Source organism: Amycolatopsis sp. NPDC003865, assembly GCF_053605345.1.
Map to the genome: position 1 here is coordinate 56,465 of NZ_JBSGJA010000009.1, position 111,437 is coordinate 167,901.

Annotated in this window: 106 protein-coding genes (2 of these 106 running past the window's edge); 36 read left to right on the forward strand and 70 right to left on the reverse strand. The window is 71.3% G+C overall.

All coding sequences use genetic code 11. The annotated features are described in order from the left end of the window. Positions 1-356, forward strand: the 3' portion of a protein-coding gene (gene kstR, locus ACWEVP_RS21875; protein WP_091389771.1) for a cholesterol catabolism transcriptional regulator KstR. The gene continues 265 nt to the left of window position 1, outside the view; 356 of the gene's 621 nt are visible here — the last part of the coding sequence; its start codon lies beyond the left edge, outside the window; the stop codon is at positions 354-356. An 8-nt stretch (positions 357-364) separates the two neighbouring features. Here the strand turns inward: kstR and ACWEVP_RS21880 are convergent, their stop codons facing one another. Beyond that, positions 365-1,195, reverse strand: coding sequence for an LLM class F420-dependent oxidoreductase (locus tag ACWEVP_RS21880; RefSeq protein ID WP_452064409.1), 831 nt, complete (start codon positions 1,193-1,195; stop codon positions 365-367). Positions 1,196-1,271: 76 nt separating this feature from the next. On the opposite strand from ACWEVP_RS21880, the gene ACWEVP_RS21885 reads away from it, so the two are divergent. After that, on the forward strand, positions 1,272-1,955 hold the full coding sequence (locus ACWEVP_RS21885; RefSeq protein WP_452064410.1) for a class I SAM-dependent methyltransferase: 684 nt from the start codon (positions 1,272-1,274) through the stop codon (positions 1,953-1,955). On the opposite strand, the gene icmF is transcribed toward ACWEVP_RS21885, so the two are convergent. Then, a complete protein-coding gene (gene icmF, locus ACWEVP_RS21890; RefSeq protein ID WP_452064411.1) occupies positions 1,952-5,185 on the reverse strand; it encodes a fused isobutyryl-CoA mutase/GTPase IcmF in 3,234 nt (1,077 codons plus the stop codon). The two genes, ACWEVP_RS21885 and icmF, sit on opposite strands and share 4 nt — an antisense overlap. Before the next feature lie 137 nt (positions 5,186-5,322). Here icmF and ACWEVP_RS21895 point away from each other — a divergent pair, with 137 nt between their 5' ends. The 4 genes from ACWEVP_RS21895 (at position 5,323) to ACWEVP_RS21910 (ending at position 7,361) form a co-directional block, all read left to right on the forward strand. After that, positions 5,323-5,652, forward strand: coding sequence for an ArsR/SmtB family transcription factor (locus ACWEVP_RS21895; protein ID WP_452064412.1), 330 nt, complete (start codon positions 5,323-5,325; stop codon positions 5,650-5,652). After that, positions 5,645-6,076 carry an SRPBCC family protein gene (locus tag ACWEVP_RS21900; protein ID WP_452064413.1) on the forward strand — a complete coding sequence of 144 codons (432 nt, stop codon included), beginning with the start codon at positions 5,645-5,647 and terminating at the stop codon, positions 6,074-6,076. Before ACWEVP_RS21895 ends, ACWEVP_RS21900 begins: the two co-directional genes overlap by 8 nt. Beyond that, positions 6,073-6,723, forward strand: a complete 651-nt coding sequence (locus ACWEVP_RS21905; RefSeq protein ID WP_452064414.1) for a DUF899 domain-containing protein — start codon at positions 6,073-6,075, stop codon at positions 6,721-6,723. The genes ACWEVP_RS21900 and ACWEVP_RS21905 overlap by 4 nt, the downstream gene beginning before the upstream one ends. 77 nt (positions 6,724-6,800) lie before the next feature. Beyond that, positions 6,801-7,361 (forward strand): dihydrofolate reductase family protein, encoded by a 561-nt coding sequence (locus ACWEVP_RS21910; protein ID WP_452064415.1) that lies wholly within the window; start codon positions 6,801-6,803, stop codon positions 7,359-7,361. A gap of 40 nt (positions 7,362-7,401) precedes the next feature. On the opposite strand, the gene ACWEVP_RS21915 is transcribed toward ACWEVP_RS21910, so the two are convergent. The 4 genes from ACWEVP_RS21915 to ACWEVP_RS21930 are packed head-to-tail and all read right to left on the reverse strand — an operon-like array spanning position 7,402 to position 13,087. After that, a complete protein-coding gene (locus ACWEVP_RS21915) occupies positions 7,402-8,013 on the reverse strand; it encodes a GTP-binding protein (RefSeq protein WP_257922501.1) in 612 nt (203 codons plus the stop codon). Continuing rightward, complete coding sequence (locus ACWEVP_RS21920; RefSeq protein ID WP_452064416.1) at positions 7,994-8,710, reverse strand: DUF742 domain-containing protein; 717 nt, start codon at positions 8,708-8,710, stop codon at positions 7,994-7,996. The genes ACWEVP_RS21915 and ACWEVP_RS21920 overlap by 20 nt, the downstream gene beginning before the upstream one ends. Before the next feature lie 7 nt (positions 8,711-8,717). After that, positions 8,718-9,170 carry a roadblock/LC7 domain-containing protein gene (locus ACWEVP_RS21925; protein ID WP_004561253.1) on the reverse strand — a complete coding sequence of 151 codons (453 nt, stop codon included), beginning with the start codon at positions 9,168-9,170 and terminating at the stop codon, positions 8,718-8,720. Beyond that, complete coding sequence (locus ACWEVP_RS21930) at positions 9,167-13,087, reverse strand: nitrate- and nitrite sensing domain-containing protein (RefSeq protein ID WP_452064683.1); 3,921 nt, start codon at positions 13,085-13,087, stop codon at positions 9,167-9,169. Before ACWEVP_RS21930 ends, ACWEVP_RS21925 begins: the two co-directional genes overlap by 4 nt. A gap of 1,025 nt (positions 13,088-14,112) precedes the next feature. Here ACWEVP_RS21930 and ACWEVP_RS21935 point away from each other — a divergent pair. Then, complete coding sequence (locus tag ACWEVP_RS21935) at positions 14,113-14,550, forward strand: DUF485 domain-containing protein (RefSeq protein ID WP_452064417.1); 438 nt, start codon at positions 14,113-14,115, stop codon at positions 14,548-14,550. Beyond that, positions 14,547-16,139, forward strand: coding sequence for a solute symporter family protein (locus ACWEVP_RS21940; RefSeq protein ID WP_452064418.1), 1,593 nt, complete (start codon positions 14,547-14,549; stop codon positions 16,137-16,139). The genes ACWEVP_RS21935 and ACWEVP_RS21940 overlap by 4 nt, the downstream gene beginning before the upstream one ends. A gap of 18 nt (positions 16,140-16,157) precedes the next feature. On the opposite strand, the gene ACWEVP_RS21945 is transcribed toward ACWEVP_RS21940, so the two are convergent. Continuing rightward, positions 16,158-16,712 carry a TetR/AcrR family transcriptional regulator gene (locus tag ACWEVP_RS21945; protein WP_452064419.1) on the reverse strand — a complete coding sequence of 185 codons (555 nt, stop codon included), beginning with the start codon at positions 16,710-16,712 and terminating at the stop codon, positions 16,158-16,160. 133 nt (positions 16,713-16,845) lie between these two features. On the opposite strand from ACWEVP_RS21945, the gene ACWEVP_RS21950 reads away from it, so the two are divergent. Next, positions 16,846-18,270, forward strand: coding sequence for an MFS transporter (locus ACWEVP_RS21950; RefSeq protein WP_452064420.1), 1,425 nt, complete (start codon positions 16,846-16,848; stop codon positions 18,268-18,270). On the opposite strand, the gene ACWEVP_RS21955 is transcribed toward ACWEVP_RS21950, so the two are convergent. The 5 genes from ACWEVP_RS21955 to ACWEVP_RS21975 all read right to left on the reverse strand — a co-directional run bounded on the left by ACWEVP_RS21955 (position 18,248) and on the right by ACWEVP_RS21975 (position 21,206). After that, on the reverse strand, positions 18,248-18,592 hold the full coding sequence (locus tag ACWEVP_RS21955; RefSeq protein WP_452064421.1) for a DUF3817 domain-containing protein: 345 nt from the start codon (positions 18,590-18,592) through the stop codon (positions 18,248-18,250). The two genes, ACWEVP_RS21950 and ACWEVP_RS21955, sit on opposite strands and share 23 nt — an antisense overlap. Before the next feature lie 39 nt (positions 18,593-18,631). After that, positions 18,632-19,030, reverse strand: a complete 399-nt coding sequence (locus tag ACWEVP_RS21960) for a hypothetical protein (protein WP_452064422.1) — start codon at positions 19,028-19,030, stop codon at positions 18,632-18,634. Between the two features lie 136 nt (positions 19,031-19,166). Next, a complete protein-coding gene (locus ACWEVP_RS21965) occupies positions 19,167-20,075 on the reverse strand; it encodes a lytic transglycosylase domain-containing protein (protein ID WP_452064423.1) in 909 nt (302 codons plus the stop codon). 121 nt (positions 20,076-20,196) lie between these two features. Then, positions 20,197-20,679, reverse strand: coding sequence for a helix-turn-helix transcriptional regulator (locus ACWEVP_RS21970; protein WP_364445927.1), 483 nt, complete (start codon positions 20,677-20,679; stop codon positions 20,197-20,199). Between the two features lie 359 nt (positions 20,680-21,038). Then, positions 21,039-21,206: a hypothetical protein gene (locus ACWEVP_RS21975; protein WP_452064424.1), complete on the reverse strand. Its 168-nt coding sequence runs from the start codon at positions 21,204-21,206 to the stop codon at positions 21,039-21,041. 104 nt (positions 21,207-21,310) lie between these two features. On the opposite strand from ACWEVP_RS21975, the gene ACWEVP_RS21980 reads away from it, so the two are divergent. Next, positions 21,311-22,084 carry a crotonase/enoyl-CoA hydratase family protein gene (locus ACWEVP_RS21980; protein WP_452064425.1) on the forward strand — a complete coding sequence of 258 codons (774 nt, stop codon included), beginning with the start codon at positions 21,311-21,313 and terminating at the stop codon, positions 22,082-22,084. A gap of 329 nt (positions 22,085-22,413) precedes the next feature. Beyond that, positions 22,414-22,944, forward strand: coding sequence for a GNAT family N-acetyltransferase (locus tag ACWEVP_RS21985; RefSeq protein ID WP_452064426.1), 531 nt, complete (start codon positions 22,414-22,416; stop codon positions 22,942-22,944). On the opposite strand, the gene ACWEVP_RS21990 is transcribed toward ACWEVP_RS21985, so the two are convergent. Together ACWEVP_RS21990 and ACWEVP_RS21995 are read right to left on the reverse strand one after the other, a co-directional pair. Next, positions 22,941-24,077, reverse strand: a complete 1,137-nt coding sequence (locus ACWEVP_RS21990; RefSeq protein WP_452064427.1) for a CaiB/BaiF CoA transferase family protein — start codon at positions 24,075-24,077, stop codon at positions 22,941-22,943. The genes ACWEVP_RS21985 and ACWEVP_RS21990 overlap by 4 nt on opposite strands. A gap of 11 nt (positions 24,078-24,088) precedes the next feature. After that, positions 24,089-25,240: an acyl-CoA dehydrogenase family protein gene (locus ACWEVP_RS21995; protein ID WP_452064428.1), complete on the reverse strand. Its 1,152-nt coding sequence runs from the start codon at positions 25,238-25,240 to the stop codon at positions 24,089-24,091. A 94-nt stretch (positions 25,241-25,334) separates the two neighbouring features. Between ACWEVP_RS21995 and ACWEVP_RS22000 the strand changes: the two genes are divergently transcribed. The 3 genes from ACWEVP_RS22000 (at position 25,335) to ACWEVP_RS22010 (ending at position 28,758) form a co-directional block, all read left to right on the forward strand. Beyond that, a complete protein-coding gene (locus tag ACWEVP_RS22000) occupies positions 25,335-25,952 on the forward strand; it encodes a TetR/AcrR family transcriptional regulator (RefSeq protein WP_452064429.1) in 618 nt (205 codons plus the stop codon). An 84-nt stretch (positions 25,953-26,036) separates the two neighbouring features. Next, on the forward strand, positions 26,037-27,035 hold the full coding sequence (locus ACWEVP_RS22005; RefSeq protein WP_452064430.1) for a hypothetical protein: 999 nt from the start codon (positions 26,037-26,039) through the stop codon (positions 27,033-27,035). Positions 27,036-27,147: 112 nt separating this feature from the next. Further along, a complete protein-coding gene (locus ACWEVP_RS22010) occupies positions 27,148-28,758 on the forward strand; it encodes a succinic semialdehyde dehydrogenase (RefSeq protein WP_452064431.1) in 1,611 nt (536 codons plus the stop codon). 6 nt (positions 28,759-28,764) lie between these two features. On the opposite strand, the gene ACWEVP_RS22015 is transcribed toward ACWEVP_RS22010, so the two are convergent. The 8 genes from ACWEVP_RS22015 to ACWEVP_RS22050 all read right to left on the reverse strand — a co-directional run bounded on the left by ACWEVP_RS22015 (position 28,765) and on the right by ACWEVP_RS22050 (position 38,136). Then, positions 28,765-31,788 (reverse strand): helix-turn-helix transcriptional regulator, encoded by a 3,024-nt coding sequence (locus ACWEVP_RS22015; protein ID WP_452064432.1) that lies wholly within the window; start codon positions 31,786-31,788, stop codon positions 28,765-28,767. A 62-nt stretch (positions 31,789-31,850) separates the two neighbouring features. Then, positions 31,851-32,060, reverse strand: coding sequence for a hypothetical protein (locus ACWEVP_RS22020; protein ID WP_452064433.1), 210 nt, complete (start codon positions 32,058-32,060; stop codon positions 31,851-31,853). 158 nt (positions 32,061-32,218) lie between these two features. Then, positions 32,219-32,422, reverse strand: a complete 204-nt coding sequence (locus ACWEVP_RS22025; protein WP_452064434.1) for a DUF397 domain-containing protein — start codon at positions 32,420-32,422, stop codon at positions 32,219-32,221. 12 nt (positions 32,423-32,434) lie between these two features. Beyond that, on the reverse strand, positions 32,435-33,337 hold the full coding sequence (locus ACWEVP_RS22030; protein ID WP_086678774.1) for a helix-turn-helix domain-containing protein: 903 nt from the start codon (positions 33,335-33,337) through the stop codon (positions 32,435-32,437). A 380-nt stretch (positions 33,338-33,717) separates the two neighbouring features. Next, on the reverse strand, positions 33,718-34,614 hold the full coding sequence (tesB, locus tag ACWEVP_RS22035) for an acyl-CoA thioesterase II (RefSeq protein ID WP_372668434.1): 897 nt from the start codon (positions 34,612-34,614) through the stop codon (positions 33,718-33,720). A gap of 36 nt (positions 34,615-34,650) precedes the next feature. Beyond that, the gene (pyk, locus tag ACWEVP_RS22040) at positions 34,651-36,075 is read right to left on the reverse strand and encodes a pyruvate kinase (protein ID WP_452064435.1); all 1,425 of its coding nucleotides are present in this window, start codon (positions 36,073-36,075) and stop codon (positions 34,651-34,653) included. A gap of 117 nt (positions 36,076-36,192) precedes the next feature. After that, a complete protein-coding gene (locus ACWEVP_RS22045; protein ID WP_452064436.1) occupies positions 36,193-36,858 on the reverse strand; it encodes a DUF2461 domain-containing protein in 666 nt (221 codons plus the stop codon). A gap of 54 nt (positions 36,859-36,912) precedes the next feature. Continuing rightward, complete coding sequence (locus tag ACWEVP_RS22050; RefSeq protein WP_452064437.1) at positions 36,913-38,136, reverse strand: glycoside hydrolase family 18 protein; 1,224 nt, start codon at positions 38,134-38,136, stop codon at positions 36,913-36,915. Positions 38,137-38,304: 168 nt separating this feature from the next. Here ACWEVP_RS22050 and ACWEVP_RS22055 point away from each other — a divergent pair, with 168 nt between their 5' ends. Next, on the forward strand, positions 38,305-38,613 hold the full coding sequence (locus ACWEVP_RS22055; RefSeq protein ID WP_452064684.1) for an ArsR/SmtB family transcription factor: 309 nt from the start codon (positions 38,305-38,307) through the stop codon (positions 38,611-38,613). A gap of 6 nt (positions 38,614-38,619) precedes the next feature. Here the strand turns inward: ACWEVP_RS22055 and ACWEVP_RS22060 are convergent, their stop codons facing one another. Next, positions 38,620-38,961, reverse strand: a complete 342-nt coding sequence (locus ACWEVP_RS22060; protein WP_452064438.1) for a winged helix-turn-helix transcriptional regulator — start codon at positions 38,959-38,961, stop codon at positions 38,620-38,622. Positions 38,962-39,026: 65 nt separating this feature from the next. On the opposite strand from ACWEVP_RS22060, the gene ACWEVP_RS22065 reads away from it, so the two are divergent. The 4 genes from ACWEVP_RS22065 to ACWEVP_RS22080 all read left to right on the forward strand — a co-directional run bounded on the left by ACWEVP_RS22065 (position 39,027) and on the right by ACWEVP_RS22080 (position 42,424). Beyond that, positions 39,027-39,500 (forward strand): group II truncated hemoglobin, encoded by a 474-nt coding sequence (locus ACWEVP_RS22065; RefSeq protein ID WP_452064439.1) that lies wholly within the window; start codon positions 39,027-39,029, stop codon positions 39,498-39,500. 35 nt (positions 39,501-39,535) lie between these two features. Then, positions 39,536-40,972, forward strand: a complete 1,437-nt coding sequence (locus ACWEVP_RS22070; protein WP_452064440.1) for an aromatic amino acid ammonia-lyase — start codon at positions 39,536-39,538, stop codon at positions 40,970-40,972. Positions 40,973-41,037: 65 nt separating this feature from the next. Next, the gene (locus tag ACWEVP_RS22075; RefSeq protein ID WP_452064441.1) at positions 41,038-41,607 is read left to right on the forward strand and encodes an RNA polymerase sigma factor; all 570 of its coding nucleotides are present in this window, start codon (positions 41,038-41,040) and stop codon (positions 41,605-41,607) included. Next, positions 41,600-42,424: a CU044_5270 family protein gene (locus ACWEVP_RS22080; protein ID WP_452064442.1), complete on the forward strand. Its 825-nt coding sequence runs from the start codon at positions 41,600-41,602 to the stop codon at positions 42,422-42,424. The genes ACWEVP_RS22075 and ACWEVP_RS22080 overlap by 8 nt, the downstream gene beginning before the upstream one ends. Positions 42,425-42,477: 53 nt before the next feature. Here the strand turns inward: ACWEVP_RS22080 and ACWEVP_RS22085 are convergent, their stop codons facing one another. Continuing rightward, complete coding sequence (locus ACWEVP_RS22085) at positions 42,478-43,503, reverse strand: 6-phosphofructokinase (RefSeq protein ID WP_452064443.1); 1,026 nt, start codon at positions 43,501-43,503, stop codon at positions 42,478-42,480. 282 nt (positions 43,504-43,785) lie between these two features. On the opposite strand from ACWEVP_RS22085, the gene ACWEVP_RS22090 reads away from it, so the two are divergent. Continuing rightward, a complete protein-coding gene (locus ACWEVP_RS22090) occupies positions 43,786-44,868 on the forward strand; it encodes a 3-deoxy-7-phosphoheptulonate synthase (protein WP_452064444.1) in 1,083 nt (360 codons plus the stop codon). Between the two features lie 165 nt (positions 44,869-45,033). On the opposite strand, the gene ACWEVP_RS22095 is transcribed toward ACWEVP_RS22090, so the two are convergent. Next, a complete protein-coding gene (locus tag ACWEVP_RS22095) occupies positions 45,034-45,522 on the reverse strand; it encodes a polyadenylate-specific 3'-exoribonuclease AS (RefSeq protein ID WP_452064445.1) in 489 nt (162 codons plus the stop codon). A gap of 20 nt (positions 45,523-45,542) precedes the next feature. Further along, positions 45,543-46,304, reverse strand: coding sequence for a lysophospholipid acyltransferase family protein (locus ACWEVP_RS22100; RefSeq protein ID WP_452064446.1), 762 nt, complete (start codon positions 46,302-46,304; stop codon positions 45,543-45,545). Positions 46,305-46,513: 209 nt separating this feature from the next. On the opposite strand from ACWEVP_RS22100, the gene ACWEVP_RS22105 reads away from it, so the two are divergent. The 3 genes from ACWEVP_RS22105 to ACWEVP_RS22115 are packed head-to-tail and all read left to right on the forward strand — an operon-like array spanning position 46,514 to position 48,957. Further along, the gene (locus ACWEVP_RS22105) at positions 46,514-47,281 is read left to right on the forward strand and encodes an alpha/beta hydrolase (protein ID WP_452064447.1); all 768 of its coding nucleotides are present in this window, start codon (positions 46,514-46,516) and stop codon (positions 47,279-47,281) included. Then, positions 47,278-47,805: a hypothetical protein gene (locus ACWEVP_RS22110; RefSeq protein ID WP_452064448.1), complete on the forward strand. Its 528-nt coding sequence runs from the start codon at positions 47,278-47,280 to the stop codon at positions 47,803-47,805. The genes ACWEVP_RS22105 and ACWEVP_RS22110 overlap by 4 nt, the downstream gene beginning before the upstream one ends. Before the next feature lie 12 nt (positions 47,806-47,817). Then, complete coding sequence (locus ACWEVP_RS22115) at positions 47,818-48,957, forward strand: glutamate--cysteine ligase (RefSeq protein WP_452064449.1); 1,140 nt, start codon at positions 47,818-47,820, stop codon at positions 48,955-48,957. Here ACWEVP_RS22115 and ACWEVP_RS22120 read toward each other — a convergent pair. From ACWEVP_RS22120 to ACWEVP_RS22150, 7 genes are all read right to left on the reverse strand, one after another. Then, positions 48,954-49,796: an NUDIX domain-containing protein gene (locus ACWEVP_RS22120; protein ID WP_452064450.1), complete on the reverse strand. Its 843-nt coding sequence runs from the start codon at positions 49,794-49,796 to the stop codon at positions 48,954-48,956. The two genes, ACWEVP_RS22115 and ACWEVP_RS22120, sit on opposite strands and share 4 nt — an antisense overlap. Before the next feature lie 662 nt (positions 49,797-50,458). Further along, positions 50,459-51,397, reverse strand: coding sequence for an ROK family protein (locus ACWEVP_RS22125; RefSeq protein ID WP_452064685.1), 939 nt, complete (start codon positions 51,395-51,397; stop codon positions 50,459-50,461). A gap of 15 nt (positions 51,398-51,412) precedes the next feature. Next, positions 51,413-51,817, reverse strand: coding sequence for a hypothetical protein (locus ACWEVP_RS22130; RefSeq protein WP_452064451.1), 405 nt, complete (start codon positions 51,815-51,817; stop codon positions 51,413-51,415). After that, a complete protein-coding gene (locus tag ACWEVP_RS22135; protein WP_452064452.1) occupies positions 51,814-52,941 on the reverse strand; it encodes an ArsA family ATPase in 1,128 nt (375 codons plus the stop codon). Before ACWEVP_RS22135 ends, ACWEVP_RS22130 begins: the two co-directional genes overlap by 4 nt. 4 nt (positions 52,942-52,945) lie before the next feature. Continuing rightward, positions 52,946-53,380 carry an SRPBCC family protein gene (locus ACWEVP_RS22140; protein ID WP_086678751.1) on the reverse strand — a complete coding sequence of 145 codons (435 nt, stop codon included), beginning with the start codon at positions 53,378-53,380 and terminating at the stop codon, positions 52,946-52,948. 27 nt (positions 53,381-53,407) lie between these two features. Next, the gene (locus ACWEVP_RS22145) at positions 53,408-54,202 is read right to left on the reverse strand and encodes a metallophosphoesterase family protein (RefSeq protein WP_452064453.1); all 795 of its coding nucleotides are present in this window, start codon (positions 54,200-54,202) and stop codon (positions 53,408-53,410) included. 10 nt (positions 54,203-54,212) lie between these two features. Further along, on the reverse strand, positions 54,213-54,623 hold the full coding sequence (locus tag ACWEVP_RS22150) for a polyketide cyclase / dehydrase and lipid transport (protein ID WP_452064454.1): 411 nt from the start codon (positions 54,621-54,623) through the stop codon (positions 54,213-54,215). 127 nt (positions 54,624-54,750) lie between these two features. On the opposite strand from ACWEVP_RS22150, the gene ACWEVP_RS22155 reads away from it, so the two are divergent. Next, positions 54,751-56,547: an AMP-dependent synthetase/ligase gene (locus ACWEVP_RS22155; protein WP_452064455.1), complete on the forward strand. Its 1,797-nt coding sequence runs from the start codon at positions 54,751-54,753 to the stop codon at positions 56,545-56,547. Between the two features lie 3 nt (positions 56,548-56,550). Here ACWEVP_RS22155 and ACWEVP_RS22160 read toward each other — a convergent pair whose 3' ends face one another. From ACWEVP_RS22160 to ACWEVP_RS22175, 4 genes are read right to left on the reverse strand one after another with little or no spacing between them, the layout of a single operon-like run. Further along, complete coding sequence (locus tag ACWEVP_RS22160; protein ID WP_452064456.1) at positions 56,551-57,912, reverse strand: GH1 family beta-glucosidase; 1,362 nt, start codon at positions 57,910-57,912, stop codon at positions 56,551-56,553. A gap of 17 nt (positions 57,913-57,929) precedes the next feature. Then, on the reverse strand, positions 57,930-58,814 hold the full coding sequence (locus ACWEVP_RS22165; RefSeq protein ID WP_452064457.1) for a carbohydrate ABC transporter permease: 885 nt from the start codon (positions 58,812-58,814) through the stop codon (positions 57,930-57,932). A gap of 8 nt (positions 58,815-58,822) precedes the next feature. Then, positions 58,823-59,743, reverse strand: a complete 921-nt coding sequence (locus tag ACWEVP_RS22170; protein ID WP_452064458.1) for a carbohydrate ABC transporter permease — start codon at positions 59,741-59,743, stop codon at positions 58,823-58,825. After that, positions 59,743-61,008: an ABC transporter substrate-binding protein gene (locus ACWEVP_RS22175; protein WP_452064459.1), complete on the reverse strand. Its 1,266-nt coding sequence runs from the start codon at positions 61,006-61,008 to the stop codon at positions 59,743-59,745. The genes ACWEVP_RS22170 and ACWEVP_RS22175 overlap by 1 nt, the downstream gene beginning before the upstream one ends. Before the next feature lie 159 nt (positions 61,009-61,167). Here ACWEVP_RS22175 and ACWEVP_RS22180 point away from each other — a divergent pair, with 159 nt between their 5' ends. Then, positions 61,168-62,205 carry a LacI family DNA-binding transcriptional regulator gene (locus tag ACWEVP_RS22180; protein ID WP_452064460.1) on the forward strand — a complete coding sequence of 346 codons (1,038 nt, stop codon included), beginning with the start codon at positions 61,168-61,170 and terminating at the stop codon, positions 62,203-62,205. A 1-nt stretch (position 62,206) separates the two neighbouring features. Here the strand turns inward: ACWEVP_RS22180 and ACWEVP_RS22185 are convergent, their stop codons facing one another. The 4 genes from ACWEVP_RS22185 to ACWEVP_RS22200 form a co-directional block, all read right to left on the reverse strand. Further along, positions 62,207-63,094 carry an aminoglycoside phosphotransferase family protein gene (locus ACWEVP_RS22185; protein ID WP_452064461.1) on the reverse strand — a complete coding sequence of 296 codons (888 nt, stop codon included), beginning with the start codon at positions 63,092-63,094 and terminating at the stop codon, positions 62,207-62,209. Beyond that, a complete protein-coding gene (locus ACWEVP_RS22190; protein ID WP_452064462.1) occupies positions 63,091-64,194 on the reverse strand; it encodes an FAD-dependent monooxygenase in 1,104 nt (367 codons plus the stop codon). The genes ACWEVP_RS22185 and ACWEVP_RS22190 overlap by 4 nt, the downstream gene beginning before the upstream one ends. A gap of 67 nt (positions 64,195-64,261) precedes the next feature. After that, a complete protein-coding gene (locus ACWEVP_RS22195; protein ID WP_452064463.1) occupies positions 64,262-65,230 on the reverse strand; it encodes a ferritin-like domain-containing protein in 969 nt (322 codons plus the stop codon). 116 nt (positions 65,231-65,346) lie between these two features. Then, complete coding sequence (locus tag ACWEVP_RS22200; protein ID WP_452064464.1) at positions 65,347-66,588, reverse strand: aminotransferase class I/II-fold pyridoxal phosphate-dependent enzyme; 1,242 nt, start codon at positions 66,586-66,588, stop codon at positions 65,347-65,349. Between the two features lie 63 nt (positions 66,589-66,651). On the opposite strand from ACWEVP_RS22200, the gene ACWEVP_RS22205 reads away from it, so the two are divergent. After that, positions 66,652-67,131 (forward strand): hypothetical protein, encoded by a 480-nt coding sequence (locus ACWEVP_RS22205; protein ID WP_452064465.1) that lies wholly within the window; start codon positions 66,652-66,654, stop codon positions 67,129-67,131. A gap of 7 nt (positions 67,132-67,138) precedes the next feature. Here the strand turns inward: ACWEVP_RS22205 and ACWEVP_RS22210 are convergent, their stop codons facing one another. From ACWEVP_RS22210 to ACWEVP_RS22275, 14 genes are all read right to left on the reverse strand, one after another. Then, positions 67,139-68,371, reverse strand: a complete 1,233-nt coding sequence (locus ACWEVP_RS22210; protein ID WP_452064466.1) for a hypothetical protein — start codon at positions 68,369-68,371, stop codon at positions 67,139-67,141. Positions 68,372-68,410: 39 nt separating this feature from the next. Further along, positions 68,411-68,893: a hypothetical protein gene (locus ACWEVP_RS22215; RefSeq protein ID WP_452064467.1), complete on the reverse strand. Its 483-nt coding sequence runs from the start codon at positions 68,891-68,893 to the stop codon at positions 68,411-68,413. Further along, a complete protein-coding gene (locus ACWEVP_RS22220) occupies positions 68,890-69,372 on the reverse strand; it encodes a hypothetical protein (RefSeq protein WP_452064468.1) in 483 nt (160 codons plus the stop codon). Before ACWEVP_RS22220 ends, ACWEVP_RS22215 begins: the two co-directional genes overlap by 4 nt. Beyond that, positions 69,369-70,604, reverse strand: a complete 1,236-nt coding sequence (locus ACWEVP_RS22225; protein WP_452064469.1) for an MCE family protein — start codon at positions 70,602-70,604, stop codon at positions 69,369-69,371. The genes ACWEVP_RS22220 and ACWEVP_RS22225 overlap by 4 nt, the downstream gene beginning before the upstream one ends. Next, positions 70,601-71,746 (reverse strand): MCE family protein, encoded by a 1,146-nt coding sequence (locus tag ACWEVP_RS22230; protein ID WP_452064470.1) that lies wholly within the window; start codon positions 71,744-71,746, stop codon positions 70,601-70,603. The genes ACWEVP_RS22225 and ACWEVP_RS22230 overlap by 4 nt, the downstream gene beginning before the upstream one ends. Further along, a complete protein-coding gene (locus tag ACWEVP_RS22235) occupies positions 71,743-72,936 on the reverse strand; it encodes an MCE family protein (RefSeq protein ID WP_452064471.1) in 1,194 nt (397 codons plus the stop codon). The genes ACWEVP_RS22230 and ACWEVP_RS22235 overlap by 4 nt, the downstream gene beginning before the upstream one ends. Further along, positions 72,933-73,964, reverse strand: coding sequence for an MlaD family protein (locus ACWEVP_RS22240; RefSeq protein WP_452064472.1), 1,032 nt, complete (start codon positions 73,962-73,964; stop codon positions 72,933-72,935). The genes ACWEVP_RS22235 and ACWEVP_RS22240 overlap by 4 nt, the downstream gene beginning before the upstream one ends. Next, positions 73,961-74,998 (reverse strand): MCE family protein, encoded by a 1,038-nt coding sequence (locus tag ACWEVP_RS22245; protein WP_452064473.1) that lies wholly within the window; start codon positions 74,996-74,998, stop codon positions 73,961-73,963. The genes ACWEVP_RS22240 and ACWEVP_RS22245 overlap by 4 nt, the downstream gene beginning before the upstream one ends. Then, entirely contained in the window at positions 74,995-76,320 is a 1,326-nt protein-coding gene (locus ACWEVP_RS22250) for an MCE family protein (RefSeq protein ID WP_452064474.1), read from the reverse strand. Before ACWEVP_RS22250 ends, ACWEVP_RS22245 begins: the two co-directional genes overlap by 4 nt. Next, on the reverse strand, positions 76,317-77,159 hold the full coding sequence (locus ACWEVP_RS22255; RefSeq protein WP_452064475.1) for an MlaE family ABC transporter permease: 843 nt from the start codon (positions 77,157-77,159) through the stop codon (positions 76,317-76,319). Before ACWEVP_RS22255 ends, ACWEVP_RS22250 begins: the two co-directional genes overlap by 4 nt. After that, positions 77,159-77,947 (reverse strand): MlaE family ABC transporter permease, encoded by a 789-nt coding sequence (locus ACWEVP_RS22260; protein WP_086674213.1) that lies wholly within the window; start codon positions 77,945-77,947, stop codon positions 77,159-77,161. Before ACWEVP_RS22260 ends, ACWEVP_RS22255 begins: the two co-directional genes overlap by 1 nt. An 87-nt stretch (positions 77,948-78,034) precedes the next feature. Further along, entirely contained in the window at positions 78,035-78,799 is a 765-nt protein-coding gene (locus tag ACWEVP_RS22265; RefSeq protein WP_452064476.1) for a glucose 1-dehydrogenase, read from the reverse strand. Continuing rightward, on the reverse strand, positions 78,796-79,653 hold the full coding sequence (locus ACWEVP_RS22270) for a 3-oxoacyl-ACP reductase (protein WP_452064477.1): 858 nt from the start codon (positions 79,651-79,653) through the stop codon (positions 78,796-78,798). Before ACWEVP_RS22270 ends, ACWEVP_RS22265 begins: the two co-directional genes overlap by 4 nt. Before the next feature lie 82 nt (positions 79,654-79,735). Next, positions 79,736-79,927: a ferredoxin gene (locus tag ACWEVP_RS22275; protein ID WP_452064478.1), complete on the reverse strand. Its 192-nt coding sequence runs from the start codon at positions 79,925-79,927 to the stop codon at positions 79,736-79,738. Positions 79,928-79,997: 70 nt separating this feature from the next. On the opposite strand from ACWEVP_RS22275, the gene ACWEVP_RS22280 reads away from it, so the two are divergent. Both ACWEVP_RS22280 and ACWEVP_RS22285 read left to right on the forward strand, forming a co-directional pair. After that, positions 79,998-81,158, forward strand: coding sequence for an acyl-CoA dehydrogenase family protein (locus ACWEVP_RS22280; RefSeq protein ID WP_452064479.1), 1,161 nt, complete (start codon positions 79,998-80,000; stop codon positions 81,156-81,158). Between the two features lie 9 nt (positions 81,159-81,167). After that, positions 81,168-82,184, forward strand: coding sequence for an acyl-CoA dehydrogenase family protein (locus ACWEVP_RS22285; RefSeq protein ID WP_452064480.1), 1,017 nt, complete (start codon positions 81,168-81,170; stop codon positions 82,182-82,184). 18 nt (positions 82,185-82,202) lie between these two features. Here ACWEVP_RS22285 and ACWEVP_RS22290 read toward each other — a convergent pair whose 3' ends face one another. The 4 genes from ACWEVP_RS22290 to ACWEVP_RS22305 form a co-directional block, all read right to left on the reverse strand. After that, positions 82,203-83,339 carry a serine hydrolase domain-containing protein gene (locus ACWEVP_RS22290; protein WP_452064481.1) on the reverse strand — a complete coding sequence of 379 codons (1,137 nt, stop codon included), beginning with the start codon at positions 83,337-83,339 and terminating at the stop codon, positions 82,203-82,205. A 2-nt stretch (positions 83,340-83,341) separates the two neighbouring features. After that, complete coding sequence (locus ACWEVP_RS22295) at positions 83,342-86,023, reverse strand: bifunctional acetate--CoA ligase family protein/GNAT family N-acetyltransferase (protein WP_452064482.1); 2,682 nt, start codon at positions 86,021-86,023, stop codon at positions 83,342-83,344. Between the two features lie 2 nt (positions 86,024-86,025). Then, positions 86,026-87,195 carry an acetoin utilization protein AcuC gene (locus tag ACWEVP_RS22300; RefSeq protein WP_452064483.1) on the reverse strand — a complete coding sequence of 390 codons (1,170 nt, stop codon included), beginning with the start codon at positions 87,193-87,195 and terminating at the stop codon, positions 86,026-86,028. Positions 87,196-87,565: 370 nt separating this feature from the next. Beyond that, complete coding sequence (locus ACWEVP_RS22305; protein WP_452064484.1) at positions 87,566-88,411, reverse strand: sulfurtransferase; 846 nt, start codon at positions 88,409-88,411, stop codon at positions 87,566-87,568. A 113-nt stretch (positions 88,412-88,524) separates the two neighbouring features. On the opposite strand from ACWEVP_RS22305, the gene ACWEVP_RS22310 reads away from it, so the two are divergent. From ACWEVP_RS22310 to galE, 3 genes are all read left to right on the forward strand, one after another. After that, positions 88,525-89,241, forward strand: a complete 717-nt coding sequence (locus ACWEVP_RS22310; RefSeq protein ID WP_364445806.1) for a metal-dependent transcriptional regulator — start codon at positions 88,525-88,527, stop codon at positions 89,239-89,241. Continuing rightward, positions 89,238-90,422 carry a galactokinase gene (galK, locus tag ACWEVP_RS22315; RefSeq protein ID WP_452064485.1) on the forward strand — a complete coding sequence of 395 codons (1,185 nt, stop codon included), beginning with the start codon at positions 89,238-89,240 and terminating at the stop codon, positions 90,420-90,422. The genes ACWEVP_RS22310 and galK overlap by 4 nt, the downstream gene beginning before the upstream one ends. A 78-nt stretch (positions 90,423-90,500) precedes the next feature. Next, entirely contained in the window at positions 90,501-91,490 is a 990-nt protein-coding gene (galE, locus tag ACWEVP_RS22320) for a UDP-glucose 4-epimerase GalE (protein WP_452064486.1), read from the forward strand. Between the two features lie 135 nt (positions 91,491-91,625). Here the strand turns inward: galE and ACWEVP_RS22325 are convergent, their stop codons facing one another. Together ACWEVP_RS22325 and ACWEVP_RS22330 are read right to left on the reverse strand one after the other, a co-directional pair. After that, the gene (locus ACWEVP_RS22325) at positions 91,626-92,741 is read right to left on the reverse strand and encodes a DUF4192 domain-containing protein (RefSeq protein WP_452064487.1); all 1,116 of its coding nucleotides are present in this window, start codon (positions 92,739-92,741) and stop codon (positions 91,626-91,628) included. A 159-nt stretch (positions 92,742-92,900) separates the two neighbouring features. Further along, positions 92,901-93,755, reverse strand: coding sequence for a M23 family metallopeptidase (locus ACWEVP_RS22330; RefSeq protein ID WP_452064488.1), 855 nt, complete (start codon positions 93,753-93,755; stop codon positions 92,901-92,903). Positions 93,756-93,851: 96 nt separating this feature from the next. On the opposite strand from ACWEVP_RS22330, the gene ACWEVP_RS22335 reads away from it, so the two are divergent. Together ACWEVP_RS22335 and ACWEVP_RS22340 are read left to right on the forward strand one after the other, a co-directional pair. Beyond that, complete coding sequence (locus tag ACWEVP_RS22335; protein WP_452064489.1) at positions 93,852-94,967, forward strand: sensor histidine kinase; 1,116 nt, start codon at positions 93,852-93,854, stop codon at positions 94,965-94,967. Next, positions 94,964-95,605, forward strand: coding sequence for a response regulator (locus ACWEVP_RS22340; protein WP_452064490.1), 642 nt, complete (start codon positions 94,964-94,966; stop codon positions 95,603-95,605). Before ACWEVP_RS22335 ends, ACWEVP_RS22340 begins: the two co-directional genes overlap by 4 nt. A 1-nt stretch (position 95,606) precedes the next feature. On the opposite strand, the gene ACWEVP_RS22345 is transcribed toward ACWEVP_RS22340, so the two are convergent. From ACWEVP_RS22345 to ACWEVP_RS22355, 3 genes are all read right to left on the reverse strand, one after another. Further along, entirely contained in the window at positions 95,607-97,004 is a 1,398-nt protein-coding gene (locus tag ACWEVP_RS22345; protein WP_452064491.1) for an FAD-binding oxidoreductase, read from the reverse strand. 74 nt (positions 97,005-97,078) lie between these two features. Then, on the reverse strand, positions 97,079-97,726 hold the full coding sequence (locus ACWEVP_RS22350; RefSeq protein WP_452064492.1) for a YdcF family protein: 648 nt from the start codon (positions 97,724-97,726) through the stop codon (positions 97,079-97,081). Next, the gene (locus ACWEVP_RS22355; protein ID WP_452064493.1) at positions 97,726-99,522 is read right to left on the reverse strand and encodes a Xaa-Pro dipeptidyl-peptidase; all 1,797 of its coding nucleotides are present in this window, start codon (positions 99,520-99,522) and stop codon (positions 97,726-97,728) included. The genes ACWEVP_RS22350 and ACWEVP_RS22355 overlap by 1 nt, the downstream gene beginning before the upstream one ends. Positions 99,523-99,605: 83 nt before the next feature. On the opposite strand from ACWEVP_RS22355, the gene ACWEVP_RS22360 reads away from it, so the two are divergent. Next, the gene (locus tag ACWEVP_RS22360) at positions 99,606-101,171 is read left to right on the forward strand and encodes a DUF4139 domain-containing protein (protein WP_452064494.1); all 1,566 of its coding nucleotides are present in this window, start codon (positions 99,606-99,608) and stop codon (positions 101,169-101,171) included. A gap of 183 nt (positions 101,172-101,354) precedes the next feature. Here the strand turns inward: ACWEVP_RS22360 and ACWEVP_RS22365 are convergent, their stop codons facing one another. The 4 genes from ACWEVP_RS22365 to pdxR all read right to left on the reverse strand — a co-directional run bounded on the left by ACWEVP_RS22365 (position 101,355) and on the right by pdxR (position 107,542). After that, positions 101,355-105,002, reverse strand: coding sequence for a hypothetical protein (locus ACWEVP_RS22365; RefSeq protein WP_452064495.1), 3,648 nt, complete (start codon positions 105,000-105,002; stop codon positions 101,355-101,357). A gap of 156 nt (positions 105,003-105,158) precedes the next feature. Beyond that, positions 105,159-105,590: a CBS domain-containing protein gene (locus ACWEVP_RS22370; protein WP_452064496.1), complete on the reverse strand. Its 432-nt coding sequence runs from the start codon at positions 105,588-105,590 to the stop codon at positions 105,159-105,161. Positions 105,591-105,692: 102 nt separating this feature from the next. Then, complete coding sequence (locus tag ACWEVP_RS22375) at positions 105,693-106,139, reverse strand: hypothetical protein (RefSeq protein ID WP_452064497.1); 447 nt, start codon at positions 106,137-106,139, stop codon at positions 105,693-105,695. Next, on the reverse strand, positions 106,136-107,542 hold the full coding sequence (gene pdxR / locus ACWEVP_RS22380) for a MocR-like pyridoxine biosynthesis transcription factor PdxR (protein ID WP_452064498.1): 1,407 nt from the start codon (positions 107,540-107,542) through the stop codon (positions 106,136-106,138). Before pdxR ends, ACWEVP_RS22375 begins: the two co-directional genes overlap by 4 nt. 77 nt (positions 107,543-107,619) lie before the next feature. Between pdxR and ACWEVP_RS22385 the strand changes: the two genes are divergently transcribed. After that, positions 107,620-108,192, forward strand: coding sequence for a TIGR03086 family metal-binding protein (locus ACWEVP_RS22385; protein WP_452064499.1), 573 nt, complete (start codon positions 107,620-107,622; stop codon positions 108,190-108,192). On the opposite strand, the gene ACWEVP_RS22390 is transcribed toward ACWEVP_RS22385, so the two are convergent. Continuing rightward, positions 108,185-109,165 (reverse strand): neutral zinc metallopeptidase, encoded by a 981-nt coding sequence (locus ACWEVP_RS22390; protein WP_452064686.1) that lies wholly within the window; start codon positions 109,163-109,165, stop codon positions 108,185-108,187. The two genes, ACWEVP_RS22385 and ACWEVP_RS22390, sit on opposite strands and share 8 nt — an antisense overlap. Before the next feature lie 127 nt (positions 109,166-109,292). On the opposite strand from ACWEVP_RS22390, the gene ACWEVP_RS22395 reads away from it, so the two are divergent. Further along, positions 109,293-111,305, forward strand: a complete 2,013-nt coding sequence (locus ACWEVP_RS22395) for a prolyl oligopeptidase family serine peptidase (RefSeq protein WP_452064500.1) — start codon at positions 109,293-109,295, stop codon at positions 111,303-111,305. On the opposite strand, the gene ACWEVP_RS22400 is transcribed toward ACWEVP_RS22395, so the two are convergent. Further along, positions 111,295-111,437: the end of a DMT family transporter gene (locus ACWEVP_RS22400; protein ID WP_452064501.1), read on the reverse strand. 172 nt of this gene lie beyond the right edge of the window; 143 of the gene's 315 nt are visible here — the last part of the coding sequence; its start codon lies beyond the right edge, outside the window — the gene reads right to left on this strand; its stop codon occupies positions 111,295-111,297. The genes ACWEVP_RS22395 and ACWEVP_RS22400 overlap by 11 nt on opposite strands.

Consider the following 111,437-nt stretch of genomic DNA (forward strand, 5'->3'; position numbering starts at 1 on the left):
AGCTGGAGCGGCAGGCGATCCCCGGCGAGACGCCGGCCGAGCGGCTGATGTTCGTGCTCGGCCGCAACACCCGGCTGATGCAGCGCGACCCGCACCTGACCGAGGCGATGGTGCGGGCGTTCATGTTCGCCGACACCTCCGCCGCGGCCGAGGTCGAGCAGGTCGGGCGGCTGATGGAGAACATGTTCGCCCAGGCCATGGGCATCTCCGAGCCGACCGAGGCCGACCGCGACATCTTCCACGTCGTCGCGGACGTCTGGATGGCGAACCTGGTGGCCTGGGTGACGCGCCGCGCGTCGGCCGCCGACGTCGCCAACCGCCTCGAGCTGTCGGTCCACCTGCTCCTGGACAAGTAGCCGCCGCCTCAGCGGTGCGCGGCGGCCACCTTCGCGAGCTCGTCGAGAGCCTTGAGGGTCTCCGCTTCCGGCAGCGTGTCCAGCAGGAACGTGTACCGCTCGACGCCGGCGTCGCGGAAACCGTCGATCACCTTCGGCGTCGTCGGTCCGCCGAACACCGCGAACCGGACGTCGTCGCGGCCCTGGTCGGCGAGCCAGCTCCGGACGCGCTGCGCCTCCTGGTACTTCGTGAAGCCGCGGAGCAGCCAGCCGTCGCCGTACTTGGCGAGGCGGTTCAGCGCCGCTTCGCTCTCCCCGCCGATGTAGATCGGCACGTGCGGCTTCCGCACCGGCTTCGGCCAGCTGAAGATCGGGTCGAGGTCGATGTGCTCGCCGTGGAACTCGGCCTCGTCCTTCGTCCAGATCTCCTTCAGCGCGGCCAGCTGCTCGTCCATCAGCGCGCCGCGGGTCTTGGGGTCGGTGCCGTGGTTGCGCATCTCTTCGCGGTTCCAGCCGACGCCGACCCCGAACAGCGCGCGGCCGTCGGAGACGAGGTCCAGCGACGCCACCTCCTTGGCCGTGTGGATCAGGTCGCGCTGGGGCAGCAGCGCGATCCCGGTCCCGAGCAGCAGCTCCGACGTCGCCACGGCCGCCGCGCTGAGCGCCACGAACGGGTCGAGCGTGCGGTAGTACACGCGCGGCAGGTCGCCCCCGCCGGGGTAAGGCGTTTCCCGGCTGGCGGGGATGTGCGAATGTTCGGCCAGGAACAGCGAGTCGAAGCCGCGTTCCTCCAGCGCCGCGCCCAGCACGTCCGGCCGGATGCCTTCGTCGGTCACGAACGTCGAGATCCCGAATTTCATACTCAACGACTACCACCGGGTTGACAGGGGGTGCACGATGAAGTCATCTCATCACCCGTTGAATAAGGGGGCGGTCATGGACGTTCAGGACGTCGACTTCGAAGAGCTCTACCGGGGCGCCACCCCGATGGGCCGCAAGATGCCGTGGGACCTCGGCGCGCCGCAGCCCGCGGTCGTCGCGCTGGCCGACGCCGGCGAGTTCACCGGCGACGTGCTCGACATCGGCTGCGGCCTCGGCGACAACTCGGCGTTCCTCGCCTCGCGCGGCCTGCGGGTCACCGGGCTGGACGGGGCGCCGTCGGCCATCGAGCAAGCCCGCACGCGCGCGCCGGGCGTCACCTTCGCCGTCGCCGACGCGACGAAGCTGGAGGGCTACGAAGACCGCTTCGACACGGTCCTCGACAGCGCGCTGTACCACTGCCTGTCCGAGGAGCAGCGGCGCCAGTACCTCGCGGCGCTGACCCGCGCGACGCGGCCCGGCGCGACGCTGCACCTCTTCGCCTTCTCACCGGAGATCCCGGACGGCTTCCCGGCGCCGTACCTCATCACCGAGGCCAACCTGCGCGAGACCGTCGGCAAGGACTGGACCATCGAACGCCTCGAACCGACGCGCTACACGACGTCGATGACGCCCGAGGAGCTGCGGCAGAGCGTCCGGACGATCCTGGACCAGGACCCGGCCGAGCTAGCGGGGCTGGACACCGACGCCGAAGGCCGGGTGCTGGTGCCGGTCTGGCAGCTGAAGGCCACCCGCCGCTAGACGTTGCGCCGGTACTGACCGCCCACCTCGAAGAACGCCTCCGTGATCTGACCGAGCGTGCACACCCGCGCGGCGTCCATCAGCACCCCGAACAGGTTGCCGCCGCGGGTGGCCGCCTCGCGCAGCGACTTCAGCGCCTGCTGGGCCTCCTCGTGGTGGCGGTGCTGGAAGTCCGCCAGCCGGTCCAGCTGGGACTTCTTCTCGTCCTCGGTCGCGCGGGCGAGCTCGACCTCGACCTCGTCCTCCCCCGCGCGCGGGTTGCGGAACGTGTTGACGCCGATGATCGGCAGCGACCCGTCGTGCTTCTTGCGCTCGTAGAGGATCGACTCGTCCTGGATCTTGCCGCGCTGGTAGCCGGTCTCCATCGCGCCGAGGACGCCGCCGCGTTCGCTGATCCGGTCGAATTCGGCCAGCACGGCCTCCTCCACCAGGTCGGTCAGCTCGTCGATGACGAACGAGCCCTGCAGCGGGTTCTCGTTCTTCGACAGGCCCCACTCCTTGTTGATGATCATCTGGATGGCCATCGCGCGGCGCACCGACGACTCCGACGGCGTCGTGATCGCCTCGTCGAACGCGTTGGTGTGCAAGGAGTTCGCGTTGTCGTACAACGCGCACAGCGCCTGCAGCGTCGTGCGGATGTCGTTGAAGCTCATCTCCTGCGCGTGCAGCGACCGCCCGGACGTCTGCACGTGGTACTTGAGCTTCTGCGACCGCTCGTTCGCGCCGTAGCGCTCGCGCATGGCCACGGCCCAGATCCGCCGCGCCACCCGGCCGAGCACCGAGTACTCCGCGTCCATGCCGTTGGAGAAGAAGAACGACAGGTTCGGCGCGAAGTCGTCGATGTCCATGCCGCGCGCCAGGTACGACTCGACGTAGGTGAAGCCGTTGGACAGCGTGAACGCCAGCTGCGAGATCGGGTTCGCCCCGGCCTCGGCGATGTGGTAGCCGGAAATGGACACCGAGTAGAAGTTGCGGACGCCGTGCTCGATGAACCACTCCTGGATGTCGGCCATCATCCGGAGGCTGAACTCGGTGGAGAAGATGCAGGTGTTCTGGCCCTGGTCCTCCTTGAGGATGTCGGCCTGGACCGTCCCGCGGACGTTGCGAAGCGCCCACTCACGCAGCTCGGCGGCCTCGGCGTCGGACGGCTCGCGGCCGTGCTCCGCCTTGAACTCGTCGAGTTTCTGGTCGATCGCGGTGTTGAGGAAGAAGGCGAGGATCGTCGGCGCCGGGCCGTTGATCGTCATCGACACCGAGGTGTTCGGCGCCGTCAGGTCGAAGCCGTCGTAGAGGACCTTCATGTCCTCGAGCGAGGCGATGGACACGCCGGACGTGCCGACCTTGCCGTAGATGTCGGGGCGCGTGTCGGGGTCGTGGCCGTAGAGGGTCACGGAGTCGAACGCCGTCGAGAGCCGCTTGGCCTCGGAGTCGGCCGAGAGCAGCTTGAACCGGCGGTTGGTGCGGAACGCGTCACCCTCGCCGGCGAACATCCGCGCCGGGTCCTCGCCCTCGCGCTTGAACGGGAACACACCGGCCGTGTACGGGAAGTAGCCCGGCAGGTTCTCGCGGCGCAGGAACGACAGCAGCTCGCCGGACTCGGCGTACCGCGGCAGGGCGACGCGCGGGATCCGGTTGCCCGACAACGTGTCGCGCCACAGCTGCGTGCGCAGCTCCTTGTCGCGGATCTTCACGACCAGCTCGTCCTGGCGGTACTCCTCGGCGAGCGAGCGGAACCGCTCGAGGAGCTTTGTCGACTCGCCGTCCACATCGGACTCGGCCGCGGCGAGCAGCCCGTCGAGCGCGTCGGTCGAGGCGTCCACCTTGGACAGTTCGGCCCGCGCCAGCGCCAGCGCCTCGCGCTTGCGGACCGCGGCGACCTGCGCCTCGGTCTTCGCGTGGTAACCGCGGACGGTCTCGGAGATCTCCGCCAGGTAGCGGGACCGGTTGCCCGGGATGACCGTCGACGCGTCCGTCGAGACCTTGCCCTCGACCTTCGGCAGCGTGCCGGCCGAGACGGTCAGGCCGCGCTCGGCGAGCATCCCGCGCAGGTGCTGGTACAGCGCGGTGACGCCGTCGTCGTTGAACTTCGCCGCGCTCGTGCCGTAGACCGGCATGTCTTCCGGGCCGGAGTCGAAGGCCTCGCGGTTGCGCACCAGCTGGCGCGCGACATCGCGGCGGGCGTCCTCGGCGCCGCGGCGCTCGAACTTGTTGATCGCGACGACGTCGGCGAAGTCGAGCATGTCGATCTTCTCCAGCTGCGACGCGGCGCCGAACTCCGGCGTCATCACGTACAGCGACTCGTCCACGAAGTCGACGATGCCGGCGTCGCCCTGGCCGATACCCGGCGTCTCGACGATCACCAGGTCGAACCCGGCGGCCTTGCACGCCAGGATCGACTCGCGCAACCCGGCCGGGATCTCGCCGGACGTCGTGCGCGTGGCCAGCGAGCGGAAGTACACCGGGGAGCCGTCGAGGCAGTTCATCCGGATGCGGTCGCCGAGCAGCGCGCCACCGCCCTTGCGCCGCGACGGGTCGACGGCGAGCACCGCGATCCGCAGCTTGTCCTCCTGGTCGAGGCGGAAGCGGCGGATCAGCTCGTCGGTGAGCGACGACTTGCCCGAGCCGCCGGTGCCGGTGATGCCGAGCACCGGCACCTCCCGCTTGCCCGCCGCCTCGGTGATGCCGGTCAGCAGGTCGCCGGGCAGCTTCTCGGCCTGCAGCTGGGTGATGACGCGCGAGAGCGAGGCGACGTCGCCGGAGAGCACCTTGTCCAGCGCGGGGGCCTCGGCCGCGAGGTCGGTGTCGCAGGCCTTGATCATCATGTTGATCATGCCCGGCAGGCCCATCTCGTAGCCGTCCTCGGGCGAGAAGATGCGGGCGACGCCGCGCGAGTGCAGCAGCTCGATCTCCTCGCGCACGATCACCCCGCCCCCGCCGCCGAAGACCTTGATGTGGCCGGCGCCGCGCTCGCGCAGCAGCTCCACCAGGTAGGAGAAGTACTCGACGTGCCCGCCTTGGTAAGCAGAGATGGCGACACCCTGGACGTCCTCGGCGATGGCCGCGGTGGCGACCTCGTCGACCGACCGGTTGTGGCCGAGGTGGACGACCTCCGCGCCCTGCGACTGCAGGATCCGCCGCATGATGTTGATCGACGCGTCGTGACCGTCGAAGAGGCTCGACGCCGTCACGAACCGGACGGGGTGCGCGGGGCGGTACAGCTCGCTGCTCATCCCTCCAAAATACTTTGGCTTCCTACTATTGGAAACCCGAGGACCCGTGACGCGGCTCTCACAGCCACTCCGGAGAACTTGACAGCCCCCTGTTCGGCGCTATGTTTAACGAGTCCGTTAATTAACAAGGTGCTGAAATGACGACAGACCAGCTGAGCCGCACGTTCTCCGCGCTGGCCGACCCGACCCGGCGCGCCATCCTCGCCCGGCTTGCGGCGGGCGAAGCGACGGTGAACGAGCTCGCCGAACCGTTCACGATGAGCCTGCCCGCCGTCTCGCGGCACCTGAAGGTGCTCGAACAGGCCGGCCTGATCACCCGCGGCCGCACGCGCCAGTGGCGGCCCTGCCGGCTGGAGGCGAAACCCCTGGAGGACGTCGCCGACTGGGTCGCGGCCTACCGCCGGTTCTGGGACGGCGGCTTCGACCGCCTCGAGGACCACCTGAGGAGGCTGACCGGCGATGCCTGACCTCACCATCACCCGGGTGTTCGACGCGCCCCGCGAACTCGTCTTCTCGGCGTGGACCGAGCCGGACCACGTGGCGAGCTGGTTCGGTCCGCGGGGCTTCACCTGCTCCGCCGTCACCGTCGACGCACGCCCCGGCGGCCGCTGGCGCGCCTGCATCCACTCCCCCGAGGGCGAGGACCACTGGATGCACGGCGTCTACCGCGAGGTCGACGTCCCCGGCCGGCTCGTGTTCACCTTCGCCTGGGAAGCCCAGGGCCACGAGACGCTCGTGACGATCGGCTTCGCCGACCTCGGGGGCAAGACCGAGATGACCTTCACGCAGACCGGCTTCCCGACCGCCGCCGAGCGCGACGGCCACGACGAGGGCTGGACCTCCAGCTTCGAGGACCTGATCGGCTTCATCCGAGGAAAGGACGCCCGATGACCGCCACCCTGCCCGAGATCGTCTCGCCGGAGGAATGGCAGGCCGCGCGCGACGCGCTGCTGGTCAAGGAGAAGGAGCACATGAAGGCGGCCGACCGCCTCGCCGCCGAGCGCCGCCGGCTGCCGATGGTCCGCTTCGACGCGAAGTACGAGTTCGAGAGCGCGGACGGGCCGGTCAGCCTGCTCGATCTGTTCGACGGCCGCCGCCAGCTGATCGTCTACCACTTCATGCTGCACCCCGGCGACGAGGCCGGCTGCCCCGGCTGCTCCCTGCTCGTCGACAACCTGCCGCACCTGGCGCACCTCCACGCCCGCGACGTCACGCTCAAGGTCGTCGCGCCCGCGACGCTGCCGGAGATCGAGCGGTACCGGACGCGGATGGGCTGGGACGTGCCGTGGGTGTCGGCGCACGGCACCGGCTTCACCGAGGACTGCGGTGTCGGGATGGGCTTCGGCGTCAGCGTGTTCCTCCGCGACGGCGACGACGTCTACCGGACGTACTTCACCTCCGGCCGGGGCGGCGAGATGTTCCTGGCCTCGCACCGCTACCTCGACGTCACGCCGCTGGGGCGGCAGGAGGCGTGGGAAGAGGACAGCCACGGCGACGACGCGCCGAGTTCCTGGTGGCGCCGCCACGACGAATACTGAAAATTTCCCGGCCGGGGGTGTCCGGTCTCCGCCCGCGGCTCCGACCTCCCGGTGACACCCCATCAGGAGGAGCGGAAATGCGCGACATCGTCTACATGGTCCACACGTCGTTGGACGGCTGCGTCGAGGGCCCGAACGGCGAGTTCGACTGGCCGGTCATGGGGCCGGAGCTGTCCGAACACTCGCGGGAGATGAACCTCCGCTGCGGCGAGTTCGCCTACGGGCGGAAGGTCTGGGACATGATGGCGGCGTTCTGGCCGACCGCCGAAACGATCTCGGACCACCCGCACGACATCGCGTTCGCGCCCGTGTGGCGCGAGACGCCGAAGATCGTGTTCTCGCGGACGCTGGAGAAGGCGGACTGGAACACCCGGGTCGTCGGGGGCGCGCTGCCCGAAGTGGTCGCGTCCCTGAAGGCCGAACCGGGCAAGGACGTGCTGCTCATGGGCGGCGCCGAGCTGGCGGCCGAGCTGGGCGCCCACGGCCTGATCGACGAGTACCTGGTGTTCGTCCACCCGGTCGTCCTGGGCGGCGGCAAGCGCCCGTTCGCCGACGGCACCGAGCGGCTCGGGCTGGAGCTGGTGGAATCGCGCACGTTCGACGGCCGCGTCGTGCTGCTGCGCTTCCGGCGCGCGTGAGGCGGGCCGGGCCCGGGGGCTTCCCCGGGCCCTGACGGCCTCAGCGGGACTTGGCCGCCCGCAGCGCGATCCACTGGCGCATCGCGTACTCGACCAGCGTGATCAGCGTCTGCTTCGTCGACTCGCGGTCCCGGGCGTCGCAGCGGACGATCGGGATGTTCGGGTCGATCGACAGGGCCTCGCGCACGTCGTTGATGTCGTGCTCCAGCACCCCGTCGAAGGTGTTGATGCCGACGATGTACGGCAGGCCGCGGTCTTCGAAGAAGTCGATCGGGGCGAACGAGTCGGCCAGCCGGCGCGTGTCGGCCAGCACGACCGCGCCGATCGCGCCGCGGACCAGGTCGTCCCACATGAACCAGAACCGCTGCTGCCCGGGCGTGCCGAACAGGTACAGGATCAGGTCCGCGTCCAGCGACACGCGGCCGAAGTCCATCGCGACCGTGGTCGTCGCCTTGCCCGGGGTGTGGTCGAGGTTGTCGACGCCGACGCTCGCGTCGGTCATCATCGCCTCGGTGGTGAGCGGCACGATCTCCGACACCGACCCGACGAAGGTCGTCTTCCCCGCTCCGAAGCCACCAGCCACCACGATCTTGGCGGATGTCATGGTCGGGGGCGCGGTGTCCCGCGGTGCCTTAAAGCCGACGGAGTCCACTCAAAACCCTTTCCATCAACACCAGATGTGCCTCGGCGCCGTCATTGCCCGTTATCGTCTTGTGCACCGTGACCAGCCCCGCGTCGGCCGCGTCGCTGATCAGCACCCGGGCCACCCCCAGCGGCACCCGCAGGGCCGACACGATCTCGGCGACCGAACGGGGGGTCCGGCACTCTTCCATGATCGAGATGCACTCGATCTGCTCCGCGGCGACCTCGGGGAAGCCACCGGTGGCAGCGTAGTCCTTCGCGGAGATCAGTGTCTCCAGCTCCAGGGCGTAGTTCGCCCGGGTGCGGCCACCGGTCAAAGCGTAGGGCCGGACGATCGCCGTCATGTCCTCGGGCGCGGGTGGCTGTTCGAACACCGCGGGCATGACGAACTCGCCGCTGGGCGGACCGGGGTCGAACAGCCCACCCGGCCTGGGACTGTCCCCGTCGGTACTGCCGGGGGGCGAGACTAAAGAGGTCACACGATCTCCTTGGTCGGCCGACGGCGCGGGCGCCGGCGGTTCCGCGGCCGCGTGCGCACCGGCGGCCGGGGGTGGCGGGGACTCCTTGCTCTTCTTGCGCTTCCGGCGGGCACGGCCGGAATCCAGGGTGAACCCGTTCAGGACGTCGGCGAACGTGCCGTCGTCCCCTCGCCCGGCGGGGTAGTGCCCCTCGGGAGGTTCGCCGTCGAATCCGGACCCCGTGCTCATCGCGCCATCATCCCACCGGTTCGCCGATCAGCGACCCCCCGGAGCCCTGAAGCTGGGCGCGCAGTTCCGGGGTGAGGATCTGACCGACGCGATCGACGAGCATGGTCATCTCGTAGGCGACCTGGCCGATGTCGCAGTTGGGGGCGGCGAGCACGGCGAGGCAGGACCCGTCGCTGATCGACATCAGCACCATGATCCCCAGCTCCATCTCGACGACGGTCTCGTTCACCGCCCCGGCCTCGAAGCACCGGGCCGCGCCCTGGGTGAGGCTGACCAGGCCGGAGGCGACCGCGGCGAGCTGGTCGGCCCGGTCGAGCGGGAGCCGGTTCGACGCGGTCAGCAGCAGGCCGTCCGCCGAGACGACCACGGCGTGCGCCACGCCGGGCACCCGCTCCGCGAAGTCGTTCACCAGCCAGCCGAACTGATTCTGCGTCGGCTGCGCGCTACTCGGCGAGGTCATTCACCCTCCAGTGTCTCGTGGTTGGTCTCGGTCGCCCGAGCGGTGCGGTGGCGCCCGCGCTCGATGCCCTGCTGGAAGCTGCGCAGGCGGCCGCGCACGTCGTGTGCGTCCCGTTGTGGTCGGGGGGCCGTGGCCCCGGTGGGCGGTCCGGCGCTGCCCGGAAGCAGCTGCTCCCCGCGACGGCGCCGGGGCAATCCTGCCGAAGTGAAGGTGGCGGGTGTCGACTGGGACACCGCTTGCACCGCCCGCCAGCCCTCATCGGTCCCGAAGTTCCACTCGGCGGTGGCCTCGGCAACGGTCTCTTCAGTCCGCGGCGCCGGGGTTTCGGGAGCCGCCGGGGTGGGTGCGGCGCCCCGGCGGGAGGGCAGGGCCGACGGTGGGACCGGCGGGCGCCCGGCGGTGCCGGAGAGCTGGCCCGGCTCCTGGAAAGCGGTGGGCTGGTCCGCTTGCGGCGGCTGTGGCTCCCGAAGGCCCGAGGGCTGGTCTGCTTGCAGCGGCTGTGGCTCCCGGAGGCCCGAGGGCTGGTCCACCCGCGGCGATTCCGGCTCCTGGAAGGCCGCCGGCGGGGTCGGCTGCCCAGCCGGTCGGCGGCCGGGCAGCCGGCCGGGTTCCTGCCGAGCGGCCTCCGGCGCGGCCGGGCGGTCGCCGGGCTGTCCGGGCTGTCCGGGCTGTCCGGGCTGGTGGAGGGCGCTCGGCTGGGCCGCGGCATCCGGCCGGCCCCGCTGCGGCAGCGCGTTCGGCGCGGCCGCCGGCCGCCCCGGAACCCCGTTCGCGCCCGGCCGGAGCAGCGCGCCCGACGAGAAGCCCTGCGCGAACGACTCCTGCGGAGCCGCGGGCCCGGCCTGCGCCGGAGCACCGGCCTGGGCAGCGGCACCCGGCTGAGCCGAGGCTCCGCCCTGCGCCGAAACACCGGCCTGACCAGCGACACCCGGCTGGACCGATGCCCCACCCTGCGCCGAAACACCCGCCTGACCAGCGACACCCGACTGAACCGAAGCCCCGCCCTGCGCCGGAGCACCCGCCTGACCTGCCGCACCCGGCTGAGCCGAGGCCCCGCCCTGCGCGGCGGCGTCCGGCCGGACGGCCGGCTGTCCGGCTGCCTGCTGGCCCGCCGCCTGGCGGGCCTGCTGCCGTCCGCGCGTCACGCCCTGCTGGAAGCTGCTCAACCGGCCGCGGACGTCCGCCGGGTCGCGGACCGGGAGGTCCGATCGCGCCGGGGCCGGTGCCGGGGCCGGTGGGGTCGGGGTCGCGCTGCCCGGCATCAGCTGTTCGCCGCGCCTGCGGCGGGGCAGGCCCTTGTCGGTGAACGCCGTCGGCTCCGCCTTCGAGACCGCCTGGACCGTGCGGAAGTTCTCGTCGCTGGCGAAGTCCCAGCTGCGGACCTCCTCCGCGGCGACGGGCTCCGCTTCCTCCTCGGCCGCCGGCTCTTCCGGTGCCGCGGCGGCCGGCTTGTCCTCGCGGAACCACGCCGACAGCATCTCGTCGAAGATCGGCGTCGTCTCCGAGGGGTCCGGGGCCCGCTTGGGCGCCGGGGCGGGCTCCGGCTTCGCGGTCGCCTGGCGCCACCAGTCGCTCAACGTCGTTTCGTTGGCGGAGAACAGGTCCTTGCCCGACGGCAGGTCACCCGCCCGCGGCGGGTCCGGCACCGGCAGCACGGCAGGCAGCGTCGGACGCGGCGGCGGGGCGTCGTCGTCCTTCGGCAGCGGGGCGAACAGGTCGGTCCCGGAGATCTCCAGGTCCGACGGCGGGCGCTCGGCGGGCCCGTGGCCGTTCGTCAGCCCGGCGAGGTCGCTCGCCGACGGCCAGCGCTCCTCCCCCATCGCCGGCTGCTGCGGGACCACCGGCTGCGGCCGCGAGTGGCCGTTGACCTGGCGGCGCGGCAGCTGGTTGCCCGCCGCGGGGCTCGCCGGGTGCTGCTGCAGGGCGCCGATCGGGCCGGTCAGCGGGCCGTCGGTCACCGGCATCACCAGCTCCGGCGGAACGACGACCGTCGCGCGGACGCCGACGATGTCCTTGCCGCCGTGCAGCGACACCCCGATCCGGTGCCTGCTGGCCAGCCGGCCGACGACGAACAGGCCCATCCGGCGCGAGGTGGCCAGGTCGACCGACCCGGCCTCGGTCAGCCGGGTGTTCGCCTCGGCGACCTCGGCCTCGTTCATGCCGATGCCCTTGTCGAGGATGTCGACGTTGAGCGAGCCGTCCTCGCCCAGCCGGGAAGCGACCGTCACCGACGTCTCCGGCGCGGAGAACGCCGTCGCGTTGTCCAGCAGCTCGGCGACCAGGCGCATCAGGTCGCTCGCGGCGTACCCGACGATCCGGGCCGGGGGCGGCGGCTGCACCTGGACCCGCTGGTACTGCTCGATCTCCGAGACCGCGGCGCGGAGCATGTCGGTGGTGCCGACCGGCTTGCCCGACCGGCGGCCCGGCTCGGCGCCGGAGAGCACCATCAGGTTCTCGTTGTTGCGCCGCATCCGGGTGGCGAGGTGGTCGAGCTGGAACAGCGTCGCGAGCTGGTCGGCGTCCTCCTCGTCGCGCTCCAGCTGCTCGATCAGCTGTAGCTGCCGCTGCACCAGGCTCTGGCTGCGCCGCGACAGGTTGACGAAGACGCTGCCGAAGCCGGTCCGCATCGCGGCCTGCTCGGTCGCCAGCCGCAGCGCCTGGTGGTGCACCTTGTCGAAGGCGCGCGCCACCTCGCCGACCTCGTCGTCGGTCCGCACCGGCACCGGGACGATGTCCGTGCCCTGCGCGCGGCCCTCCTGGATGTTGCGGACCGCTTCGGGCAGCGCGGTCTCGGCGACGTCGAGGGCGCTGCGCCGCAGCGCCTTCAGCGACCGCAGCAGCTGGCGGGTGATGAGGAAGACGACGGCGACGGCGAGCACCATCGCGGCGAACAGGAGCACCGCGAGCAGGCCCGCGCCGCTGCTGGCGTCGTCGACCAGCTGTGCCGACGTCGCCGACGCCGACGCGCCGAGGCGGTCGGCGACCTGCTTGATCTCGTTGCGCATCCCCGTGGACGCGGCGTTCCAGTCGGCCGCCGACAGGGCCCGGAAGGCGTCGTCGACCGCGTTGGCCGGCGCGTTCAGCACGGACTCGACCATCCGGGCCCGGCTCTGCGCTTGCTTGCCTTCGGCGATCGCCGCGAAGTCGCGCTGCAGCGTGTCGCCCGCCGCGGACCGGAAGTCGACGAGCCGGTCGGCCAGCCGCAGCTCGGCGGCGCGCAGCGTGGCCAGCTCGCTCGGCGACAGCGAAGCGCGCGCGATGCCGTAGGACACCAGTGCCTGGCTGAGCGACACCTGCTCGCCCGCGACGAGCAGCTCGTGCAGCCCGGCGGGCGTGCCGCCGAGGGTGCCGTCGCCCTCGCCGGCGGTGGCCGCGGTGTCGAGGCTGATCAGCGACCCGGTGATCCCGGAGTAGGCGGTGACGGCCTGGGCCGGGTCGAGCTGGCCGCCGTCGACCTGGCGGCGGAGGAAGCCGAGGTTGTTGACCTGCGCGGTGGCCGCGCCGGCGGCACCGGCCACGCCGGGCTCGGCGTCGGCCGCACGGGCCTGCGCCGCGGTGAACGGCCCGGTCGCCGCGTCGGTGGCCTTGCGGGCCGCGGCCAGCTCGGGCGTGCCGCCGACGGTGCCCTCGGTCAGCATCGCCGCGGTGACCGTGCGCTCCTGCTGCAGCGCGCCGGTGAGCGCGCGCGTCTGGCCGCCGAGCGCGACGAGCCGGTCGAGCCGCTGGTACTCGTCCGAGCGGCCGACCTGGCCCGCGATCGTCGTGACGCCGAGGACCAGCGCGAGGACGATGGGGACGACGGTGACGGCCGAAAGCTTGACGGGCAGGCTCCAGTCGCGCCAGCGCACGAGGGCGCGCCACGCGTCCTTCCCCTTGGACCGCCGGGGTGCTCGGCCGAGCAGCTCCCCCACGGGCACCTGACCTTCTCCTGCAACGGTCACGTGAGTGACTCCCTGTCCGGCGTCATGGATCCGCGTCGGCGGCGCGGTGTCCCGGCTCGCGGCGGGCGCCCGGACGGCCGTGCCGTCCGCGCCCTGCCTCGTCCCCGGTCCCCTCGCTCGTCCCCGGCCGCCCGGCCGCCCGCGCGCCCGTCGCCGGGCAGGCACCGCCTCGAAGGCCTCGCGGTCCCGTGCAAGGGACTGTGCACGTGCACGCCGCAAGTTGCGTTCTGCACGGTCGTCGAGATCAACTTTATCGGTGCCAATCGATCGCTGTGGTCAGCTGGGCCAAAGAATCGTACCCCCGAAGCCCGGCCGGTCAATTTTGTTCCCCACTCGGGCGCTGACCTGCGAAAAGTGCTTTCCGGGCCGGGAACCGCCCACGACATTCGACCTCACTGCCCCCGAAGAGGGAATTCCGGTTACCGGACGCGCCTCACCCGACCATCCGGCCGTCACCCGATTAGCCCATGCAGGGGAGCATAGTACCTCGGACGATCTACACTCTGTACCCCCATCGGGTGGGTCAAGTCTCAAGATGTGCCCGATGTTGTGGCGTTCCGCGCCGACCCGCCCCGACCTGGTGATTTCTTTCGAGACTGCGTGCTGACCAGTGGATCTTCCCCGACGCGCCCACGTGGGAGCGACACTCTCCGGCGCGATGACGTTCACTTTCGCCACCCTGCGTGATCAAGTTGGACGATCGTCCAGGACAGTTAGCCCGTTCGCCGCAGCCTAGGCCGGACGCGACAACGTCGAGTCACAATTCTTTTCATCATGACGGGTGATCTGCCCGTGATCTTGCGGCGAACGGGGATTCGACGCTTTCGACAAGAAATCGAATACCGCTGTCTCCGGACACGGAGATCGACCAGCCGCCTCCGATGTCCTCCGGACGGCCTAGTTACGATGTTCGCCTCGCAGTCCGCAAGGGCGGCCCGGCACCCCTGCCAGCAGGTGGTCCCGGGGCCCGCCACCACGGAGGCACTCTGCCGGAGGCACCCATGTACGACGTCGCGCGTCCCGCGGCGGGCAACCCGATGGAGGAGACCGGCCAGCTGCCGGCCCTGTTCACCGGAGACCGCCCGTCCGGCGCCCAGCACCGACGGCCCGCTCCCCCGACGGGTCCCGACTACGCCGGGATCCAGGCCAGCCCCGAGTTCGTCTCGCTGCGCCGGCGGTTCCGGGCCTTCGTCTTCCCGATGAGCTTCGCTTTCTTCGCCTGGTACATGACGTACGTGCTGCTGGCGGCCTACGCCCACGACTTCATGAGCCGCAAGGTGTTCGGCCAGGTCAACGTCGGCATCCTGCTCGGCATCGGCCAGTTCGCCAGCACCGCGCTGGTCACCTGGCTCTACCTCCGCTACGCGCGCCGCCAGGTCGACCCGCGCGTCGCCGAGCTGCGGGCCCGCGCGGGCCTGCCGGAAGGGACCCGCCGATGACCGCGCTCGCCGCCGGAAGCGCCCCGGCCAGCAACCCGCTGGTCAACACCGTCGTGTTCGCCCTGTTCGTGGCGATCACGCTCTACGTCGTCTACCGGGCCAGCTCCCGGAACTCCTCGACGGCCGACTACTACGCCGCGGGAAGCGCCTTCACCGGCCGTCAGAACGGCATCGCGCTGTCGGGCGACTTCCTGTCGGCCGCGTCCTTCCTCGGCATCGCCGGCGCCATCGCGATGCACGGCTACGACGGCTTCCTCTACTCGATCGGCTTTCTCGTCGCCTGGCTGGTCGACCTGCTGCTGATCGCCGAGCTGCTGCGCAACACCGGCCGGTTCACGATGGGCGACGTCCTGAGCTTCCGGATGAAGCAGCGCCCGGTCCGCGCGGCGGCGGCGACGTCGACGCTGGTCATCTCCTTCTTCTACATGCTGGCGCAGATGGCGGGCGCGGGCGGCCTGGTCGCGCTGCTGCTCAACGTCCACTCCAAGCTCGGCCAGGCGCTGGTGATCGGCGTCGTCGGGCTGGTCATGGTCCTGTACGTGCTGGTCGGCGGGATGAAGGGCACCACGTGGGTGCAGATCATCAAGGCCACCATCCTGCTGCTCTGCGGCGCGCTGCTGACGGTGTTCCTGTTCGGCAAGTTCGGCTTCTCGTTCTCGAACCTGCTCTCCTCGGCGGCGGAGAACAGCCCGCTCGGCGACAAGCTCCTCGAGCCGGGCGGCTCGTACGGCAAGAACGGCACCACCAAGCTCGACTTCGTGTCGCTGGCCCTGGCGCTGGTGCTCGGCGCGGCGGCGCTGCCGCACGTGCTGATGCGCTTCTACACGGTGCCGAACTCCCGCGAGGCGCGGCGAAGCGTCGTCTGGGCGACGGCGTGCATGTTCCTCTTCTACCTGTGCACGCTGGTGATCGGCTTCGGCGCGGCGGCGCTGGTCGGCGCGGACGAGATCAAGGCCGCGCCCGGCGGGGAGAACTCGGCGGCCCCGCTGCTGGCCCTGCACGTCGGCGGGACGCTGCTGCTCGGCGTCATCGCCGCGGTGGCCTTCGCGACGATCCTCGCGGTCGTGGCCGGGCTGACGATCACCGCGTCGGCGTCCTTCGCCCACGACGTCTACGCGAACATCTTCAAGCAGGGCAAGGCGGAACCGGCGGACGAGGTCCGGGTGGCGCGGCTGACCGCGATCGTGGTCGGGGCGCTGGCCATCGTCGGCGGCGTGCTGGCGAACGGGCAGAACATCGCGTTCCTGGTGGCGCTGGCGTTCGCGGTGGCGGCGTCGGCGAACCTCTCGACGCTGCTGTACTCGCTGTTCTGGAAGCGGTTCAACACCACCGGCACGCTGTGGGGCATCTACGGCGGCCTCGCCGCAAGCCTGATCCTGGTGCTCTTCTCGCCGGTCGTTTCCGGCTCGCCGGACTCGATCTTCAAGAGCATCGACTTCGCCTGGTTCCCGCTGAAGAACCCGGGCTTGGTGTCGATCCCGTTCTCGTTCCTCTGCGGGTTCGTCGGCACCCTCGTCGGCAGGCCGAAGGCGGACGCGGACAAGCACGCCGAGATGGAGGTCCGGTCCCTCACCGGGATCGGCAGCTAGCTCCCTGGACGGCCTGCGTCACGCGCGCAGGCCGTCCAGGATCACGTCCAGCACCCGCTTGCCGTCCTCCGGGCTGCAGTTGCGCGCGGCCATCCCGGCGCCGTGCCCCAGCCGCAGCACGTCGGGCCCCGCGACGTCGGGCCGGATCAGCCCGGCGGCCGCGTCGACCAGCACCCCGACCGCCTCGCGCAACCGGACCTGGCAGTACTGGAAGGTCTCCGAGCCCGAGTCGATCGACTCCTTGAGGATCGTGGCGAGCTTGTGCCGCTCCACGACCCACCTCACCTGCTCCCCCAGCCAGGCCTCGAGGGCCTCCCACGGCGGCAGTTCGTCGTGCAGCACGTACGCGCGGTCGGCGAGCACCTCGATCTCGTCGCGGTAGACCGCCTCGAACAGCTTCTCCCGCGTCGGGAAGTGCCGGTACAGGGTGCCCGCGCCGACGCCCGCCTTCTTCGCGACGTCGTCCAGCGGCACGTCGGCCCCCTGCGCGGTGAACAGGTCCTTCGCCGTCTCGACGATGCGTTCGTAGTTGCGCCGCGCGTCCGCGCGCATCGGCCGCTCCGTGCCCGGCATCCCGGCCTCCTCGCCCTCAACCGGAGAGATTCTCCGAATTCACTTGCGCGTCCGGAGACGCTCTCCATATTATCGGATCACACGCAAGCGGAGAACATCTCCGCTTCTCTCGTACTCCGTGGGGGAGTATCCCTTGTCGCAGCAAACGATCCACCGTGCGGTCGAGCCTGTCCCGGCCCGCCGCGGCGGGCTGGTCCTGGCCATCATCCTGACCTGCCAGCTCATGCTCATCCTCGACGCGACCGTGATGAACGTCGCGCTCCCGCGCATCCAGGCCGACCTGGGGTTCACCCCCACCGGCCTGTCCTGGGTGATGACGGCCTACAGCCTGGTCTTCGGTGGCCTGCTGCTGCTCGGCGGCCGGGCGGGCGACCTCTTCGGGCGGCGCCGGATGTTCGTCGCGGGCACCGCCCTGTTCACCGTCGCGTCGCTGGCCGGCGGCCTCGCCGGCTCGGCCGCGCTGCTCATCGCCGCCCGCGTCCTGCAGGGCGTCGGCGCCGCGATGGCGGGCCCGAGCACCCTGGCGCTGGTCACGACGACGTTCACCGAGGCCAAGGCCCGCGTCCGCGCCCTGTCCCTGTTCTCCGCGATGTCCAGCGGCGGCTTCGCCATCGGCCTGATCGTCGGCGGCCTGCTCACCGAGTGGATCTCATGGCGCGCCGCGCTGTTCATCAACGTGCCGTTCGGCCTGGCGATCGTGCTGCTGGCGCCGCGGTTCGTGCCGGAACCCGAACGCCGGCGAGCGCACCTCGACCTGCCCGGCGCGGTCACCGGCACGCTCGGCGTCGGCTCGCTCGTGTTCGCCTTCACCCACGCGGCCTCCGACGGCTGGGGCAACGCGGTGACGCTCGGCTCGCTCGCCGCCGGCCTCGTGCTGCTGGCCGGCTTCGTCGCCATCGAGGCCCGCACGGCGATGCCGCTGGTCCCGTTGCGGCTGTTCGCCGACCGCAACCGCAGCGCGGCCTACGTCAACTTCTTCCTCGGGCCGATGGCGATGATGTCGATGTTCTTCTTCCTCACCCAGTTCATGCAGGACATCCGGCACTACGCCGCGCTGGCCACGGGGTTCGCGTTCCTGCCGATGGCGGCGCTGATCTTCACGATGAGCAGGCTCGTGCCGCGGCTGCTTCCCCGGTACGGCCCGAAGCCCCTCTCCGTCACGGGGTCCCTGCTGATGCTGGCCGGGGTCGGCTGGCTGGCGATGCTCACCACCGAAAGCGCGTACTTCCCGGCGTTGCTCGGACCGCTGCTGCTGATGGGTCTCGGCGGCGGGCTGGCGTTCGCGCCGCTCAACGTGATCGTCATGGCCACCGTGCCCAGCGAGGACGCGGGCGCGGCGGGCGGCGTGCTGCAGACGATGCAGCAGGTCGGCAGCACGCTCGGGCTCGGGGTGCTGATCACGGTGTTCGGCGCGGCGACCCGCTCGGCGGGCACGACGGGGGCTCAGCTCACGGTCGACGGCATGACGGCCGCGTTCGCCACGGCCGCGGTGTTCGCCGCGTGCACGTTCCTGGTGGCGCTGACCTTCCGGCGGGCTACAGCTTCTGCCCGGCCTTGACCTTGTGCGTCACCCGGCGCTCGACGAGGAACGAGACGAACGGGACGCAGCCGGCCAGCAGCACCAGCACGGTGCCCTTGATCGACCAGCGGGCCTTGATCGCGAGGTCGATGGTCAGCACCAGGTAGATCATGTAGAGGACGCCGTGGATCGGCGAGTACACCGCGGACGGCGTCGGGTTGTCGAAGCCGTACCGCAGCACCATCACGAAGCACAGGCCGAGCAGGCCGACACCGGTGACGTAGGCGGCGGTGCGGAACCGGACCAGGGGGCCGGCGAGCGGCGCCGCGGTCTGCGCGGCACCTTCGGTGCTGGTGGTCATCGGGTCGTCCTCACTGTGCTGCCTGACAACTGTGCGGCCTTACTCGGCGGCCTGCTGGTCGCGGGCGTTCAGCTCGCGTAGGTACCGGTTGTACGCGGCCAGCTCTTCGTCCTCGTCCGCGACCCGGGTGTCCGGACGGGGACGGGGAGCGGGCACCTCGGCGACGGGGGCCGGCTTCGGCTTCTCGTCCGCGGTGCCGTCGGCTTCGGCCTTCAGCCGGAGCTTGCGGATCCGCCAGAACATGAAGGCGGGGAACAGCCCGAACAGCGGCCACTGCAGGACGTAGCCGAGGTTCTGGAAGGTGCCGTTCGCGGAGGTGAAGCGGTCCCACTGCCACCAGGCGAGCCCGCAGCAGACGAGCAGGCTGACCAGGCAGGTCGCGATGATCGCGATCCGCCGCCCCCAGGGGGACGCGGCCGGTGGCGGGGAAGCTGGCACGGTTCGAAAGTAGCACTGGCCGGCTGAGAGAAGCCCGGCCCCCGCCCTGTCCTCGGGGGGCGTCCCCAGGTCCAGTCTATCGGCGGCCACCGACGGTGCCGCTCTCAGCGAGCCTGCGGGGGCGAGTTGTCCACATTCAGCCTTGCCTGTGGATCGACTGGGCCGCCTTCGCGTACCCGTCCGCGAGCCCGAACACCTTCTGCGCGTACTCCGTCGAGTTGTTGTAGGAGAGGATCCCGGCCCACCAGCCCGACGGGCTCGCCATGTCCCGCCCGCCCGCGCACAGGTACCGCGCCGCCGCCAGGGCGGCGTCGTCGATCTGCTGGGGGTCGCCGAGACCGTCACCGTTGCCGTCCGACGCCCACTTGCGCCACGTGCCCGGGATGAACTGCATTGGGCCGACCGCGCGGTCCACGCCCGCGTCGCCGTCGTAGCGGCCGCCGTCGGTGTCGCCGATCGCCTGGACGCCCGCCGACCCGTCGAGCGGGACGCCGACGATCGGCTTCGACGGACGGCCGTCCGCGCCGAGGACCGCACCCGCGTACTGGCCGTGGTTGGACTCGATGCGGCCGATGCCGGCCAGCGTCGCCCACGAGATCTTGCACTTCGGCTGGTCCGCGCGCATCGCCAGCTCCGCGTTGCCGTACGCCTGCAACGCGCGCGCCGGCACCCCGGACGCCGCCGCGACCTGGCTCGCCCACTGCGAGAGCGTCGCCGGGCCGGTGCTGCGGGCCTGCTGGGGAGAGGTCTGCTGCTCGGCCCCGCCCGCGACCGCGCCGCCGGCCGGCGCGACCGACCCCGGCTTGACGTCGGCCGCCTTGACCTGGAGGGCGGGGATTTCGGTGGTGAGGGGGCTCGCCTCCGGCGTCGACGCGCGGGTCACGAGCCAGACCCCGCCGCCGGCGACGGCCAGCACGGCGAGGACCACGGTCAGCCGGGTGAGCACTGCGACGCTCTGCGAGCGCGGCGCCGGCGCGGCGGGGGCGGCTTCCTCGACGGATCCGTCGATCGGGTCGTCCTCGGTCTTTCCGCTACTCGTGCGCACGAAACTCCGGTCCTCCAGCGTGGTGTCGACGAACGGTCAACGAGCCCGCGCAGGTTAGCGTTACGCGGGCCGTCGCCATCGTCTCACCGCGCCGGTTCACCCGGCCGTGTGATGCGTCTCGTCAGGCGGACTTCTGCTGCCGCGCGAGCCGCGCGACGCACCAGGCCGGGGCGCTGCCGCGGCGCAGGTGCTGCAGGACGGTCATCGGCCCGAGCCGGCGGCTCAGGTCCGACGGCGCCAGCCCGGCCGCCCGGTAGTCGAGGGCCCGCTGGTCGAGCGGGCTGATGCCGGCGTCCCACCACTCCTCGGCCTCGGCGACGCCGCCGACCATCTGCCACCAGCCCGCGGCGGCGGTGAGGAGCTCTTCGGGCACGTCCGGCAGCCTGCTGCGCATCGCGGCGAGGTAGCCGGGGTCGGCGGACTCCACGGGGACGAACCGCGACTGCCCGGTCCGGGCTCGCTGGCCGGGGATGCCCGGGGCCTGCGCCGGCGCGTCGGCCAGCCACGCGGACGCGATGCGGTCGACCTCCTGCTCTTCGGGGGTCTGCTCGCGCTCGGCTGCCCACTGCCGGATCAGCGCGTCCACTCCGGGATCTCCGGTCATCCCTGCCTCCTTGTAGGTCCCCGACGGACAGGCCCTGACGCCTGTCCCACGCGGTGGTGCCGCACGCACCAACCTGCACCTTGCTGAGTGGAAACTGCCTGCGTACCGGGGGTCTCCGGGGGGAGGGCGAACCACCCGATCACGCAATGTGAGCACCGTAGGGCCGGGGTGGTCTCCTTCGCCAGACCCCGGCAGGCACGAATTCGCCGACCTGCGCGTTTTCGGCCGCAATCCACCCGGATGGTCGAGTGCCGGAGTCCGAAATCCGAGATTCGTGACGCTCAGTGATTTACCGTCCGCTAACACTCAGGGTGACGGCCGGCGCCGCGTTCGCGGTGCCGGTGAGCGGTGCGCGCGGGTCAGGAGAACAGCTGCCGGAAGAACGTGACGATGGCTTCGGCGCCGTCCTTCAGCCAGCCGAGGACGCGGTGCACGAAGTCGGCCGACTGGTTGGGCTGGGTGATCAGGAAGAAGAGCACGAGCGCGACGACGCCCACGATGAGAACTTTCTTCATGCCGCTCGACATCGGCTTCCTCCCCGGCTCGCCGCGCCCGTCCTGGGAGTGGCCACGCCAATACTCTAGGGAAGGCGTGCCCGGAAGACACCCCGATCAACCCCCGAGGAGCGGCGATGACGCGCAACGTGCTGGTCGAGCGCGACGGCAAGGTGACGACGGTCACCATCGACCGCCCGGCCGCCCGCAACGCCGTCGACGGTCCGACCGCGGCCGAGCTGGCGGAGGCGTTCCGCGAGTTCGACGCGGACCCGGAAGCCGCGGTCGCGGTCCTCACCGGATCGGGTGGCGCGTTCTGCGCGGGCGCGGATCTCAAGGCGATCGGCACCGACCGGATGAACCGCACTCACCCGGACGGGGACGGCCCGATGGGCCCGACCCGGATGCGGCTGTCCAAGCCGGTGATCGCGGCGGTGCACGGGCACGCCGTGGCGGGCGGGCTGGAGCTGGCGCTGTGGTGCGACCTGCGGGTCGCGGACGCGACGGCGGTGTTCGGGGTGTTCTGCCGCCGCTGGGGCGTGCCGCTGATCGACGGCGGGACGGTGCGGCTGCCGCGGCTGATCGGCCAGTCGCGGGCGATGGACCTGATCCTGACGGGCCGGGCGGTCGAGGCGGAGGAGGCGTTCTCGATCGGCTTGGCCAACCGGCTGGTGCCGGCGGGCGAGGCGGTCCCGGCGGCGCAGGAGCTGGCGCGGCAGCTCGCGGCGTTCCCGCAGGCGTGCCTGCGGGGTGACCGGTCCTCGGCGCTGGAGCAGTGGGGCAAGTCCGAAGAGGACGCGGTGACGGCGGAGTTCGGCGCGGCGATGGGCGCGGGGGTACTGGCGGCCGAAGCGGTGGACGGCGCGGCCCGCTTCGCGGGCGGCGAGGGCCGGCACGGCAGCTTCGGCTGACGCGGGGGTGGAGCGCCTTCCAGCCGCGCGGCAAGGACTGGCAGCCCCGGGCACCTTCGGCTCGCGCCCTGGCCGCACCACTGCACCCCAGCGGCAAGGCCCAACCGCCACAGGGGCACCTTCGGCTCGCGCCCTGGCCGCACCACCGCACCCCAGCGATAAGGCCCAGCCACCACCGGGCACCCTCGCCCCACGCCCCCACCACCGCACCCCAGCGACAAGGCCCGACCACGGCAACGCCGGCCACTGTCCGCAACCCCGGTTCACCGGACCGGCTGGATCGCGCGCCGTCCGCCCGGTTCCGGTCAAGCGGCCGATAAGGTCGCCCGATGGACGACGATGTCGACAGAGTCGTGCTCCGGCCCGTGGCCGAAGGCGATCTCGACCTCCTGGAACGTCTGACGAACGATCCCGCCGGTGCCGGGGAGCACCAGTGGTTCGGCTGGCACGACCCCGGCTACCTGCGCCGCCGGTGGCTGGAGACCGGCATGCTCACCGCCGAGACCGGCATGCTCGTGCCGACGCTCGGCGGCCGCGTCCTCGGGCTCGTCTCCTGGCACCGCAGCCGGAGCGGGCCGGCGTCCTACTGCTGGAACGCCGGACTCGTCCTCGCGCCGGAAGCGCGCGGCCACGGCTACGGCACCCAGGCCCAGCGCCTGCTCGTCGAGTACCTCTTCGCCCACACCCAGCTCAACCGGGTCGAAGCGACGACCGAGGTCGGCAACCGCGCCGAACAGCGCTCGCTCGAGAAAGCCGGGTTCACCCGCGAAGGCGTCCTCCGCGGCTACGACTTCCGCGACGGCGAGTGGCGCGACCACGTCATCTACTCGGTCGTGCGCTCCGACCTGGCGAAGAACTAGGCGATCGCGCCCGCCGACCGCAGTGCCCCGAAGTCCGTGACGCCCAGCTCCGCGAGCACCGCTTCGGTGTCGGATCCCTTGACGTGCGGGGCTTCCGGGGTCGACGGCGGGGTGCGGTCGAACCGCGGCGCCGGGGCCGGCTGGACCATCCCGCCGATCTCGACGAACGTCCCGCGCGCCGCGTTGTGCGGGTGCGACGCCGCTTCGCCCGGCGCCAGCACCGGCGTCAGGCACGCGTCCGTCCCCGACGCGCGCGCCACGAGGTCGTCGCGCGTGTACTTGCCGATCGCCGCCGCGAGGATCTCCCGCAGCCGGGGCCACTGCGTCTTGTCCACGTGCAGGGGCAGCGACTCCGGGTCCAGTTCGAGGACCTTCACCAGGTCGCCCCAGAACCGCATCTCGATCGCGCCGACGGCGACGTACTTGCCGTCCGCGGTCTCGTAGGTGTCGTAGAACGGGGCTCCGCCGTCGAGCATGTTGTCGCCGCGCTCGCCGCCCCAGAGCCCGGCGGCGGCCATGCCGTGCAGGCTCGTGGTGAGCAGCGCGGCGCCGTCGACCATCGACGCGTCGACGACCTGACCGCGGCCGGAGGAGTTCCGCTCGTACAGCGCGGCCAGGATGCCCATCGCCAGCAGCAGTCCGCCGCCGCCGAAGTCGCCGACGAGGTTGAGCGGCGGCACCGGCCGTTCGCCCGCGCGCCCGATCGGCTCGAGCGCACCGGCGATGCCGATGTAGTTGATGTCGTGCCCGGCCGCCTTCGCCAGCGGGCCGTCCTGGCCCCAGCCCGTCATCCGGCCGTAGACCAGCCGCGGGTTGCGGGCGTGCACGACGTCCGGCCCGAGGCCGATCCGTTCGGCGACGCCGGGGCGGAAGGGCTCGATGAGGACGTCGGCGGTCTCGCACAGCTTCAGCACCAGTTCGACGCCTTCGGGCGTCTTGGTGTTGATGCCGACCGAGCGGCGACCGCGGGCGAGCGGGTCGGTCGGGATGCCGAGCACGTCCTCCCCCGGCGTCGCGCGGTCGACGCGGACGACGTCGGCGCCGAGGTCACCGAGGATCATCGCGGCGAAGGGCCCCGGTGCGAGACCGGCGAGCTCCACCACCTTCAGGCCGCTGAGCGGACCTGCCTTCATGTCGGGTCCTTTCAGAGCGAGCGGGAGATGATTTCCTTCATGATCTCGCTGGTGCCGCCGAAGATCCGGGAGATCCGGACGTCGGCCCAGGCGCGCGCGATCGGGTATTCGGTCATGTAGCCGTAGCCGCCGAAGAGCTGCACGCAGTCGTCGATCACCTTGTTGACGCGCTCGGTCGTCCACAGCTTCGCCATCGCCGCGCCCTGGACGTCGAGTTCACCGCGCAGGTGCCGTTCGATGCACTGGTCGAGGAACGCGCGCGACACCGCGGCCTCGGTGGCGGCCTCGGCGAGGGTGAACTTGGTGTTCTGGAAGCCGAAGAGCGGCCGGCCGAACGCCGTGCGCTCCTTGGTGTACTCGAGCGTGAGGTCGACCGCGGCCTCCAGCCCGGCCACCGCGGTGACGGCGATGATCAGCCGTTCCTGCGGCAGCTGCAGCATCAGCTGGAAGAAGCCCTGTCCCTCGGCGTCGCCGAGCAGGTTGGCGGCGGGCACGCGGACGTCGTCGAAGAACAGCTCGGCGGTGTCCTGTCCCTTGAGGCCGACCTTGTCGAGGACGCGGCCGCGGCGGAAGCCCGGCGTGTCCGTCTCGACCACGATCAGCGAGACGCCCTGCGCGCCCGCGTCCGGGTCGGTCTTCACCGCGACGACGACCAGATCGGCGTGGAACCCGTTGGTGATGAACGTTTTGGCGCCGTTGATGACGTAGTGGTCGCCGTCGCGGACCGCGCGCGTCTTGATGCCCTGGAGGTCGGAGCCGGTGCCGGGTTCGGTCATCGCGATCGCGCCGACCATCTCGCCGGTGGCCAGCTTCGGCAGCCACTCGCGCTTCTTCTCTTCCGAGGCGTAGGCGAGCAGGTAGTGCGCGACGATTCCGTTGTGGACGGTCACACCCCACGCGCTGTCGCCGGCGCGGGCCTGCTCTTCGTAGAGCACGGTCTCGTGGGCGAACGTGCCGCCGCCCCCGCCGTACTCCTCGGGGATGGACAGGCAGAGCAGCCCGACCTCGCCGGCCTTGGTCCAGAACTCGCGGTCGACCTTCTTCTCGGCCGCCCAGCGCTCCTGGTGCGGCACGGCCTCCTTCTGCAGGAACGACCGCGACAGCTCGCGGAGGTCTTCGAGCTCGGTGGTCATCCAGGAGCTCTTCGGGAGTTGCAGCGGCACGGGACCCTCCTGCTGGAAAACATGACGATCAGCATGTAAGTTCTCTGCGGAATGTACATCCGTACCGGCCTGTAGGTAAAGCAGGGAGGCCGCGGTGACCGAGACGGCACACCGGACCCAGGCGCAGCGACGCGAACAGACCCGCACGGCGCTGCTCGACGCGACCATCGACTGCCTGGTGGACGTCGGGTACGCCCGCACCTCGGTGCAGGAGATCTGCGCCAGGGCGGGCGTGTCGAAGGGCGCGGTGCAGCACCACTTCACCGCGAAGGCCGAGCTGATGGCGGCCGCCGTCGAGCACCTGACGACGAAGCTGCGGCGGCAGCTCGCGACCTCGCTGGACGAGCTGCCCGGCGGCGGCAGCGGGGTCGCCGCGGCGATCGACCTGCTCTGGACCGGCTACTCGGGCACGCTCTCCACCGCGGTCACCGAGCTGTGGGTGGCCGCCCGCACCGACCCCGAGCTGCGGGCGGCCATCCGCCCGGTCGACCGCGCGCTCGGCCGCGCCACGCTCGAGCACGTCACCCAGGTCGCCGGCGAGCTGCCGCCCGAACGCGCGGAGATGCTGTTCTGGCTCACCGTGAACCTGACCCGCGGGCTGGCGCTGGACGCCGAGCTCGGCGGCGACCCGAACCGACGGCGGCAGCTGCTGGAAGAGTGGAAGCGGATCGCGGTCCTGCTCTACCAGGACGCAGCCACTGCGCCAAGCTGACCAACGGGGCACCGCAAGGGCTGGAATGCCCCTTATCCGCCCGGCGGATTCGTGGTCCAATCCCCCCGATAGAGGGGAGCTTCCATGACCGCCACGCCGTACCAGAACCCCTACGGCCCTCCCCAAGGCCGGCCACCGCAGCCACCACGGCCGCCCGCCGACCCCGGCGCCCGCCTGCGGCTCGTCGCCGCGATCGTCGGGGCGATCGCCGCGGTCGTCGTGCTGGCCGGGTCGTTCCTGCCGCAGACCAAGTTCGAGCAGGTCGTGAACGGCAAGACCGAAAGCAGCCAGACGATCAGCGCCTGGACGCGCTCGTTCGCCGTCGAACCCGGCGACGAGGCCAAGAAGTTCTACGAGAACACCCACGTCGCGCGGTACGGGATCCCGCTCTCGGCCGGCGCGCTGGTGCTGCTGGCCGGGGCCGGCCTGGCGATCGCGGGGGCGCGGCGCTCGGCGGGCACCGGGGTGCGTTCGGGTGCCCGGACGGCGCTGGTGGCGGGCGGCGCGGGGGTGGCCGCGGCGGTGTGGATGCTCGGCATGGACGTCTCGGCGACGTTGAGCTACGAGTCGACCGACGACACGCTCCGATCGGTCTACTCGACCGGCCTCGGCTTCTGGATCCTGCTCGGCGGTGGCGCGCTGGCCGCCGTGACGCTGGTGCTCGCGGCGCTGGCGGGACGGCAGGCGCCCGCCGCCGCACCGGCCGGACCGCCGCCGGGACCGGGACCGTACGGCGGGCCCTACCAGCAGCAGTCGAGGCCGTACCCGGTGCCGCCGCAGCAGTTCGCGCAGCAGCCGTACCCCGGCGCGCAGCCCCCGTACCCGGCGCAGCAGCCGTACCCCGGCGCGCCGCCGTCGCAGCCGTTCCCGGCACAAGGCCCGCCGTCGCAGCCCTTCCCCGCCCAGAGCGGCCCGCCTTCGCACCCCGTGCCGGCCCAGTCGGGAGAGCTCCCGCAGGCCGGCGGGCTGTCGGCTCGGCTCGAAGACCCCTACGGCGGGGCGACGCAGGCGCACCCGCCGCCGAAGCAGGACCCGACCGAGCCGAACTACCAGCTCCCGCCGCTCAACCCACCCAATACGTGAAAGATATTCATATCAGGCTGGACATCTGACGTACCGACGGTATGGTGTACTCGTCGGTAACCCCTGCGCGGCGTCGCGCCCGGACCTCCGGACGCCGCGGAACGGAGACGTCATGACCAGCACGACCCCCGCGAACGCGCTCGAAGACACCCCGCTGCCGCCGACCGTCGGCGGCGTCGCCGGGGCGCCCGATTCGGCACGGGCGGCCCAGCTCGTCGCCCGCGTGGCCGGGGGCGCCGACTCGGCGCCGATCCGCATGCGCGCGCCCTTCACCGGCCAGCCGATCGCGACGCTGCCCCAGGCCACCGACGCCGACGTCCGCGCGGTGTTCGGCCAGGCCCGCACCGCCCAGCGGGCCTGGGCGGAGCACTCCCCCGCCGACCGCGCCCGCGTCCTCACCCGGCTGCACGACCTCGTGCTCGCCCGCCAGGACGAGGTCCTCGACCTGGTCCAGGTCGAGGCGGGCAAGGCGCGGCTCGACGCGTTCGACGAAGTCAGCGCGACGGCGCTGGTCGCGGCCTACTACGGCAAGCACGCGGCGAAGATCCTCGCCCCGCGCCGGGTCGCCGGCGTCATCCCGGGCCTGACCCGCGCCGGCGAGCTCCGCCACCCCAAGGGCGTCGTCGGCGTCATCTCGCCGTGGAACTACCCGCTCGCCCTCACCGCGATGGACGTCCTCCCGGCGCTCGCCGCGGGCAACGCGGTGGTGCAGAAGCCGGACAACCAGACCGCGCTCTCGGCGTTGTGGCTGCACGAACTGGCCGAGGAGGCCGGGCTGCCGGCCGGCACGTGGCAGATCGTGCTCGGCCGCGGCTCGAAGATCGGCACGGCCCTGGTCGAGGAATCGGACTACCTGTGCTTCACCGGGTCCACGCCGACCGGCAAGGAGCTGGCCGGGCAGGTGGCGAAGCGGCTGACGTCGTACTCGCTGGAGCTCGGTGGCAAGAACCCGATGATCGTGCTGCCCGACGCCGACATCGCGAAGGCCGCCACCGGTGCGGTGACCGCGTGCTTCTCCTCGGCGGGCCAGCTGTGCGTGTCGGTCGAGCGGATCTACGTCCACGAGGACATCCGCGACGAGTTCACCCGCGCGTTCGTGGCGCGGACCGCGGCGCTGAAGCTCGGCGGCGCGCTGGACTACCACGCCCAGATGGGGTCGCTGACCTCGGAAGAGCAGCTCGCGGCGGTGTCCGCGCACGTCGAGGACGCCCGCGCGAAGGGCGCGTCGGTGCTCACCGGCGGCCGCGCCCGGCCGGACCTCGGGCCGCTGTTCTACGAGCCGACGGTGCTTTCCGGCGTCACGCCGGACATGGCGCCGTTCGCGGAGGAGACGTTCGGGCCGGTCGTCTCGATCTACGGCTACACCGACGTCACCGACGCCATCGACCGCGCCAACGACACGCCGTTCGGGCTCAACGCCAGCGTCTGGTCGCGCAACGGCCGCGCGGGCTGGGAGGTCGCGGCGCGCCTGAAGGCCGGGACGGTCAACGTCAACGAGGGCTACGCGGCGACGTTCGGCAGCGTGGGCGTGCCGATGGGCGGCATGAAGGACTCGGGCGTCGGCCGCCGCAACGGCGCCGAAGGCCTGCTGAAGTACACCGAGTCCCAGTCGATCGCGCTGCAGCGCGGGCCGGCGCTGCGGCCGCCGAAGCGGGTTCCGGGTTCGCTGTGGTCGCGCGGCATGACCTTCGGCCTCCGGGCACTGCGCCGCCTCCCCCGCTGACGGCCCTCAGGCGTGTTCGGCCGTGGGCGCCGTGAGGAGCCCGCGGTCGTACGCGATCGCCACCGCCTCCGCGCGGCGGCTCGCGCCGAGTTTCGCCATCACGCGGGACAGGTGCACGCTGACCGTCTTTTCACTGATGTACAGCTCCTCGCCGACCTGCCGGTTCGTGCGCCCGAGCGCCACCCGCTCGAGGACGTCGCGTTCGCGGTCGGTCAGCGGGTCCGCCACCGTGCGCGCCGGCGCCGGCGGTTCGGCGCCGGCCAGCTCGACGCGGGCACGGTGGGCCAGGTCGCGGACGGCGTCGCGCAGCGGGATCGCGCCGAGGCGGACCGCCACCGCGTGGGCCGCTTCGAGCGCCGGGCCCGCGTCGCCGTCCGCCGCCAGCAGCGCTTCCGCCTCGTGCCAGCGGCAGACGGCCTGCTCGTAGACCGCGCCGTAGCCGAACGCCTCCACCGCCGCCGTCCACTTCGCCGCGTCACCCCGGCCGGCCAGGCAGGACGCCGCCGCCTCCAGCCGGGCCAGCCAGGCCCGGCCCTCCGGCCCGAGCGTCCCGGACCGCGGCTGCCCGACGACCGAGCACATCCGGCCGTGCGCCAGCAGCCGCTCGCCCGCCGCCACGGCGGCGCCGGCCGCGGCCTGGTCGCCGCGGACCCGGGCGCCGGCGGCCTGCGCGGCCGCGGCGGACACCCCGAGCGCGGCCATCCGGATGCCCGCGAGCAGGCCGGGCTCGATCCGTTCCAGCCAGCCGATGACGTCCTCGGCCTGGCGCACCGCCTCGGCGTGTTCGCCGCGCCAGTAGGCCAGTTCGATCCCGGCGCCGCCGGCCGACAGCGGGATCTGCATGTCCGCGATCCAGTGCTGCCGCAGCCCGGCGATCAGCTTCGCGGCGTCGTCGAACCGGCCGCGGGCCACGACGAACTGCGCCCAGATGGCCTGGATCCGCGCGGCGACCGCGCTGGAGACCCCGCGCCCGGCCCGGCCGGCGCTCTCGTCCGGCCACTCGCCCATGACGTACCGCAGGACCAGCTGCCCCGCCCGCAGTTCGAGCCCGAAGGTGCTCCAGCTCAGCCCGGCTTCTTCCGCCCGCGCGACGCCGCGCGCGGAATGCTCCAGCGCCTCGGCGAACTCGGCCTGGTCGTGGTAGCTCAACGCGAGGAAGTAGGTCGCGCGGATCTCGGTGTTCGGCGCCCCGGCGTCGCGGGCCTTCCGCTCGGCCTTGCGCAGCCACTCGCGGGCCTCGGCGGCGTCGCCCCGCGAGTCGGCCAGCGTGCCCAGCGTGACCAGCGCCGACGCCTCCGCACCCGCCGCCCCGACCGCCTGCGCGTCGGCGACCGCGGCGCGCGCGCTGTCCAGCGCCGCCTCCGGCTGTTCGAGGATCCGGAGGAACCCGGCCCGGCTGGCCAGCACCCACGCGCGCGTCCCGCTCGGCTCGGTGTCCTTCACCAGGTCCCACGCCCGGTCAATCGCCGCGACCGCCTCGTCGAGGGTGCCTTCCAACGCCAGCAGCGCCTCCGCCAGCCGCCGCCACGTCTTCGCGGCGCGATCGGCCGAGGTGTCCGGGGTCAGCGCCTGGGTGGCCGAGCGCGCGAACGCCGCCGCCCGCTCGGGCTCGCCGGACGTGCCCGCGAAGTAGGACGCCTCGTGCAGCAGCCGCAGCTCGTCGAAGCCCTCCGGCCGGTCCGCCTCCGGTACGGCGTCCCAAATGGACAGTGCCTGCTCGACGTGCTGCAGCGCCGACCCGGGCGCGCCGAGCTTCTCGGCCTCGTCCATCGCGCGCAGCAGCGCCGGCAGCGCGGTGACCAGGTCGCTGCTCTGCATCGAGTGGTAGGCCAGCTTCGCGTCGTGCCCGCGGCCCTGCGGGCGCGCCTTGATCCGCGCCGCGTACCCCGCGTGGGTGCGCGACCGCTCCCCGGGCAGCAGGTCGCCGTACACCGCTTCCTGGAGCAGCGCGTGCCGGAAGATGTAGGAACCGTCCGAAAGCACCACCAGCACGTGGTGCTGGACGGCCTCGCGCAGCGCTTCGTCGAGTTCGAGCTCCCCCAGCCCGCAGACCGCGGCGAGCGCGGCGTGCATCACCGGCTCGGTGGCCACCGAGAGCACGCGGACCACGCGGCGGACGTCCGGCGAAAGCCGCTCGAGCCGGGACAGCAGCACCTCGGCGAGCCCGGCGGGCAGGTCGTTGCACTCGGTCTTCGTGGCGAGCAGCTCTTCGGCGAAGAACGGGTTGCCCTGGGAGCGGGTGACGATGTCGGCCACGACGTCCGTCGGCAACGGCTCGTCGGCCAGCGCCTGGACGAACTTGCGGGCGTCGGCCGCGCCGAAGGGCTGCAGGTCGACGCGCTCGACGGTGGCGAGCCGGACCAGCTCCGACAGCAGGCCGCGCAGCGGGTGCCGCCGGTGCACGTCCTCCTCGCGGTAGCTGCCCACGATCAGCAGCCGCTGCGCCCGCAACCTGCTGAGCAGGAAGGACAGCAGGTTCCGGGTCGAGGCGTCGGCCCAGTGGAGATCCTCCAGCAGGATCACCACCGGGCGCGCCTCCGCGATCTCGGTCAGCACCCCCAGTACCGCGTCGAACAGCTGCAGCTGACCGAGATCCTGCTCGGGCCGGGGACGCACCATCGTCTCCCGGTCGTTCGAGGTCATCGGCGGGTGTTCGGCCGGGCGCGGTTCTTCCACGCCCTGGCCCTGCGGCAGGAGCCGCCCGAGCGCGGGCCGGAGCCGCACCGCGGCGGCCACCGCCGGGTCCGCCGCGCTGCCCAGCGGGGCGAGCGCTTCGGCGAACGGAAGATAAGGAAGACCACCCTCGCGGACGTCGATGCAGCGGCCGGTGAGCACCAGCCCACCACACGCCTCGACGTGCTCGGCGAGCGCGGTCAGCAGCCGGGTCTTGCCGACCCCGGCGTCCCCCGAGAGCAGCACCGCGCCGGCCTCGCCGCGTTCAGCACGGGCGAAGGCGGCGCGGAGCCGCCGCATCTCGTGGGTACGGGCGACGAGCGGGATTCCGGAGCCGAGTCGGGGCACGAGGAGCATTCTGTCTCACCCCACCGACAGTTTCCGACCGCTTATCGCCTTGGACACCATCTCGCCGCCCCTTACCGGGCGGTCTCGCCGACGCCCGCGGTCTCCCGCGAGACTTCGCGGCGCTGCTGCGCCGGTACCTCGACATCCGTCCTCGTGGCCCTGAAGTGCCGGGCGGCGCGACGGGCGCGGGCCGCCCAGGCGCTGCGCCCGGCCTTCCGCAGTTCCTCGGCCCGGTAGGCGGCTTCGGCTCGGACCGCGTCCAGAAGCAGATCGCTGTGCATTGTGTTCCCCTGTCCCTGAGTTCACCGGTTTGGTAGTACTCAGGTTCGTCCTGAGGGGGTGCCTCAGGCATCGGGTGATCACGCAGCCCTGCGCGTGAAAAGACCCCTTACTCCCGGTCGAGCCCAGCTCGGCGGGGGTAAGGGGTCTTCCAAGCGCCTCAGTCGTGCGCCGGGCCGCCGGACCGCACCGCGGCCAGCAGCCCCCGCCAACCCGACGCGGGCAGGCGGAACGCACCACCTTCGGGGTCCTTCGAGTCGCGCAGCGCGGCACCACCGTCGACGAACGCGACCTCGACGCAGTCGTTCCCGCCGCCGCTGTGGCTGCTCTTGCGCCACCGGGCCCCGGAGAATCCGTCTTCCATCGTCCCCACTCCTTACTGTGTCCTCGGTTCCAGTTGGTGCACCGGAGCCGGCACGGCCGCCTGTTCGGCGAACCGTCCGGCTGCCTCGGCGATCAGGTCCACCGAGTCGTCCGGCTTCAGTGCGGCCGCGCGCAGATGGTCGAACATCAGCCCGTAGCGCCGGACGTCTGTGGGTTCCTCCAGGTAGAGGCCGCTGGACGTGCTGTCGTCGACGTAGACGACGTCCGGGTCGGCCTGCTCGGGGAACCCCATGATCAGGAAGGGGCCTTCCATGCCGGGGTGCGCGCCGGCCCCGAACGGCACGACCTGGATGGTCACGTTCGGCTTCTCGGCGACCGCGACCATGCGGTAGAGCTGCTCGGCCATCACCTCGGGACCGTCGACGACCCGGCGCAGCACGGCTTCGTCCATCACCGCCCAGTACTCCGGCGGCGGTGTGTCGGAGAGCAGCTCCTGGCGGGCCATCCGGGCGGCGACGCGGCGGCGGATCTCGGCGTCTTCGGCGTCGGGCCGCAGCGCCCGGATCACCGCGCGGGCGTAGCGCTCGGTCTGCAGCAGCCCGGGCACCAGCAGCGCCTGGAACGCGCGCAGCGAGCTGGCGTCGGCCTCGAGCCCGACGAACGTCCCGGTGAAGACCTCGTTGTAGGCGTGCCACCAACCGCGCTTGCGGGCCTCCCTGGCCAGCTGGACGAGCGCCTCCTGCTCGTCGCCGGTGATCCCGTAGAGGGCCAGCATGTCGCGGGCGTCGCGGGGGGTGACCCCGACGTGCCCGGTCTCGATGCGGCTGATCTTCGAAGCGGAGCACTCGAGCTTTTCGCCGACTTCGTCGATCGTCAGGTCCGCGGCTTCGCGCAGCCGGCGCAGCTCGCCCGCGAGCCTCCGGCGGCGAACCGTGGGGCTCTGTCCCCTTGCCATGGCGCACCTCCGGGATGTCGTCGGCGTCGTAGCCGAACGCTCGCTGCCAGTATCCAACATGAACGGTCGAGTAATCGCACGGTACCGATTACCCGACCCGGTCCCGCGCCGCTTCTGCAATTTGCAAAATGCTTCTGTATGCTCGCACCCTGCGCGACGCCAGGACGCGGCCAGGGCGCGGCGGGCTTCTCCCCCAGCCCCGCGCCGAGCCTGTGATCAGCGTAGACGATGACCGGGCGGTACGCCGCGCGATCATCGGCGGAAGAGGCCCGGGGCCGTCCCCCGATCGGTCCCGGACCTCTTCCCCGGCCTCGACGCCCTATTGGCAGAATGATTATTCCGCCCATTTGTCGCCCGTAAGGGTGATTTCCCGACCGGCGTCAGAGGACGCGCAGGAGTCCTTCTTGGACGACCGTCGCGATGAGCGTGCCGTCCTCGGCGAAGAACCGGCCGGTGGCTAGGCCCCGCGCGCCCGAAGCCGTCGGCGAGACGCTGTCGTAGAGGAACCACTCGTCGGCGCGGAAGGGCCGGTGGAACCAGAGCGCGTGGTCGAGGCTCGCGCCGAGCACCTTGTCGGTGTCCCAGTAGACGCCGTGGCGGGCGAGCACCGAGTCCAGCAGCGTCATGTCCGAGGCGTAGGTCAGCACGCAGACGTGCAGCAGCTGCTGGTCGGGCAGCTTCCCGTCGGCGCGCATCCAGACCTGGTTGCGCGCGGGCAGCTCCCCGGTCTCGCGGGTGACCCACGGCGGCTCGTTGACGTAGCGCAGGTCGATCGGCCGCGGCCGGCTGTGGGCGCCGATCGCGTAGCCCTCGGCGCGTTCCATCAGCGTCGGCAGCGTCTCGGGCGCGGGCACGCCCTCGGGCATGGTCTCGGCGTGCTCGATGCCCGGCTCGTCCTTCTGGAACGACGCCGAGAGCGAGAAGATCGCCTTCCCGTGCTGGATCGCGACGACCCGGCGGGTGGTGAACGACCGGCCGTCCCGGATGCGGTCGACCTCGTAGATGATCGGCACGCTGGGGTCGCCGCCGCGGATGAAGTACGCGTGCAGCGAGTGGACCCGGCGTTCCTCGGGGACCGTCCGCCCGGCCGCGACCAGCGCCTGGCCGGCGACCTGGCCGCCGAACACCCGCACCGGCGAGTGGGCGGGCGAGACGCCGCGGAAGATGTTCTCCTCGATCTTCTCGAGGTCCAGCAGCGCGATCAGGCGGTCGAGCACCGGCTGGCCGCCACCCGGGATCTCCAGTTCGGTGGCGGCCGTCCTGGCCATTTCAGTCATGGCCAGACCTTATGTGCTGCGATGGCGGGACGTCCCTTATGCGTGGTCGTCTTCACCGAGGCGGTGCACGTGGATCAGGTTGGTCGAGCCCACGGTGCCCGGCGGGGAGCCGGCGACGATGACGACCAGGTCGCCCTTCTGGTACTTGCCCATGTCGAGCATGGCGTGGTCGACCTGCTGGATCATCTGGTCGGTGGACTCCACGCGCGGCACGATGTGGGTGTTGGTGCCCCACGTCATCGACAGCTGGCTGCGCACGCAGTCTTCCGGCGTGAACGCCAGCAGCGGCAGCCGCGTGTGCAGCCGCGCCAGGCGGCGCACGGTGTCGCCGGACTGTGTGAAGGCGACCAGCGCCTTGGCGTTGAGCCGCTCGCCGATGTCGCGGGCGGCGTAGGAGATCACGCCGCGCTTGGTGCGCGGGACGTGCGTCAGCGGCGGCACGATCGGCGAGTCGGTCTCGACCGCCTCGACGATCCGGGCCATGGTCTGCACGGTCTCGATCGGGTACCGGCCGACACTGGTCTCACCGGAGAGCATGACCGCGTCGGTGCCGTCGAGGACCGCGTTCGCGACGTCGGAGGCCTCGGCGCGGGTCGGCCGGGAGTTGTTGATCATCGACTCGAGCATCTGCGTCGCGACGATGACCGGCTTCGCGTTCTCCCGGCAGATCTGGATGGCGCGCTTCTGCACCAGCGGGACCTGCTCCAGCGGCAGCTCGACGCCGAGGTCGCCGCGAGCGACCATCACCGCGTCGAAGGCCAGCACGATGGCTTCGAGGTTGTAGACGGCTTCGGGCTTCTCGATCTTGGCGACGACCGGCAGCCGCCCCTTGCCGACGCGGTCCATCACCTGGTGGACCAGGTCGATGTCCGCCGGCGAGCGGACGAAGGACAGGGCGACGAAGTCCACGCCCAGCTCGAGGGCGAACTCGAGGTCTTCGATGTCCTTGTCGGAGAGGGCGGGCACGGAGACGTCCATGCCGGGCAGCGAGACGCCCTTGTTGTTGCTGACGGGACCGCCCTCGGTCACCTCGCAGACCACGTCCGGGCCCTCGACGCCCTTGACCACCAGGCCGACCTTGCCGTCGTCGACGAGCAGGCGGTCGCCGGGCTTGGCGTCCTTCGCCAGTCCCTTGTAGGTGGTCGAGACGCGGTCGTGGGTGCCGGCGACGTCCTCGACGGTGATCCGGACGACGTCGCCGTTGTGCCACTCGACCGGCCCGCCGGCGAAGGTGCCCAGGCGGATCTTCGGACCCTGCAGGTCGGCGAGGACGCCGACCGCCCGCCCGCTCTCGGCGGCCGCGGCCCGGATGAGGTCGTAGACCTCCTTGTGGTCGCTGTGGCTGCCGTGGCTGAAGTTCATCCTGGCCACGTCCATGCCAGCGTCGACGAGGGCCCGCATCTTCTCCGGCGTGGCGGTGGCGGGGCCCATGGTACAAACGATCTTCGCGCGTCGGCTCACGTTCGCACAGCGTAGTCCCTCTTCGCGCGTTCGTCTGTACCGATCCCGAAAAGTTCAGAAAAACTGTTCAGAAACCGGCCTCGTCCAGGGGTGGTCCCCTGAGTTGCCCCCTGGGGTCTAGCGGCGGGGCAGCTCACTCGGCCCGACGCGGTCGCGGGCCCATTCGTTGAACTCGCGCACCTGCCGCCACGCCTTCTTCACCCGCTCGAGCGCACCCCGCTCGTGCAGGACGTCGTCCGGCTCCCACCCGCGGACCGCGTACACCGAGCGGTAGCGCAGCAGGTCGAGGCGGGGGTGGTCGGCGTCGAACCCGCGGGGCTTCGACTTCAGCCGGTCGCCGCGGATCTCCCAGCCCGCCTTCTCGAGCTTCTTGAGGATCTTCTCGAGCGCTTCGCCGTGCAGATCGGTGTCGACGGCCTTGCGGAACCGCGCGATCTGGTCGGACGCCAGGTGGAAGCAGCCGCCGCCGACGCGCAGCCCCTCGGGACCGACCTCGACGTAGTAGGCACCGCCGCCGCGGCCCTGCTCGATCACCGCGCCGCAGTGGGTCTTGTACGGCGTCTTGTCCTTGGCGAACCGGACGTCGCGGTAGGGGCGGAACACCTTGGGCTCGCCGAAGCCGTCGGAGAACTCCGGGGCGAGCTCGGCGAGCAGCGCCTCCATCGGGGCGCGGACGTCGGACTTGTAGGTCTCGACGTGGTCGTCCCAGTAGGGCTTCGAGTTGTCCTCCACGAGGCCGTCGTAGAAGTCGACGGCGTACTCGCCGAATCCGCTGAACTTCACGCCCGCGACAGTAAACGGGGGCACCGACGGGTTTCGCCGGTGCCCCCGTGCGCGCTACCGGGCGACGGCCGAGATCAGCTCGCCGTCGGTGGTGTCACCGGACAGCTCCCAGAACATCGCGCCGCCGAGCCCCTGCTGCTGGGCGTAGGAGACCTTGCCGGCGATGGTCGAGGGGGTGTCGTAGCTCCACCAGTTGCCGCCGCACTTGGCGTACGCGGTACCGGCGACCGTGCCGGTCGACGGGCACGAGGACTTGAGCACCTTGTAGTCCTCGATGCCCTGCTCGTACTTGCCGGGCGCGGGGCCGGTCGCGGTGCCGCCGGGGGCGTCCTGCGTGACCCCGGTCCAGCCACGGCCGTAGAACCCGATACCCAGCAGCAGCTTGCCCGCCGGGACGCCCTTGCCCTTGAGCTTCTGGATCGCCGCGTCGGAGTGGAAGCCCGCGGTCGGGATGCCGTCGTAGGACGTCAGCGGCGAGTGCGGGGCCGTCGGGCCCTGCGCGGCCCAGGCGCCGAAGTAGTCGTAGGTCATCACGTTGTACCAGTCGACGTACTGCGCGGCGCCGGCGTAGTCGGCGGCGTCGATCTTGCCGCCGTCGGTGCCGTCGGCGGTGATCGCCGAGGTGACCAGCTGCGAGCCGAACTTGGCGCGCAGCGCGCCCATCAGGTTCTTGTAGGCCGCGGCACCGCTGGTGTCACAGGAGAGGCCGCACGCGTTGGGGTACTCCCAGTCGATGTCGATGCCGTCGAAGACACCCGCCCAGCGCGGGTCGTTGACGAGGTTGTAGCAGGAGTCCGCGAAGGCGGCGGGGTTCTGCGCGGCCTGGCCGAAGCCGCCGGACCAGGTCCAGCCGCCGAACGACCAGATCACCTTGAGCCCGGGGTGCTTCGCCTTGAGCTTCTTGAGCTGGTTGAAGCTGCCGGCGAGGGGCTGGTCCCAGGTGTCGGCGACGCCGTCGACGCTGCCCGCGGCGTCGTAGGTCTTCTGGTAGTCGGCGTAGGCGTCGCCGATCGCGCAGCCGCCGTTCGTCACGTTGCCGAAGGCGTAGTTGATGTGGGTCAGCTTGCTCGCCGAACCGGAGGTTTCGATGTTCTTGACGTGGTAGTTGCGGTCGTAGACGCCCCACTCGGTGAAGTAGCCGACCACCTTGCCGACGGACGCTTCGGTGGCGGCCGTGGCGGCACCGGCCGCGGGGACGGTCGCGGCACCCGCGACGAGGCCCGCGGCGGCCGCCACGGTCAGCAGCGCCGAGAAGCTCTTCCTGCGGAAACGGGACATGTGTTCTCCCTCCGGAGAATTACTCACGGCGACGTTGCCGGAGTGGTGAGGACCACACCACCGTAAATGGACTAGACCACTAGGTCAATGGTTCAGACCAAGCAGCCCGGTGGTCGGCCCGTGCATTCCTTGACAGGAATATGCCCGGCGGAGCACATTTCGGGGGTGATGCAGACGTTCGAGGTGCTGGCCGAACCCCGCCGCCGCACGATCCTGGACCTGCTCCGCGACGGCGAACGGTCCGTCGGCGAGCTGGTCGACGAGCTGTCCCTCAGCCAGCCCGCGGTGTCCAAGCACCTGCGGGTGCTGCGCGAAGCCGGGCTCGTGACGGTCCGGGTGGCGGCCCAGCGCAGGTGCTACGCGCTGCGGCCGGAACCGCTGGCCGAGGTCGACGCGTGGCTGGCGCCCTACCGCGCCTTCTGGTCGGACCGGCTCGACGCGCTGGAACGCCGCCTCGACGCAACGGACCCCCACTGACCCCGGCTAAGGCTCCGAAGGCGGGTCGAAGGCGAGCCCGCGCTCGGCCGCGCGGCGCTCGCCCCACTCGTACAGCGCCTGCAGTGCCGGGCGCAGCTCCTCCCCCACCTCCGTCAAGTGGTACTCGACGTGCGGCACCCGCCCGTCGAACTCCACGCGGCGCACGATGCCGTCCGCCGCCAGCTCGCGCAGCTGCTGGGTCAGCATCTTCTCGCTCACGCCCGGCACGCGCCGCCGGAGTTCGCCGTAGCGGTGCGCGCCTTCCTTGAGGTGGGCCAGGATCACCGGCTTCCACTTGCCGCCGATCAGGTCGACCGCCAGCTCCGTCGCGCAGTGGTACCGCTTCATCTCGCTCCTACGCACCGGAAAGTACGTGGTTGCCCCGCCGGGGCCGCCGCTGGTTGCCTGTCCGGGTGATCGTGCCAGAACCCCCCACCCTCTACGACTGGGCAGGCGGCCACGAGGCCCTCGTGGAGCTGCTGACGATCTTCTACGGCCACGTCCTGGAAGATCCGCTGCTCGAACCCGTCTTCCGCGGCATGGACCCGGAGCACCCGAAGCACGTCGCGGTGTGGCTCGGCGAGGTCTTCGGCGGGCCGGCCGAGTACTCCGCGAGCCGCGGCGGCCACGCCCACATGGTCGGGCGCCACCTCGGCCGCGGCATCACCGAAGAGCAGCGCCGCCGGTGGGTGAACCTGCTGCTCGACGCCGCCGACGAGGCGGGCCTGCCCGCCGATCCCGAGTTCCGGGCCGCGTTCGCCGGCTACCTCGAATGGGGCAGCCGGCTGGCCGTCGTCTTCTCCGCGCCCGGTGCCGAACCGAACCCGCACGAACCCGTGCCGCGCTGGGACTGGCCGATGCCGCCCTGGCAGCCACCCGCGTCCTAGCCGCATAGTGAGGGCAGCTCGAAAGGAGGCTGCCCTTGATCCGGGTGGACGGCCGGACCCTCAGGTGCGCCGACGTCGTGACCGCGGCGCGCACCGAAGGCCCGCTGGGTATCGACGTCTCGATCGCCGCGCTGCGCGCCGCCGAGCACGCGTGGAAGCTCGCCGAGGACCTGAGCACGCGGCGGGTGGTCTACGGCCGCACGACCGGCGTCGGCGCCAACAAGGACGACACCGTCGAGAGCTCGCGCGAGCACGGCCTGCGCCTGCTGCGCAGCCACGCGGGCGGCAGCGGCGACGAGATGCCGCCCGGCCAGGTGCGCGCGATGATGCTGATCCGCCTCAACCAGCTCCTCGCCGGGCGTTCGGGGATCAGCCCCGAGCTGATCGGCGCGCTGGGCGAAGCCGTGCGCACGGGCGCGCTGCCGCTGGTGCACCGGCTCGGCGCGATCGGCACCGGAGACCTGGCGCCGCTGGCCGAGACCGCGCTGGCGCTCACCGGGGAACGCGCCTTGGTCGGCGGGCACGTCCCGCCGGTGCCGGTGCACGCGGGCGACGCGCTGGCGTTCATGAGCAGCAACGCCGCGACGCTCGCCGAAGCGACCCTCGCGGCGATGCGGCTGGACACGCTGACGCGCGCGAGCCACGCCATCGCGGCTTTGACGTACGTCGCGCTCGACGGCAACCCCGAGGCGTACGCGACGCCGGTGCACGAAGCGCGTCCGCACGCCGGGCAGGTCGCGTGCGCCGCGGAAATGCGGCGGCTGCTGGGCATGCACCAGACGCCGAAGCCGGGGCGGCGGATCCAGGACCCGTTCGGCTTGCGGGCGTTCCCGCAGGTGCAGGGCCCGGCGCTGGACGCGATCCACTACCTGCGGGACGTCCTCGCCGTGGAGATCAACGCCAGCACCGAGAACCCGATGATCTCGACCGTGCACGGCGACGCCTACCACCACGCGCACTTCCACACGGCGTACGTGTCGACGGCGCTGGACCAGGCGCGCGCGACCGTGCACCAGGTGGCGGAGCTGTCGGTGGCGCGGCTCGGCGACCTCGTCGAGCCGGAGTTCACCGGGCTGCGGCCGTTCCTGGCGGCGGGCCCGGCGGGCAGCTCCGGCGTGATGATCCTGGAGTACGTGGCGCACGACGCGCTGACGGAGCTGCGGCAGGCCGCGCTCCCGGCGACGCTCGGCACCGCGGTCGTTTCGCGCGGGATCGAGGACCACGCGAGCTTCTCGACGCAGGCGGCCCGCGCGGCGACGGCGGCTTGCCAGGCCTACCAGCAGGTGCTGGCGTGCGAGCTGGTGGCGGCGGTCCGCGCGCTGCGGATGCGCGAAGCCGACCTGGTGGACCTGCCGGTGCGCGACGCGTTCGAAGCGGCGTCCTCGGTGCTGGACGAGAGCGTCGACGACCGGCCGCTGACCGACGACATCGCCGCCGCCGTGGGCGTGCTGGAGGAGCTGGCCCGCATCTAGCGTGAACCCGAACCGCCCGATCCGCCAATAAGGGCAGCAGGCGGCGGACGACAGGCAGGCGGTTCATGAGTTCACCAGGAGCGGCCGACGCGGAGATCATCGCGTCGTCGCTGCGGCACCCCGAGCGGTTCGCGGCGGTCTTCGACCGCCACGCCGCGCACATCCACCGGTACCTGGCCCGGCGCCTCGGCGGCGAGCTCGCCGACGACGTCATGGGCGAGACGTTCCTGGCCGCCTTCACCGGCCGTGGCCGCTACGACCCGGCCTTCCCGGACGCGCGGCCGTGGCTCTACGGCATCGCCACCAACCTGGTCGGCAAGCGCCGCCGCGAGGAGGCGCGCGAATACCGGCTGCGTGCCGCGCTCGGGCCGCCCGCCGTCCAGGAGGGGCACGCGGACCGGGTGGCCGCGCGGGTGAGCGCGCAGGCGATGAACGACCGGCTCGCCGCCGCGCTGGCCGGGCTCGCGCGCGGTGATCGCGACGTCCTGCTGCTGATCGCCTGGGAAGGTCTCGCCTACGACGAGGTCGCCGCGGCGCTGGACATCCCGGTCGGCACCGTCCGGTCGCGCCTGAACCGGGCCCGCAGGAAGGTCCGCGCCGCGCTGGCGCCCGAGGAGGTCTCCACCCATGGATGAGATGCAGCTGCTGCGCGACTTCGCCGGTCCCGCCGGCCTGCCGGCGGCCGGTGACCTGGCCCGGAAGCGGGCCGAACTGCTCGCCGCCGCGGCTCGTCCTCGGCCGCGGCGGGTGCTCTGGGGGTCGGTCACCGCGGCCGGGCTGGCCGCGGCCGTCGCCGGGGTCGTCGTGCTCGCGCCCGCCGAGCCCGCGGTCCCGCCGCCGCCCGAGCCCGAACCGGTGCGCATCCTGCACGCCGCGGCCGCGAAGGCGCGCGCCCTGCCGGACGTCGTCCCGCGGCCGGACCAGTTCGTCTACACGAAGACAAGGCTCGCGGACGGCCGGGAGAACGAGACGTGGGCGTCGGTGGACGGCACCCACGACGGGCTGTCGTTCCTCTTCGGCCACGAGACCTTCGTCGCGGGGTGCCGCGGTGGGAAGAGCCGGTGCGTGCCGCACCCCGCCGCCCCCGCGGACCTGCCCACGGACGCCGACGCCATGCTCGCCTACCTGCACAAAAGCACCTACGGCGAGGGCGACACGCTGCACGACCTCGGCACCGAGGTCGTGGACCTGGCAGGCGGCTACCTGCGCCCGGCGGTGCGGGCCGCGCTGTACGAGGCCGTGGCGAAGGTGCCCGGCCTGGTCGCCCGCACCGACGCGAAGGACGCCACCGGCCGGGCCGTCCTCGGCATCACCTGGGACAGCACCACCGAGCACGGGATCGGCAACCAGGACGAGTTCCTGTTCGACCCGGTCACCTTCGCCTACCTCGGCTCCGGGATGGGCGCGGTGGTGAGCCAGGGCATCGTCGACGCGGTGCGGCAACGGCCCTGAACGCGCGAAGGGCCGCCCCGGGCTTCCCCGGGGCGGCCCTTCGGCGGAAGCACTCAGCCGAAGAAGACTTCGGCTTCCTGGTAGCGCTCGGCCGGGACCGTCTTCAGCTCGGCCGTCGCCTCGGACAGCTTCACGCGGACGATGTCCGTGCCCTTCAGCGCCACCATCACGCCGAAGTCGCCGTCGGCCACCGCGTCGACCGCGTGCAGGCCGAAGCGGGTCGCCAGGACGCGGTCGTACGCCGTCGGGGTGCCGCCGCGCTGGACGTGGCCCAGGACCACCGCGCGGGACTCCTTGCCGGTGCGGTGGGCGATCTCGTCGGCCAGCCAGGTGCCGATGCCGCCGAGGCGGACGTGCCCGAAGGCGTCCTTCTCGCCGGTGAGCAGCTTCTCCTCGCCGCCCTCGGGCAGCGCGCCCTCGGCGACGACGATGATCGGCGCGTACTCCTTCTCGAAGCGGCTCTCGACGTAGGAGACGACCTGGTCGACGTTGAAGTGCTTCTCCGGCACCAGGATGACGCTCGCGCCGCCGGCCAGGCCGGAGTGCAGCGCGATCCAGCCGGCGTGCCGGCCCATGACCTCGACGACCAGCGCGCGGTGGTGCGACTCGGCCGTGGTGTGCAGCCGGTCGATCGCCTCGGTCGCGATGGAGACCGCGGTGTCGAAGCCGAAGGTGTAGTCGGTGGCGCCGAGGTCGTTGTCGATCGTCTTGGGCACGCCCACGACGCCGACGCCGTCGTCGGTCAGCCGCTTCGCGACGCCGAGGGTGTCCTCGCCGCCGATCGCGACCAGGGCGTCGACCCCCTGGTCGGCGAGGACCTGCTTGATCTTGTCGACGCCGCCGTCGACCTTGTACGGGTTGGTGCGCGACGACCGCAGGATGGTGCCGCCGCGGGTCAGGATGTCCTCGACGTCGTTGAGCCCCAGCGGACGGCTGTCGCCGGTGAGCGGGCCGTTCCAGCCGTTGCGGAAGCCCACGAAGTCCCAGCCGTGCACCTCGATGCCCTTACGCACCACGGCGCGGATCACCGCGTTCAGACCCGGGCAGTCGCCGCCGCCGGTCAGCACACCGACACGCATGAGAAGCCTCCGTTTGTTCTGTGGAGATGACAGTCACATTTCGTCGAGAGCCAGCGTAGCGGCAAACGTCTTGATCGGTGCAGCCCGGACCACCTGCCGGATCGGTCCGGCTCCGGCGTGTGCTACGTTGGCGCCGTGCAGCGCTATTTCTGGTTTACGAAGCCGGCCCCGGGTGGGCACGGCGGCGTGAACCTGCGCTGACCTCCACCCCGAGCCGGATCTCGAAACCGGCTCGGCGAATCCTCCGCGGGTCGGTGTCCACCAGGAAGGACCACCCCCGCGATGACGCTCTCCGCCGGACCAGCCACCATCGGTGACCTCGACGCCGCCCGCACGAAGTCGATCAGTCCGCTCATTTCGCCCGCGCTGCTGCGCGAAGACCATCCCGCCGGCGCCGCCGTCGCCAAAGTGGTGCGGCAGGGCCGCACCGAAACGGTCGACATCCTCGACGGCCGGGACGACCGGCTGCTCGTGGTCGTCGGCCCGTGCTCAGTGCACGACCCGGAAGCCGCGCTCGACTACGCCCGCCGGCTCGCCGCGAAGGCCGAGGAACTGCGCGACGACCTGCACATCGTGATGCGCGTGTACTTCGAGAAGCCGCGCACCACGCTGGGCTGGAAGGGCCTGATCAACGACCCGGACCTCGACGGCACGTTCGCCGTCAACAAGGGCCTGCGGATGGCGCGCAAGCTGCTGATCGACGTCTCCGAGCTGGGCCTGCCGGTCGGGTGCGAGTTCCTCGACCCGATCACGCCGCAGTTCATCTCCGACATCGTGACGTGGGGGTCGATCGGCGCTCGGACCGCGGCGAGCCAGGTGCACCGCCAGCTGTGCAGCGCGCTGTCGATGCCGGTGGGCATCAAGAACTCGACGGAGGGCGACGTGCAGGTGGCGGTCGACGCGACCCGCGCGGCGGCGGCGAGCCACGTGTTCCCGGGCATCAACACCGACGGGCTGGCGGCGCTGCTGACGACGACGGGCAACCCGGACTGCCACGTGATCCTGCGCGGCCACAGCGGCGGCCCGAACTACGACGCCGCGACGGTGGCGGACACCTTGGCGCGGCTGGCGAAGTCGGGCCTGCCGGAGCGGGTGATCATCGACGCTTCGCACGGCAACAGCGGCAAGGACCACGTGCGCCAGGCTTCGGTGGTCCGCGAGCTGGCCGAGCGGATCGGCGCGGGTGAGCGCGGGATCGCGGGGCTGATGATGGAGAGCTTCCTGGCGGCGGGCCGGCAGGACCTTTCGCTGGGACACGCGGACGAGCTGACGTACGGGCAGTCGATCACCGACGCGTGCTTGGCCTGGGACGACACGGCTCCGCTGCTGGACGAGCTGGCCGCGGCGGTGCGGGCGCGCCGCTGAGAGGTCCCCGGCCCGGGGGTCCCCCGGTTTTCACGTTACCGGGGACCCCCGACAATTCCGGGCAGTCCGCCGAGCGGCGGCGCGAACGGCCCGTTCGTGCCGCCCAGGCCGGGGCCGCTTCGGTGCCGGGCGCGGTCACCGGACCAGGCCGATCCGAGCCGGGCGTCAGCGGCGGTGGAAGTACTCGTCGATGACTTCCCAGCGGGCCAGGTTGTGCTTCGCGTCCGCCAGCGCGTCGTGCTGATCCGTGGGGGCCGACGGCAGCTTGGGCTTCCCGGCGTCCTCCCAGCGCTGACGCAGGTCACGGGTGAACCGCGGCAGCTGGCGGGGCAGCGCCGGCATCGGGCCCCACAGCTGGGCCAGCGCCACGTGGTCGTACGCGGCGAACCAGGCCCACAGCTCGATGCCGCCCGGCGGCTTGCCGAAGAACTCCAGCAGGTCGGTGCGGATCTTCTCGCGGCTGCGCCACGCCTTGTCGGCCGGCGACGGGAGCTTGTCCAGGACGTTGTCGCGCACCCACTGGCCCGCCTTCGACGGGTCGAACTCGGTCGACACCGCGTAGAACTCGCGGCCCCGTTCGTCGACGACACCGATGGAAACCAGGTCGATCGTCACGCCGTCTTCGATGAACTCGGTGTCGTAGAAAAAACGCACCGGTGAACCCTAGTGGTGCGTCAGCCGACCTTGGATTCCGGCACCCGGGCCGCGTCCCGCGAGGACGGTTGAGCCGGCACCGACGGCTTCACCCCGGCTGCTTCGGCGGCCAGCAGTTCCTTGGCCTTCGCCGCGTAGATGTCGACGTACTCCTGGCCGGAGAGCTCCATGAGCGCGTACATGATCTCGTCGGTGATCGACCGCTCGATGAACCGGTCACCGGCCAGACCCTCGTAGCGCGAAAAATCGAGGGGCTTGCCGAAGCGGACCTCGAGGCGGCGCGGCCACCACATCTTGGAGCCGATCGGGTTGACCTTGTCGGTGCCGATCATCGCGACCGGGACCACGACGCCACCGGACTCCAGGGCGATCCGGGCGACGCCGGTCTTGCCCTTGTACAGGCGGCCGTCCGGGGAGCGGGTGCCCTCGGGGTAGATGCCGAGCAGGTGGCCGTCCTTGACCAGCCGGGTCGCGGTGTCGAGCGCGGCCTGCGCCGCGTTGCCGCCGGAGCGGTCGATCGGGAACTGGCCGACGCCGGTGAAGAACCACTTCTTGAGCAGGCCCTTGAAGCCGGGCTCGGTGAAGTACTCGGACTTGGCCGGGAAGGTCACCTTGCGCTTGACCCGCAGCGGCATGAAGAACGAGTCCGCGACCGCGAGGTGGTTGCCGGCCAGGATCGCGCCGCCGCTCTCGGGGATGTTCTCCGCGCCGACGACCTTGGTCGGCCACAGCGTCTTGAGCAGCGGTCCGATGAATACCCACTTCATGAGCCAGTACAGCACCGGTGCCTCAGTCCTCCATCGCAGCTCAGCCCCATTCACCCGCGCGGGACAGCCTACGAACCCCGATGGCCGCCGCACAACGGAGACCACCCGGTTACCCCACGGGGGCGATCGATCTCACAGGGAATTCCGGGCCCGGCCGGACCCCCACAACGCCCGCGAGCCGTGAGAGCATGGACGAATCCACCGCTCACACGGAAGGCGATCGCATGGGCGTGCTCGCCGGCGCGGAACCGTTCGGCCACACCGGTTCGGCCGAGACCGGGTTCCTGCTCTGCCACGGGTTCACCGGCACCCCGGCGAGCATGCGGGCCTGGGGTGACCACCTGGCCGGGGCCGGGTTCACGGTGCGCTGCCCGCTGCTGCCGGGCCACGGCACCCGCTGGCCCGATCTCAACCGCACGACGTGGGAGGACTGGTACGGCGCCGTCCGCGAGGCGCTGCTGGCGCTGCTCGCGACGTGCAAGACCGTGTTCGTCGGCGGCCTGTCGATGGGCGGCACGCTCACCCTGCGCCTGGCCGAGGAGTTCGGCGACCGGATCGCCGGGATCGTCCTGGTGAACCCGTCGGTGACGCGGCTGAAGTGGGACACGCGGCTGCTGCCGGTGCTGGGCCGGATCGTGCCGTCGGTACCGGCGATCGCGAACGACATCAAGAAGCCGGGCGAGACGGAGCTGGCCTACCCGCGCACGCCGGTGCGGGCCGCGGCGAGCCTGGCCAAGCTGTGGGCGGTCGTGCGCGCGGACCTGGCCAAGGTGACGCAGCCGGTGCTGCTGCTGCACTCTTCGGTGGACCACGTCGTCGAGCCGGTGAACTCGCAGCTGGTGCTGCAGGGCGTCTCGAGCACCGACGTCACCGAGGTCGTGCTGGAGAACAGCTACCACGTCGCGACGCAGGACAACGACGCCGAGGTCATCTTCACGCGTAGCGTCGAGTTCGCGAAGACGCACGCCGCACAGCCCGAGGAGACCGCATGAGCCGGGGGAAGGACGGACCGGAGGACGTCGACGCGACGTTCGCCGAGATCGTCGCCGACCTGCGCGCCGACGGGTTCGGGCTCCCCGAAGACGACACCGCCGACACCGCCGGCACGGCGGACAAGGCGGGCCCGGCGCGGACCGCGGAGAGCGAGCCTCGCCGCGCGCCCGACCGGCCCGTGGAGCCGCCCGCCGCGGACACCCCGCCGGAGCCGGGCTGGCGGTCCGGGGGCACGTCGTGGGACACGACGATGTTCTCCGACGACCCGGCGGGCGACGACGAGCACTACGTCCCGCCGGAGCCGCCGCCGCTGCCGCGGCCCAAGATGGGCGCGTTCCTCATCCTGCTGCTGTTCCTGGCCGGGCTGTTCCTGCTGATCCTGCCCGGCGCGATCGGCGTGGGCCCGACGGTGGCGACGCCGCTGGGCATCCTCGCGCTCGCGACGTCGATCGCGTTGCTGCTGCTGCGTGTGCGCCAGGGGCCGCCGCCCGGCGCCGACCCCAGCAACGGCGCCCAGGTCTGACCCGCCGAAGCGATGCACATCGAGTTCAGCCCTTCGCGGCGATCGACCGTCGGCGCGGAATGGGAGCTCGGCCTGGTCGACCGGCGCAGCGGTGAGCTGTCCTCGGTCGCCGAGCGGATCCTCGAGGCCGTCCGGCCCGACGGCGCGGCCGAGCACCCGAAGATCAAGCAGGAGCTGCTGCTCAACACCATCGAGGTCATCACCGGCGTCTGCGGCACGATCGCCGAGGCCAAGGCCGACCTGGCCGGGTCGCTCGACGTGCTGCACGGCGTCGCCGACCCGCTCGGCGTGGAGATGTTCTCGGCCGGGACGCACCCGTTCTCGAACTGGTACCAGCAGAAGGTCACCGACAAGGAGCGGTACGCGAAGCTGATCGACCGGACCCAGTGGTGGGGACGGCAGATGCTGATCTACGGCGTGCACATCCACGTCGGGGTCGACCACCGGGACAAGGTGCTGCCGATCCTCGACGCGCTGCTGAACTACGCGCCGCACCTGCAGGCGCTTTCGGCGTCGTCGCCGTACTGGGGCGCCGAGGACACCGGGTACGCGTCGAACCGGGCGCTGATGTTCCAGCAGCTGCCGACGGCCGGGCTGCCGTTCCAGTTCCGGAAGTGGGCGGAGCTGGAGAGCTACGTCGAGGACATGTTCACCACCGGCGTGATCGACCACTTCTCGGAGATCCGGTGGGACATCCGGCCGGCCCCGCACCTGGGCACGATCGAGATGCGCGTCTGCGACGGGCTGCCGACGCTGGAGGAGGTCGGCGCGATCGCGGCGCTGACGCAGTGCCTGGTCGACGACTTCAGCGAGCGCCTCGACGACGGCGAGATCCTCCCGACGCTGCCGCCGTGGCACGTCCAGGAGAACAAGTGGCGCGCGGCCCGCTACGGCACCGACGCGATCGTCATCCTGGACGCGGCCGGGCGCGAACGGCTGGTCACCGACGACGTCGCCGACCTGCTGGACCGCCTGGAGCCGGTGGCGCGGCGGCTGGACTGCGTCGCCGAGCTGCGCGACGTCGAGACGATCCTGAAGTACGGGCCGAGCTACCGGCGGCAGCGGGCGGTCGCCGAGGCGCACAAGGGCAGCCTCAAGGCCGTGATGGCGTCGCTGGTCGCCGAGATGCGCGACGGGATCGCGAAAGACTAGAGCTCGTCGAGCTGCGACCGGAGGGTGCCGGGGCCGAGGATCGACGCGCCGAGGGCTTCGACGCGCCCTTTCAGCTCCCGGTCGGCCGTCGCGACGAGGACCTTGGCCTGCTGCTGCGCGACGACCTCGACGATCTTCGAGTCGCCGTCGGTGTCCGCGGCGACGACTTCGACACCGGCGACGCCCTGGACGTGCTTGGCCTTGCCCTCGACGACCAGGATGATCCGGGGCCACCAGGACACGGCGGGGTCACCGGGGTCGGGCACGCCGGCTTCGGCGAGTTTCGCGAGCTGGTCGCGCAGGCGCTCGGCGGCGCCGTGGCGGTCGCGCCACCAGCCGTCCGGCCGCGAGCCGACGACGTTGGCGGCGTCGACCACCAGGACCAGCTCCTGCCCGACGCGGTCGCGCAGGGCGGGCCAGGCGGCGGCGAAGTCGCGGTGCAGCCGGTAGCCGGGCACGTCGTCGGGGTCCACCCAGCGCACCTCCGCACTTTCGGTGTTGGCGACCCGCGCCTCGGCGCCGTCGGCGAGGGCGAGCACGGTGGTGTAGCTCCACTCCCCATGGTCCACCACGGAGGCCGAGACCGCGCGGAACGCCTCGGCGGGGACGGAGGCTTCTTCGAACGCTTCCCGGGCGGCGGCGCCTCTCGCCGTCTCGCCGGCTTCGATGGCGCCGCCGGGCAGCGCCCAGGTGCGGCCGTGGTGCACCCACCAGGCCCGGCGCTGGAGGAGGACACCGCGAGCGGGGTCGACGAGCAGCAGCCCGGCCGCGCCGTAGCGGCCCCAGTGCAGGTGCCCGCGGGAACACGTGACGAAGACGCTCGCGGAAGGGGCACTCACGCCGTCCAGCCTGTCACAGGTCGGCCGAGGATCACCTCTCCGCGAAGTCGGGGCTCGCTTCGAGCGGCCGTCGGCAACGAGCTCGCGGGAGAGGCCGCGGCAGCAGACAGACCGGAACAGGACGGGGCCCACACCCCCGCAACCCCGATCCGAAGCCAGAACACGGCCGGCGGCGCCGGGTCAAGGCATCTTTCCCGCCTTGACGCGGTGCCGCCGGCCGTAGTCACAATGGGCGAGCGGGGTGGCGGCGAAGACCGCCGATGGAGTCGGCGACGGCCTGGAGAGACCGCCGACGGACCGGCCGCCGGAGGCGTCGGCCGCCGGTAGGGGTCGGCCGCCCGAGAGGCCAGCCACCGGAGAGCCAGGCCGCCGAACAAGCCAGTCGCCGGAGCGGGTCGGCCGCCCAAGAGGCCGGCCACCGGAGAGCCCAGCCGCCGAACAAAGCCAGCCGCCTACCAGGCCAACCACCAAAGAGCCCGACCGCCGAACAAGCCAGCCGCCGGAGCGGGTCGGCCGCCCAAGAGTCCAGCCACCGGAGAAGTGGGCGACCTTCGCGGCCCCGCCCCCCCGATTCCCACGTTACCGGGAGGCACCGACACTTCCGGCCGGGCAAGCCTCCGAGCGCCGAACACCATCCACAACGCGGCGAGGAGCAAACCAGGTCAGACCGGGGTCTTGGCCGCTTCCAACGCCAGCGCGGCCGCGCCCACGATCGCCGTGTCGTCGCCCAGGTGCGCGGTCCTGATCCGGGCCAGCGGGCGGTACCGCGCCCCCGTGATCGCGCCCGCGTAGTGCTCGCGGGCCTCGTCCAGGAACAGCGGGGCCGACTCCGACACTCCCCCGCCGATCACGATGATCTCCGGGTCGAACACGTCCGCCACCAGCGCCAGGCCCTCGCCCAGCCACTTGGCCAGCTCCGCCATCGCCAGCTGCGCGATCGGGTCGCCGTCCCGCGCCGCGCCGGCCACCCGGCGGCCCGTCACCGAGCCCGGGTCGCCCGCCACCTGCGGGGCCAGCACCGTCGAGCGGCCCGGGTGGCGCGCCAGCAGCTCCACCGCCGTCGCCGCCAGCGCCGTTCCGCTGCAGTAGCGCTCCCAGCAGCCGTACTTGCCGCACGGGCACGGCCGGCCGCCGCGGACCACCGTCAGGTGGCCCAGCTCGGGCGCCACGCCGTACGCGCCGCGGAACAGCTGACCGTCCAGCAGCAGGCCCGCGCCGATGCCCGTGCCCAGCGCCACCAGCGCCGCCACGTGGGCGCCGCGGGCCGCGCCGAAGCGGTGCTCGCCCACCATCGCCGCGTTGACGTCGTGCTCCAGCAGCACCGGCAGGCCGACGCGCTTCTCGATCCGGTCCGCGACCGGCGCGCCGCGCCAGGCCAGGTGCGGCGCGAACATCACCGACCGGCGGTCGCGCGCCACGAACCCGGCCACGGCCAGGCCCACCCCGGCCACGTCGTGCCGGTTGCGCAGGTCCTCGACCACGCCCGCGATGGCGTACTCGAGCGCGCCTTCCTCGCTCGGCGTCGCGACGCGCGCCGTGTCCAGCAGGGAGCCGCGCTCGTCCACCACGCCGGCCCGGACGCTCGTCCCGCCGACGTCCACCCCTATCGTCCGCACTCAGCTCTCCCACTCGTCTCGCCTGCGGACGGTGATGTGCTGCACCCGCACCGAGGCCGAGGCGTCCGCCGGGGGCCGCGGCGCGGGCCGGAACCCGGGCATGTGCACGCCCTCGTCCGGTTCCCAGCGGTCCGCGAGCACCGCCCGGAGCAACGCCACGAGCTGCGCCAGCTGTTCCAGCAAGCGGGCGACGAATTCCGGGCGCTCACCCTGCACCACCGCGACGATCGCACACAGGGGGCACCAGCCGCACGCCGAGCCGTCGGCTTTCGCCTGGTCAGGGTCCCCGTGACCGGCGGCGACGACGCCTTCCAGCCACGGCGCGGCCTTCTCCACGACCATCTCGGCCAGCAGGCGGATCTCCTCCGCGAGCCGCGGTCCGGCGGCCTCGTCCTCTTCGCTCACCCGCGTCCCCGGTTCCCGGCCAGGTGCACGACCAGGCCGTCGGCGTCGGATTCCGCGCCGGTGATCCGGCACGGCCGCAGCGACTCCGGCAGGGCGATGAGCCTGCGGAAGCCGTCCACGGTGATCGCCAGGTCGTCGTCGACGCGGGCGAGGTCGACCTCGGCGTCCCGCCGCAGCGGGATCGCGATGCGCAGGGTGTACCCGGCCGGCGCCGGCCGCACGCGCAGCAGCGGGGTGACGGGGGTCCCGTCGCCTTCGAGGGGGTCGCCGTCGCGGTAGAGCTCGGTGGCGATCTCCAGCAGCGCGGGCAGCCCGACCGGCTCCACGGCCCGGTGCTCGACGCGCGACACCGCTGCGAAGCCGGCTTTCGTGAGCTCGGCCAGCACGGCGTCCTGCTGCGTCCGGCGGGTGCGCAGCCACGACGCGGCCCCGCCGCGCCAGAACCCGGGCGCGGGCATGAGCCGGTTGGCGATCAGTCCGTCGACGGCGATCCCGCGCAGGGCCAGCGAGCTGAGCGTCCGCCGCGCCTCGGCGACGACCACCCGCTCCGGCGTCAGCACGAGCCGGACCGTCGTCACCGACGGCTCGGTGAGCAGCGCGCGCAGGCCGTCGAGGTGGGCGCCGAGCCGCCGCACGGAGTCGGTGACGCGGCGGCCGAACACGCGGGTCAGGTAGCCCGAGACGGCCTCGGGCAGGGAGAGCAGCCGCAGCGTCTCCGCCGTCGGCCCGCAGTCGACGACGATGGTCTCCCACGGCCCTTCCTCGGCCAGCCGGCGGACCTCGGTGAGGGCGAGCAGCTCGTCGACACCCGGCAGCACGGTGAGCTCTTCGGCGTCCAAGGTGTCGAGGCCGGCGCCGGACAACGCCGACTGCAGCTCGGCGCGCAGCCGGTGCCAGGTGGTGTCCACCAGGGTGCGCGAGTCGATCTGCACCCCCGACAGCAGAGCGTCCACTTCGGACGGTTCGGCGCCGAGGGTGTGCCCGAACGCGTCGCCGAGCGAGTGCGCCGGGTCCGTGGACACGACGAGGGTCTTCCTGCCGCGGGCGGCGAGGGCGGCGCCGGTGGCCGCGGCCAGCGTGGTCTTCCCGACACCCCCCTTGCCGGTGAACAGCAGGATCCGCACGCGGCTACCCCTCGGCCCGCTTCTTCAGCTCCTTGAGCGCGGTGTCCATGACCATCTTCTCGGCCTTGCGGCGCAGCAGCCCGATCATCGGCAGCGCCAGCTCGACCGACAGCGTGTACGTCACGCGCGTCCGGCCGCCGAGGTCCTCCAGCGCGTACCGGCCGTTCTGCGCCTTCTGCATCTGGCCCTTGACCAGGTGCCAGCTGACGCCGAGGCCGTCACCGTCCCAGTCGTACTCGAGGGTGTAGACGTCCTTGATCGGGCCCGCGTCGAGGGTGAGCTTGACCTGCTTGGCGCGCCCGTCACCGTCGGTGTCGAGGACCTCGGTCTGCCGGACGGCCTTGGCCCATTCCGGGTACGCGGGGAAGTCGGCGATCACGGCCATCACCCGGCTGGGCTCGGCGTCGACCTCGATGGACTGTGTGGACTGCTCGGCCATGGGACGAAGCGTAGCCGCCGCGGCCGGTCACCAGCGCAGCACGTAGGGCTGCCCGGTCTCCTTGAAGTGACCCACGTTACGGCACTCGGTCAGGCCGACCCGGGCGCGCGGCGCCAGGGGCTGGTGGACGTGGCCGAACACCGACCAGCGCGGCCGCTGGGCGCGGATCAGCTCCAGCAGCGCCGTCGAGCCGATCTCGCTGCGGCGGGCGACGACGTCGTAGGTCAGCTCCGGCAGGGCGGGCGGGCCGTGGGTGCAGAGCACGTCGACGTCGGTCAGCTCGGCCACGCTCGCGTCGTAGTCCGCACGATCCCGCAGGTAGGGCCGCCAGGCGGCGCCCTTGCGGGGACGCGGGACGACACCGTCGGGCAGCAGCGCGCCGCCGACGAACCCGAAGCGCAGGCCGCCGATCTCGGCCACCTCGCCGTCGAGCACCTGGATGCCCTCGCCGGCGAACTCGGGCCACAGCGCCGGGGTGTCGACGTTGCCGGGGGTGGCGTAGGTGGGCGCGGTCATCGCCGCGAAGAGGGCCGCGTACTGGGTGCGGATGGCCTCGTCGACGGCGCCGGCGGGGTCGTCGAGGCTCGCCCAGAGCGCGCGCGAGTAGGCAACGGTTTCGTCACGGGTCCCCTCGCGGCGCAGGCGGGCGAACCCGGCCACCTTCTCCGCGCCGAACAGGGCGCCCATGATGCCCTTCTCGTGGTCGCGGTAGTCGACGAAGTCGACCAGGTCGCCGAGCACGACCAGGGCGTCGGCCCCGTCCCCGGCCCGCTTCAGCGCGTCCGCGTTGCCGTGCACGTCCGAGACGACGTGTACCCGCACCCCTGGCCCCCTAGCTGTCCGTTCGCGGAGGAACGCCGGGCTCGCGCCCGTCCTCCAGGATCTCCTTGAGCCCGAGTGCGATCCCCTTCGCCGAGCGGGCCCGCCGGTCGAACTCCCGGCGCAGGTCGCGCGGCGCCAGCGCACGGGGCGCCCCGGCCGCATCAGCAGGCGTCGCCCGCAGGAAGTAGTGCAGCAGGGTGCCGTCGAGCACCGGCTCGAGCCAGACCTCCATCGTACCGACGAGCGCGCCGCGCACGGTCCAGCGCAGGCCCTTGTCGCCCCGGTCGGTGTAGACCTCCAGGACCAGGTCGGGCCAGTAGCGCGTCCACGACCGGGGATCGGCGAAAACGGCGGCCACGGTGGACGGCGGGACCGCAAGGAACGTCTCGTCGACGACGTCGATGGCGGGCGGTGCGTTCACGTGCGAAGAATGTCACGCCCTCGCCGTGCGGGGTCGATCAGCATGGTCTTAAGGTGCTCACCACGCTAAGTTGACTGGCGGGTAACAGCGGTGTCGCCCGCCGCACGCGTTGAACACGGAGGTCCACGTGCGCGAATACAGCGCTCCCGCCGGGAAGCCGGTGGCCGACGACGAAAACATGTCCGATGTCGTCTGGGCGAACGCCGAGCGGTTCTCGGACGTGGTGAGCTTCCGCCGCCAGGTCGACGGTACCTGGCTGGACGTCACCGCCAAGGAGTTCGCCGGCCAGGTGCTGGCCGTGGCCAAGGGCATGGCCAAGGCCGGGATCGGCCGCGGCGACCGGGTCGCGATCATGTCGAAGACCCGCTACGAGTGGACGCTGATCGACTTCGCGATCTGGGCGGCGGGCGCGGTCACCGTGCCGATCTACGACACGTCCTCCCCCGAGCAGGTCTACTGGATCCTCTCCGACTCGGCCGCGAAGGGCGTGTTCGTGGAGACGAACGCCCACCGCGCGGCCGTCGACGAGATCCGGGACCGGCTCACCGAGCTGGACAACACGTGGCAGATCGAGGGCGACTCCCCCGCCGTCGAAGAGCTGGCCGCGCTGGGCGCGTCGCTGTCGGACGACGAGCTGCACGAGCGCCGCCGCGAGGTCAGCGCCGACGAGCTGGCCACCATCGTCTACACCTCGGGCACCACCGGCCGCCCCAAGGGCGTCGAGCTGACCCACCGCAACCTGCTGGCCGAGATCCGCGCCGACATCGAAGCGTTCCCGCAGCTGATGGAGCAGGGCAACTCGCTGCTGTGCTTCCTGCCGTTGGCGCACGTGCTGGCCCGCGCGATCGCCGTCACCGCGCTGACCGCCCGCGTCACCCTCGGGCACACCCCGGACGTCAAGAACCTGGTCGCCGACCTGGGCACGTTCCGGCCGACGTTCGTCGTCGCCGTGCCGCGCGTGTTCGAGAAGGTCTACAACTCGGCGAAGCAGAAGGCGCACGGCGACGGTAAGGGCAAGATCTTCGACGCCGCCGAGGCGGTCGCGGTCGAGTACAGCCAGGCGCAGGACACCGGCGGCCCCGGGCTCGGGCTCAAGCTCAAGCACCTGGCGTTCGACAAGCTCGTCTACGGCAAGCTGCGCGCTGCCCTCGGCGGCCGCTGCGTCGCGGCGGTGTCGGGTGGCGCGCCGCTGGGTGCGCGGCTGGCGCACTTCTTCCGCGGCATCGGCGTCCCGGTGTTCGAGGGCTACGGCCTGACCGAGACGTCCGCGGCGGCGAACGTCAACACCCAGACGGCGTTCCGCGTCGGCACGGTCGGCAAGCCGGTCAACGGCACGTCGGTCCGCATCGCCGACGACGGCGAGGTCATGCTCAAGGGCGACGTCGTGTTCCGGGCGTACTACAACAACCCCCAGGCGACCTCCGAGGCGCTGACCGACGGCTGGTTCCACACGGGCGACCTGGGCGAGCTGGACTCCGACGGCTTCCTGAAGATCACCGGCCGCAAGAAGGAGATCATCGTGACGGCGGGCGGCAAGAACGTCGCCCCGTCCGGCCTCGAGGACACGATCAAGGCGGCCCCGCTGGTCAGCCAGGCGATGGTGGTCGGCGACCAGCGCCCGTTCATCGCGGCACTGGTGACGGTGGACGAGGAGTACTTCCCGTCGTGGAAGTCCCAGCACGGCAAGCCGGAGGGTGCTTCCGTGGCGGATCTCGCCGCGGACCCGGACCTCCTCGCGGAGATCCAGGCCGCGGTGGACGAGGCGAACAAGTCGGTGTCCAAGGCCGAGGCGATCAAGAAGTTCACGGTGCTGGCCAACGACTTCACCGAGGCGGGCGGGGAGATCACGCCGAGCCTCAAGCTGAAGCGCAACGTGGTCACCAAGAACTACGCGAACGACATCGAAAGCCTTTACAAGAAGTAAGCGTCACCCGAGCCGCTGGGCCGTGACGAAGTCGCGGTACCAGCGGAAGCTCGACCTGGGCGTGCGAGCCTGCGTCGCGTAGTCCACGTGCACCAGGCCGAACCGGTGCTTGTACCCGTGGGCCCACTCGAAGTTGTCCAGCAGTGACCAGCAGAAGTACCCCCGCAGGTCGACTCCCGCCGCCGCGGCCGTGCGGGCCGCCTCGATGTGCTCGCTCAGGAACGTTATGCGCTCGTAGTCCGCGAAGTCGCTTCGGTCCGCGTACACGCAGCCGTTCTCCGTCACGTACATCGGCGGCAACCCCGGATAGCGGTTGTGCAGGCCCACCAGCGCTTCCGTCAGGCCCTCCGGCTCGACCGGCCAGCCCATGCCCGTGCGCGGGACGTCCGGCAGCCGCGTCGTGTCCACCCCGATGTCCGTCACCGTGCGCTGTGCCGGGTCGGGCTCGCGGTGGGGCGCGTCCGCCACGTGCAGCCGGTAGTAGTAGTTGACGCCCAGGTAGTCCAGCGGCGCGCCGATCGTCTCGAGGTCGTCGTCGAGCCGGAACGAAAAGTCCGAGACGCCGCTGAACATCGCCGCCAGGCCCGGGGCGTACCGGCCGCCGAACAGCGGGTCGGTGAACTGGCGGCGCAGCAGCGTGTCCTGGCGGGCCGCCGCCGCGGTGTCCGCCGCCGAGTCCGTCACCGGCACCGTGGGCGACTGGTTGAGCACGATCCCGAACTGGTGCTGCGGCGTCGCCTGGCCCCGCATCGCCTGGACCGCCAGGCCGTGCCCGAGCAGCAGGTGGTGCGCGGCGGCGAGCGCGCCGTGGCCCTCGCGCGCGCCCGGCGCGTGGCGGCCTTCGCCGTAGCCCGCCACCGCGCACGGGTACGGCTCGTTCAACGTCGTCCAGTGGTCGACGACGTCGCTCAGCTCCTCGTGCACCAGCGACGCGTACTCGGCGAACCGGTGCGCCGTGTCGCGGGACCGCCACCCGCCGGAATCCTCCAGTGCCTGCGGCAGGTCCCAGTGGTACAGCGTCAGGAACGGCTCGATCCCCTGCTCCCGCAACGCTTCCACGAGCCGGCGGTAGAAGCCGAGACCGCGGCGCTCGAAGCGGCGCCCGTCCGGCTGGACCCGCGGCCACGACACCGAAAACCGGTAGGAGTCGACGCCCAGCTCGCCGAGCAGGGCGAGGTCCTCGCGCCAGCGGTGGTAGTGGTCCGCCGCCGGCTCGCCGGTGTCGCCGCCTGCCACGGCGCCGGGGACCGCGGCGAAGGTGTCCCAGATGGACGGTCCGCGGCCGTCCGCGGTGGTGGCGCCCTCGATCTGGAACGCCGAGGTCGCGACGCCCCAGCGGAAGCCGGGCGGGAAGCTGGTGGTCACAGTGAGCTCCGGGAGGGTCAGCCCTTGAGCGCGCCCTGCATGATGCCACCGACGATCTGGCGGCCGAACAGCAGGAACACGAGCAGGACGGGGACGGTGCCGATGGTCGCGGCGGTGAGCACGAGCGTGTAGTCGGTGGTGTAGCCACTGGCCAGTGTGGACAGTGCCGTTTGGACGGTCGGGTTCTCCGGCACCAGCACGACCAGCGGCCAGAAGAAGTCGTTCCACGCCTGCATGAAGGTGAACAGGCCGAGCACCGCCGCGGCCGGGCGGGCCGCCGGCAGCGCGACGTGCCAGAACAGCCGCAGCGAGCCGCAGCCGTCCATCCGCCCGGCCTCCAGCAGCTCCAGCGGCAGCGCGCGTTCGAAGTACTGGCGCATGAAGAACACGCCGAACGCGGTGACCAGGCCGGGCACGATGACCGCCTGCAGCTGCCCGGCCCACCCGAAGTCGGCCATCATCATGTAGAGCGGCACGACACCGAGCTCGGTCGGGATCGCCTGGGTGGCGACCACGATCAGCAGCAGCAGGGTCCGCCCGCGGAAGCGCAGCTTGGCGAAGGCGAACCCGGCCAGCGTCGAGAACAGCACCACCGAGACGGTGATCGTGCCCGCCACGATCAGGGAGTTCCCCAGTGCCAGCGCGAAGTCCGTCTCGTCGAAGACGCGGGCGATGTTCTCGAACAGGTGCCCGCCGGGGACGAGCACCGGCGGCACGCTGCCGACGGCCTCCGTCGTCTGCGAGGAGACGACGAACGACCAGTACACCGGGAACGCCGAACCGGCCAGGATCGCGATCAGCGCGGCGTAGGTCCACGGGCTCGTGGCCCGCCGGACCAGCCGCCGCGCCCGGCCGGGCGGGCTCGGCGCCGCGGCGGGTGCCGAGGTCAGCACGGTGGTCATGTCGCTCCTCAGTCCGTTTGGATGCGCCGGGTCACCAGGTACGACAGGCCCGCGACGAGCATCGTGGCGACGGCCAGGATCAGCGCGATCGCCGAGCTGTAGCCGAAGTCGTACTTGGTGAAGCCCTGCTCGTAGAGGTAGAGCGCGGCGGTCTGGAACTGCCGGTCCGAGCCACCGGTGGCGGCGGCCGTGCCGGGGTTGAACAGCAGCGGCTCGGCCAGCAGCCGCATGTTCCCGGTCGTCGCGATCACCGTGGAGAAGATGATCTGCGGCCGCAGCAGCGGGACGGTGATCCGCCAGAACTGCTGCCACCCGCGGGCGCCGTCGAGCGTCGCGGCCTCGTACATGCTCGACGGGATCGCCTGCATCGACGCCAGGAAGATCAGCGCGTGGTAGCCGGTCCAGCGCCACACCACCATCGCCGCGATGGCGGTGTGCGAGCTGGCCGTACCGGCCTGCCAGTCGACCTGGCCGGCGCCGAACCAGCTCAGCACCCAGTTGACCAGGCCGAAGTCGCGGCCGAACAGCTGCGCGAAGATGATCGTCACCGCGGCCACCGAGGTGATGTTCGGCAGGATCATGCCCATCCGGAACAGCGTCCGCCCGCGCAGCCTGCGGTTGAGCAGGTGCGCGATGCCGAGCGCGAAGAGGATCTGCGGGATCGTGGTCAGCAGCCAGAGGCTGACCGTGTTCCCCATCGCGTTCCAGAAGTACGGGTCGTGGAACAGCAGCTGCTGGTAGTTGCCGAAGCCGATGAACGTCGCGCCCTCGGCGTCGAGCAGGTTCCGCTTCTGCAGCGACACGAACGCCGTGTACAGCAGCGGGAACAGCCCGAAGACGCCGAAGATGAGGAAGTACGGGCTGATGAAGCCGAACGGCGACAGCTTGACGTCCCACTTGTGCCGCCGGTCGGCCCAGGTGAGTGCCATTACTTCAGCTTCGAGACGTCACCGACGAGCTGGTCCCACGCCGCCGCGCCGTCCTGCTTGCCCTGCTCGACGCGCTGCATCGCGTTGCCGAACTCCGTCTGCACGTCGCCGGCCTTGGGGCCCTGGTACTGCGGGTTCAGCTTCTTGGCCGCGTCGGTGAACAGCTTGCCGACGGGGGCGTTGTTGAAGAAGGGGTTGGTGTACCCGGTGATCTTCGGGTCGTCGTAGAGCGACGGTGTGGAGGGCAGCAGGCCCTTGCTGGTGAACACCTTCGCCTGCTGCTCGGGCGCGGTCAGCCACGCGGCGAGCTCGGCGGCTTCCTTGGTGTGCTTGCCCTGCTTCGGCACGGTCAGGTACGAGCCGCCCCAGTTGCCGCCCCCGCCGGGCACGCTCGCGATGTCCCACTTGCCCGCGGTGTCCGGAGCCTGGTCCTTGATCTTGGTCATCATCCAGGCCGGGCACGTGACGGTGGCGAACTGGCCCTGGGTGAAGCCGGTGTTCCAGGTCGGGGTGCTGTAGAGCAGGCCGGCGCTCAGGTTCGCCTTGACCGCGTCGACCACGAGGTCCCAGCCCTGGCGCAGCGCGGGGTTGCTGCCGACGACGATCTGGTCGTTCTGGTCGTAGTAGCCGACCGGCGCCTGGCCGACGATCGCGTTGAGCACGGTCGGGCCGCCGTCCATGAACTTGACGCCGTTCGGCGCCTTGGCCTGGAAGCGCTTGCCCGTTTCGAAGAACGCCTGCCAGGTCGGCCAGAGCGCGGAGACGGCGTCGCGGTCGGCGGGCAGCTGGGCCTTTTCGAACAGGTCGCGGCGGTAGCAGATGGCCAGGCCGCCGACGTCGGTGCCGTAGCCGATCTGCTGCCCGCCCTTGCCCAGCGACGCCGCCCACTTCCAGCCCAGCCAGCGGTCCTTGAGCTTGTCGCCGCCGACGGTGTTGAGGTCGACGAACTTGTCGGGGTTCGCCTTGAACTGGGCGACGTACCCGGTGTCGATCGCTTCGATGTCCGCGGCGCCGCCGCCGGTGGCCAGGTGCGCGGCGAGGTTCTTGTGGTGGTCGGAGTAGGACGCGGTCCGCTCGGTGATCTCGATGTCCGGGTGCGCGGCCTGGTACTCCTTGATCAGATCGGTGTAGCCGAAGTTGCCGAAGAGGCCGAGGCTCAGCTTGACCTTGCCACCGCCGGCGTCGCTGCTGCCGCAGGCGCTCAGGGCCATGGCGGCGGCGCAGACGACCGCCAGGACGAGGCGGGGTGTCGTTTTCGGGCGCATGAGATCTCCGTTGTTCTGCGGGCCGGTCGGAAAACGCGGGACCCATGAGAGCGCTCCCAGTAGCCATCCGTCAAGTAACGAAATAATAACTAGGCTCGGCATTTACCCAGCCTGAGATCATGTGCTACAGATGTAACCGGTTACAGCACAGGAGGCACCATGGTCACGGCACGAGAGATCGCCCAGCTCTGCGGAGTCTCGGTCGCGACCGTGTCCCGGGTGTTCAACCGCCCCGCGACGGTGAGCGCGACGACGCGCGAGCACGTCGAACGCGTCGCCCGGGAACTCGACTTCTCGCCGAACGAGTCGGCGCGGGCGCTGTCGCGGCAGCGCTCGGCGATGGTCGGGCTGGTCTGGGACACCGACCACCGGCGGCCCGGCTGGCGGCACCCGTTCCTGCAGGACCTGTTGCTGGGTCTCAAATCCGCGCTCAGTTCGCACGGCTACCACCTGCTGCTGCTCGCGACGAGCGACGACGCCCGCGACCGCAACCCGGGCGTGTCGCTGGCCGACCCGATCGCGTACGTGAGCATGACCCGCCGCCACCACCTGGCCGGGCTGGTGCTGATCGACAGCGGGACGGACGCCGACGCGTTCGGCACGTTCGCCCAGTCCGGGCTGCCGTGCGTCGCGCTGGACGTGGCGCTGTCCGGGCCGCAGGCGACCTACGTGACGTCGGACAACGCCGCGGGCGCGGCGGAGGCCGTCCGGCACCTGGCCGCGCTCGGGCACCGGCGGATCGCGACGATCACCGGCCCGCGCGGCAACGCGCCGGCGGCCGCCCGCACCGAGGGCTACCGGCGTGGGCTGGCCGAAGCGGGGCTGGCGGCGCGCGAGGACTACGTGGTCACCGGGGATTTCTACCGCGAGAGCGGGTTCGTCGGGATGCGCCGGCTGCTGGCCCGCAAGGACCCGCCGACGGCGGTGTTCGCGGCCAGCGACGAGATGGCGGTCGGCGCCCTGCTGGCCGCCCGGGCGGCGGGGCTGCGGGTGCCGGACGACCTGGCGGTGGTGGGGTTCGACGACATCGAGGTGGCTTCCCTGGTCGACCCGGCGCTGACGACGGTGGCTCAGGACAAGCCGGGTTTCGGCACGGCCGCGGCGGGCGCGCTGCTGGCGATGATCGACACGGGCGTGGCCCCGGACCCGGTGCGGCTGCCCACGAAGCTGGTGGTCCGCGACTCCTGCGGGGCTTGAGTCAGCTCCCGGCGTACTCGGTGCGGATTTCGGCCAGGACGCGGCGGGCTTCCGTGGCCTCGCGGTCGTCGCGGCCCTTCGTGCGGGCGCACGTGACCAGGGTCTTCCAGAGCGCCCAGCCGCGGCCGCGGGCCCATTCCGCGTCGTCGACGGCCAGCCGCTCGCGGAACGCCCGGCGGCCGTCGCCGGTCAGCAGTGTCCACGCGATCGCCAGGTCGCAGGCCGGATCGCCGACCCCGCACGTCCCGAAGTCGATGACCGCGGCCAGCTCGCCGCCGGCGAGCAGGAGGTTCCCTTCGGCGACGTCGCCGTGGAACCAGCCCTCGACGCCGTCCCACGGGGTGTCCACTGCGGTTCGCCAGATCTCCCCCGCCCAGTCGTGGCCGTCGAGCGAGCGCCGGACGAGGTCGTCGAAGGTGCGCAAAGTGCCGCCGCGGAACCAGTTGTGCTTGCCCGGCCGCGGCGCGCCGGTGGTGTCGACGCCGCGCAGCGCCGTCAGGAATCCGGCCAGGTCGCCCGCGAATCCCACGGGGTCGGCGACGCGTTCTCGCCGCGCGGGCTCGCCGTCGAGCCACGGGTAGATCGACCACGCGAAGGGATAGTCCGCGCCCGGCCGGCCTTCCGCCAGCGGGACCGGGATCGGCACCGGCAGCCGGGGCGCGAGCGCCGGGAGCCAGCGCTGTTCCTTCTCGACCGCCAGGGCGTACTCGGCCGCGCTGGGCAGCCGCACGATCATCGCGTCGCCGAGGTGGAAGGTCCGGTTGTCCCAGCCGCCCTCGGCGACCGGGCGGACCGGAAGCTCCGCCCACTGCGGGAACTGCCCGGCCACGAGCCGGGACACCTGATCGGCGGCGACGGTGATGCGCTGGGGCGGCGGACCGAGGCTCACTGGATCTTCCCGTCCCAGTCGATGTGGTGCTCGTAGACCCAGCCCGGCTTTTCGCCGACCTCCTGCCCCGCGCTCGACGCGACCAGTTTCTCGACGCGCTCGCGCCGAAGTCCTTCGTACGCCGCGAAGGCCGACGCCGGGTCCGGCAGGTCGCGCAGGCACTGCGCGAGCACGACGCTGTCCTCGATCGCCATCGACGCGCCCTGCGCGTCGGCCGGGGCCGCGGCGTGCGCGGCGTCGCCGACGAGCACCATTTCCGGCGTCGACCAGATCCGCGTCCGCGGAACGTCGTAGGAGTGCCCGCCGAACACCTCGTCGCCGGTGGCGGCGATGATGTCCGTGCAGGGCAACGGTTCCCCGGCGAACGCCGCGTGCGCGAACTCGCGCCACCCCGCCGGGGTGACCGCCGCGATCTCCTCGCGGGAGCGTTCGGCGTCGGGGATGCGGGCGAACCAGAACGTCGCGCCGTCCGGGCCGGTCGTGAACCCGAAGGCCGCCTTGCTGCCGCGGACCATCCGGTAGATCCCGGCCGCCGACGGCAGCCCGGGCGCCCGCGTGTACCCCCAGACGATGGTCTGGCCGGTGTAGCGCGGCGCGTCGGCTTCCGGGTCGATCAGCGTGCGAACCACCGAATGCAACCCGTCCGCGCCGACCAACACGTCACCTGTTTCGGTGGTGCCGTCGGCGAATTCGGCCTCGATGCCGGTCCCGTCCGGCTTCGCGCCGACCAGGCGCTTGCCGTGTTCGAGCGGGACACCCCGGCGCGCGGCCTCCTCCTGCAGGACGCGGTAGAGCGTCGCGCGGGTGAGCGTGCGCGGGCCATCGAGGCCTTCGGTGCCGAACTCGCGGCGCCCGGCGGTCTCCCCGGTCGGGAGGACCAGCTCCACACCGTGGGCGGCGAACGAGCTGTCGATCACCGGCCGGTCGGCGCCGATCGCGCGCAGGGCGTCCATGCCGTTGTGCATGATCGTGAGGAACGCGCCGATGTCGTCCCCGCCCGCCGGGTAGGCCTCGAAGACGACCGGGTCGTGCCCGGCCAGCTTCAGCGCCATCGCCGTGACTGTGCCGGAAATCCCGCCACCCGCGACCAGTACCCGCACTCCGCGCCCCCTCGTGAACTCCGCGTGCCGCCGCTCACGACGTTACCGTGACGGCGGCACGCGGCGCTCACTCTTTGGCGCCACTGGCGGCGATGTCGCCGTTGAGGCCACGGGGGTAGAAGCCGCCCGAGTTCACCTTGTCCGGGTTCAGGTAGGCGATGTTGAGGACGCGGTCGGCGGAGCGGCCGAACGCGATGCCGTTCTCGTCCGCCGGGACGAGGTTCGCCTTGCCGTCCTTGAGCACGCCTTCGTCGTCGTCGGCCTTGCCGTCGAGGCTGTCGCGGGCGTCGGAGATCTTGTTCGTGACGTCGCCGAGGCCGCGTTCGAACAGCTGGCCGCGCACGATGCCCGCGTGGTAGGCCTCGACCGCGAGGATGCCCGCCGCCGCGTCGAGGAACGTCTTGTTGTTCACCAGCGGCGCCGCGCCCTTGTAGGCCGACACGCCGACGTCTTCGAAGAGGAACGCGGCGAGCAGGAAGTTGTTCTCGCTGGCGAACGGGTCGAACGTCTGCTTCTCGTTGATCACCCCGGCCGCCTGCATGGCGGCGGTGAAGCTGTTCTGGAAGTCGATCTCCGGCTGCGCGACGGCGGCGTTGCCGAGCGCCTTGCGGAGGAAGTTCACGTGGGCGACCTCGTCGCCGGCGATCTCCTGGACGATCTGCTTGGTGTGCTCGCTCTTGAACTTCACGCCGTGCCCGCCGGAGACCTTGCCGAGGTTGCCGACACCGTTGACGTACTTCTCGTTCAGCCCGTAGCCGTAGGCGGCGAACGAGTACAGGTTCGCCTCGAGGTACTCCAGGTTGAGCGCGAAGTTCAGCACCGCGGCGTCGCTGGCGGCGGCGTCCTGCTTGTTCTGCTCCGGGTACTGCGAAGTCGCGCCCGCCGAGCCGAGGCCCAGCGACAGCGCGGTACCGAGCGCACCGGCGCCCGCGACGCCGAGTCCCGCGGCTCCCGCAGCCTTGAGGAAGCGGCGGCGGTCGGTCGCGTTCTCCGCGCTGCGCTCGACGAGCTGCTCTGTGTAGCGTTTTCCGAACACCGGGGGACGTCCTCTCGTGACGAGTTCGTCCACCTCACCCAACGGTGATACGTACCTGGACGGCCCCCGGCTCGGTCAAATCGGGAAAAAGTTCTTCCCGATTACGTTTGCGCAGGTCAGCCGCGTTCGGCGGCGGCGAGCCGGACGCACACGGCGAGCGCGCGCACGGCCTCCTCGACGTCGGCGAGCTTCGGGAAGGTCGGCGCGATCCGGATCACGGCGTCGGCCGGGTCGTTCCCGTGCGGGTGGGTCGCCCCGGCGGGCGTCAGCGCGACGCCGGCCTCCTTCGCCAGCCGCACGACCTCCTTCGCGGTGCCCTGGGGCACGGTCAGCGAGATGAAGTACCCGCCGGTCGGCTTGGTCCAGGACGCGAGGTCCGACAGCTCCTCGGTGAGGATGCGGTCGACGGCCTCGAACTTCGGGCCGATGATCTCGGCGTGCTTGCGCATGTGGGCGCGGACGCCGGCCTCGTCCTTGAGGAAGAGGGCGTGGCGCAGCTGGTTGACCTTGTCCGGGCCGATGGTGCGCTTGCCGATGTTGCCGACCCACCAGGCGAGGTTGGCCTCGGAGGCGCCGAAGAAGCCCACGCCGGCGCCGGCGTAGGTGATCTTCGAGGTGGAGCCGAAGACGAAGACGCGGTCGGCGTTGCCGGCCTCCGCGGCCAGGGCGAGGACGTCGGCCAGGGCCGGCTCGTCGTCGGTCAGGTGGTGCACGGCGTAGGCGTTGTCCCAGAAGATCCGGAAGTCGGGCGCCGCGGTGCGCATGGTGGCGAGCCGCCGGACGACGTCGTCACTGAACGTGACACCGGTGGGGTTGCTGTACTTGGGGACGCACCAGATGCCCTTGACGGCCGCGTCCTCGGCGACCAGCGTCTCGACGGCGTCCATGTCCGGGCCCTCGGCGGTCATGGCGACCGGGACGAGCTCGATGCCGAAGCGCTCGGTGAGCGCGAAGTGGCGGTCGTAGCCCGGCACGGGGGCGAGGAACTTGAGGACGGGCTCATCGGCCCAGCGGCGCTCGGCACCGGGGAGCTTGGACAGCAGCGCCTGGACGACGGCGTCGTGCATGAGCTCGAGGCTCGAGTTGCCGGCGGCGAGCAGCTGCTCGGCCGGGACCTGCAGCGCGCCGGCGAAGATGCGGCGCAGCTCCGGCAGGCCCTTGAGGCCGCCGTAGTTGCGCACGTCGGTGCCGTCCTCGGCCTTGAAGGAGCCGTCGCCGGGGAGGGTCAGCAGGCCGTTCGCGAGATCGAGCTGCTCCGGGGAGGGCTTGCCGCGGGTGATGTCGAGGGAGAGGCCGCGGTCGACCAGGGCCGCGTAGTCGCGGCGGGCCGTGTCGACGTCGACGGAAGCAGTGGTCATGCCGTCAACGCTAAACCCGGCGTCGATACCATTTCGGGGCGGGTCCTGGCTAGGGTGATCGGTGTGCATTTGGTAGTCCACGCCGACCAGCGCCAGTTCTCGTTGCGCGACTCCCGTTCCCGCCTGGACGGAAGCGGCTGGACGGCATCGGCGGTCGAATCCCACCGGATCGGGGCGGAGCCGGGCGGCATCGCGATCGCCACGGCGCGGTCGGACCTGGTGGAGTCTTCGGTGACGCTGCTGCCCTCCCCGCCGCCGTTGGATCCCGCGGCCGAGCACGTGGTGGAAGCAGATCTTCCGGTTCCGAGCGGCCGGCTGGTGATTTCCGGACCCGCCGACTATCCGTCGCAGGAAAAGTTCTTTTCGGTGCTGCCGGGGTTGTACCGGGCGCGGGTGTCGTACGTGCCGGCCGGGCCGCCGTCGGCCGACTGGAACGACCACGAGTACGGGGAGCACTACCGGTACGTGGTGGTGATGTGGCCGGCGTCTTCACCCTCGGGGGTCGAGGTCCTGAGGCAGGGCGCGTCGGTTTGGGACGGTTAGAGGGCCGTCAGCGTCCCTTGAACACGTTCTCGCGATGCCAGGCGAAATACGGCTCTGCGTCCGGCGTGTGCGCCTCGCATCGACGTCCCTGCACTTTGGTGAGCAGACTCCGCATTCTTCCGTCGGGCAGCGCATCCGGCAACCGGACTCGAACCGAACCGTCGGCGCCGACGGTGATCCAGCCGGACTCGTAAAGGACGTCGCACCCGAAACTGCACGCGAGCATCGCGATGTGCGCCAGATTGCGACGCTCGTCGTCGGTGCAGGCGGCACGCTTCTTGATGTGCGCAGCGACCAGGAACTCGATCGGATACGAGTCTCCGCAAAGCGCGCACTCGGCGAACTCACGGGCGCCCGCGAGCAGCTTGCGGAGCTTCGCCTGCTCCGTGCGCACCTTGACCTGCGCCACCACGTCGAGCTCGCCGAAGTGCCGGTCAGCGGCGAGCTGGTCGGCAGTCGGCTCCGACAAAGTGATCGTCGGTGGCTTCGCCGTGGTGCGGACAACCGGAAGCCGGGCCAGCACCGCTCCGACGAAGGAACTGCGATGCCCCAGCTCGGCGACCGAGACCGTCACCGATCCCTTGGCGGCGAGCAGGTCCAGCCCCTCCTGCACGTCGCTGACGTCGACCGGACTTCCACCGGGCGACCGTCCCGTCCGCACGGTCGCCACGCCGTCCCTGACGTCGAGCACGGTGTTCGGCTGCCCGGTCGCGACCGTCCTGATTTCGGTCCCGAGCAGGTCGCGGAGGAGATCCTCCGCGGAGGGCAGCACCGGGGTGGCGGCCGGACCGTCCGCCAGGTCGGCCGCCAAGTCGGCAGCGTCACCGATGCCGTATCCGGGAACTTCGAGCCGGATCCGGATCCGCTTCCGGTTGTTACCTTCGCGCACCACTCCTTCGGGCCGGCCGATCCGGCCCTGGGGGCTCGTGATGTCGAGCCGCAATCGTTCGATGTCGGCGATCCTCGCGAGGTCCAGCGGGCCGCGGAGCAGTGTCCGCTGATCCTCGGACAGTTCCGATGGCCGCTGCGGTGCCAAGATCGCCGACAGCAGTACCGCCCGCCGATCACGCAGTCGCGAGAGCAACAACGTCAGCGCCGGGACGTAGTCACTGTTCCGCGGACGGCTGTCGCCCGCGGTCCGGCCACCGGCACTCTCGAGCACGACGCTGAGGACTCCCGCGTCGACCTCGACACGGTACTGGGCATTGAGCTTCTTGCCGTCGTCATCTCGCAGCTCCACAGCCACAACAGTGGGGGGACGCGGGCGGATCCGCGACGGTCATAGAGCCGTCAGCGTCGCGAGTTTCCAGCGGCCGTCGATTCGCTTCGCCGTCACCGCGAGCTGCGCCACCGACGATGACGGCGCTCCGCCGCCCTGGGTCACCGTCTGCTGGTCCAAGAACAGCAGCAGCGAAGCATCGTCCCCCACCAAAGACCGCACCCCCACCGCCCGAACCGTAGTGGTCCGGACCAGCTTCTCCGCGGTAGCCCGGGTACGAGCGGAAGCGAACTGATCCCGGTACTGCCGAACAGCATCCCCGACCAGGACATCCGACGCGGCCCGCTCGGTACGCGCCAAATTGGCGTAGTCGTAGGAAAACACCGCCTTCACGGCATCACCGACCTCGGCGGACACCGCGGCAGTTCCGGCGGAATCCACCAAAGCCTCGTTGTCCCCTGGAGAAAGCGAAGCGGTCTCGATGCCGAACCACACGGCACACCCCAAGGCAAGCACCACGACGACAGCCAGTACCCGGCTCATGAGCCGGCCGCCTGGACACCCGAAATCTTCCAGCCGTCCGGAGCTCGGGACACGTCCACCGTCAACCGGTTCAAGCGCGGGGAAGCGGCGCCACCCCCGGAAGAAACCCGGACGTCCAGCACCGCCAGCAGCCGCGCCGTTCCGCGCGCCACGTCGATCTCCGTGACCGCCGCCTGCACCAAAGACGCCGACGAAACCGTGCGTGCGGTGGAAGCGCGGTCGATCTGCACCTGCCGGTCCCCGGCCAGATCCTTCCCGTACTGCCCCGTGGTGGCCGCGATCCAGCGGTCCACGTCCGCGCCCGCCGAGCGGTAGTCGATCGTGTTCAGCGTCACCAGTTCCGGCCCCGCGGCGGCCAGCACCGCGTCCCGTTCGCGACCCCGGGCGAAAGAGTCGTCCGACGCGGCCCGCCACCACGTCCAGCCGGCGAACCCCGCCGCCAGTACCGAAAGCACCGCCGCCACGACCAGAACCCTCACGGCGCGCCCAACAGCCGGCCGAGGCCACCGGACGACGGACCCGTCAGCAGGCTCAGCATTCCCGGCAGCTGCGTCGGCGAAGAAGACGAAGCCTGCTGCGACGGCGCAGCCGGAATCGCGGGCGGCTTCCCCGCGTAAGGCGCGTTCTGCGCGCCGCGCACCCCCGTCGGGCTGCCCGGCGGTTCGGCGCAGTACGCGTTCATGTTCACCGGCGCCTCGGTCTCGTCGTTCGCCGGACGCTGTTTCGTCCCCTCGTACCCCTTCGTGCACGAAGCCGGGTCGAAGAAGTTGAACACCACACCCAAGTGCCCGGTGCCGTCCGGGGAGGTCGACGGCGAGAACGCCCCGATGATCGGGTACGCCACCAGCAGTTCCTCGAGGGAGTCGCGCCGGGACGACGTGATCTGTGCCGTGGTCAGCAGGTTCGCGAACAGCACGCCCAGGTCGGTGCCGGACGCGGCGAGCACGTCGCTGATCTGGCGGCTCAGCTGCGGCGCCTGGGCGATCACGCGCCGCAGGTCCGGGTCGGACTTCTTGAGCTGACCGGCGATCGTCCGCAGCCCGGATGCGAAGTCGGTGATGTTCGCCGCCTGCCGCTGCTGTGTGTCCAGCACGACCCGCGAGTTCGCGAACAGCCCCTGCGTCTGCGGGACGTACTGCGTGGCGACGGCGGTCAGCGAGCCCGTGCTGTCCAGCAGCTGCTGCAGTTCCGGCCCCGCGCCGGCGAACGCGTTGTACGTCTCGTCGACGACCGTCCGCAGCGACTCCGGGTGCACGCTCGCCACGAGGTCGTCCAAATGCGACAGCACGGTGTCCGGCGACGGCGGCAGCGACGTCTTGTCCGCCGTGATCACCGAGCCGTCCTTCAGGAACGGGCCGCCGTCGTGCAGGGGGAGCAGGTCGACGAACTGCTCCCCCACCGCCGATCGGTTCGCCACCTGCGCGTGCGCGTCGGCCGGGATGTCCGGGCCGCCCGGATCGATGTCGAGCGCCACGTCGACGCCGTGCTCGGTCAGCGTCATCCCGGTCACCCGCCCGACCGTCACCCCGCGGTAGGCGACCTCGGAGTTGACGAAGATGCCGCCGGAGTCGGTCAGCTGCGCGGTGACGACGTAACCCCGGCTGCCGAAGAGCCGGTCGAGCCCGGCGTAGTGGCCGCCGGCGTAGACGACCGACACCACCGCGATGACGACGAACGCGAACAGCTGGATGCGGATCTTGCGGGTGGTCACTTGCCGCCCCCGATCAGGCCGAGCAGGCCACCCAGCAGGTCGGGCCCCGCGGACCCCGGGACCGAACCGAGGTCGGGCAGCGGCAGCGGCGGCGCGACGGCGGAAGGCTGCCCGGACGGCAGCGCGATCGGCGGCTGCGACGAGTTCGTGAAGTTCTGGATCAGCGTGTCCAGGTCGAGGTTCACGTTGGCCTCGACGTTCGCGTAGTCGCCCTTGATCACGTTGCCCGCGTAGTCCGGGAACGGGTACGTCAGCAGGATCTGCAACGCGTTCGGCAGGTTCTGGCCGGCTTCGCCGAGCTTCGTCAGCGTCGGCTGCAGCGCCTTGAGGTTCGCGACCAGCTCGTCGCGGCTCTTCGTCACGGTGTCGGTGGCGACTCCGGAAAGCGTGGTGAGCGCGTTCAGCATCCCGACCAGCTGGTCGCGCTGGTCGGTGACGATCTTCAGGCCCGGCGCCAGGTTGTCGAGCGCGTCCGACAGGTTCTGCGTCTGACCGGCCAACGTGTGGGACAGCTTCCCGAGCCCGTCGATCGCGCGGAGGATCTCGGTCCGGTGCCCGTCGAGCTGGGTCGCCAGTTCGTCCACTCGCGACAGCAGCGCGCGGATCTCGGGCTCGTTGCCGGACAACGCGTCGTTGAGTTCGTGGCTGATCTTCTGGATCTGCTCGACACCGCCGCCGTTGAGCAGCAGGGAAAGCGCGCCGAGCACCTCCTCGACCTCGGGGTTGCGGTTGGTGCGCCCGAGCGGGATCTGCGCGCCGTCGGCCAGGTGACCGCCGGCCGGTTCGGCCGTCGGCACGCTCAGCTCGACGAACTTCTCGCCCAGCAGGGACGACTGCTTCAGCTCGGCGCGGGCGTTGGCGGGCAGCGCGATGTCGCCGTTGACGGTCATCGCGACCAGCGCGGACCGCGTGTCCGGCGTCAGCGTGATCTTGTCGACCCGGCCGACGGCGACGTCGTTGACCTTGACGCTGGACTGCGGCACCAGGTCCAGGACGTCGGTGAACAGCGCGGTCACGTGGTACGGGTGGTCGCCGACGTCGGCGCCGCCGGGCAGCGGCGTGCCGTAGAGGCCGTTGAAGCCGCCGTCGCTGCAGGCCGCCAGCACGAGCACCCCGGCGAGCACGCCCGCGAGCCGCTTCACCTGGCACCGCCCGAAAGCTGCTCCATGACGTCGACCAGCGGGAGCGGCAACGGTGGCAGGGTCCCGTTCTGCAGGGAGTTGAGCACCTGCGGGATGGTCGGCAGCTTCAGCGCGCCGTCCAGGACCGGCGCCAGCTGCTTGCAGATGTTCCCCAGCGTGTCGGGTACTTCCTTCGGCGTGAACGAGCTGATCAGCCGGCACACGGTGAGGATCGGCGGGTTGGTCAGCTCGTTGAGGTTGTCGCGGACGGCGATCGTGCCCGACGCCGCGTCGTAGGAGTTGATGAAGTTCGTCGCGCCGGTCGGGGCGATGTCGAGGACTTCGGCGAGTGCGGCCCGCTGGTCGACCAGGACCTTCGACAGCGACGCCAATTTGTCCACATTGGACTCCAGCGCGCCCTTGTTGTCGTTGACGAACTGCTGGACGTCGCCGAGCGCCCCGCCGAGGGACTGCAAGGCCGCGCCGACGTCGGAAGAGTCGGCGGCGAGGAACTGGCTGACGTCGGCGACGCGCCCGTAGAACTCGTTGAGCTGCTGGTCGCTCTGCGCGAGCGCGCCGGTGAAGGAGTTGAGGTTCTGCACGGTCGAGAACAGGTCGTCCTTCGAACCGTCGAGGGTCTTGGCCAGTTCGGCGAGCTGCCCGACCGTCGAGTTCAGCGACGCGCCGTTGCCCTTCAACGTGTTCGCCGCGGTGTCCAGGACGCCGGAGAGCGCGCCACCCTTGTTGGCGCCGTTGGGGCCCAGGGCCGTAGACAGCTTGTCCAGGCTCGAGTACAGGTCGTCCAGCTCGACCGGCGTCGCCGTGCGATCGCGCGGCAGGACCGTGCCGGTGGCCAGCGTGGGCCCGCTGTCGTAGGCCGGGGTCAGCTGGACGTACCGGTCGCTGACCAGGCTCGGCGCGACGACGACCGCGCCGACGTCGGCCGGCAGCTGCACGTCGTCGACGCGCATGTCCACGCGCACCGCGTCACCCTGCGGCGTGACGTCGGTGACCTGCCCGACCGGCACGCCGAGCACCCGCACCGACGAACCCGCGTAGAGCCCGACGGTCTTGCCGAAGTAGGCGGACAGCTTCGTGCCGGTGGATTCCCGGAACACCAGCCACAGCCCGGCCGTCACCACCAGCGCGAGCACGCACGCGAACGCCAGCCACGTCACCAGGCTGCGGCCGCGGTAGGTCCGGATGGTCATCGGCCGCCCACCCCCTGGTTCGGCGCCGCGATCGGCGGGGTGCAGCCCTCGGGGTTGATGGTCGCCACGCCGGCGTTGATCGTCGGCGGCAGCAGACCGCACAGGTAGCCCTCGAACCAGCGGCCGTTGCCGGTGGCGTTCGCGCCGACGCGGGCGAACGGCGCCATCAGCTGCAGGCTCTTGTCGAGGTTGCCCTGGTTGCGCTGCAGGATGTCGGTCACCTTGCTCAGCTTGTCCAACGTCGGTTTCAGCTGCGCCCGGTTGTCCTGGACGAGCCCGGTCAGCTGCTGCGAAAGCTGCTGGGTGCCGGTGAGCAGCGCGTTGATCGCCTTCTTGCGGTTCTGCAGCTCGCCCAGCAGCAGGTTGCCGTCGCTGATCACGCGTTGCAGCTGGGCGTTGCGGTCGGACAGCGTCTTCGACACCTGGCTCGTGTTGGCCAGCAGCGTGTGCAAGTCGGCGTCCCGCGAGGACACCGTCTTGGCCAGCGACGACAACCCGGTCAGCGTGTCCTTCAGGTACTGCGGGCTGTCCTTCAAGCTGTCGGACAAGGCGGTGAAGCTGTCGGCGAGCTGGTTCGTGTCGATGTCCCCGACCGTCGTCGACAGCTGCTCGAACGCGTCCTGCAGCTGGAACGGCGTGCGCGTGCGGGCCTGCGGGATCGTCGAGTCCGGCTCCTGCGCGCCGTCGCCCTTCGGGTCGAGCGCGAGGTACTTCTCCCCCAGCAGCGTCTTGATCTCGATCGACGCCCTCGTGGCGTCGCCGACCCGGACGTCCTTGACGCGGAAGCGCACCAGCACCTGCTTGCCCTTCAGCGAAACCGACGACACCGTGCCGACCTTGACCCCGGCGACCTCGACCTCGTTGTCCGGCGCCAGACCGGCGGACTCGCCGAAGTACGCCGAGTACGTCGTGCCGTTGCCGAAGAACGGGAGCTGGTCGGAGAAGTACGTGGTGGCCGTGACGAGCACGATCAGCACGAGCGCGACCGCGCCGACTCCCGCCTGGTTGCGATCCTTCAGCGGCTTCACGGACCACACCTCTCCGCGCGCTGGGTACCGGGAAGCGGGACGATCGGCACGGTGATGTCGAGCGAGGAAATGCCGATGGTGCCGGTGATCCCGCACAGGTAGTAGTTGAACCAGCTGCCGTAGCTCAGGGTCCGGGTGAACTTCTGCAGGTTGCCCGGCAGCACTTCCAGGAGGTGGTTGACCAGTTCGCCGGAGTCGCCGAGGTTCTGCGACAGCACGCCGAGCTGCGCGACGTCGTCCTTGAGCGCGGGGCGCGCGTCGGCCAGCAGGCCGGTCGTGGACACCGCGAGGTCGCCGAGCGCGCTGACCGCGTCGCCGATCGGCTTGCGCTGCTCCGCCAGGCCGCTGACCAGCTTCTGCGTCTGCTCGATGAGGTCGCCGAGCTGCGGGCCGTGGGCGTTGACCGTGCCGAGCACGGTGTTGAGGTTCGCGATGACCTGGCCGATCACCTGGTCCTTACTCGCGATCGCCGTCGTCAGCGACGCGGTGTGCTGCAGCAGGCTGGTGATCGTGCCGCCCTCGCCCTGGAAGACGCTGATGATCTCGGCCGAGAGCTGGTTGACGTCGTGGGGGCTCAACGCCTTGAACAGCGGCTTGAAGCCGTTGAACAGCACGGTGAGGTTCAACGCGGGTTTGGTGCGCTCGGGCGGGATCGTGCCGCCGTCGGGCAAAGCTTTGTCCCCTGGCACGTCGGTGCCGAGCGCGAGGTAGCGCTGCCCGACGAGGTTGCGGTACTTGATCGTCGCGGTCACCGTTTCCGGCAGCCGGTAGGTCTGCTCGACGTCGAAGCGCACCTGGGCGAGGTTCCGCTCGCCCGCCACGACCTCGATCGCGTCGACCTGGCCGACCTTGACCCCGGCGATGCGGACGTCGTCGCCCTCCTTGAGCCCGGACGCGTCGGTGAACTTCGCCAGGTACCCGGACGTCTCGCCGAAGTTCGTGTTCGCGATGGTCGCCGCCAGGATCCCGGTGAGCAGCACGGTGACGACGGCGAACACCGCGAGCTTGACCAGGGACGGGACGAAGGTCCTCACTTCAGCTCCACCTCCGCCCCGCGGTAGAGCGGCCCGACGATCAGGCCGGCCCAGCCGGGCACGTCGCCGGGCGAGCTGCCGAGCGCGGGCGCGGCGAGCAGGTCGATCAGGTCGGTTTCGTAGGCCGAGCCGACGATCGACCCCGGGGACCCACCGACGGCGCCGCCTCCGGACGGCAGCTCTTCGGGCGGGTACTTCGGCGGCGGGGGCTTGCTGGAGCCGTCCTTGATCGCGCCGTCCGGCGGGTACTGCGGCCACACCCCGGGGTGCGGGACGCTCGGGTAGCAGCGCGGCCCGCGCTTGTCGTCGTACTTCGGCTCGTCGACGCCGGGGAGGTACTTGCCGCGGCTGGCGGCGAACTCGATGGTGACCCGGCTGACCTCGGGGTGCGCGGTGCCCTTGCCGAACGCCAGTTCCGCGCGCGGCACGGACTCCGCGAGCTGCCGCAGCAGGCACGGGTACTCGGGCGCGTACTTCGCGAGGACGTCCAGCGTCGGCTGGACCGCCGTGGTGAGCCGGATCAGGTTGTCCTTGTTGACCTGCAAAAAGCTCGTCAGGTCCACGGAAGCCGCCGTGACGGTGGCGTAGAGGTCGGTCAGCTGCGCGCGCTGGTCGACGATCGTCCGGCTCGTCGTCGTCAGGTCGGACAGCGCCTGCAGGATGTCGGGCGCGGCCTTGTCGTAGGTGTTGGCGACGTTCGCGAGGCCGGTGATGTCCGCCTTGACGTCCGGCAGCGACGGGTTGAGCTTGCCGAGGTAGTCGCTGAGCTGCACCAGCGTCTGGCCGAGCTGCTTGCCGCGGCCGTCGAGCGCGGTCGAGACCGCCGTCAGCGTGCTCGCCAGCTTCTCGGGCTGGACGGCCTGCAGCAGCGGCATCACGTCGTCGAGGACCTTCTGCAGCTCGATCGCCGCGCTGCTGCGGTCCTGCGGGATGACGTCGCCGGCCTTGATCGGGCCCTGCGACGTCTCGGGCAGCTGCAGGGCGACGTACCGCTCGCCGAAGAGCGTCTTCGGCAGCAAGCGCGCGGAGACGTTTCGCGGGATGACGTGCGTCTTGTCCGGGTCCAGCGCCAGCTCCAGCTCGGCGTGGTCCCCTTTCGCCAGCACCGAGCGGACTTCGCCGACGAGCATGCCCCGGACCTTGACGTCGCCGCCGGTGCGCAGCTGGCTGCCGACCCGGTCGGTTTCCAGCTTCACGAGCGTGACCGGGGTGAACGCCTTGTTGTAGACGGCGAGGGTGAACGCGATGAACAACGCGGCCACGAGCAGGAAGGCGAGCCCCAGCACCTGGTACCGGAGCCGCTGCCAGAGCTCGCGCCTCATCCGGAGATCCTCACCGTCGTGTTGGCGCCCCAGATCGCCAGCGACAGGAAGAAGTCCAGCACCGAGATCAGCACGATCGACGTCCGCACCGCGCGGCCCACCGCGACGCCGACGCCGGCCGGGCCGCCGCTGGCGTGGAAGCCGTAGTAGCAGTGGGACAGGATCACGAGCACGCTGAACACGATCACCTTCCCGAACGACCAGAGGACGTCGCCGGGTGGCAGGAAGAGCGTGAAGTAGTGGTCGTAGGTGCCGGCGGACTGGCCGTAGAGCCAGATGGTGATCTGCCGGGACGCGAGGTAGCTCGACAGCAGGCCGACCGCGTACAGCGGGATCACCGCGGCGACGCCGGCCAGCACCCGCGTGGTCACCAGGTACGGCATGCTCGGCACGCCCATCACTTCGAGCGCGTCGATCTCCTCGGAGATCCGCATCGCGCCGAGCTGGGCGGTGAAGCCGCAGCCGACGGTCGCGCTCAAGGCGAGCCCGGCCGAGAGCGGCGCGACTTCGCGCGTGTTGAAGTAGGCGGAGATGAACCCGGTGAGCGCGGCCGTGCCGAGCTGGTTCAGCGCGGAATAGCCCTGCAGGCCCACGATGAGGCCGGTGAAGAGCGTCATCCCGATCATCACGCCGAGCGTGCCGCCGATGACGGCGAGGCCGCCGGTGCCGAAGCAGACCTCGGTGAGCAGCCGCAGCGTTTCCCGGCTGTAGCGGCGGATCGTGCGCGGCGACCAGGCGAGCGCTTTCGCGGCGAACGCGAGCTGCTTGCCGAGCCCTTCCAGGCTCTGGCCGGGGCGCGCGAGGTACTCGAGCGTCCGGTCGGTGTCGACGGCGGTCATCACATGGCCTTCGGCGGGACGATCCGCAGGTAGATCGCGGTGAGCACGACGTTGATGAGGAACAGCAGCAGGAACGTGATGACGACGGCCTGGTTGACGGCGTCGCCGACGCCCTTCGGCCCGGGCGGCGGGTTCAGCCCGCGGAACGCGGCGACGACCCCGGCGACGAAGCCGTACAGCAGCGCCTTGATCTCGCTGACCCAGAGGTCCGGCACCTGGGCCAGCGCGTTGAAGCTGGCCAGGTACGCGCCGGGCGTGCCGCCCTGGAGGACGACGTTGAAGAAGTAACCGCCGAGCACGCCGACGACGCTGACCAAGCCGTTCAGCAGCACCGAAACGACCATCGCGGCGAGCACGCGCGGCACGATCAGCCGCTGGATCGGGTTGACGCCGAGAACCTCCATGGCGTCGATCTCTTCGCGGATCTTGCGCGCGCCGATGTCCGCGCAGACCGCGCTGCCGCCCGCGCCCGCGACGAGCAGCGCGGTGATCAGCGGGCTGGCCTGCTGGACGATCGCCAGCGCGCTGGCCGCGCCGGTGAACGACTGCGCGCCGATCTGCGCGGTGAGCGAGCCGAGCTGCAGCGCGATCACCGCGCCGAACGGGATGGCCACCAGCGCGGTCGGCAGGATCGTGACGCTGGCGAAGAACCAGCACTGCTGGATCCATTCGCGGGCCTGGAACGGGCGTTTGAAGATCGCGCGCAGGACTTCCCAGGAGAGCGTCGCGAGGCGGCCGACCTGGGTCAGGGCCGCGGTTCCCGGGAGCGTGCCCGTGCTCTCGCTCACCACACCTCCCAGTAGGTCGTCGCTGACCTCCGAGTGTTCTCCATACCCGGTGCCCGATTTTCGTTAGCGGTGTTAACTGATCGTTCTTCAGAAGCTCAGGTTGAGCGCGTGCGACGCCGTGGCGCCGCCGTCCGCGACGAACTCCGCCCCCGTGCAGTACGCGCTTTCGTCGCTGGCCAGGAAGAGGACGAGCTTCGCGATGTCCTCCGGCTGCCCGACCCGGCCGAGCGCCACCTTCTTCCCGACGTACGACATGTCGACTTTCTGCCCGCCGGCCGCGGTCTCGACCATCTGCGTGTCGATCGCGCCGGGGTGCACCGAGTTGACGCGGATGTGCTTCTTGCCGAGTTCCATCGCGGCGACCTTGGTCATCCCGCGGATGGCGAACTTGCTCGCGGTGTAGGCGACGAGGTAGGGCATCCCGGCCAGTCCCTCCACAGAGGACACGTTGACGATGGAGCCACCGCCGGCGGCGGTCATCGGTTCAACGACCGAGCGCATCCCGAGAAACGCCCCGATCTGGTTCACCCGGATGACGCGTTCGTAGTCGGCCAGCTTCGTCTTGCCGAGTTCGGAGAAGTGCAGGATGCCCGCGTTGTTGACCAGCACGTTCGGCGCGCCGAACTCGGTCGTCGCGCGGTCGACGGCGGCGGCCCAGCCGTCCTCGTCGCCGACGTCGAGGTGCTGGTAGACGGCCTGCTCCCCGAGTTCGGCGGCGAGCTGCTTGCCCTCGTCGTCGAGGATGTCGGCGATCAGCACCTTGGCGCCCTCGGCGACGAACGCGCGTGCCGCGGCCTCGCCCTGGCCGCGCGCGGCGCCGGTGATCAGGGCGATCTTCCCGTCCAGCCTCATGACTCTCCCAGGATTTCGGTGGCGGCGAACATCCGGCCGGGGTCGCGGTCGGCGAAGTAGGAGCTGACCGAGGTCTCGAGCTCGTCGAGGGACCAGCGCTGCTCGATCCGCGGCGCCGCGACCAGGGAGACCGTGCCGCCGTGGACGATGAACACCTGCCCGTTGACGTGCTCGGCCGCGGGCGAGGCGAGGTAGGCGACGAAGGGGGCGACGTGCTCGACCGAGAGCGGGTCGGCGCCCTCGGCGGGAGCCGCGCCGAACACGCCCTCGGTCATCGCCGTCCGCGCACGCGGGCAGATCGCGTTGGCGCGGACGCCGTACTTGGCCAGGCCACGGGCCGCCGACATGGTGAGCGCGGTGATGCCCGCCTTCGCCGCGGCGTAGTTGGGCTGCCCGGGCGAGCCGATGAGGAACGCCTCGGACGCGGTGTTGACCAGGCGCCCGTACACCGGCCGTCCGTCCGCTTTGGACTTGTCGCGCCAGTACTTCGTCGCGTTGCGGGACAACAGGAAGTGCCCGCGCAGGTGGACGCGCAGGACGGTGTCCCACTCGTCGTCGGACATCGAGAAGAGCATCTTGTCGCGCAGCACGCCCGCGTTGTTGACCACGATGTCGAGCCCGCCGAGGTCGAGCGCGGCCGCCACCAGCGCGTCCGCGGTGGCCCGGTCGCCGACGTCGCCGGCGACCGCGACCGCCTTGCCGCCCGCTCCTTCGATCTCTTCGACGACGTCCTTGGCCTCGGTGATGTCGTTGACGACCACGGTGGCCCCGCGCGCGGCGAGGGCGAGGGCTTCGGCCCGTCCCAGTCCGGCGGCGGCGCCGGTTACGATCGCTGTCCTGCCGGTCAGGCTCACGCGAGGCCTCCTCATCGAGTCCTGTGACCGCGCCTACATTAGAATCTGTTCTTGCTCTCCGCAAGAGGTTCAGTGAACGGTGCTAACCGACGATGAACAGGGCGTTCTTCGGGCAGCCTTTGACTGCATCTGTAACTTGTTCTATCTGATCGGCCGGCACCGGACCCGGCTGGATGACGAGTTCTTCGTCGTCATCCAGGTCGAAGACGTCCGGCGCGAACCCGACACACACCGCGTTCGCCTCGCAGAGCGAACGATCGACGCCGATCTCCATGCTTCCTCCGCCGCGTGAGTCCTGGTACAACTAGAACAGGTTCTACTATAACGCCGGATCGAGGTGACGGGTGCGGATCGACTACACGCCGGAGCAGCGCGCGCTGGCCGCGGAGCTTCGGGAGTACTTCGCCGAGCTGATGACGCCCGAGCGGCGGGAAAGCCTCCGCGCGGGCGACGAGTACGGCGATGGCGTGGCGTACAAGGAGATCGTCCGGCAGCTGGGCAAGGACGGCTGGCTCGCGCTGGGCTGGCCGAAGGAGTACGGCGGGCAGGACCGGTCGATGCTCGACCAGCTCATCTTCACCGACGAAGCGGCGATCGCCGGGGTGCCGGTCCCGTTCCTCACGGTCAACACCGTCGGGCCGACCATCATGCGCTACGGCACCGACGAGCAGAAGGCGTTCTACCTGCCGAAGATCGCCGCGGGCGAGCTGCACTTCTCGATCGGCTACTCCGAGCCCGAGGCCGGCACCGACCTGGCGTCGCTGCGGACGCGCGCGGTGCGCGACGGCGACGAGTACGTCGTCACCGGGCAGAAGATGTGGACGAGCCTGATCGAGTACGCCGACTACGTCTGGCTCGCCGTCCGGACCGACCCGGACGCGAAGAAGCACCGCGGGCTGTCCATGCTGATCGTGCCGACGTCGGCCGAAGGCTTCTCGTGGACGAAGGTGCGCACGGTCGCGGGCGCGGGCACCAGCGCGACGTACTACGACCAGGTGCGCGTGCCCGTGTCGGCGCGCGTCGCCGAAGAGAACGCGGGCTGGCCGCTGATCACCAACCAGCTCAACCACGAGCGCGTCGCGCTGACGTCGTCGGCGCCGGTGCGCAAGGCGCTCGCCGACGTCCTGGCGTGGGCGAAGGAAACCGGCGCGATCGAGCAGGAATGGGTGCGGGTGCACCTCGCGCGGGTGCACGCCGGCGCGGAGTACCTGAAGCTGCGCAACTGGCGGATCGCCTGGGCGGCCGCGGCGAGCGAGCTCGGGCCGGCGGAGGCGTCGGCGACGAAGGTGTACGGCACGGAGTTCGCGATCGAGGCCTACCGGCTGCTGATGGAGGTGCTCGGCGCGGCCGCCGTCGTCCGCGACGGCTCGCCGGGCGCGCTGCTGGCCGGGCGGATCGAGCGGCTGCACCGGTCGGCGCTGATCCTCACCTTCGGCGGCGGCACCAACGAGATCCAGCGGGACATGATCGCCGCGACCGCCCTCGGCCTGCCCGTCACGCGCTAGGAGCGTCTCATGGACTTCACCCCTTCCGAGGCCTCGGCCGACCTCGCCGCGCTGACCCGGCGGATCGTCGCCGACAAGGCCACCCACGACCCGCACGGCACCGGTGGCTTCGACGCTCCTTTGTGGACGGCACTGGGGCAGGCGGGCGTGCTCGACGCGGCGCTGCCGTCGTCGCTGGGCGGCGGCGGGTTCGGGCTGCTGGAGCAGTGCGCGGTGCTCACCGAGATCGGCCGCGCCGTGGCGGCGGTGCCGTACCTGCCGTCGATCACGATGGCGGCGTCGGCGCTGGCCGAGTTCGGCACGCCGGAGCTGGTGGACCGCTGGGTGCTCCCGGTGCTGCGGGGAGAACGCGTTCTAGCGGTGGCGCTGTCCGGGTTCACGGCTTCGGAAGGTGTGCTTTCGGGCTCCCGGTCCGCGGTGCACTTCGGCGCGTTCGCCCACGGCTTCCTGGTCGCCGCCGCGGACGAGGTGTTCCTGGTCGACGCGGCCGCGGACGGGGTCTCGGTGCGGCCGCAGCAGACGACCGACCACGCGGACGCGTGCCTGCTGGAACTGTCCGGCGCGCCGGGGACGCCACTGGGCGACATCGGCGAGTGGCTGCGGCTGCGCGGGACGGTCGGGGTGTGCGCGCAGCAGCTCGGCGTCGTCGAGCGGGCCCTGGAGCTGACGGCGGCCTACGCGGCCGAGCGCAAGCAGTTCGACCACGTCATCGGCGGCTTCCAGGCGGTCCGCCAGCGCCTCGCGGACGCCTACGTCGACGTCGAGGCGGTCCGGCTGACGTCGACGCAGGCCGCGTGGCAGCTGGCTTCGGACCGGCCGGCCGCGGAAGCGGTGGCCACGGCCAAGTTCTGGGCCGCGGAAGCGGGACACCGCGTGGCGCACACGACGGTGCACGTCCACGGCGGCGTCGGCATCGACGTGGACCACGAGGTGCACCGCTACTTCACCGCGGCGAAACGCCTCGAATTCGAGCTGGGCCCGGCCACCCCGCAGCTGCTGGCGCTCGGGAACCTGCTGGCCGGATGACCGGCGGCCCGAGCGTCGTCACCGCTCGGCGGCGTACTGCCAGAACTCCTGCATCAGCGGCGTCGGCTCCGGGCTCGTCATCTCCACCTGCGTCAGCAACACCGTGACCGTGCCCGTCGCCGGGTGGAGGTGCCAGGCCGTGCCCGCGCCGCCGACCCAGCCGTAGCGGCCCGGGACCTCCCACGGCCGCGTCGCCCGGACGTCGACCGAGCCGCCGTAGCCCCAGCCCTGGCCGTGCAGGAACAGGCGCCCGGCCTCGCGCTGGGCCGGGGTCAGGTGGTCGGTCGTCATCCCGTGCACCGACTGCGCCGTCAGGAGCCGGTGGCCGTCGACCGTGCCCTCGTCCAGCAGGAACCGGGCGAACTTGAGCAGGTCGTCGGCCGTCGAGACCAGGCCCGCCGCGCCGGACGGGAACGCCGGCGCGCTGCTCCACCGGCCCTCCGGCGAGTCGATCAGCCGCAGCCCGCGCTCGGCCGGCCGGTACGCGCTGGTGAACCGGCCCAGCGCGGCGGTCGGCACCGCGAACCCGGTGTCGGCCATGCCCAGCGGCTCGAACAGCCGCTCCGCCAGGAACTCCGGCAGCGGCCGGTCCGCCACCCGCGCGATCAGCGCGCCCTGGATGTCCGAGCCGGTGTCGTACAGCCACGCCTCCCCCGGCTGGTGCAGCAGCGGCACCTGGGCCAGCGCGGCGAGCCACTCGTCCGGCGCCAGCGCCCGCGGTGCCGCCGCCGGGTGGCCCAGCACCTGCAGCAGCAGGTCGACCGCGGGCAGCGTCATGTCCGCCGCGAGGCCGTACCCGCAGCGGAACGTCAGCAGGTCGGCCACCGTGATCGGGCGGACGGCGGGCACGACGTCGTCGACCGGCCCGGCCGGCGTCCGCACGACCACCGGCGAGGCCAGTTCCGGCAGCCACCGCGCGATCGGGTCGTCCAGCGCGAGCTCGCCGTCGTCGACGAGCAGCAGGACCGCCGCCGCGACGATCGGCTTGGTCAGCGACGCGATGCGGAACAGCGAGTCGCGCGCCATCGGCACGGTGCCCTCGGCGTCGGCCGAGCCCACGGCCGCCGCTTCGACCCGTTCGCCGTGCGCGACGAGCGCCACCGCGCCCGGCACGTCCTCGATGTGCTTGGTCAGCACCTCGGTCAAGGTCGGCATGGTCAGTCCAGGGGGTTGATGGCGCGCAGGCGCCGCGGGCCGGTGTCGGGCCGCGACGGCGGCGGCCCCAGCACGAGACGGGCGTTGGCGACGAAGGCGCCGTCCGGCGACGCCAGGATCGGGTCGAGCACCAGCGACCGCACCTCCGGGTTGTCCTCGGCCAGCGCGGCGACGCGCAGCACCATGTCCTGCAGGGCGGCGAGGTCGGCGGGCTCGTCGCCGCGGTAGCCGGTGAGCAGCGGTGCCGTCCGCGGCTCGCGCAGCAGCGTGGCCGCGTCGACGTCGGTGAGCGGCACCGCCCGGTACGCGCGGTCGCCCAGCAGCGTGCTGACCAGCCCGGACAGCCCGAACGACACGAGCGTGCCGAACGACGGGTCGTCCTGCAGCCCGATCACGCACGACAGGCCCTTCGGCGCCATCCGCTGGACGTACACGTCGTCGTCGCCGGAGATCTCGCGCAGGGTCTCGTAGGCGGTCCGCACGGAGTCCTCGGAGGCCAGGTCGAGCCGGACCCCCGCCAGATCGGGGCGGCCGCGCAACCGCTCGTCGACGGCCTTGAGCGTCACCGGGTAGCCCAGCTCGGCCGCCGCGGCGACGGCTTCGTCCACTGTGGACGCCACGCGGAACGGCACGACGTCGATGCCGTAGCAGCCCAGCAACCGCACGACGTCGGTGTCGGACAGCAGCGTCGTCTTGCCGCTCTCGTTTTCGAGGAGCTCGCGCACGAGCCCCTGCGCCTGCTCGGTGTGGATCCCGGCCGGCCGCACCAGCGTGCCCTGCGGGCGCTGCCGCCACGCGGCGTACCGGACGACCCTGGCGAGCGCGTTCACGGCGCGTTCCGGGCTCGGGTAGGACGGGATCGAGCCGCGCGTCGGCACGCCGTCTTCGGTCGAGACGGCCAGTTCGTCGGGGACGCCCTCGGCGGCGAGGAACGTCGAGACGATCGGCTTGCGCTGCCCCAGTTCGACGACGGTTTCGCGCAGGGCGCGCGCGTACGCCGTGCCGGGGATCGCGACCGGCGGGGCGAACACGACGACCAGCGCGTCGGTGTCCGGCGACGTCAGCGCCTCGCCGACCGCCTTGGCGAAGTCCTCCGGGCCGGCCTGCGGGCCGATGTCGACCGGGTCGAACGCCAGCCGCAGCCCCTGCATCCGCGCGGTGTCGGCGGCCAGCAGCCCGATCGCGCTGGAGTTGCCGACGATGCCGATCCGCGGCCCGGCGGGCAGCGGCTGGTGGGCGAACACGAGCGCGGTGTCGAACAGCTGCGCCAGCGATTCCACGCGCACGACGCCGGCCTGCTCGAACAGGGCCTGCACGCTGGCTTCGTCGATCTCCGTGGACGTCGCCGCGAGCTGCGGGCGGACCGCGTGCCGCCCCGACTTCACCGCGACGATCGGTTTCGTGCGGGCCAGGCGGCGGGCCAGCCGCGCGAACTTGCGCGGGTTGCCGAAGGATTCGAGGTACAGCAGGACGAGGTCGGTGTCCGGGTCGGTTTCCCAGTACTGGAGCAGATCGTTGCCCGAGACGTCGGCGCGGTTGCCCGCCGAGACGAACGTCGACAGGCCGAGGCCGCGCGATTCGGCGTCGGCGAGGATCGCGGTGCCCAGCGCGCCGGACTGGCAGAAGAACCCGGTGCGCCCGCGCACGGGCAGGCGCGGCGCGAGGGTGGCGTTGAGCCGGATCCCGGGTGCGGTGTTGAGCACGCCGAGGGCGTTCGGGCCGACGACGCGCATGCCGTGCGCCCGCGCCTCGCCGACCAGCCGCAGCTCGGCGTGCAAACCGTGCGGCCCGGCTTCGGCGAAGCCGCTGGAGAGGATCAGCAGCGTCTTGACGCCCTTGGCGAGGCAAGCGTCCAAAACGGACTCGACGGACTCGGCGGGCACCGCGACGACGGCCAGGTCGACCGGGTCGGGGATGTCCAGCACCGACGCGTACGCGCGGACGCCGCGGACCGAGCGGTGCTCCGGGTTGACCGGGTAGACGGTGCCGGTGAACGCGGCGGCCAGCAGGTTCGCGAAGGCCACGTGGCCGACCTTGCCCGGCTCGGCGGACGCGCCGATCACCGCGACCGACGTCGGGTGCAGCAGGTTGTGCACGCTGCGCGCCTCGGCGGCCTGCTCCCGCGAGCGGGCGACCGCGAGGGACTCCTCGGTCGGGTCGATGTCGAATTCCAGGTGCAGCACGCCTTCTTCGATCTCGCGGCTGACCTGGTAGCCCGCGTCGCGGAACACGCGCACCATCGCGGCGTTCTCGGCGAGCACCTCGGCGACGAACCGGCGCAGCCCGCATTCGGACGCGGCCGCGGCGAGGTGTTCGAGCAGGATCGAGCCGAGCCCGCGGCCCTGGTGGGCGTCGCTGACGACGAAGGCGACCTCCGCCGACGGCCCGTCGTCGAGGCGTTCGTACCGGCCGACCGCGACGATGTCGTCGCCGAGGAACGCGGCGAACGCGACGCGGTCGTGGTGGTCGACGGTCGAGAACCGCTTCAGGTCCTTTTCGGGGATCCGCGGGTAGGCGCCGAAGTAGCGGAAGTAGCGGGTGCGCTCGGACAGCTTGGCGTGGAAGGCGACCAGGCCGTCGGCGTCGGTGGGCACGATCGGGCGCAGGTGGACGGTGCCGCCGTCGGACAGCACGACGTCGGCCTCCCAGTCGCGGGGGTAGTCGAAGGGGTCCCGGCCGGCCATGGTCAGTCCCTGGGGTCGTCCGGGTCGAGGCCGTGCAGGGGGAAGACGGCGCGGCGGGTGTCCCGGACGGCGACGTCCACCGGGTCGTCCGCGCCGTCGCCCCACGGCTTGAAAGCGGTCTCGCGGTCGTCGGTCATCGCGCTGGGGAGTTCGGCGTGCGGAGCGGCCTTGGTGACGGTTTCGACCCAGCGGGGCGGCAGCGGCGTCGCGGGGGCGACGTCCCGGTCGAGGACGGTGGCGATGAGGTGCGTCCACGACCGCGGGACGACGCGGATCAGCTGGTACCCGCCCCCGCCGACGGCGATCCACTTGCCACCGGCGTAGGTCTCGGCGAGGTCGCGGAGGGTGGCGTAGATGGTGCGGTGGCCGTCGACGGAGAGCGAGAGGTCGGCCAGGGGGTCTTCCTCGTGCGAGTCGACGCCGCACTGGGTGAACAGCAGCTGCGGCTCGAAGTCGGCGAGCAGCGACGGGACGACGGCGTTGAAGGCCCGCAACCAGCCGGGGTCTCTGGTGCGCGGCGGCAGCGGGACGTTGACGGAAGTCCCGTCGGCCTTCCCGCGGCCGGTTTCGGCGGAGTAGCCGGTGCCGGGCCAGAGTGTGAAGGGGTGCTGGTGCATCGAGATGGTGAGGACGCGGGGGTCGTCGTAGAAGGCGGCCTGGACGCCGTCGCCGTGGTGGACGTCGGTGTCGATGTAGGCGATGCGCTCGAAGCCGTGGTCGAGCAGCCAGCTTATGGCGACGGCGCAGTCGTTGTAGACGCAGAACCCGGCGGCCTGGTCGCGCATGGCGTGGTGCAGTCCCCCGGCGATGTTGACGGCCCGGGTGGCCTCGCCTTCGGCGATCTTCCGGGCGGCGAGCAGCGTCGAGCCGACGACGAGGGCGGAGGCGTCGTGCATGTCGGAGAAGACGGGGTTGTCGGCGGTGCCGAGCCCATGCCCGACATCCCACCCGACGAGCGGCGCCTCCCGCACGGCGGCGAGGTATTCGGGAGCGTGGATCCGGAGGAGCTCCTCGTCACCGGCGGCGCTGGGGACGAGGAGCTCGACACCGTCGAGCACGCCGAGCTCGGTGGCCAGCCGGACGGTGAGCTCCAGCCGGACGGGGTTGAACGGGTGTTCCCCACCCAGGTCATAACCGAGAAGGGCGGAGTCCCAAACGACGGCCGGCGACATGCGGTCGACTCTAGTGCCGATCGAGGGAATCCGTGGACCGGAAGTGCGGGCCACGGGGTAGCCCACCCGCGGCGGCTCGCCGGTGCGGCGGTGGCTCGGCGCGCTGGGCTGCGGGCCGCCGTGGCTCGGCCAGGCGGGTTGCCGGCGCATCGCCGCCGCGCCTGCTCCGCCGCGGCCCGGCCAGGCGAGTTGCCGGCGCCCCCCGCCCATCGACCGCAGCCCCGCCAGCCGCCTCACCAGCACGCCCACCCGCCGCGGCCCGGCCAGGCGGGTTGCCAGCGCAGCGCGGCACTCGTCCCGCCAGCCCCGCCGCGGCATCGCCAGCTGCCTTACCGGCGCAGACAGCGGCCTCGCCGCGGTCCCCGTCTACTCAGCCGGGCAGGGCGCCCGTCGCCGCTGGGCGGTGCGGGTCTCGGGACCAGTGGGACCACGAGCCCGCGTACAGGCCCGCGCCCGGGTGGCCTGACAGCTCTAGTGCCAGCACCACCGAACTCGCCGTCACGCCCGAGCCGCAGTACGCGCCGACCGGCTCGCCCGGGCGCAGGCCCAGGTCCGCGAAGCGGGCGGCCAGCTCCTCCGGTGTGCGCCAGTGGCCGTCGTCGGTCGTGTGGCCGGCGAACGGGGCGTTCACCGCCCCCGGGATGTGTCCCGCCCGCGGGTCGACCGGCTCGGTCTCGCCCGTGTAGCGCGGGTTCGCGCGCGCGTCCAGCAACAAGCCGTCGCGGGCCAGGGCCGCCGCCTCGTCCGCGTCGAGCACCGGCATGCCGCCCGGCCGGACCGTGATGTCGCCCGGCTCGGGTGTCACCTGCTCCGTGCTCACCGGGTGGCCGCCGGCGGTCCACGCAGCGTAACCGCCGTCGAGCACCGCCACCTCGTCGTGGCCGGCCCAGCGCAGCAGCCACCACGCCCGCGCGGCCACCGAGCCGTCGGCGTCGTCGTAGACCACCACCGGCGCGCCCGTCCGGACGCCGGCGGCGCGCAGGTCGCGCTGCAGGTCGGCCGGGTCGGGCAGCGGGTGCCTGCCGCCCTCGCCCGGCTCGGCCGCGAGCACGCGGTCGAGGTCGGTGAACACCGCGCCGGGCACGTGGCCCTCGCGGTAGGACTCGGCGCCGGGCGGACCGGCGAGCCGCCAGCGGACGTCGAGGACCACGGGCCGGTCCCCGGCCGGGCCGGCCAGCGCTGCGGCGAGGTCGGTGGTGCTGATCAGCGGACGCATGCCTCCCATCTTCCAGCGGCCGCCCGCCCGGCCGCGCCGGGGTGCGGACATATCCGTCACCGGCGGGTTGTTACCCCCAAGGCCCGCCGCCGCTGTCGGGGTCAACGACTACGATGAGCAACGCGGACGAAGGGGACAGCGTGAACGATCTCATCGACACCACCGAGATGTACTTGCGTACGATCTACGAGCTCGAAGAAGAAGGTGTCGTTCCGCTGCGCGCCCGCATCGCCGAGCGCCTGCAGCAGAGCGGCCCGACCGTGAGCCAGACCGTCGCCCGGATGGAGCGCGACGGCCTCGTCGTGGTCGCCGACGACCGGCACCTCCAGCTGACCGACCACGGCCGCGAGCTGGCCATCGCCGTCATGCGCAAGCACCGCTTGGCCGAGCGCCTCCTCGTCGACGTCATCGGGCTCGAGTGGGAGCACGTGCACAACGAGGCGTGCCGGTGGGAGCACGTGATGAGCGAGGCCGTCGAGCGCAAGCTGGTCAAGCTGCTCGACCACCCGACCACCTCCCCGTACGGCAACCCGATCCCCGGTCTGGACAAGCTGGGCGACGGCGACCCGGCCCCGCCCGCGGAGGCCGACCTCGTCCGGCTCGACGAGTTCGCCCGCACCGGCGGCGGCCGCGTCGAGATCCGGCGCATCGCCGAGCACGTCCAGCTGGACGAGTCGCTGATGACCGAGCTCAAGTCCGTCGGCATCGTGCCGGGCGGCACGGTCACCATCGGCAAGGCCAACGGCGGCACCGTCGAGGTCACCGGTGGCGAGACCACCGCCCAGGTCGCCAGCTCCGCGCTGCACGCCGTCCTGGCGCAGGCCAGGTGAGCCCCGCTTCGGAGGCCGTGGCGGCGTTCCGCACGGTCCACGGCGGCGCGCCCGCCGGCGTGTGGTCCGCGCCCGGGCGCGTCAACCTGATCGGCGAGCACACCGACTACAACGACGGCTTCGTGCTGCCGTTCGCCCTGCCGCACCGGCTGGCCGCCGCGGCGTCACCCCGCGAGGACGGCGTGCTGTCCGTGGCCACCCTGGGCGACGACGGCCAGCTCCAGCGCTCCGGCGAGCTCAAGATCGCCGACCTGGCGCCGGGCACGGTCGACGGGTGGGCCGCGTACCCGGCGGGGGTCGCCTGGGTGCTGCGCGACCAGGGCTTCACGGCCGGCGCCGACCTGGTGATCGCCGGGGACGTGCCGTCGGGGGCGGGGCTGTCCTCCTCTCACGCGCTCGAGTGCGCGGTGTCGCTGGCGCTGCTGGGCCTGGCCGGGCTGGAGCTCGGCGCACCCGGCGACCGCGTTCCGACGCGGCCCCAGGTGGCGCGGTGGGTCCAGCGCTCGGAAAACGACTTCGTCGGCGCGCCCACCGGCCTGCTCGACCAGACGGCGTCCCTCTGCTGCACCGAGTCCCACGTCCTGTTCCTCGACGTGCGCTCCGGCGAGCAGGAGCAGGTGCCCTTCGGCCTGGCTGACGCCGGGCTGCAGGTGCTGATCATGGACACCCGCACGAAACACTCGCACGCCGAAGGCGGGTACGGCGAGCGGCGCCGCGGCACCGAGCGCGCCGCCGAGCTGCTCGGCGTGAAGGCGCTGCGCGACATCACCGTCGAGGGGCTCTCCGCGGCGCTCGACCGGCTGCCCGAGGACCTCGCGCCACTCGTCCGGCACGTCGTCACCGAGAACCAGCGGGTGCTCGACACGGTGGAGCTGCTGCGCGCCGGCCGGCTGGCCGACATCGGCCCGTACCTGGACGCTTCGCACGTCAGCATGCGCGACGACTACCGGATCTCCACGGCCGAACTGGACCTCGCGGTCGACTCGGCGCGGGAGGCCGGCGCGCTCGGCTCCCGGATGACCGGTGGCGGCTTCGGCGGCTCGGCGATCGCGCTGGTCCGCGACGCCGACCTGGACGGGGTCAAGGCGGCCGTCGAAGCGGCGTACGAAAAGGCGGGCTACCGGCGGCCGCGGATGTTCACCGCGGTGCCGTCGCGCGGCGCCGGCCGCGACGAGGTCTGAGACCCCGGGCGGACCCGCACGCTGCCGAGGGGGAAGACTGCGGAGCACAGTCATCACCCTCGGCAGGAAGGCTTGGACGTGTCGGAGCAGAGCAACGCCCTGAAGCTGGTCGTGACGGGCGGAGCCGGGTACGTCGGCAGTGTCTGCGCCGCCCGGCTCATCGAGGCCGGGCACCAGGTCACCGTCGTCGACGACCTGTCGACCGGCCACGCCGACGCCGTCCACCCGGACGCGCGGTTCATCGAGGGCGACGCCGCCGAGGTGGCGGGCAGCCTGCTGCGCGAGGGCTTCGACGGCGTGCTGCACTTCGCGGCCAAGTCGCTGGTCGGCGAGTCGATGACGGAGCCGGCGAAGTACTGGGAAGGCAACGTCGTCACGTCGCTGCGGCTGCTCGAGGCCATGCACGAGCACGGCACGCCGCGCCTGGTGTTCTCCTCGACGGCGGCGACCTACGGCGAGCCGGAGCAGTCGCCGATCCCGGAGTCCGCGCCCACCCGGCCGACCAACACCTACGGCGCCACGAAGCTCGCCATCGACGCCGCGATCACCAGCTTCGCCACCGCGCACGGGCTGGCCGCGGTCAGCCTGCGGTACTTCAACGTCGCGGGCGCGTACGGCGCGTTCGGGGAGCGCCACACCACGGAAACCCATCTCATCCCCCTCGTCCTCCAGGTCGCCACGGGCGACCGCGAAAAGATCCAGATCTTCGGCGACGACTACCCGACGCCGGACCACACGGCGGTCCGCGACTACATCCACGTGGTGGACCTCGCGGACGCGCACCTGCTGGCGCTGAAGAGCGCGACGGCGGGTTCGCACCGGATCTACAACTTGGGCAACGGCACGGGGTTCTCCGTTCTGCAGGTGATCGAGGCTTGCCGTGAGGTGACGGGCCACCCGATCCCGGCGGCGGTGGCGCCGCGACGGGCGGGCGACCCGTCGGTGCTCGTGGCGGCCAGCGACCGGGCCCGCGAGGACCTGGGGTGGAAGCCGGAGCGGACCGAACTGGCGGGGATCGTCCGAGACGCCTGGGAGTTCACCCAGTCCCGGCGCGGCGCTCAAGGCTGAGGTCGCGGATGGCGGGCCGCGGCCGGCGTCGGCCGCGGGCCTGACCGCCGCCGGGCCGGCGACGGTCAGGCGCGGCTTGAACCGGTCACGGCGCCGTGCGAGGCAAGCCGGCGGGATCAGGGTGGCGAAGGCCCCTCATGTCTCGTCTCCCACGAACTCCGCGTAGCCACAAGCGATACTCACCGGCGAGCCGGCACCCGGCTCTTCGAAATCCGGTGGCTCCAACCCGAACCCGGACAGGCCTTCCGGATCCGCCGCCAGCGCCAGCCCCAGCAACTGCTCGGGTGGCATGCCGCGCTGCAGCACCGTTCTCAGCAACCCGGCCAACACGTGGTCCTGATTCGCCTCCAGCGCGTTCTCCAGGGCCATTCCCGCGAACGCCCCGTCGCCGCGCATGAAGGCCGTGTAGCCCAGCAATGTTGCCGCTTCGGCTCGCTCCGGGGCCGGGAGTTCCTGGACCAGCGTCAACCACATGCGCTCCGCCTCGCGAGCCTGCGGGGTGTGGGGCGGGACCGCCATGCCCAGGCACGCGTCGCGGATTTCCGGGAGCGTCAACGCGCCGGCCAGCAAGACCGCTTGCTCGTCCGTCGGCGGGCCCGCGCCCCGTCGTTGGCGCTCGAACGCCGCCCGGATCACCGAAGCCGCCTCGGCCACGGAAGACGGTTCCGGCCAGGACGACGCCGACATCCCGGACAGCGACGCGTTCCGCCGCGCCACGGCCTCCGGGGACCGCGGAGCCAGCAGCGCCGCCAGTTCTTCCCGGCTGTCGAACGCCACCCAGCCCGCTTCCGTCGCCCATGCCGCCGTCACCGTCGCCCGCGGATCCGGGAGCTCACCGGCGCAATCCTTTGCCGTGTAACAACTCCAGGGCGCTCCCCCGGTGATGTCCGCCGCCCACAACGTGTGCAACAGCGGGATGCCGAGCTCGTCGAGCGCCTCCGCCAGTGCGGCCGCGAAACCCGCGTGCGGTGGCGGGCCGCCGGGTCTTCGCTCGCCGCCGATCAGCACCAGCGTCACGGCCGTCGGCGGCGACAGCACGAACCTCGCCGCGAGCGCACGGGCCTGCCGGGTCCGGTCTTCCGGGTGCGGGAGATCGCCGCGCAGGACCAGGCCTACGCGGCCGGCGCGGTGGCCGATGAGGACGACGGAGTTCGCGGGCCGGAACCCGATCAGGTACGGGAGCGCGGCCAGCAGCTGCGCGGGGCTTCGGAGGTCGATCGGCGGCCGGCCGGCCGGGGTGGAAGTGGTCATGCCTCCAGCGTGGGGCAGGACGGGCCCGGCTGGGGCGGTGGCGGCGAATCTGTGGATGGCCAGGGCCGATGTGGACGGAGTCGCCGCGGACGGCGCCCGGGCGGCGGTTTTTGTCGGTGGGGCGGGCTAGGGTGCCCGGCCCCACCGACCGCCACGGCCTCAGCCGCAGTGCTCGAACCCGCTCTCGTAGGTGTTGCTGCCGACCGATCCGCCCCACTTCACGCAGGTGGCGGCGGCGGTCTTCTTCACCGGCCCGGCGTAGTAGGTGAAGCTGCCGGAGTCGGTCACCCGCGCCGAACCTTCGACCTCCAGGAACGCCGAGACCGGGCTGGCCGTGCCCAGCGACGTCGCCTTCAGCGTCGTCACGCAGTTCGCCTTGGTCGAGGAGTTGTACAGCAGGTACGCCGTGCCCGAAGAGTTCGCCAGCGCCTGCTGGTCCACGACGGAGAAGCCGTCGCCGCAGACCTCTTCGGCGGAGTACGGGTTGCCGCCGCAGTTGTTCTTGCTCGTGAAGTTCGTGTGGCCGTAGTACGGCACGGCGACGCCGTTCAGCTTCGCCTTCTGCACCACGCCGTCCAGCCGCTCCTCGAAGTGCAGGTGCGGGCCGGTGACGCCGCCGGTCGCGCCGGCCTTGCCGATCTCCTTGCCGAGGCCCACGGACTGCCCGACCGAAACCTCCTGGGCCGACAGGTGCGCGTACCGGGTGCGCCAGCCGCCGCCGTGGTCCAGTTCGATCCACTTGCCGTAGCTCGTGCTGCCTTCGTCGGCCACCCGGGTCACCGTGCCGGACGCCGCGGCGAGCACGGGCATGCCGGTGATGCCGTCCTTCTGGAAGTCGACCGAGTACGCCGGGCTGTGGCCGCTGAACGTCGCCGCGGTCACGGTGACCCCGCACTTGAACGGCACCTGGAAGTTGGGCGCGGCCGACGCGGGTGCCTGGCCGGCGAGGGTGAGGCCGAGCGCGGGCAGCGCCGCGGCGGCGGCGAACACGGCGAGCCGTCGCAACCTGGACATGGGGCTTACCTCCTGACAAACGGGACAGCTTGACTCCACGAAGGGAAGCTCCCGTCGGTACATTTTCCGTACAAGCACCCGCGGAGGACACCCGGAATGACGCCCCCACGACCCCGGTTCCCCACGGCGCAGGGCTGGCTGCGCTGGGGGCTCGTCGCGGTGCCGATGGTCACCGCGATGCCCCGCGCGAACGCGCTCGCCTGGGTCCTGATCGGAACCACCCTCGTCCTCGCGATCCCGATGCCGTGGATCGCCGACCTCGGCGCCCGGAGGACGTCGGCGGTCCTGTCGCTCGCCGTGATCGCGTCCGCGGGCGCGCTGTGGGTGGCCCTGCCGGGCAGCTGGGCGACGGTGGCGATGTTCAGCACGACGTTCTTCGTGGTGCTGCGGCAGTCCCCGGTGCCGGCCGTGCTGGCGGTCGTGCTGAACGCCGCGCTGATCACCGCGGCCTGGGTGGCCCACCAGGACCACTGGGAAAGCGCCCTGTCGACGTATGCGGTCCTCGCCGTGATCGTGCTGATGGGGCTGAACCGGCGGACGCGCAACGCCCGGGTCGAACAGACCGAGCTGGCGCTGGCCCGCGCCCAGACCGCCAACGAGGAGCACGCCCGCGCGGCCGCCCTCGCCGAACGCGCCCGCATCGCCCGCGAGCTGCACGACGTGCTCGCGCACTCGCTGGCCGGGCTTTCCCTGAACCTCCAGGGCGCCCGGCTGATGCTGGTGCGCGACGGGGCGAGCCCGGACGCCGTCGCCCAGATCGAACGGGCGCAGAAGCTGGCGTCGGACGGCCTCGCCGAGGCCCGCAAGGCCGTGGCCGCGCTGCGCGAGGACGCCGTTCCCGTCGAACGCGCGATCGCCGACCTGCTGGCCGCCTACCGGCTCGACAGCGGGGCGCGCGCGGACCTCAAGGTCGAAGGCGAGCCCCGCGAAGTCGACGCGGCGGTCGGCACCGCGCTGGTTCGCGCGGTGCAGGAAGCGCTGGCGAACACGCGCAAGCACGCGGCGCAGGCCGACGTCGACGTCACGCTGGACTACGCCGACGGGTCGGTGGAGCTGACCGTGGCCGACCGGCAGGGCAGGCGCCCGCCCGACGCGCCGGCCGCAGGCTACGGTTTGCGCGGGATGAACGAGCGGGTCGCGCTGCTCGACGGGCGCCTGGACAGCGGGCCGGGGGAGGACGGATGGCGGATTCACCTGACGGTGCCGGCGTGAGCTTGCGCGTCGTGCTGGCCGACGACCAGGCGGTGGTCCGGGAAGGCCTGGTCACGCTGCTCGGGCTGCTGCCCGGCGTCGAGGTGGTCGGCGCCGCCGGCGACGGCCTGGCCGCGCTCGACCTCGTCGCCGAGCACCACCCCGACGTCGTCCTGGTCGACCTGCGGATGCCGCGCTGCGACGGCGTCGAAACCACCGAGCGGATCCGCGCCGGGCACCCGGGCACCGAGGTCGTCGTCCTGACCACCTACGCCGACGACGAGTCGCTGCTGGCCGCGTTGCGCGCCGGCGCCCGAGGTTTCCTCACCAAGGACGCCGACGCCGAAACCATCGCGCGGGCCCTGCGCTCGGCGGCCGCCGGGCTGTCCACAGTGGACGGCGAGCTGCAGCGGCGGCTCGTCGAAGCCGCCACCCGCAGCACGCCCCGGCGGGTCAAGGAGGTCGAAGGCCTGACCGCCCGCGAGATCGAGGTGCTGCGGCTGATCGCGGCGGGCCTGTCGAACACGGAGATCGCGCGCACGCTCGTGGTGAGCGAGGCGACCGTGAAGACCCACGTGAACCACCTGTTCACCAAGGCCGGGCTGCGCGACCGCGCGCAGGCGGTCGCGTTCGCCTACCGGGCGGGCATCGCGGACTGACTCATCCCGCGGGCGAAATGTTCGCGTTGTGGTGGAACACGTTCCGCGGGTCGTACTGCGCCTTGATCCGCGCGAGCCGCTCGTACTTCGCGGGCCCGTAGGCCGTCCGGACGCGGTCCTCCTCGTAGTCCGCCATGAAGTTGACGTAGCCGCCCGTGTTGGCCGCGAGCGGCGTCAGCGCCGTCCAGAACTCCCGCACCCAGGCCCGGTCGGCCGCGAAGGCCTCCGGCTCGGGGGCGACCGCGGAGATGCCGATGACGAGGCCGGGACGTCGCGAGCCGCCGAAGGCCGTCGCCTCGTCGTCCACCGCGTGGTACGCGCCGCGCATCGGGAAGATCGGCATGATCGACATCGGCGAGGTCTTCCGCGGCAGGTGGTCCGCGATGACTTCGATGACCTCGTCGCTGAACCCGTCGGCGTAGACCGCCTTCTCGTAGCCGAGGATGCCCCACGGCGCGGAGTCGTCGATCATCCGCTGCAGCTCGACGTACGGGATCGGCGAGACGAACTCGAACAGCGGCGCCGGCCCCGACCGCGCCGGCCGGACCGCCTCGGCGTGCTGCTCCTCCCCCGCGAAACCGGCGATGAGCAGGGCGTAGCCGGGGCGGAAGTGGTGCTCCTCGGGGACGAACGGCGCCGGCGGCGCGTTGAGCCCGGCGACCAGCGTCCCCATCTCCGCCGGCAGCGTCTCGAGCACCTCGCGGACGTGGCGCAGCGCGGCCGCCCCGTCTTCGGCCGCCCAGAAGAACAGGCCCAGGTGGACGATCGGGCCGACCGGGTGCAGGCGGAACTCGAACTCGGTGACGACGCCGAAGTTGCCGCCGCCCCCGCGCAGCGCCCAGAACAGGTCGGGGTGCTCCTCGGCGGACGCGCGCAGGACCTCGCCGTCGGCGGTGACAACCTCGGCCGAAAGCAGGTTGTCGCAGGACAGCCCGTGCTTGGCGGTGAGCCAGCCGAAGCCGCCGCCGAGGGTGAGGCCGCCAACTCCGGTGTGGCTGATCGTGCCGCCGGGCACCGCGAGCGCGTGCTCCTGCGCGGCGGCGTCGACCTGCGCCCAGGTCGCCCCGCCGCCGACGCGCGCGGTCCGGCGCTCCGGGTCGACGCTGATCGCCTGGAGGGAGCTGAGGTCGACGCAGACGCCGCCGTCCACGACCGCGGCGCCGCCGAAGTTGTGGCCACCTCCCCGCACCGAGACGTCCAGCCCGGCTTCGCGGGCGTACGCGAGCGCCGCCGCGACGTCGGCGGGCCCGGCGGGCTGCACGACGACAGCGGGACGGCGGTCGATTTCCCCGTTCCACACCGATCGGGCGACGTCGTAGCCGGCGTCGCCGAGGGTGAGGAGAGTTCCGGTCAGCTGGGCGCGCAAGCTCGCCAAGGTGGGTTCGGCGGTCGAGGTCATGGCGGTTTCCTCTCACAACGGACAGAGCCCCCATAAGTCGCCTGACCTGCAAAGATCGTTACAGTGCGTGATCTTCAGCCGCGCGGGAGGAGACGCTGCGTGAAGCCCGCCGCGGCCAGCCTGCCGAACGCCCGTTCCACGCCGGCCGGGACGGGCTGCGGGATCGCGAAGCCGCGCGCCGCGTACTCGGTGATCCGCTGGGTCTCGCCGACGAGCATGCTGACGACGCGGTCGACGTCCTCTTCCCCGGTGACGTGGTCCTCGAACGAGGCCGCTTTCGACGCGCAGACGACGTCGACGCCCGGCCAGAGCCGCTTCGCCGTCGCGTAGGCCCGGCGCTGCTGGTACGGCCGCGTCACCAGCGTCACGGACCGGATCTCCCGCCCGGCCAGCAGCCGCCGGGTGTTCGCGATGTTCTCGCCGGTGTTGCGGGCGGCGGGCTCGACCAGGATCACGTCGTCGGGCACGCCCAGCTCCAGCGCGATTTCGCGGTAGTGCACCGCTTCGCCGCGCGGGAAGCGGTCCACCGTCGTCGGCGCGTTGGCGCCGGTGAAGACGACGAGCGGGAAGCGCCCGGCGTGGAACAGCTCGGCGGTGTGGACGGCGACGCCGGGATCGCGGCTGCCCAGCCCGATCCCGACGTCGGAACGCCGGGGTTCGTGCCGCAGGTCGTGGTACTCCCACAACGTGCGGACATCGGCGTCCAGGTGTTCCGGCAGCATCAGCCGAACGCGGCTCGCAGCGCCGGCTTGCCGCCCGTCACCGGCAGCGTCACCGACGACTTCGTCAGGTCGAGGGCCAGCCCCGCGCCCGGCTTGGGCCGCAGCGTGTAGTCGTGGTCGCTCGACGCCAGCAGGAACTCCAGCCGGTGCCCCGCCGCGAGGACGTAGTCCTTCGGCATCAGCTCGACCCCGATCCGGTAGGTCTGTCCCTGCGTGATCGGCTCGGTGCGGGCCGGGGACGTGCGGTTCTGCGGGTCGGTCCAGCCGCGGCTGATGATGTGGGACGTGCCGTCGGGAGCGCGGTCGAGCAGGATCGCCGAGACGTTAGCCGCGGGCCGGTCGAACGCCAGCGCCAGGTCGGCGCGCGCGGTGCCGGAGAGGCGTACGGACTGCTTCGCGGCCGAAGTCGCGTACAGCAGCCGGTTGCCGGAGGACGCGAGGCCGGCCAGCTGCTCGATCGTCTTCGACGAGTCGTCGGCGAGGGTCTCGACGGCCGCTGTGCCCGGCACCGGGTTGCGCGTGTCGATGGTGCCCTTCGACTTGCCGCCCGGCCAGGGGTAGACGCGGACCTCGGCCGTCGTCGGCGCCGGCCAGTCCGCTTCGTCGACCCAGGACAGGTCCTCGCGCTGGATCGTCGCCTTCGGCTCGTTCTGGATGCCGTTGTCGATGCCGTAGAGGTAGTGCGACATCCACTTGTTCAGCGTCGCGAGCCAGACGTCGCGCCGCAGCGAGTACGGGTCGGCGTGGCCGGACTGGTGCAGCCAGATCTTGTGCTCGACGCCGTGCGCCTTCAGCGCGTCGTACCACTCGGCGACCTGGTCGGTCTTGACGTTCCAGTCGTTGAGGCCGTGCACCGCGAGCACCGACGCGTGCACCTTTGCGACGTCGTTGCGGTAGTTGCGGACGTCCCAGAACGGCGTGTAGTCGCCGGTCACGCGGTCCTGGTCGCGGGTCAGCCCGTCGATCACCGGGCGGCAGACCTGCCGGTCGGCCCGGGTGTAGACGTACTCGGCGAGCACGTCGGCGTCCTCGCCCTGGTAGCCGCCGGCCGCGACGACGGCGCCGTCGTTGCGGTAGTACTGGTACCAGCTGGAGATCGCGGCGATCGGCACGATCGTCTCGAGGCCCTCGACGCCGGTGCTCGCGACGGCGTTCGGCAGCGTCCCGTTGTAGGAGACGCCCATCATGCCGGTCTTGCCGGTGCTCCAGTCGGCCTTCGCGGCGACGCCGTTCGCGTCCTTCGCGGCGGTGCGGCCGTTGAGCCAGTCGACGACCGAGCGCGCGCCGATCGTCTCGTTGACGTCACCGGTGGTCGGGCAGCCGGTCGAGAGGCCGCTGCCGAGCGACTCGCCGTACACGACGGCGAACCCGCGCGCGGTGAAGTAGTCCTGGTAGCGCCAGGTGATCGGGGTGGCCGGGCCGACGCCGTGCGCGGCGACGCGGGGGCCTTCCGGGCCGCGGGCGTACCCGGGCGCGTAGAGCTCGACGTCGACGTCGTGGTTCGCGATGTCGTTGCCGCCGGCGTAGTACGGGCTGGCCTGGTAGACGACGGGGACCTTCAGGCCCTGTTGCGTCGCGCGCGGGCGGACGACCTGGGCGTGCACGAGGTCGTCTCGGCCGTCGTGGTCGCTGTCGACCGGCGCGGTGACCCAGACGTCTTCGCGGACGACGTCGGCCGGGTCGAACACCGGCTGGGCCTGGCCGCCGGTGAAGACCGGGGCGGGCGGCGCGGCTTCGGCGGCGACCGCCGTGAGCGGCAGCGCGAGGACGGCGGCGAGCACGACTGCGGCTTTCATCAAACCCCCAAGCCGGGCGAAGCGGACGACTGTCGAGACTTCCGTTCCGGCCGCGGGAGTGTCAAGAGACTAACGTCGGGGGCATGCCGACCGTGGAAGCGCCGATCGCCGCCGTGACCGTCTACCCGCAGCAGGCCCGGATCACCCGCCGGGGCCGCGTATCGCTCGACGGGGGTCCGCGCGTCACGTTCGCCGGGCTTCCCCTGTCGCTCGACCCCGGCTCGGTCCGCGTCACCGGCACCGGCCCCGCGCTGATCGCGGGCGTGGACATCCGCACCGAGCGGCACGCGTCCCCGGCCGACACCGCGTTGCGGGCTCTGGTGGAGCAGCGGCGTGCGGACCAGGCGACGCTCGACGGCGTCGTGGACGACGAAGCGGCCGAAGCGATGAAGGTGGATCTGCTGACTTCGCTCGCGAAGCGCAGTGGTGGCAGCTTCGCGAAGGCGCTGGCGGCGGGGACCGCCGAGCCGTCGCGCGTCGCCGAGGTCACCGATGCGCTGAGTTCGCGTCTGGCCGCGGCGTTGAAGGCCCGTCGAGTGCTTTCCGACCGGATCACGCGGCTGCGGGAGGACCTCACTGCTTTGGATCGGCGGATCGAGTCGCACAGCGCGCGGTCCGAAGAGGACAGTACTTCGGTGGTTGTGGAGCTGGAGATCTCGGACACTTCCGCTTCGGCGGAGCTGGAACTGTCCTATGTCGTCCCGGGGGCGAGCTGGGAGCCGGGGTACGACGTCCGGGTTCGCGGCACGGACGTCACGGTGATGTCGTACGGGCTGGTCAGCCAGCACACGGGCGAAGACTGGCCGGAGTGCGAACTCGCTTTGTCGACCGCGCGGCCGGCGGTGTCGGTGGTGGTGCCGGAACTTTCGCCGTGGTACCTAGACCGCGTCCTCCCGAATCCCGGGGGGCCCGCACTTCCGGCGGCCGCGTACGGCGGTTCGGGTGGCGGGATCCCGGAGGGAGCGCGTCTTCGGAGTTTCACCGCTGCTGCCGCGCCCATGGCACCCAAGTTGGCTTCGGTCGAGCAGGGCACGACGGCGGTGACGTATCGGCCTTCGCGTCCGGTGGCGGTGCCGTCGGGGGCCCAGGGGCACCGGACGACGTTGGCGCAGTTGGATCTCACGGCCTCGCTGGGGTACGTCACCGCGCCGGTGTTGGCCGAGGAGGCGTACCTGCGGGCCACAGTTGTCAACACGTCGTCGTTCGCTTTGCGGCCGGGGCGGGCTTCGGTGTTCCATGACGCGGAGTTCGTTGGGACTACTTCTTTGGAGGCTTGGGCTCCTGGGGAGGAGCTGGAGCTGGCGTTGGGGGTCGACGACCGGATCCGGATCGAGCGTGAACTGGTGCGGCGGACGGCTTCGAGGGCGACGTTGTCGGGGCAGAAGCGGCGTGAGGCCGAGTACAAGATCTCGGTCGGGAACCACGGGCCTCGGGAGGCTGTGGTCACGGTGCTCGATCAGGCGCCGGTTTCGCGGGACGACGGGATCACGGTCCGGGATGTGAAGGCGTCGCCGGAGCCGGTGGAGACTTCGGAGCTGGGCGAGTTCGCGTGGAAGTTGACCTTGGCGGCGGGTGAGACCGGTGCAGTGAAGCTGTCTTACCGGGTGGATGTCGCGAAGGGCGTGGAGCTGACGGGCTGGCGGGAGTGAGCCGTGCCCGCCGCTCAATGCGTTCGGCGTACTGATTCGGTGTGGATCGACGTTTCCTCGCATTGCGAGCGTGCACGAGTAGCTCAATCCGATTCGCCACCTCCGAGCACTATTGTTTTCCACATCCCGGTCGCCAGTCGGCCCGCATTGGTAAACTCGGCGTCGATGCCACTCGATGATAACTCAGTGTGAGGTACCGGAATCAGCCAAGGGGATGAGGTCCACCAGAGTCGGGTGCGCGGCGACGAGAGAACTGGCGTCCTGACAGGCGGCCAAGGCAAGCAGCGCCTTGAACGCGATCAAAAATGCCGCAGAGGATGATTGCGGGCCAATCACGTCCGAGGCTGACCCCATGTTCGCAAGCGACCGAACTTCGTCGTACCCGACCAAGACCCCATATTCGGTGAGTACACCGACAGGTCCGGCGTGGAACCGCTCCGAGCTTCCGACCTGCGCGATAACAGGGGACGCCTTCGTGGGATTTGGCAGCGCATCGGTTGAAGACGCCAGACCCGATATCCCCGGGTCGACGAGACGCTCGAATTGCGGACAGAAGATCGCGTAGTGCGGGTCTTGCTCGAGAAGCACTTCGTCTTGATCTCGCGCCAGACGCAACGTGCAGCGAGTCGATACAACCTGCGCAGGAAATCCCAACAGGTCGAGTGCACGCCCAATATCGACAGCAGCACCCAGGTAGCCGTCTGCAGTGAAGGAAACTCCCACGTACGCCTGGGCGGCAGCCACTGCCATGAGCGGCCTCCAGGAAACGGGTATGACCACCACCGAACCCATGAAATCTTCTTCACTTAAAGAAGGTTGACGAACTCCAGCAGGCGTCGCTTGCACCCCGGATGACGACCAGCAAGAAGAGACTTCTATCCACCGATTTAGCAAACCATGAATCAAGTATCCAATCAGGTAGTTTTGTCGATCCAATTCAACCCTGTCAAATCGCATCAGCATTTGTCGCACACGATCAGGTTCGCCAGCCAGGACCGAGCGAATGCCGCGAAACAATTCGACCATGACCTTGTCGTGCGCCTGCAGGATTCCACCACTAGCTTCATAGATATCAGCAACCTCGACGGCGCCGCTCATTATTTCAGCGGCTGGACCATCAGATACTTTCAGATTCTGCAGCGCCGCAAGTGAAACGTTCCGGGCTAGGTGGGCAGCATTGTCGCCGCGCAGGCTTCCCGCAGTGGCCATGTCAATAAACGGTTGCAATTCACGTTTCGCCGCATCCCAATCCTGAAGCCAGACCTTGCATTCGAGCCGGATTCGATACAGTTGAGGACGCTCCAATCCAACGATTCCCGAAGCCTCAAGAAGGACATTGACCCGATCGATCACTTCACCATATTCGCCATCTCTTACAAGCGAGTGAATTTGCATTAATTCACGACCGAGATCAGGTCGGTCAACGATCGGCATCATCACACTGTATTGCTCAAGAGCGACCCGAAGCTGTTCGATGCGGACGGCGAATACCCCGCCGTCGAGGATCAAGTTGACAACAGCGAGCAGCCCATTACGAACGGTGTGCGCGGTGACTTCCGGGTCAATTTCGTACGCTCGCGGAAGCTGCGCGATCAACACCTCGAGCGCATCAGCGATATCGTCAGCAACCTCTCGCGGCCGAAGCGCACCTTGATACAGGACGGACGCCAGGTTTGCGGCAGTCTGTATCCGAAGAACCGCCTGATCACCCTCGCAACGATCAAGGATGCGCAATTCGGCACGAAGGTAATGGGCAGCCAACGAGTGCGAGTCCGCAATATCAAGCATCCGCGCAGTATTTCCCAGCAGCAAAGCGACGCTGTAGTCTTGCAACTCGACCTCCAACGCAGTCTCGGCGACTACGACAGCATGCGAGGCCAGCGCCAACGCGATGGAATAATCCTCTTCGTCCATGAAGCACGAAAGCCAATATTGAACATGAAATGCCACCGTCGCCAGAGCGCGATCGAAATCATCACTACTTCGCAGTTCATTCTGCACTATGGCTTGGACGATTTCGTTCATGGCGATGGTGAACCCAGATGATTCCATCGGCACGCGCTCCTTCTCACCCCCCAGCGCAGTGTCAACTACGACGAGCGACTGACGACGCATCGCCCGAACGATTTCCCCCAGAGGGGGATCAACTCCGCCGAACACACGGGGGCCTCGCTCAACGCCGTCCTCGACCAACGAACGCGGTTCGAGCATGCATGCACTCAGCAGTAGGTGGAGCGGTATACCGCGAGGTGCGAACAAGCTGGCACGCCGTAGAGCCGCGACGGCGATGCGATCCGCTTGTTCTGGTTGTTCGGCCATGCGGTGGAAGGCCAACTCGATAGCCCGCACGAGTGTATGCGGATAGCCAGGCGGCACCGACTGCTCGTCGGCCAACGAACGCATGAGCAACTGTTCATACGACTCGACCCCAATAATGCCACCGAGGCAGTCGTTAAGGTAAGCCGCCGCGATCTCGAGGGCCAGTGGCCAGTATTGCAGGCGTCGGGCGAGCGCACGCAAAACGTCCACCTCGTCGTTGGTGGCGCTGCGGTCCGCCAGCAGGCGCACGCTTAGCAAGGTAACGGCCTGGTCCTCTGTCATCGCCGTCAAGCTGACAGACGCGGTGCCCGGACCGGTCACGGCGGTCGGATCGACTGTGGTCACCAAAACATGACCGTACCCGCTGGTTGGTAGCCAGTCCCTGATCTCACGCAAGCTGGGCGCGTTGTCGAACACCATGAGCCAAGGTCTGGCCGACCGCGCCAGCACCCCGTGCACCGCATCTCGGGCAGTCTCTTCCACACCACGCTCACCCTGGAGCAGCCGGGCCGCCGCCTGGACGAACGACGCCTCGATGCGGGAGGGACTGGCAGCTTCGATCCAGAGCACCCAGTCGTAGGAGTCCGCTCGGTCTTCAAGCCAGGCCGTGGCGATCCCGGTCTTTCCGATTCCGGATAGTCCCGTGAGCACGCACACGGGAGCCGAAACGTCGGCCACCGGTGTACGCAGAGTGCGTCCGATCTCGATCAGTACTTCCGGTCGCGCTACGTCGGTTGCACGCGGTACGGGCGTGACTGGCACAGCCCAGTCACGCTCGTGCATCAGAGACCGAAGCGCCTCACGATCGATTCGCAGTGCTGTTTCGAGCGACGCCCGATCCAACGTCGTCCCCTCGCGACTCGCGGCTCTGGCGAGTACTTCAGCAACGAGGTAACCGGTGAGCAGACCAGCGGCGTCCCAACTGGCGCCTTCGGGTTTGAACTTGCGGCGTGCGTTTCGCACCTGTTCACGCACGGCTGTTCGGAGTTCGTCGATCGACCGATCGTCGATCACGATGTCGACCCGCCCCAGGCGTTCGGCCCACTCCGGTCCCGCCGACACGACAGCAGCCTCAACCTTCGGAGAGCGGGACAGAAGCGCTGCCAGCCCTTCCCGTGGATCGCCCGACCTCAGAACGTCCACCAATTCGAGGAGTCCGGAACCGGCTCGTCGGTTCGTGATGAGCGCGTACCGCTCAGCGTCCTGCGTCAGCAATCGAAGCAGAACGCGTGCGGCGTCAGCTGCGTTCATCGAGCTTCCTGGAGCTCCGCCCTTCACTTGAGCTGCGAGCCGACAACCTTCCCCGCGCATCAGAGCGAAGTCGACGATCTCCTGGTCAACTCGAGGGTCCTCGGAAAGGGGAGCATCAACCACCACTGCGGTGAAACGGTCGTCGTGGTGCAGGTCTGCCAAGGTGAACGAAAGGGTGCTCAGGAATTGGTACTCGAAACCAGAAGCCGCGTCCTGCCCGCTCATCATCCCCCCGCGATCGATATCGGAGCCGGCGTTCAAACACTCGAGCCTTCAGCCGGGCCAACTACCCGACGCTTGTAACACGACGGACAGACAGCGCACTCGGGTTGAACCCTGGGCCAGAAGAGAGGGAAAGGCTGGGGAAGAGCAGTTGAAGCTCGCAGGCCGTCCTTGCCCAGCCCACCCGCTGAGCCGTCAGCCCTGGGAGATGTACGCCTCCAGTTGTTCCTGGCTCTTCTCCAGCTGCTCCATCCGGTTCTTCACGACATCCCCGATGGAGATGATCCCCGCCAACCGTCCATCGGCCAGCACCGGCACGTGCCGAATCCGGCGCTCCGTCATCAGCACCGACAGCTGGTCCACCGAATCGTCCGGGGTGCAGCTCGCCACCAGCTTCGTCATGATCTCCGACACCGGGCCGTCCAACAGACCCGGACCGTGCTCGTTCAACCGCCGGACCACGTCTCGTTCCGACACGATGCCCGCTATCGATCCGTCCGGGGACACGACCACCATCGCGCCCACGTTGTGGTCGGCCAGGCCGGCCAGCAGCGCGGTCACCGTGGTCTCCGGGGTGACCGTCGCGACCGCCGACCCCTTCTTGCGCAGCAGATCCGCAATCCGCATGGCGATCCTTCCCGTCGGTGAGCTGGATCACCACAGGGTAAGGGTGCCGGGACCCGTGCGAAAGTCCGGCAAACGGGGCGTCCTCGTGGTATTCGAACCGATTCAGCCGAGGCGTTCGGCCAGGCCGTCCAAAGCCGAGCGGATGCCTGCCGCGTAGTCGTCGTCGCCCAGGGCGTCCAAGCGGGCCCTGGCCAGTCGCAGCTGCTCGCGCGCCGCGGCCAGGTCGCCCAGTTTGCGGTAGTCCTCGCCCAGGTTGAGGTGCAGCGACGGGTAGAACCCGCGCACCGCCAGCGACGAGTGGTACTCCTGGGCCCGCGAGTCGGTCAGCGAGTCCGCCGCCGCCAGCGCGCGCAGGTCCCACTCCAGCTCCTCCGCCGGGTCGTCGCACACGTCGGCCATGTGGTGCGCCAGCGCGACGCGGTGCAGCGGGTCGCCGTCCTCGCCGATCGACGCCCACAGCTGCGTGAACGTCGCGTACGCGCCCTCGCGGTCGCCGCCGATGTGCTGTCGCAGGCCGGCGTCGATCGCCACCATCACGTCGTCGGTCACGCCGCTCCCCCGTCCGCCAGCTCGCGCAGCCGGGCCAGTCCCGGCCCGATCCGCTCCGTCGCGACCGCACCGTAACCGAACACGAGCCCGTGCCGACGCTCGCCCACCGCGAAGTCCCCCAGCGAGTACAGCCGGACGCCGGCGTGCCGGGCGCGGCGCACCAGAGGCGAGAGGTCCGACGAGGACACCGCGCTCACGTGCAGGCCGGCCGAAGACGGCAACGGCGTCAAGAAGCCGAAGCCCGGAAGAAGCGACGACAGCAGCTCGTGCCGCTCGCGGTAGACCTTCCGCATCCGCCGGACGTGCCGCGCGAAGCCGCCCTCGGCCATGAACGCCGCCAGCGCCGCCTGCTCGACGCTCGGCGCGTGCCAGTCCGTGAGGTACCGGGCCTTCACCAGAGCCGGCACCAGCGACGGCGGCGCGACCAGGAACCCCAGCCGCAACGCCGGCGAAAGCACCTTCGAAAACGACCCGACGTACACCACGCGGCCGCGGGAATCCAGGCTGTGCAACGGTTCCAGCGGCCGCCCGGTGTAGCGGAACTCGGTGTCGTAGTCGTCCTCGACGAGCACGGCGTCGTGCCGCTCGGCCCAGTCCAGCAGCTCCAGCCGCCGCTCCAGCGACATCGACAGCCCCAGCGGGTACTGGTGCGACGGCGTCACGTACACCAGCCGGGCCTCCGCCGGGATCGCGTTGACGACGATCCCGGACGCGTCCACCGGCACCGGCGCGACCCGCACCCCACGGGCCTCCAGCACCAGCCGCGGCGGCGGGTAGCCGGGGTCTTCGACGGCGGCCACGTCACCCGGCCGCAGCAGCACGCGCCCGACCAGGTCCGTCGTCTGCTGGGCACCGGCGGTGACGACGACCTGTGCCGCGCCGGCCCGGACGTCCCGCGACACCCCGATGTGCCGCACGATCTCCTCACGAAGCGAAGCGAGCCCCTGCGGGTCGCCGTAGGTCATCAGGTCGGCCTGGCCCGCGCGCAGCCGCTGCGTGACGAGCCGGCGCCACGTGTCGAACGGGAACCGCGTGAGGTCCGGGACGCCGGGCCGGAAGTCGAACTCGGGCGCCGGCGCGAACGGTGCGGGCGGCGCCGGCACCGCGTCCCACTCCGGCAGCGGGCGGACCCCCGAAACCGAGGACGGCGGCGGGCGGGTCAGGGACGGCGCCGTGACGAAGGTGCCCGCGCCGACGCGCGCGGCGAGGAACCCTTCGGCGGTGAGCCGGTCGTAGGCCGCGCTGACCGTCGTCCGGGAGACCGCCAGCCGCTGCGCCAGCTCCCGCGTCGGCGGCAGCGCCTCGCCGGGCCGGATCCGGCCGTCCAGGATCGCCGCGCGCAGCTGCCGGTAGATCGCGTCGCGGTGCCCGCGCTTCCCGGTCAGGTCGATGTGGACGTCCACGCCTCCAGATTGGCACACCGGGGTTGGCCGGGATTTGGCACTGTCCGTGGTCCGCTCCCCCGCCTACCGTGCGAGGCATGGATCTCCGCGAACTCGACCGCCGCACCCTGCTCGTCCTCGACAAGACCGTCGCCGCCGCCAAGCCGGAAGACTTCTCACGCCCGACCCCGTGCGCCGGCTGGACTCTCGAAGACCTCCTCCGCCACCAGGTCAGCGAGAACCACGCCTTCGCGACGGCGGCCCGCGACGGCTCGGCCCCGGACTGGGACGCCGGCGACCTCGGCAACGACGCCGTCGCGGCCTACCGGGCGTCCGTCGACGACTTCCTCGAAGCCTTCGCCGACGACACCGTGCTGGAGCGGCAGCTCACGATCAACCACTTCGGCACGTTCCCGGGCACGATCGCCGCGCACATGCACCTCGTCGACACCGTCGCGCACGGCTGGGACCTGGCCCGGGCGCTGGGCCTCCCCTACGAACCCGACGCCGAAGCCGTGCGCGCCGCCCTGCGGCTGGCCGAGCGGATTCCCGACGAAGGCCGCGAGGAGAACGGCTCCTTCGCCCACAGCGTCGCGATCGGACCGGACGCGAGCGAGCTCGACCGGTTCCTCGCCCTGCTCGGCCGCGATCCGGCGTGGACCGTCAGCTGATGTCGGCGGGCGCGGCGCTCCACGTGTCGCACGCCTTGGTGTTCTTGCCCTCGTAGCCGGCTTTCCCCCACGACAGCTGGTGCTCGCGCGAGCCGTGCGTGTCGCTGTCGTTCGCGCGGCCGTAGTCGGCGACGGCGGCGTTCGCCAGCGACCGGCTGATCGAGCCCGTGCCCGCGACCGCGGCGAGGAACAGCGCGCCGAAGCAGTTCGCCTGCAGTTCGATCCGGCGGACGACCTCCTTGTCGGCCGCGCTGTCCTCGTTCGGCGAGGTCATCTTGTCCGCCGCCGCGGCCAGGATGCCGCTCTCGCGCTGCACGTGGTGGCCGTACTCGTGGGCGATCGTCGCGATGTGGCGGGCCTTGTTGAGCCCGGCGTCCGAGAGCATCCAGTCGGTCGGGGCGTAGATCGTGGTGTCGCCGCCGCAGTAGTAGGCGACGGCTTCGCTCTCCGACGGCGCCGAGCCGCACGCGCTGTGCTCGGGCAGCGTCACCGAGACCGTGGCGGTCAGCGTCGGCTCGTTCGCCTGCCGCAGCGCCGGGCGCCACGACTGCTCCAGGCAGTCGACGAGCGCGCCGTAGTAGGCCTTGAGCTGCGCGGCCGCCCGGCCGAGGTCGGGCAGCGCGCACGTCGCGGGCCCGGGCGTGATGCCGGCCGACAACAGCGGGTTGCGCGCCAGCTCGGGCACCGGCTTCGCGGGTTTGCCGTCCGAACCGCCGCTGTACGCGCGGCCGGTGTCGACGCCTTGGGCCACGTACGCGTGCCCGTCGACGCGGTGCGGGATGGTGGCCGCGATCAGGGAGATCGCCAGCACGACGACGAGGACCCCGGCGACGGCGCCCCAGAGCCGGCTGCGCGGCGGGGCGATCGGGACGGGTGGCGCGGCGGCCCAGTTCGGTGCCCAGGGGTTCGGTTCCGGGGCCCACGCGGGTTCCGGCGACCGGTCCCCGGCCGACGGCGCGGGAAAACCGGACATTCCGTCGTCGTTCACGTTCTCCCCCTGCTCAATGGCACCAGCATACGGACCGCCGGAGAGGGAAGGATCACGAAACGGGAACACGTCCCGGTGGCCACCAGGACCTTTGACGTACGAAACTGTCGGCATGAGTGTCGAGGACCCTTACCTGTGGCTGGAAGACGTGACCGGCGACGACGCGCTCGGCTGGGTGCGCGCCCGCAACGACGAGACGCTGGCCGAACTGACCCGGGGCGCGCGCTTCGCCGAGCTGCGTGACGAGCTGCGCGAGGTGCTCGACGCCGACGACCAGATCCCGTACGTCCGCCGCCGCGGCGAGTTCCTCTACAACTTCTGGCAGGACGCGAGCCACCCGCGCGGCCTGTGGCGGAGGACGACGCTGGAGTCCTACCGGCGGCCCGAACCGGAGTGGGAGCTGCTGATCGACGTCGACGCACTCGCCGAGGCCGAGGGCGAGAACTGGGTCTGGCAGGGCGCGACCGTGCTGCGGCCGGACTACCGGCGCGGCCTGGTCGAGCTCTCGCGCGGCGGTGCGGACGCCACGGTCGTGCGCGAGTTCGACCTCGACGCCCACGAGTTCGTCGAGGGCGGTTTCACCGTACCGGAGGCGAAGACGCGGATCGGCTGGATCGACGAGGACCGCGTCTACATCGGCACCGACTTCGGCGAAGGCACGCTGACCAGCTCCGGCTACCCGCGGCTGGCCAAGGAGTGGCGCCGCGGCACGCCGCTGGAAGAAGCCGTCACGGTCTACGAGGGCAAGCCCGACGACGTCTCGATCGGCGCGTCCCACGACCCGACCGAAGGCTTCGAACGCGACTTCGTCAGCCGCGCGATCGACTTCTACCGCTCCGAGCTGTACCTGCGGACGCCCGACGCGCTGGTCAAGATCGACGTCCCCGACGACGCGAGCGCGTCGATCCACCGCGAATGGCTGCTGGTGCGGCCGCGCACGGGCTGGAACGTCGGCGGCGTGGACCACCCGGCCGGGTCGCTGATCGGCATCCGGTTCGACGACTTCATGGCGGGCGCCCGGGACTTCACGACGCTGTTCACGCCCGACGCGCACACGTCGCTCGACTACTGGGCCTGGACACGGAACCATCTGCTGCTCGGCACCCTGCGCGACGTCCGCACCGAGCTGCGCACCCTGACCCCGGGCCCGGACGGCTGGACCGAGGAGCCCCTGGCGGGCGGGCCGGAGTTCGGCAGCGCCGACATCTTCGACACCGATCCCGACGTCAGCGACGAGTACCTGCTCAACTCCAGCGGCTTCCTCCAGCCGTCGACGCTCAGCTACGGCCACGTCGGCGAAGAGGTCGAAGTCCTGAAGCAGGCGCCGGCGTTCTTCGACGCTTCGGGCATGAGCGTCGCGCAGTATTTCGCGACGTCGGAGGACGGCACGAAGATCCCGTACTTCGTCGTCCGGCCGTCCGGCGCCGAAGGCGGCCCGACGCTGCTGACCGGCTACGGCGGCTTCGAGGTTTCGCTGACGCCGTCCTACAGCGGGATGATCGGCCGCGGCTGGCTCGCGCGCGGCGGCACGTACGTCGTCGCGAACATCCGCGGCGGCGGCGAGTACGGGCCGGGCTGGCACACGCAGGCGATCAAGGCCGAGCGCCACCGCGTGTACGAGGACTTCGCGTCGGTGGCCGCGGACCTGGTTTCCCGGGGCATCACGACGCCGGAGAAGCTGGGGATCCAGGGCGGCAGCAACGGCGGCCTGCTGATGGGCGTCATGCTGACGCGGTACCCGGACCGGTTCGGCGCGATCGTCAGCCAGGTGCCGCTGCTGGACATGCGCCGCTACCACCTGCTGCTGGCCGGCGCGTCGTGGATGGCCGAGTACGGCGACCCCGACGAGGCAGCGGAGTGGGAGTACATCGCGAAGTACTCGCCGTACCAGAACGTCCACAGTGGACGCGATTATCCGCCGTCGCTGTTCGTGACGTCGACGCGCGACGACCGCGTGCACCCCGCTCACGCCCGCAAGATGGTGGCGCGCATGCGTGAGCAGGGGCACGACGTCCGCTACCACGAGAACATCGAAGGCGGCCACGGCGCCGCGGCGGACAACGAGCAGCTGGCGTTCAAGTGGGCGCTGGTGTTCGAGTTCCTCTGGGAGCAGCTCACGAAGTGACGCGAGCCAGCACGACGCCGCCGACGATCAGGGCCAGCGCGGCGACCCGGCCGACGCTGAGCGGGTCCTTGGTCACGACGACGCCGAGCACGATCGCGCCGACGGCGCCGATCCCGGTGAACACCGCGTAGG

What these genes read in the sequence shown, in the direction of transcription:
- ACWEVP_RS21880 (WP_452064409.1), bottom strand. Translation starts at nt 1,195, where the DNA reads ATGAAATTCGGGATCTCGACGTTCGTGACCGACGAAGGCATCCGGCCG.
- ACWEVP_RS21885 (WP_452064410.1), top strand. Translation starts at nt 1,272, where the DNA reads ATGGACGTTCAGGACGTCGACTTCGAAGAGCTCTACCGGGGCGCCACC.
- icmF (WP_452064411.1), bottom strand. Translation starts at nt 5,185, where the DNA reads ATGAGCAGCGAGCTGTACCGCCCCGCGCACCCCGTCCGGTTCGTGACG.
- ACWEVP_RS21895 (WP_452064412.1), top strand. Translation starts at nt 5,323, where the DNA reads ATGACGACAGACCAGCTGAGCCGCACGTTCTCCGCGCTGGCCGACCCG.
- ACWEVP_RS21900 (WP_452064413.1), top strand. Translation starts at nt 5,645, where the DNA reads ATGCCTGACCTCACCATCACCCGGGTGTTCGACGCGCCCCGCGAACTC.
- ACWEVP_RS21905 (WP_452064414.1), top strand. Translation starts at nt 6,073, where the DNA reads ATGACCGCCACCCTGCCCGAGATCGTCTCGCCGGAGGAATGGCAGGCC.
- ACWEVP_RS21910 (WP_452064415.1), top strand. Translation starts at nt 6,801, where the DNA reads ATGCGCGACATCGTCTACATGGTCCACACGTCGTTGGACGGCTGCGTC.
- ACWEVP_RS21920 (WP_452064416.1), bottom strand. Translation starts at nt 8,710, where the DNA reads ATGAGCACGGGGTCCGGATTCGACGGCGAACCTCCCGAGGGGCACTAC.
- ACWEVP_RS21925 (WP_004561253.1), bottom strand. Translation starts at nt 9,170, where the DNA reads ATGACCTCGCCGAGTAGCGCGCAGCCGACGCAGAATCAGTTCGGCTGG.
- ACWEVP_RS21935 (WP_452064417.1), top strand. Translation starts at nt 14,113, where the DNA reads ATGTACGACGTCGCGCGTCCCGCGGCGGGCAACCCGATGGAGGAGACC.
- ACWEVP_RS21940 (WP_452064418.1), top strand. Translation starts at nt 14,547, where the DNA reads ATGACCGCGCTCGCCGCCGGAAGCGCCCCGGCCAGCAACCCGCTGGTC.
- ACWEVP_RS21945 (WP_452064419.1), bottom strand. Translation starts at nt 16,712, where the DNA reads ATGCCGGGCACGGAGCGGCCGATGCGCGCGGACGCGCGGCGCAACTAC.
- ACWEVP_RS21955 (WP_452064421.1), bottom strand. Translation starts at nt 18,592, where the DNA reads ATGACCACCAGCACCGAAGGTGCCGCGCAGACCGCGGCGCCGCTCGCC.
- ACWEVP_RS21970 (WP_364445927.1), bottom strand. Translation starts at nt 20,679, where the DNA reads ATGACCGGAGATCCCGGAGTGGACGCGCTGATCCGGCAGTGGGCAGCC.
- ACWEVP_RS21975 (WP_452064424.1), bottom strand. Translation starts at nt 21,206, where the DNA reads ATGTCGAGCGGCATGAAGAAAGTTCTCATCGTGGGCGTCGTCGCGCTC.
- ACWEVP_RS21980 (WP_452064425.1), top strand. Translation starts at nt 21,311, where the DNA reads ATGACGCGCAACGTGCTGGTCGAGCGCGACGGCAAGGTGACGACGGTC.
- ACWEVP_RS21985 (WP_452064426.1), top strand. Translation starts at nt 22,414, where the DNA reads ATGGACGACGATGTCGACAGAGTCGTGCTCCGGCCCGTGGCCGAAGGC.
- ACWEVP_RS21990 (WP_452064427.1), bottom strand. Translation starts at nt 24,077, where the DNA reads ATGAAGGCAGGTCCGCTCAGCGGCCTGAAGGTGGTGGAGCTCGCCGGT.
- ACWEVP_RS22005 (WP_452064430.1), top strand. Translation starts at nt 26,037, where the DNA reads ATGACCGCCACGCCGTACCAGAACCCCTACGGCCCTCCCCAAGGCCGG.
- ACWEVP_RS22010 (WP_452064431.1), top strand. Translation starts at nt 27,148, where the DNA reads ATGACCAGCACGACCCCCGCGAACGCGCTCGAAGACACCCCGCTGCCG.
- ACWEVP_RS22015 (WP_452064432.1), bottom strand. Translation starts at nt 31,788, where the DNA reads ATGCTCCTCGTGCCCCGACTCGGCTCCGGAATCCCGCTCGTCGCCCGT.
- ACWEVP_RS22020 (WP_452064433.1), bottom strand. Translation starts at nt 32,060, where the DNA reads ATGCACAGCGATCTGCTTCTGGACGCGGTCCGAGCCGAAGCCGCCTAC.
- ACWEVP_RS22025 (WP_452064434.1), bottom strand. Translation starts at nt 32,422, where the DNA reads ATGGAAGACGGATTCTCCGGGGCCCGGTGGCGCAAGAGCAGCCACAGC.
- ACWEVP_RS22030 (WP_086678774.1), bottom strand. Translation starts at nt 33,337, where the DNA reads ATGGCAAGGGGACAGAGCCCCACGGTTCGCCGCCGGAGGCTCGCGGGC.
- tesB (WP_372668434.1), bottom strand. Translation starts at nt 34,614, where the DNA reads ATGACTGAAATGGCCAGGACGGCCGCCACCGAACTGGAGATCCCGGGT.
- ACWEVP_RS22050 (WP_452064437.1), bottom strand. Translation starts at nt 38,136, where the DNA reads ATGTCCCGTTTCCGCAGGAAGAGCTTCTCGGCGCTGCTGACCGTGGCG.
- ACWEVP_RS22055 (WP_452064684.1), top strand. Translation starts at nt 38,305, where the DNA reads ATGCAGACGTTCGAGGTGCTGGCCGAACCCCGCCGCCGCACGATCCTG.
- ACWEVP_RS22060 (WP_452064438.1), bottom strand. Translation starts at nt 38,961, where the DNA reads ATGAAGCGGTACCACTGCGCGACGGAGCTGGCGGTCGACCTGATCGGC.
- ACWEVP_RS22075 (WP_452064441.1), top strand. Translation starts at nt 41,038, where the DNA reads ATGAGTTCACCAGGAGCGGCCGACGCGGAGATCATCGCGTCGTCGCTG.
- ACWEVP_RS22080 (WP_452064442.1), top strand. Translation starts at nt 41,600, where the DNA reads ATGGATGAGATGCAGCTGCTGCGCGACTTCGCCGGTCCCGCCGGCCTG.
- ACWEVP_RS22085 (WP_452064443.1), bottom strand. Translation starts at nt 43,503, where the DNA reads ATGCGTGTCGGTGTGCTGACCGGCGGCGGCGACTGCCCGGGTCTGAAC.
- ACWEVP_RS22090 (WP_452064444.1), top strand. Translation starts at nt 43,786, where the DNA reads ATGACGCTCTCCGCCGGACCAGCCACCATCGGTGACCTCGACGCCGCC.
- ACWEVP_RS22105 (WP_452064447.1), top strand. Translation starts at nt 46,514, where the DNA reads ATGGGCGTGCTCGCCGGCGCGGAACCGTTCGGCCACACCGGTTCGGCC.
- ACWEVP_RS22110 (WP_452064448.1), top strand. Translation starts at nt 47,278, where the DNA reads ATGAGCCGGGGGAAGGACGGACCGGAGGACGTCGACGCGACGTTCGCC.
- ACWEVP_RS22115 (WP_452064449.1), top strand. Translation starts at nt 47,818, where the DNA reads ATGCACATCGAGTTCAGCCCTTCGCGGCGATCGACCGTCGGCGCGGAA.
- ACWEVP_RS22140 (WP_086678751.1), bottom strand. Translation starts at nt 53,380, where the DNA reads ATGGCCGAGCAGTCCACACAGTCCATCGAGGTCGACGCCGAGCCCAGC.
- ACWEVP_RS22165 (WP_452064457.1), bottom strand. Translation starts at nt 58,814, where the DNA reads ATGACCACCGTGCTGACCTCGGCACCCGCCGCGGCGCCGAGCCCGCCC.
- ACWEVP_RS22170 (WP_452064458.1), bottom strand. Translation starts at nt 59,743, where the DNA reads ATGGCACTCACCTGGGCCGACCGGCGGCACAAGTGGGACGTCAAGCTG.
- ACWEVP_RS22175 (WP_452064459.1), bottom strand. Translation starts at nt 61,008, where the DNA reads ATGCGCCCGAAAACGACACCCCGCCTCGTCCTGGCGGTCGTCTGCGCC.
- ACWEVP_RS22180 (WP_452064460.1), top strand. Translation starts at nt 61,168, where the DNA reads ATGGTCACGGCACGAGAGATCGCCCAGCTCTGCGGAGTCTCGGTCGCG.
- ACWEVP_RS22200 (WP_452064464.1), bottom strand. Translation starts at nt 66,588, where the DNA reads ATGACCACTGCTTCCGTCGACGTCGACACGGCCCGCCGCGACTACGCG.
- ACWEVP_RS22215 (WP_452064467.1), bottom strand. Translation starts at nt 68,893, where the DNA reads ATGAGCCGGGTACTGGCTGTCGTCGTGGTGCTTGCCTTGGGGTGTGCC.
- ACWEVP_RS22235 (WP_452064471.1), bottom strand. Translation starts at nt 72,936, where the DNA reads ATGACCATCCGGACCTACCGCGGCCGCAGCCTGGTGACGTGGCTGGCG.
- ACWEVP_RS22250 (WP_452064474.1), bottom strand. Translation starts at nt 76,320, where the DNA reads ATGAGGCGCGAGCTCTGGCAGCGGCTCCGGTACCAGGTGCTGGGGCTC.
- ACWEVP_RS22255 (WP_452064475.1), bottom strand. Translation starts at nt 77,159, where the DNA reads ATGACCGCCGTCGACACCGACCGGACGCTCGAGTACCTCGCGCGCCCC.
- ACWEVP_RS22265 (WP_452064476.1), bottom strand. Translation starts at nt 78,799, where the DNA reads ATGAGGCTGGACGGGAAGATCGCCCTGATCACCGGCGCCGCGCGCGGC.
- ACWEVP_RS22275 (WP_452064478.1), bottom strand. Translation starts at nt 79,927, where the DNA reads ATGGAGATCGGCGTCGATCGTTCGCTCTGCGAGGCGAACGCGGTGTGT.
- ACWEVP_RS22285 (WP_452064480.1), top strand. Translation starts at nt 81,168, where the DNA reads ATGGACTTCACCCCTTCCGAGGCCTCGGCCGACCTCGCCGCGCTGACC.
- ACWEVP_RS22290 (WP_452064481.1), bottom strand. Translation starts at nt 83,339, where the DNA reads ATGCCGACCTTGACCGAGGTGCTGACCAAGCACATCGAGGACGTGCCG.
- ACWEVP_RS22295 (WP_452064482.1), bottom strand. Translation starts at nt 86,023, where the DNA reads ATGGCCGGCCGGGACCCCTTCGACTACCCCCGCGACTGGGAGGCCGAC.
- ACWEVP_RS22300 (WP_452064483.1), bottom strand. Translation starts at nt 87,195, where the DNA reads ATGTCGCCGGCCGTCGTTTGGGACTCCGCCCTTCTCGGTTATGACCTG.
- ACWEVP_RS22305 (WP_452064484.1), bottom strand. Translation starts at nt 88,411, where the DNA reads ATGCGTCCGCTGATCAGCACCACCGACCTCGCCGCAGCGCTGGCCGGC.
- ACWEVP_RS22310 (WP_364445806.1), top strand. Translation starts at nt 88,525, where the DNA reads ATGAGCAACGCGGACGAAGGGGACAGCGTGAACGATCTCATCGACACC.
- ACWEVP_RS22325 (WP_452064487.1), bottom strand. Translation starts at nt 92,741, where the DNA reads ATGACCACTTCCACCCCGGCCGGCCGGCCGCCGATCGACCTCCGAAGC.
- ACWEVP_RS22330 (WP_452064488.1), bottom strand. Translation starts at nt 93,755, where the DNA reads ATGTCCAGGTTGCGACGGCTCGCCGTGTTCGCCGCCGCCGCGGCGCTG.
- ACWEVP_RS22335 (WP_452064489.1), top strand. Translation starts at nt 93,852, where the DNA reads ATGACGCCCCCACGACCCCGGTTCCCCACGGCGCAGGGCTGGCTGCGC.
- ACWEVP_RS22345 (WP_452064491.1), bottom strand. Translation starts at nt 97,004, where the DNA reads ATGACCTCGACCGCCGAACCCACCTTGGCGAGCTTGCGCGCCCAGCTG.
- ACWEVP_RS22350 (WP_452064492.1), bottom strand. Translation starts at nt 97,726, where the DNA reads ATGCTGCCGGAACACCTGGACGCCGATGTCCGCACGTTGTGGGAGTAC.
- ACWEVP_RS22355 (WP_452064493.1), bottom strand. Translation starts at nt 99,522, where the DNA reads ATGAAAGCCGCAGTCGTGCTCGCCGCCGTCCTCGCGCTGCCGCTCACG.
- ACWEVP_RS22360 (WP_452064494.1), top strand. Translation starts at nt 99,606, where the DNA reads ATGCCGACCGTGGAAGCGCCGATCGCCGCCGTGACCGTCTACCCGCAG.
- ACWEVP_RS22370 (WP_452064496.1), bottom strand. Translation starts at nt 105,590, where the DNA reads ATGCGGATTGCGGATCTGCTGCGCAAGAAGGGGTCGGCGGTCGCGACG.
- ACWEVP_RS22385 (WP_452064499.1), top strand. Translation starts at nt 107,620, where the DNA reads ATGGATCTCCGCGAACTCGACCGCCGCACCCTGCTCGTCCTCGACAAG.
- ACWEVP_RS22390 (WP_452064686.1), bottom strand. Translation starts at nt 109,165, where the DNA reads ATGTCCGGTTTTCCCGCGCCGTCGGCCGGGGACCGGTCGCCGGAACCC.
- ACWEVP_RS22395 (WP_452064500.1), top strand. Translation starts at nt 109,293, where the DNA reads ATGAGTGTCGAGGACCCTTACCTGTGGCTGGAAGACGTGACCGGCGAC.